Here is an 83,306-nt window from a genome sequence, read left to right as displayed (position 1 = left end):
CGAGTTCAGAACATGAAACTTCGAGTTCAGAACACCAAACTCCGAGTTCAGAACACCAAACTCCGAGTTCAGAACACCAAACTCCGAGTTCGGAAAATGAAACTTCGAGTTCAGAACACCAAACTCCGAGTTCAGAACATGAAACTTCGAGTTCAAAACACCAACCTCCGAGTTCAGAACACCCAATACCAATTCACGAAATTATTGATACAAATTACTTCCTCTGCTCCCTCTGCTAGCCGATATGTATCATTTTTCAAGTGAAATGGTATAAAATCACTCCTGTTGCAGATGCAGATGTGAGATTGTTTGACATTCCATTAGTTATGCAAGCCTGACAAACAGGTGCTGCCTGTAAAGTAGACCTTTGAGCTTCGTTGGAATTTTTGGCAAGTAATAGATGTACCTGTAGAAGATTTGTGCGATCGCTACGGTATTGCACCCTTGTGTTTATCGGCTATATCTTAAGCTGAAAGATATTGTTGATTTCTCAAAAGGTGACAGCTGATGTCGGATCTTGGTTTTACTCATATCGCACTTGGGGTAAGCGACATCGATCAAAGCATCTCGTTTTATCCAAAGTACGCTGCGATGCAAGTAGTTCATCGTCGCACCGATAAAACGAAGCACGTAGACGTTGCTTGGATTAGTGATTTAACTCGACCGTTTGTCATAGTTTTGATTCAAGTTGCTGACGTAAAAAGCACACTTGCACCCTCATCTCATCTTGGCGTAGCTTGTAAAACTCGTGAGGAAGTAGATCGTCTTTGCAATGAGGCGCGCTCAGAAGGCGTGTTGCTCGAAGGGCCTCATGACTGGGGTTTTCCCGTTGGTTACTGGGCTTTTTTCAGAGATCCCGATGGTCATACCCTTGAGGTTTCCTATGGCCAGGAAATTAGTTTCACAATTGCGCAAGCGATCAATCACGAGTGATTAACAATTTTAAATTGGCGATCGCTATTTTTAACCATTGAAAGTGGATGAGCGATGTCTGTCCTGAAAAGTTCAGATCGGCGGAAGCTAGGGTGTTGACTCTGTGCCTTTTTAGGAGTGGAAAAATCATGCAAAATATGTGTTGTCATTGCGAGGAGGAACGACGTTGGCGGAGCCTTCCCGTAGGGTAGCAATCGCAAAGATGCTGAGATTGCTTCGCTTTGCTCGCAATGACTAAAGGGAGATTTTGCAGTAGACAGAAAAGTTGCATGAACCAAAAACGGGAAAATTCCATCAAAGTGAACAGCCTAGGCGGAAGCCGCCGCTCCGACTTTTCGCTACGACTAGCTGCGCCTACGCATCACCCAAAAATGGGGGATTTATGATGATAAAAAAATGGGAACAACTTAAAGCTCTTCTCACTGCCAAAAACTCAGGAAATTTAGGCGATTTTGCAATTCTCAAGTCTGATTTGCTGGGTGCAAAAGTGGCTCCTGAAGTGGCGGATAAATTGCGAGCAGTGGAAGGATATTATCCGCCAATTGATTTGGCAAAATTAAGCCAATTTCCTCAAGGTTCTTTTGGGCGAGAATATGCCGAGCACATGAATACCAACCACCTCCAGCCATTAAACATCAGTCCTGAGCTTGATGACGTGGCTAAACGCAATGTCTTTGTTTTGCGCTACGTAGTTACCCACGATATTTTTCATGTCTTGCTGGGTTTTGATACTAGCTATGCTGGAGAAATTGGGGTTCTTGCTTTTGCTACTGCCCAAAATTACAGCAATTCACTCAAAATCAGTTTGTGGTTAGCCAAATTGCTCTATCCGCTTCTGGCTCCCCAACAAGTCAAAGCAATTTTTGCTAATCTGCAAAAAGGACGTGAATTAGGTAACAAAGCTGAGTTTCTACTAGGCTACCGCTTTGAGGAGCATTGGGAAGAACCGATCGCAGAAGTGAGGAACCGATTGGGACTACAACAAATTTCCCTAAATCCACAACCTGAAAATTTCGTCCAAGCTTAAAAGTAATTACTCATATTTGATTGAGAAAATTATCTCTATTTAATCTTAGGAGAAAGAGTAATGATTAAACTTCAAGAAAACTCGTCTAAACAGACTATTAATAAACTGCCAGTTAGCTCCAGTGACCCTAGATGGCTACAAACCTTGAGAGGAATTGTAAAACCGATTGAGTCTCTCGAAAGAGCACAACAGCGCTATGGGAACATTTTTATCTCGGAATTTAGCAGCTTTCCTCGACAACTAGTTGTTAGTGACCCTAAAGCCATTCAAGAACTTTTTACAGCTGATTCTAAGCTATTTGACTCAGGTTCAGGAAACGAGATTATTCAACCATTGGTAGGGGGAAACTCGTTAATTTTATTAGATGGCGATCGCCATTTGCAACAGCGTAAGCTTTTGATGCCTCCCTTCCACGGTGAACGGATGCGAGCTTACGGTCAGATCGTTCGTGAGATTACAGAGCAAGTAACTAGTCAGTGGTCTGTTGGGAAACCCTTTGTAGCTCGTCCTAGTATGCAGGATATTTCCTTGCAAGTGATTTTACGGGCTGTTTTTGGACTTAAAGAAGGAGAGCGTTATCAACAAATCAAGCAGATTTTAACTGCGATGTTGAATACTTTTAATTCTCCTTTAAGTGTGATTTTGCTTTTTTTCAAGTCTTTACAACGAGATTTAGGTGCTTGGAGTCCTTGGGGAAAATTTCTGCGGCGAAGACAGCTACTCGATCAACTCCTTTACCAAGAAATTAATGAGCGTCGCACTCAAGGTAAAACTGACGGCGAAGATATCCTGAGCTTGTTAATGTCTGCGCGTGATGAAACAGGACAACCTATGACTGATGTAGAGTTACGCGATGAGTTAATGACTATGCTATTTGCAGGCCATGAAACCACAGCGATCGCTCTGGCTTGGGCTTTATATTGGATTCACTATCTCCCGGAAGTCCGCGAAAAACTCCTACAAGAACTCAATTCTATTGATATCGCCAATGCAGATCCGATGGTGATCGCCCAATTACCATATTTAAATGCTGTTTGTTCAGAAACACTGCGGATTTACCCAGTTGCTTTCTTTTGTTTCCCGCGAGTTTTACGGACTGATATGCAATTCATGGGCTACGATTTGCCAAAAGGAATGTACTTGTCAATCTGCATTTATCTGACTCATCAGCGTCCTGATATCTATCCAGAACCTAAGCATTTTAGACCAGAACGTTTCCTGGAAAGACAATTTTCACCTTATGAATTTTTACCGTTTGGTGGTGCTAATCGTCGCTGTATTGGTGCAGCATTTGCCATGTTTGAAATGAAATTAGTACTGGCGACTATCCTCTCGCGCTACTCACTGGAATTGCTCGATAAGGTTCCTCTGCAACCTGTCCGTCGCGGTATAGTATTTGCACCGCCTGGGGGTGTACATTTAGCTGTGAGGGAAAAATACTAAAAATTGCAATACTTAACTGACTAAAGCTCTAGCTAATTTGTGTTTTACTTTGTACTTTGTTAGCATCGCCACCCCTTTCTACCAAAGTTAGAATTGTCTGCATCAGTACTTCTGGCTCAATTGGTTTGGTAATATGCTGTTGAAATCCGGCGGCTAGTGCTTGTTGGCGATCAATTTCGCCTGCATAAGCCGTGAGGGCGATCGCTGGAATTTTTCCGCCTTGGTCGAGCGGTTTCTCTCTAATTTGACGAACTAATTCGTAACCATCCATATTCGGCATCCCAATATCACTGATCAGCAAATCAAATTTTTCTTGCCCCAAATTGCTCAAAGCTTCGTGAACTGAGTCTGCTTCAGTCACTTTCGCTCCGTACTGTTCTAGTACGAAGGTGATGAACTCCCGCGAATCTCTCTCATCGTCTACAAAAAGTACCTGTAATCCATTCAGATTGAAGTTTGAGTGAATATGAGAAGAAGTATGATCTTGATTCAATTTTGCAGTAGCGATGAGCGGAAGTTTGACTGTAAAAGTTGCCCCTTGACCTTCTCCAGGACTCGCTGCTTCAACAGTTCCTCCATGCAATTCAATTAAGTAACGCACGATCGCTAACCCTAACCCCAACCCGCCAAATTTTCGGGTCGTTGTCCCATCGGCTTGGCGAAAGTAGTCAAAGACGTAGGGCAGAAAATCACCAGAGATGCCCTCGCCAGTGTCGCTGATGGTGATTTGAGCATATTCCAAAGGATGAGTATCTACTGGTTTCATCCTTTCTAAGCGCACCTCTACTCGACCACCTTGTGGAGTAAATTTAATTGCGTTGGCAAGTAGATTCCAAACAATCTGTTGCAGGCGACTGGAATCACCCAACACTTGCCCAACATTCGGTTCAAATATGGTTTGAATTTGAATAGATTTAGCTTCAGCCGCGAGTCGGACAGTTTCCAGGGCAGCTTTGATGGTGAACGCTAAACTGATTGGAACTGTGTTCAAGCTCAACTTGCCTTGGAGAATACGCGACACATCGAGCAGATCCTCGATCAGTTGTGCTTGTAGTTTGGCATTGCGTTCGATAGTTTCGAGCGCATATTGAGTTCTGGCTGCATCTTGCTGGCTCGTTTGTAGCAGTCTTGACCAACCCAAAATTGGGTTTAAGGGCGATCGCAACTCATGAGACAACACCGCCAGAAACTCATCTTTAATTCGGTTGGCTTGCTGTGCTTCCTCAGTTTGTTGCTGTAAAGAAATCATCAGCTGATTGAGGCGATCGTTCTGCTGTTGCAGTAAAGCTTCTGCTCGCTTACGTTCGGTGATATCGGACAGGATGAAAACAGCACCTGTAAGAGTTCCATGCCCATCAATTACTGGGTCGATAGTTTTGGCAAACCACTGCTCCTGAGACTGAACTTCTAAAACTTGCCGTTGGTGAGTTTCTTTAGCAAGGCGAAAGCAAGTGCCGTCACCGATTCCCCATTCTAGGTTAATCAACTCATAGTAGGCGTGACCCAAAATTTCGCTGGAATGCTTGTGAATGAGCTGCCTCATCGCTCGATTACAGCGCAGTATTATACCTTCTGTGTCTACCAGACATACGCCGTCGTTGATCGAGTCAAAGGTAGTTTGCCACTCTCGTGCTGAGGATAAAGCAGCTTCCTCCGCCCGTCGAATTCGCAACAGCGATCGCACCGTGGCAAGCAGTTCAATGGGTTCAACGGGTTGTGCTAAATAGGCATCAGCACCACTGTCTAAGCCTTCTGCTTTATCCTGGCTTTGGACAAAACTTGCAGAAAGGTGTAGCACGGGGATAAAAGCCGTTTCGGGGTTTGCCTTAATTTGGCGACAGACTTCAAAGCCGCTGATATCTGGTAGTTGGACATCGAGAATTACCAAAGCCGGCTGATACTCAGCAACTGCCTTTAATCCTGTTGCTCCAGTTGCTGCTTCCACGACGGTAAAGCCTGCATTTTGCAAAATCCGGGTCACAACGTAGCGATTGGCTTCGTTATCGTCAACATGCAGGATCGTCTCCCTTGGCTCAGACATTGCTTTCCCCCCAAGCACCCAGAACGAGTCCGGCTTTGACAAGTGCATCTTGAAGTTGGGCGATTGTCGTTACTTGCGAGCCAGTTGCTTTGGAAACAATGGCGGTACTTTGTTTTGCTAATTGGCTCTGCGCTTTTGCATCCAGTTGAGCAGATGAGTAAATGATCACAGGAATCGACTGAGTGACGGAATTGTCCTTAAGCTGCTTGAGTACATCAAACCCGCTGATATCTGGCATTTCTAGGTCAAGCACGATCGCGCTTGGCTGCTCGCGTTGTGCCAAATTTAACCCTTCCTGTCCATTCTCGGCTTCTAAAATACTCAATGGTGTATTTACCAACAACTGTTTCACTAGATAGCGATATGTTGGGTCATCATCAATTAGTAAAATTTTTTGAGGCTGATCCTGATTAATCAGCATATTAAGCTTGTTTAATAAGGGGAATCTGTCTACAGGCTTAATTAGAAAACCGTTGGCTCCTAGCGCCAGTGCTTGCTTCTCGTTATCAATGATGGTAATGACGAGTACGGGAATCGTGCGAGTCGTTGCATCTCCTTTGATTTCTCGCAAGAACGTCCAGCCGTTTTCTCCTTCTAGCATAATATCTAGCATAATCGCCGTCGGTCGAAGTTGTTGTAAGGCAAGCCTCGCCTGAGCTAAGGTGCGGGTCGCAATCAATTGATAGATGGACTCCTGAAGGTGCTTTTCGTAAATAAATAGTGTTTCAGGATGATCTTCAACCACCAGAATGGGCAAGCGAGTTGACCCAAGTGATGCGATCGGTTGCAGTAGGGTGGGAAATTCAGTTCCATGTGGGTAGACGATCGGAATTGATGTTGTAAAGATGGAGCCTTGACCGAGCTCACTTCTCACCGAAACGCTGCCACCGAGTAGCTCCGCCAGCTTGCGCGATAACGGCAATCCTAACCCGGTTCCCTTCACCTGCTTTTGCAGACGGGACTCAATTTGCACAAAATCCTCAAAAATGCGCTCCTGATCGGCGGTCGCAATGCCGATGCCGGTATCAGACACAGAGAAGGTCACGGTATGACCCACTTGCATAGCGCTCACGCGCACCTCTCCCTGCTCGGTAAATTTGAGTGCATTCGAGACAAAGTTTCGGAGAATTTGAGCGACTTTGCCCTCATCGGTATAGAGCGGAGCTATGCCGTCAGGTTCCTCCACAATCAGCGCAACAGAAGAGCCTTGAACTAATAATGGGCGCAACATTCCCCGCAGCGTAGCCAACAAGTCGCTGACTTCAAAAGAACTGGGACGCACTTCAATTTTTCCAGCTTCTACCTTTGCCAAATCCAGCAGGTCGTTGACCAGTTCTGATAATCCGCTCGCTGCCTTTTGAATGAATGTTACCTGCTTTTCTTGCTCGGTAGTCAAATCGCCATCCATGCGTGCCAGCAACATCCGAGCGAGCGACAGAATCGAGTTGAGCGGCGTGCGAAATTCGTGGCTCATGTTTGAGAGAAAACGGGTTTTTAGCTCGTTTGCTTTTTGCAAAGAACTTGCCTTCTCATCCAATTCTGCATAGAGCGCAATCACACCGCGATTGGTATCTTCCAGTTCCCGGTTAAGATGCGTCAGTTCTTCCTCGCGCTTCCGTAGCTCTGCCATTGCCCGGAGCAATTCCTGGTTTTGTCGCTGGATTTCTTCATAGGGATTTTGGGGCGATCGCTTAATCAAGGTTTCTCGAATCTGCTGCAATTGCGAATCGGTGAAAGTAGGTGTACGCATCGACAACCTTTTGCTCATTACCACCGTTGTTCCCTGACCTGGCAGCGATTCAATCTCAAAGAAATCCATCAGCCTGCGGCTGCCCACAATACCCAGCCCCATTCCTGTTTTAGAGGTGTAGCGTCCTGCCAAAACCTCTGCCAGATGAGGAATGCCCCCACCCCGATCCTGTATCCGAATCCGAAACGCCTGCGGCTCTCCTTCTACACAAAATTCCACCGTTCCGCCTTTGGCATACTGAAAAGCGTTGCGGGCAATTTCTGAAACTGCTGTTGCCAATCGTGCCTGATCTTGAGTATCCAAGCCCAACTCTTCAGCAATCTCACGAGTTCGTTGCCGAGCTTGCACAACATCCTGCTCGTAGTGGATTTCGAGCTTGAAAAGAATTGTCATCTGCCCATTCCTTTAGCCACTAACACTGTCACATCGTCCCGTTCTCGGTTAAAGTCTCGGTAGAGCACACCTGCAATCAAGCTAGAATGTTTTTGACTCAAGCCGGGATAGCGATCAAGCTGCCACTTAGCGCCTAAGCCGTCAGAATGCATAATCAAAAGTCCGTTGGGATACCAAGGATAGCTAAACTCTTGAATTTTGCGGATTTCATGTCCGACTGTGCCATTGTGAGACAGCAGATTGTGATGTTTAGGAAACGAGAAAATGCTGGCAGCGATGTTGCCAATTCCGGCAAAACGAACAGATTCTTGTTCAAAGTCGATTTCGGCAATGGCGAGCACTGCTCCTCGTGTACTTCGCAAGGCTGCATGAGCAGCTTCGAGGATCGCACCAGGAGAACGATGATGATGGTCTTGAAAGATTCTCACGGCTTGGGAAGCAGCACTGGCAGCCTCAGTCCCATGCCCTAAGCCATCGGCTACTAGCAACAGGCTACGGTGATGCTCGACTTGACATGCCCAGGCATCTCCGGAGACGTCTTCCCCGCGTTTGGGCAAACAGATTACCCCAATTTCTAAGGTCTTTTCCGGTGCATGGAGTGTCGGGTTTGACCAGAGGTGAGCAAGAAGCGCTGTCCCTTGGTTGGGAATCGAGTAAATTTCCAATAAATTAGAGAGGCGACGAATTGCGCCCATTCCATTGCCTGATGTTCCGGACGTGGAAAAGCCATCTTGCAAACACTCATCTACATCGACCATCCCCGGCCCTTTATCAAGCGACAAAACCTCAATGCCGACGGCTAAATGGTGCTTGAGCGATCGCAGTAGCATCACTCCGCCGTGAGCGTGCTGTACCAGATTATTAGCAACTTCTGTCACCACAATGCCAACTTTGCCCCGTTCTGTTTCCGCAAAGCCGAGCCGAGTTGCCAAAGCCATCGCTACCCGTCGAGCTTCCCCAGTTTGGCTGGATTCAGTAATTGTGATGGCGACAGATTCTCTCATTTTATTTCCATCGTACAATTATTACCCGTGTCCCTTCTCCCACCGCAGACTGAATCTCAAACTCGTTGGCAAGTCGTTTGGCACCGCTCAGTCCCATACCCAACCCGCTCCCTGTCGTGAACCCATCCTTTAGCGCCAGCTCAATATTGGGAATTCCCGGCCCATGATCTTCAAAGGTCAGCCTGATCCCTCGTCGTCCCCCTTCCTCAAGCGTTTCTAGCTTGGCTGTGCCACCTCCTCCATAGTCTAGGGTATTGCGGGCTAACTCACTGGCGGCGGTAACTATTTTAGTTTGGTCTACTAAGCCAAAGCCAATCTCCACAGCAAGTTGGCGCACGGCTTGCCGAACTAAAACTACATCACCAGAAGATTGAATATTGAGCGTTTCAGTCTTCTGCATCGTCATCTGCACGCCATTTAGTGGCAGCGACCTGATTTGTGGTTTCATCAAGTGACGCTCGCAACATTGCCATGCCCTTTTCTACGTTTAAAGCAGTGCGAATGCCCGTTAGTGATAGTCCCAATTCCACTAGGGTGATTGCCACCGCAGGCTGCATCCCAACGACAACTGTTTGGGCATCTAGCACCCGTGACATTTTGGCAATGTTGCTTAAAACCCTCCCAATGAAGGAATCAACAATCTCTAACCCAGAAATGTCAATCAGGACACCGTGAGCATGAGTTTCAGCGATGCGGTTAGTCAGGTCATCCTGTAGCGTCATGGCGAGGCGATCGTGCATATCTACCTGGATCGTCACCAGCAGGAAATCGCCCATTTTTAGTATAGGAATGCGTTCCATTGGTTACTGTCCATCTATTTGGATTGAGAGCGGGTAATGGTCGCTCCCAACCGTTTGAGCGCCGTCACAAAGGCATCTGCTAACGTTGCTTTTGTTGTAACATTAGCCAAATCAATGCCGAGATAAACAATCGTTTGAGCAATTTGCGGACGAATGCCACTGATCATACAATCAGCTCCCATCAGACGGGCGGCAGTAACGGTCTTAAGTAGATGTTGAGCAGTGAGGGTATCGACGGTGGGAACCCCAGTAATATCAATGATGGCAACTTCTGACCCAGTTTCAACAATCTTCTGCAATAACGACTCCATCATCATTTGAGTGCGGGCACTATCTAGGGTGCCGATAATAGGCAATGCTAAAATTCCTTCCCAGAGTTTCACTACTGGGGTAGACAGCTCCATCAACTCTTCCTGCTGTCGCAAAATCACTCCTTCCCGCGCCTTTTGATACACTTCCATGCTCAGCAATCCCAGCTGATCTAGTAAGTTTGTGGCTAGCCAGATTTCTTCAACCAACTCAATAGGGTCTTTCAATTGCTGACGCATCCGGTTGAAGAGGGGTTGCTTGAAGGAAAAGATGAATTTAGCCGTTTCAGTCGGTGTGAAGCCTTGTTGCGATCGCGATTGTGAAACGCTAGTCAACATTTCCCGGACATCTCGCCACTGTGCTGCCTGAATATTGGTCAAGTTACCTTGCTGAGCGGCGATGCGAAGCAAACTGAGGAATTCCCGACACTCCTCCTTTAGTTCGGCTTCTTTAATCAAGCCTCTGCGAAGATTAACAGCGGCTAACTCCTGAATCCAATCTGACAGCAGGTCTGCCTCATAGGTTTCAATGATCTCCGGTATCTTGCTCTTGCTCATCATTTTTATGAGGCAATCTCTTTGATTAGTCCAAAATCAGTGTACGACTAGTTCCGCCCTACGTGAAAGCTGAAGTGGAAAGCAATTTTTTGGGGAAGCCGAGCGACATACAACGGGTTATACCGTTTGATTTTAAGGTTGATACAAATAGGCATAAGTGGGGCAGCGGTGGCTTCCCACTTATGCTCTGATTAATTTGTCAATCCCTTTTACTAGACTAGCGCTCTGGAAAATTGTTTGTATCGATATTAACAAATCTAAGTAGGTGGACATAATTAAACGTGAGTTCGGCGGATAGAAACAGCTTTTTACCTTCTGCCTTCTGCCTTCTGCCTTCTACTTACCATTCGCCATCGGTATCTTTAGAGAAGTCGGAAATCTTGTTTAAAATTGCCTTAGCAGTAGCGATCGCATCAACTACACTCTCAACAATATAAACATTCTCTGGCGACAGCTTTTTGAAGAACACTTGGCTTTCTGCATCATCATTCAGCAAAATTATTGGCTTATTTCCTTTCAAAGCCAAGGCAATTTCTGAAGCAGTTCCCGCACCCATTCCGCAAGCAATTACCACATCGCTGGAGAGAACATTAATATTATTTCGAGCGTTTCCCATGTCTGTGAAAATGGCAATATCCACATCATTAGAAATGCTATCTCGATCGTTTTTGGAGAGAATACCAAGCGTTAAACCATTGGCAGATTTTGCACCCTTATTTGCGGCATCCATCACTCCCGCATTTCTACCACCAGTGAGCAAAATCCATCCTTGCTGGGCAATGAGACAACCTAATTCATAGGCGTTTTCCAAATCATTTGCTGTCGCCTTTTCTCCCGGCCCCATCACTCCAACAATAATCTTTCTCATAGCGATGCAAATTCATTTTGCGCCTTTATACCCTCTGCCTTCTACCTCAACTACCATTGTTCATTCCAATAAACAATTTCTGAAGCTAAACTATCAATCGCTACCCCATAGCTATCACCATGATTCCATTTAAAGCCAGGGCTACCTTTGTCTTGTGCATCCAAGACTAATATTTCGTAGCTGGGTGGAAAGGATTCTTCCGATACGTCACTAGTATAAAAAAACGTTGTCGGAACTCCGTTAGGTAGGTTAGCGTGGTCGTTGGTATTACCACCTCTATACTCATGTTTAGCAACAGTTTTATATTGCGCAAGTAATTTTTTTATCTTTTCTGGTGACTCTTTCACTCTGATCTGAAAAAAACTACCACCTTGTAATGAGCCTGGTGAGTAAGCAATACGAACATCCTTGGCATCAGCAGGAATTGTATTAGGGAAATGTTTTACTTGGTAGTTATTAGATATTAGCTGATTACGTATTTGCGTATAACGAGATGTATCAGTTACTATCTCAGGTTCAGATGAGCTGCTAAAAGCTTTTCTTAGAAAAAAACTCCCCCCGACAACACCAAGACTGCCAAGGGAAAATAATACTATCATGGCGATTTTGACGAGATGCGATCGCTTCATGAGTTGGGTACGTCTGAAAGTTTAGAGTTATATATTCAACTACTAAACTAAACTCGTACTATTTCGGATATCGCCTGAGAAATATTGATAAAAACTTTGTCTACTCAGGGAAAATACAGTTTATTTGTAAAAATTTGATGAAGGTATTCAAGAATAAATAGTCAAAAACCGTAACTGTCAACTTCACTCCCAGCAAATAAAATTCACTCACCAGGAGATGGCATTTCTAACAACAAATTTAAAGCTCAGTTGACGTTTTACCTTGCTCAGTGCTGAGTGCTGAGTAAATAAAAATACTCAATAATGGTGCACTTGGTAAAAGCCCCACCCCAAGCGATGCACTGAACTTGTTGAAGTGTGGGAGGTCTTTCAACTCAGCACTCAGCACTCGTAACTCAGCACTCTTTATAAAGAGCCAGCAATCATTCCAGCCAGTAAGATAAAACCAATCCAGACATTTTGTCGAAACATCTCACCATAAACAGGGTTGGGTAAATATGGCTTGCTTAACTGTAGTGACTGCCAAACCCAGCCAATTGTGGCAATTACTAGGCTAATCCAGAAGGCAGCATGAAGGTGGATGGAAATACCTAAGCAAGCCAGAAAAGCAATTGTGCCAGCAAAGAAAATCCCAATCGCCAATGAAGCGTAATTACCAAAGAAGAGAGCGCTAGAATTAATCCCAATGCGCCGATCATCCTCGCGATCGCTCATAGCGTAAACAGTATCAAATCCTAATGTCCACAATACAGTTGCGCCCCAAAGTAACCAAGTTGGTTGGGAAATATTTTGAGTTACCGCACTCCAGCTAATCAATACGGCAAAACCCCAAGCAATTGATAGCACCAATTGCGGTATGGGAAAAACTCGCTTTGCCCCTGGATACAGCAAAATTACAGGTACAGCTGCCGCAGACAACCAAAAAGTTAAGGGGTTCAGATAAATCGCCAGAACGGCTGCACACAACAGCGCCACTATTCCCACACCAATCCCGACTTTAATCGACAGTGTACGGGCAGCTAGGGGGCGATCGCGCGTTCTTTCCACTTGTGGATCGATATCCCGATCCCACAAATCGTTGACAACGCACCCAGCCGCACTTGTGGCGAGAGTTCCCAAGACAATCACGCCAACTAAAGGCAGAGGTGGTTTACCTGCGGCTGCCAAAAACACAGCCCACAGGGCAGGAATCATCAAAATTAATCTTCCTTCTGGTTTATGCCACCGCAAAAGCCGAAAAATCACAAGCCATATGGGTTCGGAGCTGCTTTCTGGCGTCTTTAGCATAGAAGTCAAGAAATCAAGTAATTACCTTAGCTAGATGAATTCACACATCTTTACATCTATAGAATATCTTTATTTGCTATTTGTAAAAACACAACCTAAACTGGCATCTTTAGATACATCTAAATGGTCACTTTAGTTGTGAGCAGCAGAGTAGATCTTCTGAAATCTGGTTGAGTTACTAACTACTCAACCGTGATTACCCCGACATACCAGTTTTTACTATCCTTCTTTAACAGAGAGAAAACTAGATGCTGAGTTTAGTTTCAGCTAACTGTGTGAGCCTTCCTACTCAAACAGTTAAGCAACACCGGATTATTGCTGCCATTGACCTAGGGACCAATTCTCTGCACATGGTAGTGGTGAAAATTGACACCAGCCTACCAGCTTTTAGCATTATTGCCAGAGAAAAAGAAACTGTGAGACTAGGCGATCGCGATCTGGCTACGGGTTATCTTAAACCAGAGATTATCGAAAAGGCGATCGCGGCTCTAGGGCGCTTTCAAGAAGTTGCCAAAACTTTTAACGCTGAAACAGTAGTGGCTGTGGCAACTAGCGCTATTCGAGAAGCGCCCAATGGAAAGGATTTTCTCCATAGAGTAGCAGTTGATTTAGGTTTAAGCGTTGACTTAATTTCTGGACAAGAGGAAGCGCGACGCATTTACCTGGGTGTGCTGTCGGGGATGGAATTTCACAACCAGCCTCACATGATTGTTGATATTGGTGGTGGTTCCACAGAATTAATTTTGGGGGATAGTAACGAGCCACGCACTCTCACCAGTACTAAAATTGGCGCAGTCCGCCTGACCGGCGAATTAATTACCACTGACCCCATTAGCAACGCTGAGTTTCAGTACCTCCAAGCTTATGCACGCGGAATGTTAGAACGTTCTGTGGAAGAAGTGCAGGCAAATCTCAAGTTTGGCGAATCGCCCCGGTTGGTTGGAACCTCAGGTACGATTGAAACCTTGGCGTTAATTAATGCCAGAGAAAAATTAGGTTATGTTCCTTCCACACTCAATGGCTATCAACTCAGCCTTAAAGACTTGCGGGATTGGGTAAATCGCTTGCGGAAACTGGCTAACGTCGAAAGAAGTGTCATACCCGGTATGCCGGAAAAGCGGTCTGAAGTTATACTGGCTGGCGCAGTAATATTACAGGAAGCCATGACGCTTTTGGGCGTTGAGTCGGTAACAATATGTGAGCGTGCCCTTCGAGAGGGTGTAATCGTGGATTGGATGCTAGCCCACGGTTTAATTGAAGATAAACTACGTTTCCAAAGTTCAGTTCGGCAGCGTAGTGTGCTAAAACAAGCTAGTAAGTATCAAATTAACTTAGAACATAGCGATCGCATAGCCAAATTTGCCCTAGCTTTATTTGACCAAACTCAAAACAAATTACACAGCTGGGGAGAAGAAGAACGGCAACTGTTGTGGGCAGCTGCAATATTACATAATTGCGGTCATCATGTCAGTCATTCATCTCACCACAAACACTCTTACTATCTAATTCGCAATAGTGAATTACTCGGTTATACCGAAACTGAAATCGAAATTATTGCCAATTTAGCCAGGTATCATCGCAAATCTGCTCCCAAAAAAAAGCACGAGAATTTCCGCAATTTGTTAACCAAACAACACCGACAAATAGTCAGTCAATTGAGTGCAATCTTAAGATTAGCGGTTGCTCTAGATCGACGGCAAATTGGCGCTATTAAACGAGTACAGTGTGAGTACTACCCCAATACTCAAGAAGTTAGGTTGCGAGTTTTTCCATCTAATTCTGATGATGATTGTGCCTTAGAACTCTGGAGTTTAGATTATAAAAAAGGAGTATTTGAGGCAGAATTTAATGTTAAATTAGTGACTAATTTAGAACCTTATGCAATGGCCATTAGCTCATAACTGAGGCTATAAATATTCACAGCAAGAAGCTTTCTCTAGGCTTATCGTCCCAAAATTTGCCTAGCTTCTTGCTCGGCGATCGCACTTTTGCGTCGAATTAAGGTATAGGTGGTAGTCAAAGATATTCTTTGCCCAATTTTCAGTGTTTTCAGAGGACTGAGAAATTCTAGTTCCACAAAAGCATCGGGGTCAGCGCTGGTAAATATTTCGGCGCTACTTTCTTGGTCGGGATAATTAACTCCTTGTACTCTCGCTGAGTCAACACGGACTGCAACTGTTTTGCCAAGCCACAACAATGTATCAGCATCGCAGCCAATCTTGTGAGATTTTTTCGGGTCGCGTGTCAGTGAAAGTATGCCATTTTCTACCTTTAAATTAGCTGGTAACTCCTTGGATTGCCTGTTGTAGCCTTCAGGGAAGATTGAAGGTTGGGGTAAAGCAGCATATACCGATACAGGATCACGCAATTGTGTAATTACCCATACAGCAACATCCTTTGGTTGACCTTTGACTTTTTCATAAGTTGTAGAAATGGTCATCACAGCTTTTTTCGGATCAAGTTTAATTCTGCGGTAAGTCCGAATGCCGTAGAACGGGTCTATAGAAGAAATTAGTGTCACCTCATTACCCTTAACCTGTGCCAGAACTGGCATAGAATCAAATCCAAGCGGTGGCGGCCAAACTCTTCCTATGATTTTGTTCCAGTCAGATTGAGGCGCAGGCCAAGTTTTATCACCACCAAAATTACCCCATTCTTCAGGCTTAGGGTTGGGCGCTTGACCATAGAATTTCGGATTTTCCCAAAATGTATTTTCTCCATCCTTAAATCGAAACTGCATGATTCGACCTACTGCTGGCACTATCACCACTTCTACTTGACCATTACTCAAAACCCAAGAGTCTGGCCAGCCTTGGTAATTGGTCTTGACTACCGTAATTTTTGTATTTTGTGATGAGGTGTTTTGGTTAGAGATATTTGCTGGTGGTGACTTCCCACCCACAATTAACACAACCAGAAATAACTCCATGCAAAACCGTTGCAAAGTTTGAGCGTTCATGTTTAATTCTTAATCCTCAAATATCACCAGCAGGTTTTAGAATTACTAGAAGGTGAAAAGTGAGAACTAAGACCGATATAAAACAGCGTTTGTAGTAATTTAACATAATCAAATTTTGAGTAACCAGTCAGGGTTTAAAATATTTCAAGACAAAGCAAATAGCATAGAATCGATGAATTATTGGCTAATCAAGTCAGAACCAGAAGCTTATAGCATCACTGATTTACAACAACAAGGTGAGACTATCTGGGACGGTGTTCGCAATTATCAAGCTCGCAACTTTCTCCGCCAAATGCAGATGGGAGACTTAGCTTTTTTCTATCATTCAAATAGTAATTTCCCAGGCATTGTTGGGTTGACACGCGTTATCAAAACAGGTATTGCTGATCCGACCCAGTTTGAGCCAAGCAGCAAATACTATGACCCAAAATCAACTCCTGAATCTCCTCGCTGGCAAACAGTTATTGTAGAATTTGTTGAGTATTTTTCTCAGCCTATCTTGCTATCAACGCTCAAAGAAAAATTTAGCTCCGAAGAATTAATTTTAGTGAGAACCGGAAATCGGTTATCAGTAATGCCAGTTCCTGAAATAGTAGCGCAAAAGATTCTGGCAATGAAAAAACTATAAGCTCTTCTAAAATTTAGAATATTCTGGGGAACGAACAATCTTTCTCACTTTACCATCGCTCTTAGAGGTTACATAAATTTCCCCCTCTTCGTCTATCCCAAATCTGACATCAGAACGTTTTTTGCCAATGATTTCTAGAAAAGAACCTGCTTTTTTACCATCAAAAAGTCTAAGTTCTTTAATCTTTGCCTGTTTACCATTAACAAGCTCATCTACAGGTACATGGAAAAAGCGTCCATCGTTGCCAAAGTCAGCAAAAATATACTGACCTACCAATTCAGGAATTGCTTTACCTCTGTAAACATAACCGCCTGCGATCGCAATTCCGTAATAGTCTGGCCAATCTTTTGGGATATGATGGCTATATTGGGCAACAGGGTATGTGTAACCATACTCAGAATCATTTTTAGGTAAGGGAAATAGAACATTTTCATTTTTTTGTTCTACAACCCAAGTTCCTTCACGCTTTCCCCATCCATAATTAGCACCTTTGATGCCAAGATTGACTTCTTCAATAAAAGCTTCGCCAGTATCGCTAATTAACATTTTGCCCTCACCGCCAGTATCCCAACTAAAACGATGGGGATTACGCAGCCCGTAAGCCCAAATTTCTCCTAATATATTTGAATTCTTATCCCTCACAAAAGGATTATCTTTAGGAATACCATACTTGCCATTGGCACTATTTTTACCAAAGGGATCAATACGAAGAATTTTACCAAGGGGGGTGCTAAGATCTTGCCCATTATTTAGAGGATCTGTATGGCTAACGGGGAAACCATCACTTCCACCATCTGCAACAGCAATATATAAAATGCCATAATCGACATCTCCTGGTTTAGTATTAGGATTAAAGCCTAATTGCCCTACATTATGATCTGGGTATGGCTGTTCAATACGCAGAATCTCCCTAGATATTCCAGAAAACTGATTAGCAGCAGGCTGATCTGCTTTCCATTCACGAATTACGTCATGGTGGGAGCTTTGTATAACATCACCTTTGTTATTAACAATCTTTTTCTTAACTGTAAAATCAGGAATGTTATCATTTTTATCTTCACTATTTACAGTATAAAAAATCCCATTTCTAGCAAAATCTGGATGAAATGCAAAGTAAGAAAAACCCTGTTGCCCAGTTTCATAAGTAAAGCCTGAGCAAATCAATCTTTTAAAGTCTGCATATACTGTGACTCTGCGATTATTAATTACGTAGAGTTTGCCACGCATATCATTAACAAATAACCTGCCGCTACCATCACCTGCATGAGTTAAAAAATTCAATCTTGCAACTCTATTAGCTCCGGTTCCACTGATAGGAATTTGTACAACTTCTTTTAAACCCACAGAGAGTTTTGATTTTTCAACTTTTTCAGGTATAGGATCTGTGATTTGGGCAAAGGAAATATTGGATAAAGTCACAATTGAAATTAGACAAAAGCAGACACAAAATAAAATGTAAAATTTTTTCATATTTATTATGAATTTAGACATCAAGTTTATACTATCGCTCCAAATATCCTATGTACTGAATTTTACCAAACTCAACTTTATTAAGTACTACAGCTTCTACTGTTTAGGCTGGATCTATTTCCTCAGCTACTGCTTTTACATAGCTGTTAATTCTGCTTTGCCACCAGTACACCTCTAGTACGTGTAAATAAGCAAATATTATTGAGTATGCTTCTGGAATTATTTTGTGGTAAGCTCTAGATAGCTTCAAACCTGAAAACTCTTCAATTAATTTAGCTGACATGAAGTAGTAACAAAGAAGCGTTGCTGGTAGGCAACAGTTTCAACGAAAAATAATTCAGAAATTAGCAAGTTGGCTCAAAGCTTTCTTGCTACCAAGTTTTACTTACAAGCCATCATCTACACTCAACTGCTGTTAGCAGGGTTGTAGAGCTTATTCTGAGTGTCAAACAAGCTAATGATTTAAAAATTCTCAGCACTATACTCTTTATTTGCTTACAGGATAGTCGGCTGGCTTGCCTTTAATTAGGTTTTCATAACTAGCTGGCATTACCAGCATTTCACTGCGTGGTTAATTGGACGCTTCATTGGATTAATATGCATAGAAATTCAATTTTATTAGCTGAGAACGTAGGTTACGAACTCGGCTTAGAGCGAACTCTATTTCAGGGAGTTAATATCAATATTAGTATGGGCGATTGCATTGCTTTGGTCGGTCGCAATGGGGTAGGCAAATCTACTCTGCTGAAGATACTTGCAGGGCAAATTATTCCTAATCATGGAGCTGTATGGCGTAAGGATAATGTTTACTACTTACCCCAAATCAGCACCATCAGGCAAAAAATTACAGCAGATTCAGTACTAGATTTTTTGAGTTCTATCTCTGATGAATGGTGGCAGATTGAGGAAATTTTGCAGGCGCAATTCCAGACTATGCTTGATTTATCCCTACCAGTTATTAACTTAAGCGGAGGGGAACTGACAAAACTATTTCTAGCTATTGGTTTATCTCAAGAACCAAATCTGCTATTGCTGGATGAGCCAACAAATCACATGGATCTATCGGCGCTAGAAAGTTTAAGGCTATTTCTTCAAGATTTTGCTGGTGCATATATTATTGTCTCCCACAAGCCGTTTTTCTTGGATCAAGTAACAGAGGCTACCTGGGAATTGACACCTGAAGGAGTAAAGGTATACGGAGGTAATTTCTCTTACTATCGAAAACAGAAAGAAATAGAGTTAGAAGCAGCATGGCGATCGCATGAAGTCGCCAGAAAAGAACTCAAACGTACCCAAGCTACAGCTATGCAAGAACAGCAACGCGCAGCGCAATCTCAGCGCCAAGGGCGTAGCCAGTTTCTCAATGGCAGCATTGACCGCGCCTCAGCCGGACTGATTAAAACCAAAGCCGAGGCTTCAGCCGGAAATGCCAAAAAGAAACATGAACTTGCAGTAGCGAAAGCTACTCAAAAGGTTGCAGACACCAAAGTGAAAACAACTAAAGCGACAAGTATCCAGTTAGCAGAAAGGGGTCAAAAACACAGAAATCTGATTGATATTCAGGGTGCAAATCTTTGGGTGTCAGAACGTTTGCTGATTAAAAACATTCAGCTGCATATTACCTCAGGCGATCGCCTGGCAATTGTTGGTGCGAATGGTTCAGGTAAATCGACTCTCGCCAAAGCAATCTTAAGAATGGAAGAGCAAGCGATTTTAGATTCGGGTGAAGTTTTGCTTTCGCCAACGATGAAAGCCGTATATCTCGACCAAACCTATGAACTGGTAAACCGTCAGCAGACGATTCTAGAAAATATGCAAGCCGCCAATCCCAACCTCAGCTATCAGCTGCTACGTCAGCAACTGGGACATTTTTTGTTTAAATACGATGACGTTCACAAACCAGTATCAGTGTTGAGTGGCGGTGAATTGGCAAGATTAGCGATCGCAATCATCAGCATCTCTGAAATTGACTTGTTAATTCTTGATGAGCCGACTAATAACTTGGATATTGAAACCGTTGCGCAGATGGTTGCAGGTATTAATGAGTACCAGGGTGCGCTTTGGGTAATTTCCCACGATCTAGATTTCCTCAGCCGTATCAACATTACTCAAGGTTTCAAGTTAAGCCAGCAAACTTTGCAAGTAACGACCCATTTACCCAGTACACCAGAGCAATATTATCGAGAATTGCTGGCTTTTTTAAATTGATGCTTGACGAGGACTACCATCGGTTTTTGGAATGACCTAAGGTAAACATAGCCTTCTTGCGTCATTCCAGATTTTCTTGCTTCAGCGCCCGGCGCGCTAATTTTACGTAAGTTTTCACAGTAGTATAGGGCATCTCCAAATCTTGAGCTATTACTTGCAATGATTCCCCCATTTCCCGCCGAGCCAAAATCGTTGCCCATGTAGAAGCAATTTTATCAGTGCGATCGCCTCCTGTGCGTTTTCGTTGAGCAGTAAATAGCGCTGTCAGTTCGGCAATACGTTCACCCAATATATTTGTCAGCAACTCTGTGGGTGTAGTTGGTTCTCGTTCTAGCCACTCTAAACGCGTTTGCCCCAGCCCAAAGGTGGTTTTGTGTCCTGTACCGCAGTAAGGCGCAAGTCTGACTAAGGCATAAAACAACTGGGTAAATTCAGCATTAGCTAAAGCGGCTTTACTTAAACCACAGGAAATTGCTCCTGTGAACCCAGTCACCGAACCGCGTTTACCAGCTGCCACTTTTACTGACTCCAAGCGATGTTGGTGGATGATTACCCCTTCGTCTATCCATTCGAGAAAAGATTCTGGTTCTACAATCATTCCCGAAAAGTCATTCCAGCGACGCAGGTAGCTATGAAAGAGATTTACAGGCACAGGGAGAGGGAAATGATGACCTTTGCGGCGAAAGCTGGTGGGTGAGACAAAGCTGAGACTGACGTTAGTTTTTTTCTCTATAGATGACTGCAACAATTGCGCGTAGGTGGTTGGTGGATGGGCAATACTTACCTGTTTAATTTGTAAAGGTGCATCTCTTAAAGCTAAGGTTTGCGGCAGTTGAGTTAACCATTGACTGATAAACTGCGCCACCCTTTGAGAAAGGGCGTTGACGTGCCAACGATAAATTTGCTTTGCTTCTAGTTGCAGTTGTTTCCCACTAGGAACAAGTTGACCTTCCAGCGCCGAAATATTGAAGGGCTTTTCTGACTCGCCATCATGAAGGTAAGCCGAAAGTTCCGGATTGAATTGCCGTACTTGATCCAGAAACCAGGCATGGAGTCCAATTGTGTACTGAGAATAGAGGGCACTAGAATTAGTTGCCTCAAGGTCAAACACCAATCCTACCAATTCAGTGTCAGCTGTCCAAGTGGGAAGAGAGGAAGCTGGCACAGACTTGGACTTGGCTTTGCGACTGGTAGATGTAGCTGCTCTTGCCATCGCTGCTTGCTATACAAATAACGTTAAATATTTTACCTTGTTTCATCTCCTCATGGGGACGGAAATGAAGGCAGGGGCGATAAAAACAACTCTTTTCTGCCCAAGCTAGTAGAAAATCAGACTCTGCAAATTACTTATGATTTGTGATTGATGAATTTTGCCTTCGCGCAGCGTCTCGTAGAGAAGCGGTACTAGTCGCCAGGGAATATATGTGTTCTTCATGCCAAAATCCTCTAATTTAAGCAAATAAAATCGCTAAAAAAAGGTAAAAACCTATGCTAATTACAGTCGTTGGACATAGAACTAAAAATAAATGGGGATCAACTTCAACATAATTCGTAATTACTAATTACCCCCTAGATTATTTAGTTTTGTAAACTAAAAAGTGCATTCCTATGGTGGCTGTAATTGCTGAAATTGCTTATTTAGCTGGTAATTGGCAAAATATTACAGATTGTTAAAATAACTGACTTAATGAGCAGTCAGTATTTTTAAACTTCGCCGAACAATAAGGTAAAACTCAGAAATAAAAAAGTTTTTTGAGTTGAAATTTTCGGTTTTTAGGCTGAAATTAGCGTTATTAAGCGTAATCGAGAATAATAGCAATGTGAGTTCGATGAACCTCTCCCCAACCGCTCTCCGATGCCGAGAGGGGCATACAATTTCTTATTTTGGGGAGAAAATTAAATTTAAGTAGTAAAACATAATTAATTAACGTCAGTTCGGGTTAAGGAGGTTTATTCAACGTTAAATGGCTGAAACAGCACAAGCACGTTGACAGATCCTAGAATTAAGTAACAGCGTAATGAGGGTTTCAGCTTATCCCGAACTCAGGTTAATTAATTTTGCGTGGTTACTTATCACAACGGAAACATCAGCTTTTTAAGCCTCTCCCCGCAACGGGGAGAGGAATGGAAGTGGGGTTCTTTGAATACATCGAACTCCCGTTATTACCAATTCAAAAAATAAGGCGACAGATGCATTTGTAGGCGTGGGGTTTCCTCGCTTTTTTTAGCGATATTCATCAACGCCAAAAACTTATACACGGGAGGACTCAACTTCCAAGTGAACTTCACAATTTAATCTTTTGAGCAGCGATATTTTATACACATCGCCTTGATTCATTTCACCTGGTGTCTGCATTTGACTCAAAGCAGTAACAACTTCATCAGAATTGGCAGTGAGAACAACCACAGGGCGATCGCACGCTATGGGAAAATCATGCCAGGTGCCAATATGCAGCAAAAGTCCGTAACCAGCAGGAAACCGCAGTGCTTGTACTTGATTTAAATTAGGCAAGTTTTCGTCATTTTCATGATTAGGTGGTGCCATCACCATAATAAATGGTGCTTGTCCCAAACCAATAAACATTTGGGTCATGTGCATATGACGTTCTAACCAAATAATCGGCGGATATCCTGGCAGAATTTTTGCTGTTCTAAAAGTAGCTGTTCCCCGATAGGTAAAGTCAATATTTTCGCCTTCTAATACTCGTTCTTGATAAAAGGGAATTCCTAAGCCAGGCTTACTGACATCATCGCCTAATAGATGACCATAGGGTTTGGTGTTTTCTATATTGGCATCAATTACAGGGATTTTTAAAACATTAGTAGGAGAAATATTCATAATTCTGGTTGTAGAAGTTTAGATAAATAAAGATTTTTAACCGCCGATCAAAACCAATAATTTGAATAATTATCTGTATTTATCTGTGTTCATCTGTGGTTTATTAATCCATTCATAAATACCTTCACCTGTAGTTAACCAGGTATCAGATTTATTTTTAATATGTAATAAACATTGCTTTAAATACTTTAGCCGTAGCGGTTGACCCACAATAAATGGATGTAGTCCAATCGCCATTACCCTTGCTTGATTTTCTCCTTCCTGCCACAGTTGGTCAAATTGGTCTTGAATAGCTTGAGCAAATTCTCCACCCGAAAACCGATTACTTAAACACAAACTGATATCATTTGCTTCTATAGTATAAGGAATAGCCAACAAACGACCATTAGGTAAAGAATACCAATAGGGCTGGTCATCATTTACCCAGTCAGCAGAGTAAACAATTCCGGCATTATGTAATAGTTCAAAAGTTGATTCTGTAATCGAAAATCCAGGTGTTAACCAGCCTTTAGGAGTTTTAGCAGTAGCTTGACGCAGTAAATCTAAAGTTTGATTAATTATCTCGGTTTCTACTTGCAGATTCATGCCACTGTGTCCAGTAGAATTATTAATCCCATGCGCCATTATTTCCCAACCATATTGCTGCATGGCTGTCATAATCTCCGGATAAAGCGGGCAAATTTCGCCATTCACTGCTGCTGTTACGGGAATTTCTAACTCAGCAAATAGTTCAAATAACCGCCAAATGCCTATACGATTACCGTAGTCTCGCCAACCATAATTAGCTATTTCTGGGTAACTATTTAAATGGGGTTGAATTGCTGTTCCCAGTTTGCCAAAGGTGAAGTGTTCGACATTCATTACTACCCAAACAGCAACTCTGGCATTATTAGGTAATTTTAACGCTGTGCGTTGAGTAATTGGTTGAAAAGATGGAGGTTGCAACATTCAAAATTAAAAATTTCTGAACTGCGTAAAGTAGGACAGATAAAAACCCTTTTTTTCTTAGTGCTTTAGTGATTCAAGTTTTTGTACACTAAACTTATTCCATTCATCAATAGGTAGCACAGAAATATTTTCCAAATAGAAGCAGGCATTCTTGTTGAATGAGCTTTCTGCCCTGAGAATATCACTATTGATGAGGCTGATTGTTTGCAGGTTCATTCTTTGTAACCGCAGGTAAGGCTTTCATTGCTGTAGCTTCTTCTTTAGCTTGCATTTCCAGCAGTTCCGATACTGTCACACATTTATAACCCTTGGCCTTAAGACCAGCAATAATACCTGGTAAAGCTTTTACAGTCCGAGAATGATTTCCACCACCATCGTGCATCAGCACAATTGAGCCTGGTTTTGCAGCATTAACTACATTTTTAATCATTCCTGCCACCTGTGGGGAATGACGGTCAGCATCCCCTGAAAGACTTGACCACATCATGACAGCGTAATTCTGATTTTTGGCATAGTCAGCTAATCCATTATGCAGATAGCCTCCAGGTGGACGGAACAAAGCGGTTTTTACCCCTGTAGTTTTATAAATAATATCTGCTGTGCGATCAATTTCACTGGCCGCCGTAGCTGTATCCATCTGACGATACCAATGGTGCCAAGTATGGTTACCAAGATCATGACCATCAGCCACTACTTGTTTGGCAATTTGAGGATAAGCTTGCACCATTTCCCCAAGCACAAAAAATGTAGCTTTAATGTGATTTTTCTTTAAAATCTCTAATACCTGTACGGTGTTTTTCGGGCCTGGGCCATCATCAAAAGTTAAGGCAATCACTTTCTCAGTTGCTTTCAGCTTCGCTTGATAAATGGTTTGTCTCTGAAATGGTTTTGGCACTTCTACAATTAAGTTTTTGGCGGGTGTAACATTTTGGGACGTTGCGCTGTTAGACCCACCTTTTACACTCTTATCCGTTGGCTTTTTGATTGCAAATTTTTGGTGCAGCCCACCATTGAGCAGACTCAGACTTAAAGCACCAGTAGCAATCACTACTATAACTATTCCTACTTGTAAAACTTGCGATATCCTCTGGGTAGCCACCTTAACACTCCTTACACTTCAGTCATGAATTACACTTGTTGTCTTACTCAAGCCCAACTTCCCCCTTTTGTAATCCTGGCCTGTTGAATAGTACCTTAAATTTTTGTTCCCGCTTGCCTAATTTGCAATCGATTGTAAATTAATATATCCGTTACCAAAAGAAAAAAGAATAAAATCTACCAAAATATTCCAGCCAAAGGCTAAGGGTAGCCCCAGTTTAATCTGCAATTCGCTGTCTACCGATAAACTGCCATGACTAAACTAGATAAGATTGCATCAAGTTAATTTAATTGACCAATAAAAGTGGCAACGATCGCAGCATAACCGTAGCCTAAAGAAATACTGAGGTATAGATAACAAATTTTACCTCAGACTTCGCATACACCATCTTAAAAGGAGATTTAGCCAAAAAATGCGATCGCTATCTCTTCCAGCATCAATAGCTACTTTATAACTTGCATCAACTACTCGCATACTTAAGCCAAAAAATATTTTCCGCAATTTAATTTCATAACCCTGATTCTTGCGTGAAGATTCTCAATAAATATTGATAGATGTTAATTAAAATTACAGCAGATAGTAGGTATATAAGGTACAAAAATTAATCATATACTTCTTGTGGTGCGGAACGGAAAGCCCGCTACAGGTGTACCTCACTCAAATGAAATTCGCTGTAAATCTTTAAATCTGTATAACCAAGATTTCTAATTATCAAAGCATTTATGAAATCAGGCTTACAAACATTTTTATATCAAAAAAATAATAGCGCTTCCCTAACTACTAGGTAAGCGCTAACTTCTTAGTTGGATTCAAAACTAAAAAATCGTTAAACTGATTCCCCGATGTCTACGATTAATAGTCCATGACTTTATTTGTTTACACAGCGCTGTGGCGGTTTAGTAAGTTCCACAAAAAGACAGCAATAATTGCACCAAGAACTGCCACTAAGATACCAGGAATGCTCAGAGTAGGAGCTGCTAAAGCTAATCTTCCTGTAGTGAAGAATACACCCAGGCTACCGCCAATAAAAGCACCGATGATGCCTAAGATGATTGTTGCCAGAATGCCACCGCCTTGGCGTCCGGGATAGATAGCTTTAGCAATAGCGCCAGCAATTAGACCTAAAACAATCCAAGCAATAATGTTCATAAGTTCACTATTTATTAAAGGTTTTTTACTGAAAAAAATAGTAACAGTCGTATCATGAGCAACCAATCTATCAACAGAACTAATTATTGAATACCTTGAGGAATACATAACTTGCTAATATATCTTTCGATAGATACCACCTTGAAGTTAAGAAAAAGCTTCTAGCAGGTCTTTTACTAGAAGCTTGTCAAACTATTGCTTGGTAATTGCAGTATATGCATTTCTGATTAACTATCTCTTCTACTAGAAGCATTAGAGGATGGTTTAAAATTCCAATTTGCTCAAAAAATATGCGAGTTATCTGACAGTGCATATTGACTCATCAAAGCCGTTCTCTGTTATTGGCTTCCGACGCCCTCTGGGTTCGCCAGTTTCCTACGGCGGGAAACCCGCCTACCCTACCCTGCGGGAACCCTCTTTGAGGGAACGGGAACGGCTACTCTGCGAGAACGCCTCCGGCGAACGCCGAACAGGACTGGACTCACCACTTACTAATCTGCGGGAAGCTAGACTGATGAGGATCTACAAGTCTTGTCGTTACTCAAATTTTTCTAACAGTCAAAGTATGACGCTCTCGTGTTATTCTTCCCAGATCTGAAGTTCCGTGATAATAGCGCAAGTCTACTCAAGTGGACTGCAATCGGGTGCATCCTAGTTTTTATTTTGCAACGATAATATAATCGTCATTGCGAGGAGGTACGACGTAGGCGGAGCCTTCCCGTTCGACGTTCGCCGGAGGCGTTCTCGCAGAGTAGTCGTTCCCGAAGGGTAGGGTAGCAATCGCATAGATTTGTTCGTCATGCGAGATTTTGCGATTGCTTCACTGCACTTCGTTTCGTACCCTGCGGGAAGGCGTTCCGCCAACGCAATGACGTTGTAAAAAAGTGAGATGCTCCCACTGCAATCTTTGCTTAGTCTATTTCAGTAGACTGCAACTATTAGCCTAAGAATGCCATTCCGAAGTCCTTTAGCAACGAAGTGGAGATTTATCACATGTGGGTAATAACAAGCCTTTTAGGGCTAACAAGCGTTAATCGACTATGCTTGTAATTCCTACAAGTATATTCTTGAGTTTATGCTGAGGTCAGGTGAACAGCAAAAGTAATTTTATTCTTTATTACCTCTATTTTCCTGAATTATATGAATAATCGATGGTATTAAAGAAACAACTATAATCAATCCAACAATTGGTAATAAATATTTATCTACTTGTTCCGGTGGCAAAGATTTTCCTAAGAAAAATCCTAGAAAGGTAATACCAAATGTCCACACAAAGCCACCGATTAAGTTATATGACATAAACGTCCGATACTGCATAGCACCAATGCCTGCAACAATTGGGGCAAAAGTTCGCACAATCGGTACAAAACGCGCTAAAACAATTGTTTTCTTACCATGTTTCTCATAAAAATCTTGGGTTTTAATGATATGTTTTTTATGAAATAACCATGAATCTTCTTTACTAAATAATTTTCTACCAAATCTGTATCCAGTAGCATAGCCAACATTATCACCAAGAACTGCACAAACAAAAGAACCAAAAATCAGCACCCAAATATTAAGACCTGATTGGGGCAAAGATGCTAAAAATCCAGCAGTAAACAGTAAACTATCCCCTGGCAAGAAAAATCCAATTAGCAAGCCAGACTCAGCAAATATAATTCCCCATACACCAAAATAGCCGAGTGATTTAACTATTTCTTGTAAATCGAAATGCATAGAATATTTTACCTTTTAAGCATAAACATACAACATCTTAACGTTTGGTAATTTTTTGGAACGCAAAATAATATTAATTTTCCGTAAATATATTGTTTTATCTACAAAATATTAATGACAAACGCTAGATTTTGGGTTAATGGGGCAAGATGCAGAGATATTTGAAAGTCCTGAAACTATTTTGGAGTACTGCGATCGCAGCTGAGATGGAGTATCGCGTTAACTTTATCGTCGCTACCATCACCAGCTTGGGTAATCTCGTTGGTAGCCTGTTTGGGCTATTCTTGTTTTACCGTACTGGCTACACTTTTGCTGGCTGGTCATGGAACGCCGCTTTAGTAGTGCTAGGGATTTTTACTCTGTTACAAGGTTTTTCCTCTACCTTTCTAGCTCCTAACTTGAATAGCATTGTCCGCCATGTGCAGGAAGGTACTTTAGATTTTGTCCTCCTCAAACCTATCCGCAGTCAGTTTTGGCTTTCTACTCACACCCTTTCCCCTTGGGGTTTGCCAGATTTAGTTTTTGGTAGTGCGATTATTGCCTATGCAGGTATGCGCCTCGGCTTAACTCTCAACAACTATTTAGTCAGTGCAGTGCCCTTATTGTTGGGCTTGGTAATTCTTTATAGCCTGTGGTTTATACTGGGAGCCACTAGCATCTGGTTTGTGAAAATATACAACGTTACCGAAGTGTTACGGGGGTTATTAGAAGCTGGAAGATATCCAATTGCAGCTTATCCCGCTGCTTACCGCTTTTTCTTTACATTCGTAGTACCAGTAGTTTTTTTAACTACAGTCCCAGCAGAAGCTATGTTAGGCCGAGGACAAATTACCTGGTTAATAGGTGCCGTAGTGTTGGCATTAGGGCTATTTTTTGTCTCCACCTGGTTTTGGCGGTTTGCGTTGCGTTTTTATACTAGTGCTTCGAGTTAAGACTGAGGCGAATAGCTGCTATTTCTGGCAATTTTTGTCTAAAAATAAAAAACATTTGTCAAAATATTAGAAAATCTTCAGGAAATTTACATAGCAGATGTGATTTCAATATAAATATTGCGGAAATCACTGTTGACAGTCAACTGCTTAAAACCTGAAAGGATACAAAATGAGTTCTGAATCTAACGTCAAACTGACGATCGCTCTTTCCAATCCCGACTTAGATGCAGAAGAGCAGGAGCGAGAAACGCGAAATTTCCTGAGAGAGATAAAAGACTTAGATGTAGAAAGTGCAGAACTCGTAGCAGTGACAGACACACCCGAAGGAGCAAAGTCTGTTGGAGGTTTTCTGGTAGGAGTGCTGCGAACAGAGGTAAGCCTTGCCAATTTTAAGAAAATGTTGGAGTTTTTGCGCGATCGCTTGGGTAATAAACCAATTGAATTGGAAGTAGAAGCTAACGGGAAAAAGCTAAAAGTAAAAGCCAATAGCCAGCAAGAGTTAACCGCAATCATTGAACAAGCTCAAAAGTTCGTCGCAGGTAAATAGGAAATTCCATTAACAAGGAAGAATAATGAGATGGCGAAAGTAGCACTGCTAATAGGAGTCAGTGAGTATGAGACTGGTATTACCCCATTGCCTGCGGCAACTAAAGATGTTGAGAAAATGCAGCAAGTTTTAGAGAATCCAGAGATTGGCGGTTTTGATGATGTAAAAGTACTGCTGAATCCTCAACAAAATGAGATGGCGGAAGCTATTGAAATCTTGTTTGCTGATCGTCAAAGAGATGACCTGGTTCTGCTATTTTTCTCTGGTCACGGAATCAAAGATGAAAGCGGCAAACTTTACTTTGCTACTCGCAATACTCGCAAAACAGATAAAGGAGTACCGATTAAGGCAACAACAGTACTAGCTAGCTTTGTGCATGAAGTCATGAGCAATAGTCGCTCCAAACGCGAGGTAGTAATTCTCGATTGTTGCTTTAGTGGTGCGTTTGCTGAGGGGATGTTGGCAAGAGATGATGGTTTTGTGGATGTCAAAAACCAATTGGGTGGCGAAGGACGGGCTGTTCTCACATCTTCGACTTCAACCCAATATTCTTTTGAACAGCAAGGAACAGATAACTCAACTTACACCCGCTACATAGTGGAGGGGCTAGAAACTGGTGCGGCAGATCGTGATGAAGATGCTTTTATCTCTGTTGATGAATTGCATGAGTATGCTACCAAGAAAGTGCAAGAAAGCACTCCGGCTATGAAACCGGAGATATACGCTATCAAAGAAGGTTATAAAATTAAGCTTGCTAAAGCACCAAGTAATGATCCCATGCTCACATATCGTCGAGAAGTTGAGTATTGGGTAGAGGGAGGTAACGGTGAAATTTCTGTTGCTGGTCGCGCTGCATTGGTAGGTTTACAAGAGACACTGAAACTAACACCTGAACAGGCTGCTGCAATTGAAACTCAGGTTTTAGCACCTATAGAAGACAAAAAGAAAAAATTGCAGCAATATGAGCTAGCTTTCCGCGACGAGATTAAAGATGGGTTTCCTGCGAGTGATAGAACTCGCGCTCGTTTGAAACGTGTTCAGCAAGTTTTAGGACTCAGAGATGAAGATATAGCCCTAATTGAAGCTTCTTTAATTACCGAACAGCAACTTACTGCACCTCCGGTAGTTATTAATCCTCCACCTCCCCAAAATAGCAATTTTTCATATTACATAGGAGCGTGCATCATTGGAGTAATAGGAGTAATTATTGGTGGTACTATAGTCTACTTTTTAAAGTCTCCAGATCAACCTCAAACTCCAGTTCAGGCTCAAGGATATTCCTGTGTCAAAAAAGAGTATAATTTGGGCGATAGAATTAGCTTAGGTGAAGAAATTTTATTAAAACAATATACAAATGCTGATAAAGAAGCTGGAGTTAAAGCATTTGCTAACAGTGATTGTAATACTGCTATTAATAAGTTTGATTCCTACCGGAAAACTAATTCAAGAGACCCAGAAACATTAATTTACTTGAACAATGCGATAGCTCGTCAAAAAGGAGAACAACTCAAAATTGCCGTTAGCGTACCCATTGGCACTCAAAAGAATATAGCAGAAGAGATGCTACGCGGTGTGGCTCAGGCTCAAGATGAAGTGAATCGAAATGGCGGTATTAATGGGAAGCTTTTGGAGGTAGCGATCGCTAATGATGATAATGCTCCTAGCGAAGCTGTACAGCTTGCTACTCAGTTTGTCAAAGATGCTAGTATTTTTGCTGTAGTGGGACATAATGCTAGTAGTGCTTCCATCTCCGCAGCCCCAGTGTATCAAAACGGTGGCTTAGTTATGATGTCTCCTACTAGTTATGCCCAAAATATTACTAGTATTGGCACTTATATCTTTCGTACAGCTCCTAGTGTTAGCTTAGTCGCAGATAGCATCTCTCGTTACGCTATCAATAACATGAAAAAAACTAACTTTCTTATCTGTGTCGATCAACATTCAGATAATCTTTCGGTTAAGGATAGTTTGGTCAAAGCAATAAAAGCGGCTGGTGGTATTATCAATACTACAGATTGCAATATTTCTGCTTCTAAATTTGACCCTAGTGTAGCTATTTCTCAAGCTAAGAATAGTGGCGCTAATGCTTTAGTATTAACTACATACATAGACAAAAGTAGGGATACCGAAAGGCAAGGTCTAGCCCTAATACAAGCTAATCAAGGGCAATTAGCTTTATTTGGTACGCCTGCATTGCTCACCGAAGAAAGCTTACAGCAGGGTAAATACATCAATGGAATCATCATACCTGTACCTTGGCATCCGGCAGCGTTTCCTAATAATCCTTTTGTGAAAAATGCTGATGTATTGTGGTCGAAAGCTCCGGTGAACTGGCGAACAGCAACATCTTATGATGCAACTAAGGCAATTATTGCAGGATTGCAAAAAAGTAATACACGTGAAGAGTTACAAAAGACACTGTCTAATCCAAATTTTTCAGTAGATGCTGCAACGGGAAAGATTCAATTTGATTCGTCGCGTGATCGCACCAATAACCGCCTTTTTCCAGTCCAAGTTCAACAAATACTTGATAATGAATATAAATTTGTGCCGATTCAAATTTAGTTAGCGTTAGTTTTATAATGAAGTCAAAGATGCGATCGCAACTCAATTTAAATAACTACAAATTATTCTTCACCCAACTTTTAAAATTACGCATAGCTTGACTTCTGCCAATCGTTAAACACTGCTGAACATATTCATTGACTAATTCAATAATTGGGATACCAGGAAAATTAGGGCTAGATTGTGATTTGATATATTTCCCTTCTCGAAGCAAATTAATTTCTAACCCTTGTTGTGTATATCGCCAAAATTCTGGAATTCCCAAAAGCTCATAATTTTCAAATCGAGTACGGGATGTAATATCAATTTCAATGGCTAAGTCTGGTGGCGGATCTACATTTAAATCTATCCGATTTTTGCCAATTACAGCAGCTTGATTTTGAATATAAAAACAAGTATCTGGTTCTACGGCTTGCTGCATTCGCTCATTTTTCAGTGTTGTGGAACCAAAAGGTTCAAAATCTATTTGGAGTTTATCTAATAAAATTTTGACTAAATCACCAATCAATTCTTTATCTTTTTCATGTTCGGGTAGCGGCACCATAATTTCTAACCAGCCATGACTATAGGAAATGCGGGCGGCACGGTGTTCTCCCATTTCTTCTAAAATATTTTCTAACTGCTGCCAACTAACATCTTTGAGCAACATTTGTTGACCTGGTTTGACGATAATTTGTTTTAGTTCTAAAAGCATATCGCCTTAAAAAGTGGGTGTAGATATTATTCTAAATCTGTAGAGTAGGGAACGCGATCGCACTCACGCTTACCTCTTGACCAGCATTTCCGGTAAAATCAAGATCCTAAAGACTGTGGATCGGGAGAAACTAGGGGTGTCTACACTCGGCGTAAACATTGACCATATTGCGACGATTCGGCAAGCACGGCGAACGGTGGAACCTGACCCCGTAGCGGCGGCGGTGCTGGCAGAATTAGGCGGTGCAGATGGGATTACGGTGCATCTGCGAGAAGATAGACGGCATATTCAAGACAGGGATGTGCGACTCTTACGGCAAACGGTGAGAACGCACTTAAATTTAGAAATGGCCGCTACAGAGGAAATGTTAGGGATTGCCCTCGATATCAAACCTGATTATGTAACTTTAGTACCAGAAAAACGTGAAGAAGTTACAACAGAAGGCGGTTTAGATATTGTTGGGCAAATTGCTAAAATAGGTGAGATAGTTGATAAATTGCAAAGTGCCGACATTCCAGTTAGTCTATTTATCGATGCCGAACCGTCACAAATTGCAGCATCTGCCAAAGTGCAGGCCAAGTTCATCGAACTGCACACTGGGCAATACGCTGAGGCTGTCGATGAAACAAGTCGCAAGCAAGAGTTAGCCGTGTTAGCTAAAGGGTGCGAGCAAGCGATTCAAGCTGGGTTGCGAGTCAATGCTGGTCATGGACTTACCTACTGGAACGTTTATCCTGTGGCTAGTTTTCCAGGGATGGAAGAACTAAATATTGGTCATACTATCATCAGTCGCGCAGCTTTAGTAGGTATAGAAAGAGCTGTTCGTGAGATGAAACAAGCTATCCGAGGAGAATTGTAAACAGTTAACTAAATAACTGTTTGAAAGCTTAGAGGGGTCATAACTGCGAAATCCAGAAATTGGGGACACAATTTTAAGCAAAGACTTCTATGAGCGCAACACAATCTAACAGCCTGCCGCTTTGGGTACAGGATCGAGATAAAGTTATTGAAGGAAGTACTGATACCCAATGGCGCTATCAGACACCTCCTGATTATTCTCGGTCTAAAGAGAATTTAGCCCAAGAAAGTACACGCCATCACATAGAGGGTACTCTAGAAGTGATCGTGCAAAACTTGGTAAGAACTTTCGAGATGGAAGTGTCTTTCAAAACTAACCCACAGCAGTGGTTGTCTGTTGTTAATGACAAGTTTCGTGTAAGTACTAATGGAGGTCCAGAATACACAGTTAAAGATTTATCAGCCCAAGGTACTTACAATTTATTTATGGCTGATTCAGAGCATTACAAAGCATCTGCTGAAAGCTTTGAATCATCAAGTGAAATCTTCCATACAACATTTCCCCAAGGATTTCCTTGGGAAGTTCTGGAAGTGTTCTCAGGTCCACCAAATGTGACATTCAAGTGGCGACACTGGGGACATTTTAATGGTGCATATAAAGAGTTTGCACCAACTGGAGAGACAGTAGAAATTATTGGCATGAGCATTGCTAAAGTTACCGATGACTTGCAAATAATTTCCTTAGAACACTACTTTGACAATACGCTGTTTTTAGAAAAACTAACAGCTGGCGGCAAGCTGCCAATGAGTGACAACAAAGGAAGTGCTTGTCCCTTCAGTTCTTGGTTTAAAAAAGTCAAGAAAAGTTAACTTTTAAGGGTACAGCGTATACACTGTACCCTGGGATTAATCATTAACAACCACAGGATGAAAATGCAAACATACTATTACGTATTGACAAGTCAAAGATTTTTATTACAGGAAGAACCTATAGAAGAGGTTCTCAAGGAACGTACTCGTCACTATCACGAACAAGAAAAAGAAATTGATTTTTGGTTGGTTAAACAGCCAGCTTTTTTAGAAGCACCAGAAATGGCAAAGATCAAAGCCAAGTGTCCTCAACCATCAGCTGCAATTATTTCTACCAATCAGCAATTTATTACTTGGCTAAAACTGCGATTAGAGTATGTCATCACAGGAGAATTCCAAGCTCCTTCTGAGACAATTTCCGATCCTATAGCATCTCTAGCTACCGTATCCTAATATACTGTTCATTAGGTGTGTTCATTAGGTGGATAGACATAAATATCACTTATGAGGATTGGGCATTGGGCATGTAGGAGAGATGGGGAAGAGAGGGAAGATGAGGAGATGGGGAAGAAAACTCCCACACTCCCCGCACTTCCTCGTCTCCCTTGTCCTCCCTTTCCTCCCTCTCTCCCTTCCCCTGCTCCCTTGGTTCCCATTTGGGGGAACAAAATATATTTTGATGAAATCTTTTAAAAAAATCCTATTTATGTCTGAGACTGTTGTGCAGAGATTTCCGAATTTACCACATGCTGTAGTATTAGCGATCGCAGGTTTGATGGGTGGTATGAGTTCTGTTACCGCTCAACAAGCTCTTCCTGTTTGTCAGCCTCCTAGTGCTGGTGAGTATCTTTTATTGATAGTTAGCCCCACAGCAGATAATCAGAAGCAACTGCGCAATGCCTTACCTCCTGAACTCAAAAGTACAACCTGTCAATACTTAACAGAGACAGTAACGCGGATAGGGGGGTTTAATAAAATTGACGATGCCAATCGTTGGGCGAGATACATCAACAATATTGTTGGGTTGTCTGGGATCATTACCACTAGACCGGCAGATGTGCAACAACCTCAAGCAGTGACCTATAATCCTCAAGCCTTGGGAGTAGGCTATGCTGTATTAGTAGATTATTTTAACCGCCCAGAACTTGTCTCTAATGTAGAACAAGCGGTAGGAGGTGATGTAGGTTTTGCTTCCTACGGACAACGCCCTTACTTGCTGGCGGTTTACACTACTAACCAAAAAGAAGCATACAGCACATTGCAAAAGCTCAACGAACGCGGCTTTGTTGCCTATCTAGTAGATAGTCGTAAGGTGATGCTATTGCGGTCAAATGTGCGTTCACAGTAGTTACTCAAAAGTTAAGGGTCAATAGTCAACAGTCAAAAGGCAAGGTTTTAATTCCTCCTTGTCCTTTATGCCCTCCTTTCCCTATTCCCCTACTTTTTCATCAGAACTACCTTGCTGCACTATAAGCTAGTGGCTAAAAAAGACCTCGCTAACAAAGAGATGGTTATACCTAAAGCCGACCCAGCGATGACTTGAACTGGTGTGTGTCCCAGCAATTCTTTGAGGCGGTCTTGGCTAAAGTCATGCTTTTCATCAAATAATTCATCAATCATTTGATTAAGAATTCGAGCTTGCTTTCCAGCGGCTTGGCGCACTCCAGCGGCATCATACATGACAATGATGGCAAAAACCGTAGCCAGGGCAAAATCAGGAGATGCCCAGCCGAGAGTTTGCCCTACACCTGTGGCTAGAGATGTAACTAGAGCCGAATGGGCACTGGGCATACCTCCAGTGGTCACTAAAACACGTACATTTAGTTTGCGATTTTTGATTAGCTCGATGACGAGCTTTAGAGATTGAGCAATTAAACAAGCTACCAGAGCAACCAGCAGCACCCGGTTGTCTAAGATGTTGCCTATGTCCTGCATGGTATTTTGGCGAAGTTAGTAAATATTAGCAGCAGTTGTTTTTTTTGGAAACCTTTAGATGCGACCCAACAAAATCCAAAATCCCCAATTGACCGTCGCTAGGCTCCCAGTCAAAATCACCTTAATTCTGATGTTTAAAGCTACCCTACGGGCGAGTATGTGGGCAGAATCCAAAATTGGTATGAATTCCCCGTAGGGATTGACTTAGTGATTGCGACTGATAATAAAATGAGCGATCGCTTTTAGGGGTTGTGCTTGTTCTCCAAATGTATCTAATTCCGCACAAGCTGCCTCAATTAGCTGTTGAGCTTTGGAGCGCGATTCTTCAATTCCCCACAAGCTGGGATAAGTTACTTTCTGCGCTTTGAGATCCTTGCCAGCAGTTTTGCCTAATTGTTCTTGAGTAGCAGTGATATCTAAGATATCGTCCACAATTTGGAATGCCAGACCAATATTCTGAGCATACCGAGTTAGTCTTTGCAAATCTTCAGGAGATACTCCAGTTAAAATTCCACCACAAACAACACAAGCCTCTAAAAGTGCAGCTGTTTTATGGTTATGAATGAAATTCAACGTTTCTAGGGAAGTATCTGATTTACCTTCCGATTCGAGATCGACCACTTGACCACCAACTAACCCAGCTGCGCCTAATGCCCTGCCGAGACGGGCTACTACATGCAATACTCTATCTCTAGGAACATTTTGCGGAGTCTCGGTGGCAACAAACTCAAAAGCATAAGCTAATAAGCCATCCCCAGCTAAAATCGCTATATCTTCACCATAAACCTTGTGATTTGTCAACTTACCTCGACGGTAATCGTCATTATCCATCGCTGGCAGGTCATCATGAATCAAGGACATCGTGTGGATCATCTCCACAGCACAAGCTGTTGGCATAGCCATCTCGATTGTGCCTCCAGTCATTTCACAGGTGGCAAGGCACAGGATGGGACGTACACGCTTACCACCAGCTAACAGAGAGTAGCGCATTGCTTCATAAATTTTTTCTGGATAAACGATGGGGATCGCCCGATCCAAAGCTGTTTCACAAAGCTGTTGGCGCTCTTTGAGATAAGCTGATAGGTTAAACTTGGTTGTCTCTGGCGTCTTTTGAAACTTATCAGTTGCTACCATTCTTAAAATTCCTGAAATTTTGGTATTTTTGTCATATACGTCACAATTTTAAGGGGCTTTGGAGCTGAAAGAATCACTATGCCCAGAGGATTAATAATATCGTGCGCGATCGCTATTCAATAAGCACAAAAACAGAACGAAATGCGATCGCAAATTATTATCTATCACTCTTAACTCCATACCGTCTTAAATAGCTGGCAAATGTATTTTGCAACAACATAGCGACAGTCATAGGACCAACACCGCCAGGAACTGGGGTGAGAAACTCCGCCACGCCAGCTGTTGATTCCCAGTGGACATCGCCGACTAAACGACTTTTACCACTGGCATCGGTAACGCGATTCATCCCCACATCTACCACAACAGCGTCCTGTTTCACCATTTCTGAGGTAATCAATCCTGGAAGACCTACAGCTGCAATCAGAATATCGGCATTTTGGGTGATGGCTTTTAAGTCGTGCGATCGCGAGTGGGCAATGGTTACAGTCGCATCAGCTTCCAGAAGCATCAATGCCATTGGTTTACCCACTAAAATACTACGTCCCACTACCACTGCTTGTTTTCCTGACAAGGGAATTTTATATTCTTCCAACAGCCGCATCACACCCGCTGGAGTACAACTGCGTAAACCTGCTTCTTGGCGCACCAGCCGCCCTAAATTGACTGGGTGCAGTCCATCAGCGTCTTTATCGGGATCAATTTGATTGAGCAACCTAACAGCGTCTAAGTGTTTGGGTAGAGGTAACTGCACAAGAATGCCATCTACCTGTTCATCTTGATTGAGCGCAGCAATTACATCTTCTAGTTCTGCTTGGGTAGTTTCAGTGGGAAAATGTTTGCCAAAAGAAGCAATACCCACCTTAGCGCAGGCTCGCTCTTTATTACGTACATAAGCAGCCGATGCTGGATTGTCGCCAACCATCAATACTGCTAAACCAGGGGGACGCCCAATTTGTGGTTGTAACTTTGTAATGCGCTCTAGAATTTCTTGGTGAATTTTTTCAGCTAAAGCTTTACCATCAAGAAGTTTGGCAGTTTTTGTTTCCATAAGAATTTCCAGCTATATTCGCCTTGAGTCCAAAGTTCCACATCTAGCCATTTGTAGCTTGGCTATTGACTATGATTGTCTTGCTATTTTATGCCGTAGCTTCGCTCAAACAGCAAAATCATCCTGTCTTATCTTCTCAGATCAACTGCATCATCTCAAATACGGATGTGGGGGATGAGAGAGAAAAAGTAGGGAAGCAGGGGGAAAGAAATGCTTGACCCTTGACTCTTTGACTCTGGACTCTTGACCAATGCCCAACGACAAATGACAAACAAACACTAATGCAAAAATTTTCTCAAACTCACAGCATTTTTTCCCATCGCTTGGGATTGTTCTTTCTGCTTGTACTGGGACTTTGTAGTTGTGGTAACTTAACACAGTCTGGCTTAAACGTCGGTAATTTCCGTATTGGTAGTAATGTCACACCAATCCGGGAAATTAAGCCAGAACCAAACAAACAGGCTACAGTTTACATCCAAGGTAAAGTAGAAAGGCAAGTGCCCCTTGTAAAACGGTGGGCGTATCAAATCGATGACTCCACAGGCAAAATCTGGGTTGTTACTCATCAAAATAAGTTGGCAAAAGGAGAGCAAGTTGTAATTAAAGGCAAAGTTCGCTATCAAAGCATACCCTTGGCGGGTAAAGAGTTGGGAGAAGTATATGTAGAAGAAGATTCTTAATAATTATGTTAAATAGCTAGACAAAAATTTATGAAAAATCATCAGGTACAGGTTGCGATCGCAATTCTCTACCAAGAAAACAAGTTTCTCATGCAACTGCGGGATAATATCCCTAGTATTATCTACCCCGGTTACTGGGCGCTGTTTGGCGGACATCTTGAGTCGGGAGAAAGCCCAGATATTGCTGTCAAGCGAGAAATTCTAGAAGAAATCGGCTACGATTTTCCTACATTTTCTGAATTTTGCTGTTATTGGGATGACACAGTTATCCGTCATGTCTTTCATGCACCACTGTTGGTAAGTTTAGATCAACTGGTTTTAAATGAAGGCTGGGACATGGGTTTCTTAACACCAGAAGATATTCGCCAAGGTAACTGTTATTCGCAAAATGCTGGTGAAGTTAGGCCTTTAGGGCCTATGCATCAGCGAATTATGCTGGATTTTCTGGACAGCAATCAATAGTTAATTGTTATTGAGCATGGGGGATTAGTCATTTGTCAAGAGTCAAGAGTCAAGAGTCAAGTATTTCTTCGCCCTTGCTTCCTGCTTCCTTGTCCTCCTTGTCCCCCTTACTCCTACCCAATCCCCCAATCCCCAGAAGCAAAAATAAATTTAGAGCCTTTTGTGGAGTTACCACTCATGCAATCAGTAAACAAACTGCCGCGATGGTTAAGTATAGGATTGGCATTTCCCATTGCCATTCTCAACGGTTGGCTATTACTCCAGGTTGTGCAGTATTTTCAACCACTAGTCAGTATTTTTGCCGCCGCGATCTTACTGGCTTTTGTATTGAACTATCCAATTCAGTTTCTTCAAGAACGTGGAGTACAACGCAATCTAGCTATTGTGGTAGTTTTACTTTTGACTGTGGTGATTTTAGTGGCTTTAGGTATTACCTTAGTTCCGCTGATTATACAGCAGTTGAATGAATTAGCTAACATTCTTCCCTATTGGATTGATTCTGCCAGTCAACAAATCCAAGTTTTCCAAAATTGGGCGGCGACACAGCAACTTCCTGTAAATTTAACTGGTTTAGCTACCCAAATATTAGAGAGATTGTCTAACCAACTTCAATCTTTCACTGGCAGAATTCTCAGTGTTGCCTTTGATACTATAGGTGTGGTTGTAAACGTGTTGTTGACAGTGGTGCTGACTGTCTATATGGTATTAAACGGTGATCGCCTGTGGGATGGAGTTTTTCAGTGGTTACCTCCTCACATTGGCCCAAAAGTACGGGAATTACTGCGAGAGGATTTTCATAATTATTTTATTGGTCAAGCGACATTAGGTGCTGTGTTAGGTTCAGCGATTACATTGGCATTTTTGACGCTACAAGTTCCCTTAGCGCTACTTTTTGGGATTGGTATTGGCTTTTTCTCACTCTTTCCTTTTGGTACGGGGATAGGCATCGCCATAGTGAGTTTTTTGGTAGCTTTGCAAAACATTTGGTTAGGAGTAGAAGTATTAGGTACAGCTGTAGCGATTGACCAAGTGAATGCTAATTTTATCGCGCCTCGGATTTTGGGAAATTTGACTGGCTTAAATCCTGTATGGGTAGTAATTTCCTTATTAATAGGAGCTAAATTAGGAGGAGTGTTAGGTTTATTAATTGCTATACCTATAGCCAGCTTTATCAAAGACATAGTAGATAGCTGGCGTGATGGAGCATTTAGCCACGTAATTGTATCTAATGACAATATCAAACATCCTTCTCCTGTTGAGGTGGGTGACTAAGCAATTCAAAATGCGATCGGTTAGTCACGAATCAAGTTGAACAGGAATTTTAATAATAAACTCAGTGCCTTCTCCTAGCGCAGATATGCATTGTAGCTGACCGCCATGTTTATCTACAATAATTTGATAGCTGATAGACAACCCTAACCCTGTGCCTTTACCGACGCTTTTAGTAGTGAAGAAAGGGTCAAATAAGCGTTTTTGTATATCCTTGGGTATTCCCAAACCATTATCGGCAATGCGAATAATTACATCGTCATCATCTATAAGTTCAGTACGAATCCGAATTAGAGGATATTTTTGAGGTGAAGATAATATACAACTCAAGTCTGAATTTTGAAAATTATTAAATATAGCATCAATAGCATTTACCAGAATATTCATAAACGCCTGATTAAGTAGACCAGGGTAGCATTCCACTAAAGGAAGTTTTTCATACTCTTTAACAACGGTAATTATTTGACCTGTTTGCTGATTTTTAAAACGGCTTTGTAATAGTAGTAGAGTACTATCAATTCCTTCATGAATATCAACTCTTTTTTTCTCAGATTCATCAAGGCGAGAGAAATTCCGTAAAGCAAGAACTATCTCGTGGATACGTTCGGTACCCACCTTCATAGAATTCAGTAGATGCAGAAAATCAGCCGTTAAAAATTCTAGTTCAATATCAGCGATCGCAGTTTGAATTTCTGTTGCTGGTTCAGGATAATACTTTTGGTATAGGCTAATTAAATTGAGTAAATCCTGGCTATAGTCGATTGCATAGACCAGGTTACCTGCAATAAAGCTGACAGGGTTGTTGATTTCGTGAGCAATACCAGCAACAAGTTGTTCTAAAGCAGCCATTTTTTCATTCTGAACCAATCTTGTATAGTTATGCTTGAGGGTACGAAAACCTGCTTTGGTAATTTTAGATTGTTCTTCTACTTGCTCTAGTTGAGCTAGCGTTAAGACATTAATCTGAGAATAGGCTAAAAGTAACTGATGGAAATCGACTAGCTGATAATTACACGAGTTAGTTTTGACAAGAATCGGCTCATAAACAAGTTGTGGTACTCGCTGTAATGCTATTTGGATTGCATCTACAATCCGCATTTGCTCAGAAACTATGCATACCTCTGGCTGGAGAAAGTTAATTAGATTTTCGATAGGACGTGTAGCAAATAGTGACAAACTATAGGGGCGGCTCATATGCTCAAAAAATCTTTGCCGCGAAATCATTCCTTGATATTGATGATTTTTCGTCAGGATAATTCCTGGTAGTAAAGGCTCTTGCTTAAAAAGTGTAGTTAGATCGTTAACTAGACTCTTTACCTCAACGTAAACTGACCAAAGTGGCAATTCTTGCAAAGTTGACTCTAATTGCAAGTTCAACTCATTAGCACTTGTCATGCTATGCATAGCCTGCATACTCTCATCCTTTACTGTTGAAGTAAGATTTCTAGTAACAATCCAAATAACGATTGCAGTAATTGCAAAGTTAATCAAAAGTTACAAATTTAGAATTCCCTGATTACTAGCCAAAATCACAGGAAAAGTGGAAAATCATTGAGAATAGAATCTCCTATGCTGGTGTTAACTAGGGTAAATGATTATTGACGGCAAATAGCACCAACTTTCAGCTTTCAGTAAAAATCAACCGTGATACCAGCCACACCCAGGCAAAGATGGCAAAGGATGAAAAAACCTTGAGCGATCGCAATTCAACTATCAATCAAGTTATCATCAGATCCTGTGGCTTTTCCGTGCGTAACTCCTAGCATTTATGACCGCTTCTGACTTTGAAATTCAGCCAACGGAACCCAATCATCCGACTGCGCCTCATGCTGACACGCGACTGGTAGACCGCAGCAGGCTGAGTAAGATGTATCAGCATTATGTAGAAATGAAGGATAAGTATCCTCATGCGCTACTGCTGTATCGGGTGGGAGATTTCTTTGAAACTTTTTTCCAAGATGCTGTCACTGTATCTCGGGAACTAGAACTGGTTCTGACTAGCAAACATGGCGGCGAAGTTGGTCGTGTGGCGATGACAGGTGTACCACACCATGCTTGGGAACGCTACACTACTCAACTGGTAGAAAAAGGCTACGCTGTGGTGATTTGCGACCAAGTGGAAGATGCTTCCGAAGCTGTGGGTTTAGTACGGCGCGAGGTAACACGCATCCTCACACCAGGAACTTTGCTTGAAGAGGGAATGCTAAAAGCAAGTCGCAATAATTACTTAGCTGCTGTGGTAATTGCGGCTAATCATTGGGGGCTAGCTTATGCAGATATCTCGACGGGGGAATTTCTTACGACTCAGGGAAGTGATTTAGAACACCTTACCCAAGAACTAATGCGCTTGCAGCCTTCGGAGGTGCTGTTTCCTACCAATGCTCCGGATTTTGGTAGTATACTGCGTCCAGGAGAAACTTCACCGCATCTACCACAATGTTTGCCGCCAGCGTTTTGTTATAGTTTGCGATCGCAAGTGCCGTTTTCTCAAGGGGAAGCCAGAAGTAGATTATTGCAGAAATTTAAGGTGCGATCGCTCGAAGGTCTGGGTTGTCAACATCTCCCCCTCGCCGTCCGCGCTGCCGGCGGTCTTTTAGAATACCTGGAAGATACTCAAAAGGAAAATTCTGTTCCTCTCCAGTTGTTACGCACCTATACCGTTACTGACTATCTAATTGTTGACCATCAAACCCGCCGTAACTTAGAAATTACCCAAACTGTTCGTGATGGCACTTTTCACGGTTCCCTGCTTTGGGCATTAGATAGAACTAGCACAGCAATGGGTGGGCGTGCTTTACGGCGGTGGTTACTGCAACCGCTAATCGATATTAAAGGCATTCGCGCAAGGCAAGATACCATTCAAGAATTGGTAGAAAATACGGCGTTGCGTCAAGACTTGCGGCAGTTACTACGTCAAATTTATGACCTGGAAAGGTTAACAGGGAGGGCTGGTTCTGGTACTGCTAATGCTAAAGATTTAGTGGCTTTGGCAGATTCTCTCTCACGCTTACCAGAATTATCCGAGTTAGTGGCTGAGGCTCATTCTCCCTTCCTCAAGGCTTTGCAGAAGGTGTCACCTGTATTAGAAGAGTTGGCACAAAAATTACATGCCCATATTGTAGAGTCGCCACCCATACATATTAAAGAAGGCGGTTTGATTCGCCCTGGCGTGAATACCCTGTTGGATGAAAGAAAGGCAACCGTAGAAGCGGATCAGCAGTGGATTGCTAATTTGGAAGTTGATGAGAGAGCAAGGACAGGAATCCCAACCTTGAAGGTAGGATTTAATAAAACTTTTGGTTACTACATCAGCATTTCCCGTGCCAAATCCGACCAAGTACCCACCAATTACATCCGCAAACAAACGCTGACGAATGAAGAACGTTACATTACACCAGAGTTGAAAGAACGAGAAGCCCGGATTCTCTCAGCACGTGATGATTTAAATCAGTTGGAATATGAGGTTTTTGTCGCCTTACGCGAAGAAGTCGGAGAACAGGCCGAGGTAATTCGCAATCTTTCTCGCGCAGTGGCGGCGGCAGATGTATTGTGTGGTTTGGCGGAGTTGGCGGCGCAGCAAGGTTATTGTCGTCCGGAAATACTGCCAGGACGGGAAATAGCAATTGTCGATGGGCGACATCCGGTAGTGGAACAGTCTTTACCTGCGGGGTTTTTTGTACCGAATTCCACGCAGTTGGGTCAAGAGTCATTAACAAATGACAAGGGACAAATGACAAATGACCACCCTGACTTAATTATCCTCACCGGGCCAAATGCCAGTGGTAAGAGTTGTTATTTGCGTCAGGTAGGGTTGATTCAGTTAATGGCGCAGACGGGAAGTTTTGTGCCAGCGAGGTTTGCTAAGTTGGGAATATGCGATCGCATTTTTACTCGTGTGGGTGCAGTGGATGATTTAGCCACTGGTCAATCTACCTTTATGGTGGAGATGAATGAAACGGCGAATATTCTCAATCATGCCACGTCGCGATCTCTGGTGTTATTAGATGAAATTGGCCGGGGAACGGCAACGTTTGATGGACTGTCTATAGCTTGGGCAGTGGCTGAATATCTTGCAACAGATATTCGCTCTCGCACAATCTTTGCTACGCATTACCACGAGTTGAATGAACTGGCAGGGATGTTACCCAATGTCGCTAATTATCAGGTAACAGTGAAAGAGTTACCCGACCAAATTATCTTTTTACACCAAGTTCAACCGGGAGGCGCTGATAAATCCTACGGTATTGAAGCGGGACGGTTAGCAGGTTTACCATCTGTGGTAATTCAACGAGCCAAACAAGTCATGGGACAGATTGAACAACACAGTAAAATTGCGATCGGTTTACGAGAAGGTCTTTAGGAGAGGTGAGGAATTAATCTTCAATTCCGCTTCTGGGTTAAATAAACTATCGAAAGCTGAGATTATCAGGCAATACAGTTCAGTTAAGAAAATTCATTGACAACAAAGTTCACAAATAATTACTAAACAAAAAACCGAACAATTATTTTGGAGGGGGCTTGGGGGACGGTTGCGTCCCCCAATCGGGGGTTTTGGGGATTCTCCCCCAAATCTTGGTTTTTGTTCGACAGTAACTGAACCGTATTGGATTATCAGGGTGAGGAGCAAGTACTCTACACCCGTTTAATTTGCTATTTTTCAATCCATATCAACTTATTTTTGGCGACACCGACATTAAATAATTGCCCGATCTGACTAAAAAGTTAGATCGCTCTTTAGCTTGGGAATACTTAAATTAAGCTTGTAGATTTGTTGCAAGCATTTGAGTAATCTTTAGTCTGAAGGTAAGGAGCTTATAAATTGTTGTATTGCTCGATTATTGACTGCGTAAATAGAAATTTTATTATCTTATAAAACATTAGTTTTAATGAGTTTTTGCTGAACATAATTCTCAAATTGGCAACTTTTTAAATCTCATTACTCTAAACCAAGAGAGACAGGAAAATTATGGACTCTCGAATTGCTGCAAGGTTGAAAAAATCTGCGATCGCTTACCATATATTGGCTTTGCGACCACGACAATGGACAAAAAACTTAGTTGTATTTGCAGCACCGTTATTTGCCTTTAGTGTTAATTTGCCATCACTATTAGGTAGCTTACTAGCATTTACACTTTTTTGTTGTGCATCTAGTGGTTTTTATTTAATTAATGACATTGCAGATGTAGAATCTGACCGTCAACATCCAGTAAAATGTCGGCGACCAATCGCATCTGGCGCAGTGAGAATTCCAGTAGCGTTGGCAATGGCAGTAGCGCTGTTAGGTAGCGCGCTAACTATTTCATGGTTGCGATCGCCTCAGTTGGGTATTGCTATCACTGCATATGCTCTATTGCAAGTTGCCTACAATCTGCGATTAAAAAAGACAGTGATTTTGGACATTGGTGCGATCGCAACTGGATTTGTTCTCCGAGCTTTCGCAGGTGCGGCTGCTACTGGCATTGTTTTATCAAGTTGGTTTTTACTATGTACAGCCATGCTGGCGCTATTTTTGGGAATTGAAAAGCGCAAAGCAGAACTGCGGCTAGCACAAATTAAAGGTAGCAAGCTCCGTTCTGTACTCAAACGCTACTCTCCCGCGCTGTTAGGCCGCATGGAAAATGTCGTTACTACGGGGACGGTTGTCACCTATGCGCTTTGGAGTGCTGGCCCCTACCTACATGGAGCGCCTACCTCCTGGATGTTACTCACCTTACCATTTGTTTTGTATGGCGTTTTTCGCTATCAACTACTGAGCGATCCTCAAGAAATTGCCAATCACAGCAAAGACGATTTAGAGCAAGGCGGAAGCAGCGAACGACCTGAGGAAATTTTATTGAAAGACTTACCAATCTTAGGCACCGTTGTCGGTTGGGTAGTCACCTGCTTCACAATTCTCTGGCTAAAAAATCAAGGGTTAATTCAATAAATTTATTGAATAATTTAACAGCAAAATCTTCGGGAATTTGCAGATGAAGAATTTTAAGACTTTGTTGAGCAAGCTACAGCAAGCAGGTTCTAAAAGAAAATTTCCAAAATTACCAAAACAAGCTGACACACTAGCTAAAATCCAGATTCAGCAGCTAAGAGCATCTGGAATTAAAGGAATTATTCTCGATTTAGATAACACAATTGTTTCTGAAGACGATCGCTACTTATCTCCTGGGGCAGAAGATTGGATTACACAAGCAAAATTAGCAGAAATTCAATTTTTTATCTTATCGAATGGGAAACGTAGCTATCGAGTTAAATTTTGGTCCCATCGTCTGAATATTCGCGCTCTTAACCCTGCTAAAAAACCTTTTCCGCCTGCATTCCGTCAGGCGATGGCTTACATGCAACTACCATCTAAACACGTGGTCGTAATTGGAGATAGTTTACATACTGATGTTGTCGGAGCTTGGCTTTGTGGATGTCATTGCATCCAAGTTGCCAGCTTACCTCATCCGCCTCGATGGTGGGAGAAACTTGCGGGTAAATGGATACAAATACCATATCCAGATCATGGAGAACTTTGGGAATTTGATCCTACTGTCGGCTATGATGATTTTTTCTAAATTGGTCTTTTTATAAAAAAATCAAACATCATGAGTAACCAGTTGGTTTTTATTTTAGTGATTTTAATTACCGTGGGATTAAATACACTTGCCCAAACTTTATTAAAACTAGGAGCAGGTCAAAATCCCCTAAATATTTATTTAATAGGAGGAATTGCTAGTTACGGGTTGAGTACTATTTTTTATATATTAGTTTTAGGTAAATTAAATTTATCTGTCGCCTATCCATTAGTCATAGGATTAACTATAATAGCTACCACAATATCTGGTTCGGTTATTTTGCAAGAGAAAGTATTAATCTCCCAATGGTTAGGTGTAGGATTAATGTTGAGTGGTATCGGGGCGATCGCTTTCGCAAAAAATGTTTAAAATTAGCTAGTTAAATCCCCGACTTCTTAAAGAAGTCGGGGATTTAAAATTACTTAAAATTTCTCTACTTTAAATAGCGGTGGTTGTAACCGCTTGACTTTGTATTTATTCTCTTTTTCAACTTGAGTTTTTAAGGCTTTAGAAGGATTATACAAAAATATATCGTCAGAGCTATCGGCAATTTTCAATAAATCCGGCTGAGTTACTAACTGAATATGAACATCTTTATTTAGCCCATAACTAAAAGACAGAATATCGCTTGGTAAGCTAGTATCACTAATTACTAGTGGATTGGAAGCTTTGTTTACTATCATTGTTAACTGAGTATTATCTATCCCTAATTTGTTCCACCAAACTGCTGCTTTTGAACTAATGACGCATGATGCAACGCCGCTAGTCAGAAGTATTACCATAATTACTTGCCAAGACTTATGTTGCCATTTTTTCAGAGAAATGGAGGTAATTTGAGTAGCAAACAAGTAAGCAACAGCTAATTGCACACCTAAGTAACAAGGAATTATATAGCGAAGTACTCTAGAGCGTTGCCCTCCGGAAATCAAATCTGGTAGAACTAAGGCTAAAGCAGTAATGCCAATTAAGGTGAAGATAAAAAGCCACTGCCGTTCACTAGTGTTACGCCAGACAAAATAAAGAGAATATACGGCTAAAATCAGAATTGCAATGATTACTAAATAAGGAATAGGGCTATTAAAACTTAATCCATAATTCCAATCGACAAAAATGCGATTAATATTAAATATCCAGCGAGTTGCTAGTTCGATAAAGGTAAATCTATAACTAATCCAAGACATTGATTTTTTGAGTTGCTCTAAGTTGGTAATTACAACTACAGCCCAAGGTGCAAACAAGAGAAATCCAGAAGCGGCGGCAATTAAATAAGCAACAAGAGTCTTAGTTAATTTAAAGCGTTCGGTGATAATGGTATATATGCCATGACTAACTGCAACAAATGCAAAAAATAAATAAGAGTAGAAACCCAAGGCTAGATTAAGCGCGTAAACTCCCCAACTTTGTTTTGTTTTCAAACGCATAGCTCGCAATAATGCGGCACTTGATAGCAAAATTGTCACTGTCCAAAAGCTGTACTCTCGTGCTTCTTGGGCGTACAAAACATGAAACGGCGACACAGCGACAATCGCCATAGCTATCCATCCTACTAAAGGCGACTCAAATAATTCCAGGCACAGCCAATAAATCGCCGGAAAAACGAATAAGCTAAGTAGCACAGATAAACTTCTTGTCGCTGCTATTGAACTGCCAAAACACTGCACCCATAAACGCGACATCATGTAATACAGTGGTGGATGTTCAGGAGTTTCTATGGCTAAAGATTTAACTGTATCGATGACACTGCTGTTAGGCTTAATCTGCTGATACTTTTGTAAATCTGCAACAGTAATTATTGAGCCATTAAAGGCTTCTTGTAATATCTCTGTTTGGGTGTAACCAGAAATTTGCAGAGAAGTTAGAGCCTCATCGCGCCAGTAGATTTTTTTATCAATGTTAATAAAGCGAAAAAATACGCCCAGTACTATCAAAATTATTAGGAGAAATTTTAACCAATCGAATGGCTGGAACCAACTTAGAATTTTTTTAGTATCCATCAGCTTGATATAGTCCTCATCAAAAGCAGCTTTACTAGCCAAAAGTTAGGCTTGTATTTCAGTATTCCCAAACCATAGGCTAGAGATTAGCTTTTTCATGCTCTGGCTGAGACGAGGTATTCTAAGCTGATAGTGAAGTTTTAACTTGACCGAAACGGCGATCGCGTTTTTGGTAACTCAACAAAGCCTGATGAAATGCTTCTCGGTCAAAATCTGGCCAAAGAATATCGGTGAAATACATCTCTGTATATGCCATTTGCCACAAAAGGAAATTACTCAAGCGCATCTCACCGCTAGTACGAATCAGCAAATCTGGTTCGGGAGTGTCGGCTGTGTAGAGGTGTTGTGTTACAAAACTTTCATTTACCTCTTCTGAACTGAGTTCCCCCCGTTCCACTAGTTCCGCTACTTGACGACAAACTTTGGTAATTTCGTTGCGACTACCGTAGTTAACTGCAACAGTAAAGTGTATTGCTTGATTGTGCAATGTCTCTGCCATTGAACGTTGCATTTGGGTTTGTAGAGACTGGGGTAAAGCCGATAAATCGCCAATGAAGGAGATTCGCACGCCTTCTTGATGCATTTGGGCTAACTCGCGCCTCAGAAGTCTTTCAAATAAAAGCATGAGAAAATCTACTTCTTCAACCGGACGTCGCCAATTTTCTGTAGAGAAAGCGTAGGCTGTCAGTGCTTTGATTCCCCAATCTTTACAGCAACGCAATAATTCTTTTAGGGTTTTTGCGCCTTGGCGATGTCCGGCTATGCGGGGTAATCCTCGGCTTGTTGCCCATCTTCCGTTACCATCCATGATGACGGCAATGTGTTGGGGTAAGTGTTGCGGGTTTAAATCTGGAGGTAATAAAGTCATAAATTTTTGGTGTTGATAAATGTATAAAAGGCTCACGCAGAGGCGCAAAGGCGCAAAGAAGAGGGCAAAAAGAGTAATATCTAACTTCTTTTGGTTCTTCCTTTGTGTACTTTGCGTACTTTGCGGTTCGTTAAATTAGGTATTCTTTGGCTCAACAGGAGTAATTCCAAATAAATCTTGCAAGTACTCTGGTGTCAGGCTATTGTTCCAACTCCACAGGTGATGCATTGTGTAGGCGAAGGTAAAGAGGAGAGTGCCTTTGTTGCTCAAAGACCAAGCTTTCCAGTTTAGTGTACCCATCATGCGGCGTAGGGTACGCATAAGGTTGTTGCGCTGATAGTTCTGAGAGCGTGTTTTGATTAAGGTACGCCCAATGCGCATCAGTCCAGTATCGGGAAAAGCCCAGACGCCAAACCCCCAGAATTTGGTCATGTGGTTGATTTCGTCTTGTGCTAATTCCTCTAGAACATCCTGGAGTGGGCCTGTGGTGTAAGCCATCAGCCAAAGATAAAGACAGGTTGCACCGTATTCTGTGGCTACGCGGTGTAAGCCGTGGCGATATAGGTCTTCGTAAGGGTCATCTGTTGGGAGATAGCCGCGAACTATCCGAAGTTTGGGGGTAATTTTTTCGCCTGTTAGTTGGGTGTAAACCTTAATTAATGCAGGTGTATGCTGACGTTCTTCTTTTTCCCATAAGCCAGGTTCTAGTAGTTCGCCATCTTCACCGACACTTCCACCAACAAACCGCGCCATCTCAGGATGCAATTTTGCCAAATACTTTCTACTTGTTTGGGTATAACCGCGAATCGGGGCTTCTGTATCCATTGCACCTATCAAGATAGATAGAAATACTTGTGAATCTATGCCGATAATTTGATTGGAGTTAATTGCTTGCCAATCAATGAGTTTCCAGGGACGCGGTTGGGGATTGGTAAATTGTATCGGTAAATCCTGCAAGCGATCGCGTAGTTTTTCGACTCCGAGGTATTTGTCGATGAGAGAACGAATACGGCGCTGTGTTTGTAAGTAGTGAGGAGATGTATAGCTTTGTCCTGCCAAATCTTTTGCAACTGGGCTGAGGGTGTTAAGCATATTTTTATACTTTCTTTTTTATTTCTATGCCCTAGCCTAAGCGATCGCACTTTCTCTTGTCAGTCGGCTGAAGTCGGCAGTTTTATCTGATGTAGTTAAAGAAATCGGAGGAAAAGTTGGATGGGATTCTCACATTCTGCTTAAGAATAGGCGTTTGATTCGTTTCAGGTAATTCCGTCCCCACCATATTGCTGCTAAGGTCAGTAACCCTGGTGTTGAGGAAAATTCAAAGGGAACGGGAACAGCAGTTGTATACGTTTCAAAGCTAGTAAAAGTAACTGGATTTTGTCCCGGGTTACCTGGGCCTATTCCATTGCCAATAGCTTCGTCAGAGCGAAAGCTGTTAAGTGGATTCAAGTATGTTGCGACAAATTTGAATGATGCTCCTGAGTTAGAAGTCAGACCAATTTGACTGACATCGAAGTCAGAAGTGTAGTTGGTTGAGGTTGTATTGCCTAGCGGCGCTAAGTTTACTGAGTCAATATAGATTAGGCTGTTATTACCACCATTGGCAAGTTGCCAAAGACCTCCGAAGTTGAAGTTAGGATTAACTCCCAGAGCAACAGCAAAGTCAGCATTAAATCCGCTAGGGAAGAACACTGTACTTCTTACACTACTAGAAGCTCCTGAAATGGCTTGTCTTAAACCATCATTTTGATCGTTAAATCCACTAGTATTAGCAAATCCTCCAGCCACTGAATCTATATAGATAACTACTGCATCATTAAATCCACCTGTCCCCTTGTTGAAAGTTGCTTGAATAGTTGATCCATTGTCTGAAATCTGAAGACTACCAGTTCCCAAAACTCCACCAAAACCGGAATTGCCATTCCCAGAAAAAGATAAAGTTAATGCTTGAGCATCGGATAAAGCCAGGAAAACACTGCTTCCCACTCCCAATAAGGTGACAATTAGTTTTTTGATACTCACAGGTGATACCCTTAATTTGAGGTGAACTCATCAGTTAGACAATTAGTTTTGAGCGATCTCTCATCTCTAAAAATTGAGATCTTTGATAATAAGTTGCGTTTTTGAACTGACAGATAGTGCCATAATTAGATATATAGATTTTCGAGGAAATTCTCAGTATTTATACGTAAAAATTAGTTATTGGATAAATATTTTACTACATTAGTAGTTTTTAACATTGGAAACGTGTAGCTTATGTTACTTTGTTACTTTTATTAACAAGTATTTCTTTTATTGGAAAGATTTGGATCTTGCTGTCTTAATGGTTCCAGATTTTTGTAAACACCGAAGCATTTAGGGAATATCACCTTAAATATTGATAACTACTGTATGTAATACGGATGAACCTAAAAGCGATTGTAAACTCCAGTCGGAGACGCTACGTGGTAAGCACAGCAGGTATTACAGGTCTTTACGGCACTGCGATCCGCGTAATAGCTTGTGACCGTGATTACCAGCCCCAATAACATTGTCTGAAACCCTGATTCTTCCGTTAACTTTCGATTTCAATCTACTGAAAATAGCAAATACGATCGCCGAATAATAATTGTGACTACCGATGAATAAAGTCGGGAAAAAAGTCGGATTTACAAAATCTTATCCGAAAATTTGAGAAGCATAACTGTAGAGTAATTTATAGTGATTACTAAAGTCTGAACTACCCTAGTCGTTACACAATGGACGCTGAAGCAGCATTAGCATGGTTAGACACCATAATTCCTGCTCAGACCGGGGAACGGTTGAGCGATTTGCAAAAAGTTATTCTTCAGCAGGTTTGGTTGGATAGAAAGTACTTGGATATCGCGCATTCTTACGGTTGTACGGAAGGACACGCTAAGGATGCTGGCTCACAGTTATGGCGGTTGCTTTCTCAGGTATTGCGAGAGAAGATTACTAAAAGTAATTGTCGTGCTACTTTGGAGCGTGTTCTGAGAAAAAGTACGGCGATATCCAGTCTCATTGATTATACGCGATCGCCTCGGCAACCCATCCCAAAACCAGAGGATACTAATTTTATTGGACGACAAGATGCGATCGCTCACCTGAATACTTTGGTAAATCAAGGGTCGAAGGTAATTGTCATCCAAGGTGAGGGCGGTTTAGGCAAAACTACTCTGGCGCAGCAATATCTCCACCAAGATTTTGACTTGGTGTTAGAACTGCTGATGGCGAAGGAAACGCAGAATATCACTCCGGCGGAACGGGTGGTAGAGGAATGGCTGAAACAAGACTTTCATGAAGAACCTGGGGTAGAATTTGGGGTAACTTTGGGACGATTGAAGCGCCAACTCCACAATCGGCGGATTGGGGTATTAATTGACAATTTGGAACCAGCATTAGATCAACAAGGACGGTTGATTGCTGAACACCGTAACTATGTAGAACTATTGCGGGTTTTGGCTGATGCAAGGGTGCAGTCTGTGACTTTAATTACCAGTCGCGATCGCCTTTGTGAACCTGGGCTAAATGTTGATCGCTATCGGCTTCCTGGCTTGGATCGAGGCGCATGGGAAGAGTTTTTTCGCCATCGTGGGTTAACCATCAACTCGTCAACTCTGCAAATGATGCATCGCACCTATGCTGGAAATGCGAAAGCAATGGGAATTCTCTGCGGTTCGATTCAGGAAGATTTTGACGGTGACATGGCACTTTATTGGCAAGAAAATCATGCCGATCCGCTAGCAACAACCGACTTAAAAAATTTAGCGGTTAGTCAAATTAATCGTCTGCAAATCCTCGATTCCCAAGCTTATCGCCTGCTTTGCCGTTTGGGATGTTATCGTTACCAAGATATCCCCACTATCCCATCACAAGGATTGTTTTGCTTACTGTGGGATGTGGCACCTGAACAACATCGGCAAATCATCGCCTCCCTGAGAAATCGGTCTTTGGTGGAATACCATAACGGTGAATACTGGCTGCATCCGGTGATTCGTGCAGAGGCGATCGCGCGTTTACGCCCCAGCGATGAATGGGAATTGACTAATTATAAAGCCGCAGAATTTTGGACAGCTAGCGTTCAACAAATCGAAACTTTTAAAGATGCTTTGCAAGCTCTGGAAGCATATTATCATTACATAGAAATTAGCCAATTTGAGTTAGCAGGTAAAGTCATTCTTAAAAGCCGAAATAATCAATGGCAGCAGTTTCTACCTCTTGGTAGTACGCTGTATCGTATGGGTTTAATTCAACCTGTACTTACTGCTATTAATCAAATTGTAAACAATCTTGAGCATGACCAAAATCTCAGCGAACTTTACAATATATTGGGCGATTTATACTGGATAACAGGCAAAATTAATCAGGCGATCGCCTGTCAAGAAAAGACTATCGCTCTAGCAACCCAAGCACTCAAATCACTTGTACCTCAGCCAGAAAATAAACATACAGTTTACTATCTGCGGATGCTAGAGGTAGATTCTTTATTAAGTATTGGTCTGTACAAAATAGATTTGTGGGAACTAGAAGCGGCTGCCAAGTTATTTCAACAAGTAATTTACCTCGCTCAAAATACCGAACATCATCGCTGGGCAGAGAAAGCTTCTGTGTGTTTAGCTTTAGTATATTCTTATTTAGGTTTGCGTGATGCTTCCTATGCCTTAGCAGAAGTAGCTTATCGAAATATGACAACCGAAAAACTGGTGGAACAGACTGGAAGATTTGTCTATTTCATGCAAATTTTGGGGCAAACATACGTCAATTTAGGAGAATTTGATCGGGCAAATCAAATATTTCAACAAGCTTTAACTGTTGCAGAAGAAAGTCACTATATGCAAGTGAAAGCAAAAACACTGAATGGTTTAGCAGAAATTCATCGCCGACAAGCAGAATTTGATTTAGCTCTGGCTAATCATACAGAAGCAATTGAACTTTTGGATCAAATTGGTGCTAAGTGTGATTTAGCTGAAGCTTATTTTCAATTGGGTTTAACTTATCAAGAGATGGCAAAGCTTGATGAAAGTCAGATGAATTTTTATCTAGCAATGCAGCTATTTACTGAAATAGAAGCACCCAAGCAAGTGGCAAAGATTTCCAATTAAGGGCGATTGCATCCTATATTGCGCATCTATTCAACTTTCAGCTTCTTCAGATTCAAACTGCACTTGTCGGTACAAATCAGCGATTGCTATTTCTACATTTACCGATTCAAGTGTCAATCTATCTTCCAAACTATACTCCGACAGCACCCATTTTCCCTGTTCGTTGCGCCGAAACACTTCTACCCCCGGTTGCGCTACTTGTACTAAGACATATTCTTGCAAGGTTGGAGATTGGCGGTATTTGGCAAACTTCTTACCTCGATCTGCGGCTTCCGTTGAAGGTGATAGCACTTCGACAATTAAGCAGGGAAATTGCACTAATTGCGGATCGTTTTCGCGATCGTCGCAAGTCACTACCACATCAGGATAAAAATACTTTTGCCCAGGTTCCACCTGCACCTTCACATCTACAATGTATACTTCACAGGAGCGATCGCCTAAAGCATCATCTAGAAGCTTAAAGAAATTGAGACATACCCGATTATGGTTGCGTGTACCACCACTCATCGCCACAACTTCGCCATCCCAATACTCGTAGCGTTGTTCTTGGGTGGGTTCCCAAACCAGATATTCTTCTGCTCTCATCAAAATGGGATCGGGTAAAGCAACCATCGGCGCGATCGGTGAATGATTTACTGTTCTAAGATAGCGAAAAAGGACATCTTTTTTGTACAACTCTCGCAAAGGAGAGACATTGAGCCAAGCAACGCACCACGTTTCCTACTACATATATGGCTAACTATCTAAGCAACGCCGTAATCTGTGTACTGCCTTTTATACGGAGGTTGCAATCCCAAAACAATATCGTCTTTGGCAACACCCATTTTAACTAACTCCTCAGCAGGATTCTGATCTGTTAAGTTCTGCTGAAGCCATATTTTTCCATTTTTAATATCAAAATGCATAACACATCGATAAATACGATCAAATTGTTGCCAACCCACATTCATCCACTGATAATGATCTCGCTTTGTATCAAAGATGAGTTGAGTTTCTACTTCATTATCTGAAACATCATCATTGGCATAATGAGTTAGCAAGGTTTGAATATACTCTCGATACTTTGCTATTTTATCCATTGTACAATTACCTCATTCACTGGGTCGTAGACAACTAACAAAACTTGATATTTTTGTACTGCTGTCTGCGTGAACTCAAGTTGAAAGAAAGTTCGATAGGCATCTACTGGAACTGCTAAATATAATACTCGCTCTGGCTCAGTTCCTTCCAAAGCTAAGCGATAACTAAGAAATTGACCTAAAGCCGCATAGAAATCTGTAATTGCAGAAGCATTCAGAAAGCTCTTAATCTCAACTGCTATTTTCTCACCTGCTCTCTCGGCTGCAACCAATCTTTCTGCGCCCAAATCAATCTGAAAATTGACGTTACCAAATTTAAATTTAAGTGGATCATCTGTAATTACCCATTGCTCTTTTTGCAGAGCTTGCTTGACTGCTTCGTGAAAGATGTCCTTTGCTGACACAGATAAAATTAAATATTTATACACTCACGATCGTACTCTTTTTGCTGAAAAAGTAAACGCCTGTGTGAACACCAGATATAATATGACATCACCTCACAAATCAATCTGTGAGAAAATAATCTTGTTGTCCTACAGGCAATGCGATCGCTGACGACTTATGATTTCTACCATCAAGCGCCGCTACACTTTGGATGAATACCGCGCCATCGAAGAAAAAGCAGAAGGACGCAGCGAATATCGAGATGGAGAAATTGTACCTGTACTCGGAAGAACGCTTAAACACAGCCGCATTAGTGGGAACATTTTGGTTTATTTTACCTATGCGCTGCGTGATACTCAATTCGAGCCAATTAATAGCGATTTGCGGCTATGGATTCCCGAATATCGACGCGGAGTATATCCAGACGTGATGGTTTTTGATGGTGAACCACAACTGAATAATGAGCGTTTAGATGAAGTCTTAAATCCTTTGGTGATTGTTGAAGTTTTATCTCCTTCCACCGCAGATTACGATCGCCAAAATAAATTTCGCATATATCGCTCAATTCCTAGTTTTAGTGAATATTTATTAGTCGAGCAAGATGAACCTTTTGTTGAACGCTATAGCAAGCAAACTCAAGGTTGGTTACTCAGCGATTGTAGCGGTTTAGAGCGATCTATTTCCCTAGAGTCAGTTGGGATTGAATTGCCAATGGCGGAAATTTATCGCGGTGTTGCTTTTGAGTAAAATAGCTTTGGTTAAAAGATGCGATCGCCCAAGTTCTGCAAACACCATTCTGCTGGTCTGCTTGTATTTAGTTGATTCCTATGCGTTGCGGTTGCGTCTCGCCAATAAGCGATCGCGTATCCCAACAGCGTTAAAACGTCTCTCAGCTTCTTGATGAACATTACTAGCAAGACGCTGACGTTCTAGAAGATATTCATCTACTTCGGCTTGATGTCGTAAGTAATAGCCAATCACAGAATAAATATCGGACAGTTGAAGCGATGGATACTGCTCCTTGATTTCTTCTGCTTTAGCCCCTTCCAGAAAAGCTGTAATAACTGTATCTAAAGTTACGCGAGTTTTACTAATACGGACAACGCCATTAGCATCAGTGACAAGCGGAATCGGGTCAGTAGTTGGGACAAGTAGCATTTGAGAGCAAGATTCCTCTAGTCTTACTTTTCTAGTATATGCTGAAGCCCTAACTCCTCTTGAGGATTTAGAGTTATATTTAAGCGATCGCTAGCTTCAAAATGAGAGTTGCGGTAATTTGGCGATCGCTTTGCGACTTCGACTTTTACCAATAACTTTTATTCCATAGAAACGCAGTACAATTCACCATAATATCTGCACAGGATAACTTTCAAACACACTGTCTCTAGTAATTATAGGTATGCTCTCTACCAAACTTTGAGAAATTATGAGCCGATCAAATGGATCTTTATGGTAAAAAGGCAGCTTTGATAACTCATCTAAATGTTCAGGTCGTATTTCAAGCAATTCAATAGCGTTACCATAAACTTGTTGCTTGACCAACTCAGTAAAAGTTATTTCTAGTTTTAGCTTGTCAATACTGACCTTGATAGAAATTTCCCAAAGACTCGCAATGCTCAAAAATCTTTGATTTCCTCGATCCTCAATCAGGTTTTTTGCAGTATTACTGAGATTGAAATTGCCTTCAATGAACCATAAAAACGTATGAGTGTCGAGCAGGAGCCTCATGGAGCGTATTCCTCAAAATCTGCCAACGGCTCATCAAAATCATCTGACATTTTCACTAAACCTCTAGCACTACCAAACTTGGGGCGTGCTTCTATTCCACCAAGCGGCACAATTTTGAAAGATGTCCCATCATTGCGCGTGATGATGACTTCTTCTCCAGCAGCCGCCTCTTCAATTAGTTCTGCTAGGTGAGTCTCAGCTTCTTGCAAATTAACTTGGTGCATTGATAGTCTTTACCAAAACCCGATGTTTTGAATATAACTTTTTCGTCAGTTATTGACTCAAGATCTTTTCATGTGGGCAATAAAGATAGAATGCGTTAGCGTAGCTTACCGTAGGTATCGCTTTCTGTAAAAATATTTGCAGGTTAGCGATCGCGCTTGGCTTGCACAGGTTTTATAATCTGATAGTTTTGCGATCGCTTAAGTTGGATTGTAGGCGACATCCACTTTGTTAATAGTATCAAATTGCTAGTAGAAGGGTGCGTTGTTGCAAGATCAAATCCATTGCATTGGAAGAAAACCAGTTTTGGCGATGGGCCGATATCCATCGCGCATTAGCGTGATGAGGAGTATATAACCGTTGCATTAAACTGGACTTGCCAGTACCGTTAGCACCAAGAATGAATAGGTTTTCTCCCACGCTGACAGTAAGGTTGAGTGGTTCGCCAGCAGAACGAGGAATAGTCAAATCGAAGGTCACGGCGTGTTACTATTTAGACTTTTGTAATTATAGACAATATAAAAAGCGAAATAGGATGGCAGTCCGCCTTAACTGCCTAACTAGTTCTAATACAGCAAATAGATTGTTTTTTGTTTTAGCAAGAATATCACAGGACTCTGCTTTAAAGCCTGAACCATAACTGTCACATTATAGTTCGACCAAATGGCAGCAAAAGTATTAAGACCAATTCACAAAATGATTGATATAGATAGATTGACAGAACATAGCCACAGACAGCGATTCTGAATCCAAAATCCAAAATCTAAAATCTAAAATGGTATAAGACAGAGGCATCCCCTAACCAAACAGCGATCGCAACCAGTTTAAATTTGAGATTATGGCGATCGCTATAACTGCTCACTATATCGAAAAATACCTAAATTTTATTTAAGTCAGCAAAAATGGTCTATTACTTTAATATTTTGCTTAATTAAGTTCTTGAAATGGCATTTCAAGTAAGTGAAATACTTTAACGAGTTCATCAAATGCCTTAACACCTTCTCATTTTGGTGTTTTCCGCAAGTAAAATGCCTTAACGTCTACTCAAAATGCCTTAACGCCTACTCATTTTAGTAAATCACGCACTCATTTTAGTGTTTTCCGCAGTTAAAATGCCTTAACGTCTACTCAAAATGCCTTAACGCTTACTCATTTCGGTAAATCACGCACTCATTTTAGTGTTTTCCGCAAGCAAAAGGCAAAATACATTCTCAATTTACTTGTTTGCTAACTCATATCAGTAATTCTTGCACTCGCGATCGCGATATTTTTGCCTTCATACTCTTCATTAATAGCCCCAAGCTTCCAGCCTGTGGGCTATTGTTGGGTCTATGAGAAAACTGTTTAAGTAGTCACACACAATTAATTACACAACTTTTTTCACTATTCCCCGTTTCCTGTTCCCTCTCTCCACCATTGAATTTAAATTTGTGCAACTACTTATATTGACTACTTCAATAAAAATTCTTTGACAAACATCACCGTTGCATAGAATTGGTAGTCAATATTTTTCTTCTTACTAAACCCGTGTCCTTCATCCTTCGCCATCAAATACCAAACTGGCACTTGATTATTTTTCACTGTTGCCACAATTTGTTCAGCTTCATTAAGGGGAACGCGGGGGTCATTCTTGCCGTGAATCACGAATAGCGGTTTCTTAATGCTAGTGGCATTATTCAAAGGTGAAATCTTCAACAAGAATTCTCGCATTTTGGGGTCGCGTTCGTCGCCGTATTCTACTCGTCGTAAATCACGGCGATAACTTTCGGTTTTTTCTAAGAAGGTGACGAAGTTAGAAATGCCCACTATATCTATAGAAGCACGAATTCTGTCACCATATTTAGTCGCAACTGCCAAGGACATATAGCCACCATAGCTTCCCCCTGTGACTAAAATCCGGTCTTTATCTAAGTCTGGTTGAGTCGCAATCCAGTCTAGTAATGCGCCGATATCCTTAACTGAGTCTTCCCGTTGATAGCCGTTGTCTAACTTTAAGAAGTTTTTGCCGTAACCACTCGAACCTCTGACGTTGGGAAACAGGATCGCCACACCCAATTCGTTGAGGTAGTAATTAATTCGCCCTAAAAATGATGGACGAAACTGGCTTTCCGGCCCCCCATGAATATCAATAATTACTGGGCGCTTACCTTTAAATTTAGCGGGGGGACGATACAAAAAGCCGGAGATGGTTTTATTATCGAAACTCTTCCAGCGTACTAGTTGAGCTTCGGGGAAATTCTCTGTATTTAAGCCGCCTGTCTCACTTTCTGTCCAGCGTTCAATTTTGTTGCTGAGGATATTTAAGGAGTAAACATCGGCAGTTGTTCGCGCCGAAACTAAGGTAAAGCCTAAATCTTGGTTATTGCGATGCCAATTAACACCATATATATCTCCTATAGGTAACTTTGGCAGTGGCTTTTCTTTACCTGTGGCTGTCTCCAAAAGATGCAGCACACCAGCCCCGTCTTCATTGGTGACAAAGGCAATGTGTTTACCATCATAAGAAAGGTCGAAGTCTTCTACATTCCAAGGAATGTTACTGGTGAGATAGGTGTGCTGTAATGTTGCTAAGTCAATGTATGCCAATCGGGAAAATTCAAAGTCGCGGTCAGTGATGGCATACAAACCCTTACCATCTTTACTAAATGCGCCACTATAATAGGCGACTTTTTCCTTACCTCCCTTGGGTGTGACTAATTTCTTCTCACCCGACTGAGTATCAATCAACCAAAGATAGCTTTCATTAGCGGAAATGTATTCCTGCGCTAACAATTGACGGTCGTCTGGTGACCAATCCAAAGTACCCCAACCGCCGCCTTCTACCTGCGCTAACAAGCGATCGCTTTGCGGATTTTTTGGGTCGATAATGTAAAAATCATAATCTTTCCCTGTGCGGCGGGTGGAGGTGTAAATCATTCTATCTCCGCGATTCGACCACACACCGCGACTATTTTTTGACTTACCATCAGTTAGGAGTGCAATCTCCCCTGTCGCTAATTCATAACGGTAATTTTGGTTAAACTCATTACCACCAGTATCTTTACTAAAAACAAAATACTTGCCTTCAGTGGGTTGAAAAGTTCCGCCGTTAACTCGTTCTGGGAAGAACGTCAACTGCTTGCGACTTCCCAGAGGAAATTTCACCAAATGTACTTGGGGTACATCACCAAAACGCGTCGCAATCAACATTTCGCGGCGGCTAGGATGCCAACTAGCAAGACCAGCTGAGCGAAACTGAGTGTAGCGGTCTACAGTTTCTGTCAGTGATGTAGGTATCGGTAGGATACCTTCAGTTACAAGGTTTTCTCCTGGATTAATCGTAGGATTTTGGGCAGAAACCATGAGAATGGGCAGTAGTAATACTGCAATGAAGGTAGTAAAAAACTTGGAAAAAAATCGCATTTGCTGATTATCGCAAATTTTTGCAATAACAGAAATAAAGTTCGATATACCAGGTTATTATAAATGTTGCAGCTTATTAACGTGACAATAATACGGTTTATTATTCTAGATGCTGGTTAGTTCTAACTATATTCTTTTGGGTTTGTAACGAACAAATACATAATGCATTTTATTAAAAATTTGAATATACTTATGAAATAAAGTTAAAATATATTTGCTTTTAGGCTGCTAGATTTAATATATAGTTAAACAACTTCTGCTAATCTTAATAAAAGATGAGGTTGAAAAAAATCCTGTGTTTTTAAGTGAGAAAAATAATGCAATATCAAATTTTGCATCTAGAAAAGACTTAGAACTTTCTCGTAGATCTTCTCCAGAAGCAAGACTTTTAAGGCTCAAGAGTATTGTGTCTTATTTTTCCTATTTAAATAAAAATGGAGAAATTAGCGATCGGGCATTTGAAGCTTTAGTTCATTATGCTTGCTCTATTTTTATTGAAAATGAAGTAGAAGCAAGAGTTCAAACTGTGGTTGAACAGAAAATAATTGATTTTTGGGAATCAAAGTTGTCTTTTGCGATAGAAAAGTATCTTACTAATAAGTAAAATTAATTTTAAGAGGAAGCTAACTATAAAGTTTTTAAGTTAAATTGATATGTCTGAACAAGAAAATGAACTAAATAAAGATAATCAGGCTCTTGAAAGTGGATATATAGAGAAACTTCCTGAAGAATTAGAAAGTCTTCCACCAGAAATCAAGAGGGAAATAAAAACATTTCTCTCAATGAGTAGATTATCTACTTCTTCTAGTTCACCAATTCTAGATAAAATTAATCAACAACACATCACAAAAATACTTGAGAGCGTAGATAAAGATAGCGAAAGAGCTTTTATAGACGCACAACAAGCCAGAAAATATAATTTAATTTCTATTTTTATTTTTCTAGCTGTTTTTGTATTTTTAACTGTTTTTTTAGTAAATAAGGATGTAGCAGTTTATCAGGATATTCTTAGAATCCTGATAATATTTGGTGGTGGATTTGGCAGTGGATTAGGCTTCAAGATATACCTGGATAGAAAAAATAAATAGCAGGAAATGGCAAATAAATTGTGAATGTAGACTTAAAAGAAGCAATAGATAAATTCTCTTAATTACCGCGATCGCGTTCTAATTCTGTAATTACTTTTTGCAAATACCACTCTTCTGGCATCTGCGGATAGTAATCTTTCTTTTGCTGAATTAATCTTTGGGCAATTTCCCACTGTCCCCCAACCAGACGCAACAATCGCTGACGAAGAAGATTATATTTGTGGTTTTTGGTTTCAGGAAGAGACTTCTGAATTTTGTTAAGACTATTTAAAACTTGTTGATAGTTGTCCCAATCTTCTTTTTCGAGAAAAATACTTGCTGCTTTTTGATAATTTTCAATCGCTTGTTGCATTTCTTCTAGAAGAGTATGGGCAATACCGCGATTATAGTAAGCTTGGGCATCTTCAGGATTAATTTGTAGTGCTTGGGAATAATCTTGAATTGCACCAATATAATTGCTGATTGCGCGATAAGCGTTACCTCTGGCAACATACACTAAGGCATCCTGGGGTTGAATTTGCAGTGCAGAATTAAAATCTGCGATCGCACCTTGGTAATCACCTAACAAGGAACGTGCTTTACCTCGGTTGCGATAGACAATAGCGTCTTGAAAATTTAATTTAAGTGCTTGATTAAAATCGGCGATCGCACCTTGATAGTTACCCATTTTGCAACGCACAACTCCACGACAGCAATAAGCTTGGGCATCTTGCGGATCGGCTTGCAACACCCAGTTTAAATCTTCAATCGCCTGGCGGGTGTCTCCCTTTTCTGCCTTGTCTAATAGTTGCGTAAAATAGTCCTTCTCGGATTTGATGGTGACGCTGGGAGAAACTGCTGGCTGAACAGTCGGTTTTTCTGGTGGTTGTAGCTGTTTAATTCTTTCCAAACACAGACGACAATTTTCTTTATCCTTTTGCGCTAGATATAATTCTGCCGCTTTTTTAAAATTAGCGATCGCATCGTGAATATACCCCTGTTTGCGCCGTATCATCCCCCGCAGGCTATAAGCTGCGGCATAATTAGAATTAAGGCGAATAGCACGTTCCACATCTTCCAACGCACCCGGCAGATTTTTCAACGCCACCCTTGCTAAGGCCCGAGAATAATATGCTTCTAAACTTTCGGGGTTCATTTTTAGGGCTTCGGTGTAATCAGAAACAGCCTGGAGAATTTCCCCTGAGTCATAATATGCCAAACCCCTTTGCAAGTAAGCTTCGGGAAAGTAAGGTGTCGCCTGCAAAGCACGATTAAATTCCTCAATGGCTCCAGCGTAGTCTTTTTGCTTAGCTTTCTCCAATCCTCGATTATAGAATTCGTCATACATAGCTTTTATTCACTTAACTCAGTCAGTTATGGCTATAGTAAGTATTCACCGTGACTCTAGCTTATTTCCTATGTTAATGACACAGTTCATAAGCGTCAGGCGTTGCACATTTGCGAGATCATTTTTATTTCTCTCCTTCTTGGAGAAGTCAGCACAAAAACATCCCTGAGCCTCAATCTCTGGTTAGAAGAGAGTCAAGCTTTGATACCATTTCACCTTAATAATGATACAAATACGCGCTTCAGGGTTTAGCAATGCTCATTGGTGTCAACTTAACGCGAAACCCTGTTACCGCAAGGAACTGAAGTTCCTTGCTAATAGCAAAAGTCATCTAAAGATGACTAAATATCCTCAAAATCTTGAGTCTACTTCAGTAGACTTGGACTATTAGCCTGACGCTCTGTACCATATCCACGATTGTTGAGTACGATGAAAATCGGATTCAATCCATAGCGAGCGATTGTAGACAATTCCATTCCCGTCATTTGGAATGCGCCATCGCCAACCAAAATTAATGGATGGACGTTAGGATTCACAAACTGAGCACCCAAGCAAGCGGGAACGGCAAATGCATAATATGAAGATCGGCAAGATTATTTCCCATTCCAAATAAAAAAGCTGGGGAAATGACTACATTCAATTCCCCATATCTTACTTGATTGTCAAATATTTCAAGTTGATTGAATTATGTACAAACACAGATAAGCACCAATGGATTATCTCTATTTATCTGTGGTTGTATTTCTAAATAGTATTAATCAGAAAGCAAACTTGGAGAAGTCAGCACAAAAACATCCCTTGTTCCTTGAGCCTCAATCTCTGGTTTAATAGGAGTAGTAAAGTGTAAAAATTCATGATCGTTGACTAATAAAAGTTCGCCAGGATTGAGAACTTTATTGAAAATGGGCTTTTCCTTATTAGCAGTATATAAATGTGTTTCTCCACCGACAATATTGTCTCTATCAACAGAGAAGATACCGATAAAATCTGTACCATCTCTATGGATACCTTCAGGCGCTGGATTACCCAAATTATCAGGAGAACAGCTAATTCTAATCTGATGAACTCCTATTTCGGCTTCTGGATGAAGTTTGCAAGAATCAGTAAATGCTAAAACAAGGCTTTTAAATATATCCAGATCTAGCATTGCATCATCTAATTCTGCAAACTCTCTTTTAATATCTCCCAATAATGGATTGTAATCTTTGCTTTGGTAGAAATAACCGTGAGGTAGTTTAATTAACCTATCCCCAACAACAGTAAATCGAGATAATCTTCGAGAGCGATAGTTGCCTTTTATGTAAGGATCAACAGGCAAAGCGTTAAAAAATGGTTTGAAACCTTCTAATTTGATGGAATTTACCTTTCTTAGAGTAAACAGAAAGGCATATTCTAATTCCGTTACTCCTCGGACTGTTTGCATAGGATTTACCTACTTGCAGATTGCAACCCTCCTAACTTTTTTTCTTTTAGGAGGCTGATAAGATCTATTGTATGCTACTTTTTATTAAACTGTCGTGATAATAACTACAGAAATTACCAAACTATGGTATAGAGGTATTGTCTTACTAAAGTATGAGCAATATTATTTAGAGTAGTAGTGCGATCGCACGCTTGCTGTCCCATCGAATGCAACATTTATTAGTGAGAGAGTTTAGCGATCGCTCACTGCTGTGATAAATCTACTGTGGGCAGCGCAGGTTCGTTATACCCCAGACATAGTTATAGGTATAGATATTGCACTGTTTAATCATGCATGGCAAATCAGAAAAGGTTATAGCCTCCCACGTAGAATTTACTGATTATTGGAGCCTACGGACACAGCCATATTCGGCACTAATTATTGGCACTACTACAGCCCAAATACTACGCAGCAGCCATATTCCTGTCTTGCTGTTTAGGTAGGTTTTTGTCGAACACAACTAAAAAGTTTACTAAAAATACTTAATATCAGAAATTAACAATAAAATTAACTATCTAATGAAGCACCAAATAAAGAATACTGGTGGCTTTTTCTATCTGTATTTCCTCTGATTTCTTGTAGTTATTTATTTAATTAATAGCTGATGCTTGCTAGTATAATTTATGTCTTAAAATTAGAATTTAACCAATGATAAAATCATAGCTTTTGTAGAATATTTATATTTTTTGTTTAAACTTTACTCTTTCTTTACAATACTTTCGTAAGTCTCTTTTAGGATGGTGAAAGCACACTACTTGTGTCACTATAAAGGCGCTTTAGTGAATATGTAAATTCTCTGTGTAAGTGATGATGACAACAGCAGCAGACTATCAAAACTGGCTGCAAGAAAGCCGTTATAGTAATCGGGGAAGTATTTATTTGTTTGCTCCGATGATTAACTTCAATGTGATGGCTGAAGTTGGAGACACTCCCCCCTAATTTAACGTGCTTGTACTTGCTTGGAAATTGTAGAGTAATTCAAAAATTACATCTTGAGGGTAGCGAGAAAATTTTCTTCTCGCTTTGGAAAAGCATACAAAGATGTAATTGCAATAACTACTTTGATATTGAATAACTGATAGCTGAATTTTATTAGCTTATGAAATTGCTCAGTAATACACATCGAGAGTTAGGTATTTGATGTTGTACAAAAGTAGTAATATTCAGTATTAATCAGTTTTAAATATAAAGATTACTTTATTGGGTTTCCAACAAGTACACTTAACAAATAATAATCACAGAATTGGCTTGTAATTGAAAAAGAATTCAGAAAAAGACTCACTAATAATTGAAGGTTACCAATTCAAAGTTTTCATGGATGTGTGAAAACGCTGTTATTCATCCGCATTGCGGGTTATGCTTTGGCTTTGGCAGTACAGATGACGCTCGTAGTCATTTACAGAAGAAATCTTCTTGCTGTGCAGGCTCACCAATCACACAAAAATCCCCTTCTGGTATTCTAGTGAGTGACTCCTAAATTCTTCTTTGATAAATACAATATTTGTTGTATAGCCATTTCTAAAAATTAAATAAGCCCTATATTTAATAGCTTCTAACATTAAAGCTTGGCTTGGGTTTTGCAAACGTTTGAAAAACTTTATCTTAGCCATCTGTTTTTTCATTAATCTGCTAATAATGCAGATATAGAAATCTAGATGCTATATAGCAATACTCAAGTATAGAAGACTATTACTTAGGCATTTCCCAATTCCACAAATCTCTAAAAGCAAAATCTAGATAAAAATAATAGAGCCATGAATGACTTGAAATATTTTTCAAAATTGAAGCGGCTTCAACAACTTCTGTTAACCACTTTTTTAGGCGATATCCCAACAATTTTTGGAGGCGTAAAGTTACGTAATATGATATATCGCACAATTTTTGCCCGGCTAGGTAGCTCAGTTTATATCCAAGATGGTGTTGAATTTATTAGTACTAATTCTATTGAAGTTGGAAATGGAGTGTATATTTTCAAAGGTGTTCGTATAGATGGAAAAGGACACGAAAATAATAAAATCCATTTAGAAAATGGAGTTGTCCTTGAGCGTAATGTTTTAATAGGGGCACTCAATAACACCTATATTCACATCGGTCAAGATACTTTTATTGGCCCTAGCGTTTGTATTGCTGGCCCTGGAGAGATCAAAATTGGCAAGCACTGTTTAATTGCAGCCCACACTGGAATATATGCCAATAATCACAACTTTGCAGATCCGATGGAGCTAATCAAATACCAAGGTATTAGTTCTCAGGGAATCGTGATTGAGGATGATTGCTGGCTAGGACATGGGGTGAAAGTATTAGATGGCGTGACAATTGGTAGAGGATGTGTTATCGGTGCTGGGGCTGTTGTTACTAAAGATATTCCCCCATTTTCGGTAGCTGTGGGTGTACCTGCACGAGTAATCAAAAGCCGTAGCAATAAAGAAGTTGCTAAGTCTACAGAATTATCTGTCTCATCTTAGAATTAAACTCATAAAAAGTTTGCCTGGGTCGTTTTATTCGCGCGCAAGTAATACCAATTCAAATAATGTTTGCGACACATCAATATATTCTAGAGGTCACGGCAGTGCCGTGCCCCTACAATCTGTCGCATTCTTTTTTCAAATTGGTATAACCACTGGCTAATACCATGTGCAGTTAATTTGTCACAGAGGATAAGAGAATATAAAACTTTGTAATTAAATAGAAAAGTGACACACCAAGCACAGTAAAAATGGTAATCCTTTAGAGTTAAACTTGTTTAGCTCTTAATAATCTCCTTGCCTTGATAGAGGAGAGGGTCAAAATTATGGATTGGCTTTATCGCTACCCAACTTTATATCCTGGGATTCTACTCAAGCGCTACAAGCGCTTTTTTGCTGATGTACAACTGACTTCTGGCGAAATAGTAACAGCACACTGTCCCAATACAGGGCCGATGACTGGAGTATCTACTCCTGGTAGTGCGGTACAGCTATCTAAAAGTGCCAATCCTAACCGTAAACTAGCTTACACTTTAGAACTGATTCAGGTGCATGATCATGAGCCGACTTGGGTAGGCGTAAATACTGCTTTGCCAAATCAGATAGTAAAGCTAGCTTTAGCAAGATATTTATTTCCAGAATTGGGTGAATATAGTCATATCAAGGGCGAAGTGGTTTATGGGCAAGACAAAAAAAGTCGAGTAGATTTTTTCTTGACAGGAAATGATGAAGATCGCCCAATTTATTTAGAAGTGAAAAATACAACCTGGACCCAAGATAATTTAGCACTCTTTCCCGACACAGAAACGACAAGAGGGCAAAAGCACTTGCGGGAACTCATGGCGCTGCTACCCTTCAGTCGCGCAGTCATGCTGTACTTTATCAATCGAGGTGATTGTACAGAGTTTGCCCCTGGTGATAGTAAAGACCCTATATATGGTAAGTTATTGCGCGATGCGATCGCTCTCGGTTTAGAAGTGTTACCCTGCCGTTTTGACGTTTCACCAGAAGGTATTCGTTATTTAGGTTTAGCAAAATTAAAAATCTGAATAAAATTACAACAACAGATGCACACAAGTCAACAGGGGTGGGGTGAGATTCGTCGAACCTACGTTAATGAAAGAATAGACCTGCCTTGAAAATAGAGGCTGAAACAACGCAAAATCGTTCCAAGATCATTTTCATTATTCCTTGTGCGCGCAGATCATGGAGTCTCTTGCATAAGTCAAAGTTTTGAATATCAAACCACAGATAAACACAGATAAACACCGATATTTATCGGTGTTTATCTGTGGTTCCTTTTTTGCTGATTCGTATTTTTGCAAGAAGTCTAAGTTTGAAGAAAATAGGAGGGATTTATCCCTTCTGCTCTCTGCAGTTCTTGATAAAATGAAAGCAATATAATTAAAACCTTGTTTCATACTCAACAACAGCGCGACCTTCATCTCCGAAATTAGTACCACCACGTACACGAATGTCGTCATTTAAACGATAAATTACGTTGTAAAGTAAGGGTTCATCAGTAGCAAAAACCCGCGACAAAGAAACAGAAAAATTCCTTGATACATCAAATACACCCTCGGCTGCTAAACCGAGTACAGAAACATTAGTATTTCTATTAGTCACTAGAGTTGGAAATAACCGCAATTCACTTAAGCCAATAGTTTCACCAATTTGACTAATAGTACCTTGCAAGTTGGAAAAAATTGCCGAACCAGCTATGTTAATCAGTCCTAAACCTGTATCACCTTGCTGCAAAGTGTTAAGAAATGAGCCACCTAGTAAAGCTACGATTTCTCCTCTACTACGGCGAGGTTCGCTAGTTAGCACAAGATTTCTAGATAATTGACTGGCTGGCCCTTTTGCTATAGCTTGAATGCGCACAGTGTTTAAAGTGCCAAAGTTTATTGCAGAAACATCTTGAACCTCACTAGATATGCGTGAGGTTCGCGATAAAGTGCGAGTTGCCTCTGGGACAATTGTTACTAGGCGGACATCTAAAGTTGGGTCAAATCCCTGATTGGGAGTAAATACTGCGGTTTGGTTGTAACCACGAGCTAAGGTAAATTGACTGGTAAATAAATTTATTTGACCTCGTCGCAGTCGAACCTGTCCTTGGGGACGAGGTTTAGCCAAGGTTCCATTGAGAGTGATATCACCTTGAGCGACAAAGCTAAATAGCGGTTGACGCGTCACGCGAACATTGTTAGCTAAAGCTAGTTGTAAATTCGCAAACTCTATAGGTATTCTCGCTGTATTGCTGGCTGTGGGTGTTGTCGCCGAATTAGTAGCAGTAGCTGATTCTGGTGTTGTGACTGTAATTTCTGGGGAAGTTGATGTACTTTCAGTGGTAGGGGTTGTTCCAGATGTCTTAGAGGTGGCTTGTCCTAATGATACTTCACCATTATTTAGCTCAATTCTACCGCCGAGTTTGGGACTAAAGGCTGTGCCAGTAATGACAGCATTACCGCTAACTCCGCCTTGATATAATCCTTGAAGATTCACCCTCAAGTTCTCTAAAGCTACCGTGAGGGGATTAGCAGCTGCTTGTTGTTGAGCATTTTGACTAGCAAAAATCGGTAGAATTCCCGTCGCCGTTAATTGTCCGCGACTATATTGCCCTTGAAGATTATCAACAATTAAGCGATCGCCTGCAAACCGCGCTGTCCCTGTAACGTTGGTTAACGGTTCCGAAAGGCTTTGCACATTGATTGTGGCATTATTAATTGTGGCAGTACCAGTAGTCTCTGGTCGAGCTAATGTTCCCTGCACTTGTACGTTTACTTGTCCTTGACCATCTACCCACTTTACTTGATTATTAAGTACATTTAATACTGCCAAACCTTCATTTTGAACGTTCGCCTGGATGCTAATTTGATTGCTATCTGGCTGTGCGGAAGCAAAGGGTAATTTAGCCGGAACACTGCCATTAATTTGAATTGGTTGTGTGCCACTAACTAAAATGTTGCTGTCAAAATTTAACTCTGCATTATTATAGTTAAAAGCAACTTGGGCTGACTGTATAGATTGATTATTTAAGTTGCCATTTACCAAAGCTAATTCCCCGACAGCTTGAGGATTATTTAAATTTCCGCTGAGGGTAGCATTAGCATTTACATTACCTGTAACATCTACAGGTAATTGAGGGAAGAAAGGTTTAATATCTGTTAGCGCTAAATTTTGGACTTGAGCTTGACCAGATAATGCTTGTTGGCTCAATTGTCCATTAAAAGCTATGAGAGAGTTATTGAAATTAACTTGCAGAGGTTGTAGGGTTAAATTACCATTCTCATAATTACCACTCGCTACAATTTGGTTAATATTATAGTTACCCCATACCCAATTATTACCTGTAAAATTAAAACCAATATTCAAGCCCGATCGCAAACTGCCTGTGACTCCTAACCTACCACTGATAATGCCTTGCAATTCTTCTAAAGTTGGTATACGGCGAGAAGCTTGTTCCTGCGTTCTTTCTTGGGCAACTTGGTTTTGTATTTTGGATACATAAGCTATTTGCCCTAATAAATTAGTATCGGGCAAACTTACAGGCTGAGTTTGTAATACTTCCGCACCAGCTAATTTTGGAGGTTGCAAGCCAGTACGTACATCTTTAAAATTGTAAATATTGAGCGTTTGCAGTAAATTTTCAATTCTAGCTTGGTCAAAGCTAACGTCAAATTGCAAGGGTTTATTACCTGTGGTTGGTAAATTTCCACTGAGTGCATAACGAGTTGCACCTTGCAGCAATTGCCCATTAGTTAAACTGAAATTACCATTGCCATAACTAATATTGCCGCGAAACTCATCTGCTTGAATTCTGCCAATTCTAGGTTGAGCAACTGCTACATTGCCAACTAAACTATAATCATTTAAATTAACTGCTAAATTTCCTGATAATTGTCCGTTAATTGTACCTAAGTTTGCGTTAGCAGGAATGAAACTTTTAGCTATAGATATGGGAAAGTCTTGAACGTTAACTGTTAAAGTATCTCCAACTGTGTTACCAGTCGCGATAGTTTTATCTCGTCTAATATTAAATGTAGTTGGACGATTATTTGCACCTAAAGAAACAGCAATTAGGTCTTGTCTACCAGCAACTTGAAATTGGGTTCCCTGTCCTTGCTGATAACGGACACTACCAGTTAACACCGGGTCAAATGCTAAACCGTTGACAGCCAAATTTTCTAAACGAATATTGCCATTAGCAATAGGGGTAGTAGGCGTACCCGCTACTTGTCCGTTAAAATCTACCCTCCCTGCCAAAGCAATATTACCAGGAAGCTTCACTGGCAGACTTTGCAGATTATAATTTTGTGCCTGAACATTTAAGTTTAACCCGGTAATTTGGGGAGTTGGTTGCAACGCCACAGCAATATTACCAGCCGCCCTTAAACCTGGTGCAGTTGCTTGGACAATTTGCAAGCCACTACCATTCCATTGAAATTGAGCAGTTAGTGGTTGTGTGAGTGCCGCTAAACCTTGAGAAAATCTCACTGTACCTGCGGCTTGAATGTTTTGTGGTTGAAAGGAAGCGGTAGTTCCCGCTACACGCACATCACCATTTAACCGCCCACGCAAATTTTGTGATAAATTATTCAGTTGAACTTGGGAAATATTGGCTAAAGCTTGCCAGTTACCACCACTCAAGCTGATATTTCGGACATTAACATTCCCTTGAGCCAAATTCAGCCGCGCCTCGCCAGCGGCTTGAATGTTATTTAAGGCAAAGGAGTTAGTATTGCCTGTAATCTGGACATTACTATTTACAATCTGTCCTTTGACATTTTTGGCAAATTGATTGAGTTGTACTCCGGACGCATTCGCTACAGCTTGCCATAAACCATTATTCAAGCGGATATTATTGAGGTTAACCCTACCTCCAGCGACATTCAAATTCGCCTGTCCAGAAGCTTGAATGTTAGGTAGTTGAAATGATTTTGTAGTTCCCGCTAAATTGAATTCACCGTTTAAAGTGCCTTGAAACTGGGGTGGTAAAGTTGCGTTGGGGTTTTCTTGAGTGCGCGTCGCTTGGGCTAAACTATTGAGAGGAACTCGAGAAGCATCAACAAAAGCTTGCCAGCGATCGCCTATAAGTTGTCCTCGTGCTGCAACTGTACCCCCTGCTACTTGAAAAGCTGTATTTTGGATTTGGATATTTCCCTTGTTAACCGCTAATTCGACTTTACCCGGATAAGTAGCTAGAGGTGCTTGGATTTGCACCAGGGTTTGTAAATTAGCGAGAGTTCCCGAAACTTGGGTATTTGCAGAGACTGTACCAATGCGAATATTATTTAAATTTGCGTTGTAAGTTTGCGCGATCGCATCCCCCGGTACATTCGCCGCCTGCAAGTTTATCGCAACTTTGCTCTGTTTTCCTAAGCCAACTCGACCTTTACCAGTAATTTGTCCGCCTAAAGTTGGGGTAGCTTGAATTTGGGAAATAACAATTTCCTGAGGTGTGCCGCGAAACTGAGTGGTAATTTTCTCAAAGCTAACACGGTCAATAACAGCAGGTTTAATGGTACTTACCGCACCTACTAACACTGGCTGTTTAATTGCACCTTGCAACTTGATATTTGCAGTGAAGTCGCCAGCAGTTGCGATCGGTAGTTTAACGTTAAAGGTTTGTAAGAGGTTTTGAGTGCTAACAGCTTTCACATCAGCTGTCAGGTTATAACCCGTTTGAGTATTTATAGAGCCGTTGATTTGCGCGGGAATGTTACCCAAGCTTGCAGTAAAATTTTCCAGTGCAACCTGCTCACCCTGGAATTGTAATTTACCTGTAGTGTTAGTTATTTTTGTCGGAAAATTATTAAGTTGTGCTACTACTTGATTAACGCCAACTGTGCCAAAAATACTAGTTTTCGGCTGATTTCGTTGTAACTTAACTGTCAAATCACTATCTATACTTCCAGCTTGCAAGCTAACTGGTGTCTGCACCAATTGCGTCAGATTAGTTGCGAGTAAACTAGCTGTACGAACTTTCAGGGTTGTTTGAGATGTTTTCGGAAGCGTCTCTCCAGCAATCTGTACACTTCCCCCAGTAAGAGCTTGAGTGCTAACATCAAAATTAATGCGTTGATTTTGCTCTAAAAAATTGGCAATACCGTTAAGTTGATTGAACCCAACTGTTACTCTCGGCTTACCTTGGGGAATATATGGGGCTAAGATTAAACCGCCATTTTGCAACCGCAGTGACTCTAGTTGAGTTTGAATAAAACCTTTGCGTTCTTGAGATGCAGTATTGAGTCTAGTTGAAACCCAGCGCCCTTGTTGATCCTGTTCGATATAAACAGCAGGCTGAATTAATGTAACATTTAGCTTTAATGTCCGGTTGAAAACTAATTGCCAGGGATCGAATCCTACATCTACCGCTTGTGCTACCACTGTATCTGGATCTGTTGTAGTTGCAGGGACTGATGTTTTACCAAAACGCAAACTATTCGGCGAAAAACCTTGAACTGCGCCTAAGTTTACAGGTCGTCCTAGCAACTCTAAAAGATTGCTTTCAATTAACGGTGCTAACTTTTGATGAATAAAAATATTAGCCCACCAAATGCCCCCCACAATCCCAGCGATTAAAAGCACTCCTAAAGCAATGCTGGTACGACTTAATAACAGCAGCCATAAACGCCGATTAGAATTCGGAGAGCGTGTCATCTCTCATCCTCTGGTGATAAGCCTGGCAAATAAACTAGCAGTATTACTGCTTCTTACATGCCCCTATGTATAGAGTCTACTTTATTAGACTGCCTTAAAATGGTGATTCTAAAATCATCTCTGCGGTAGATTGCATTTTTTGCACAAATTTACTGAAGATATAGGACGGACATCCCAAGAGTGGAAAAAATTTAGGCTCCAGGTTTGAAATAATCGAGGAGGCGATCGCCGGAATCTGCTCGAATTAATGCCACAACTACATCAGGTAAAGCTGTCAAGCTAGGGTAAACCAGGTAGCGTGGTTCCCAATGGGGACGAAACTTTTCTTTATAGGCGTGTAAGCCTTTGAAGTTGTAGAAGCGATTTAAATGTTCGTAAAGATAGCCTAATACTCTCTCTAAACGGCGTGATTCTGGGGTTTCACCAACTCCCGCCAGCGCAGAAAGCGCAAAATTAAAGCTATCGTAGTCTTTCTCCTTAAAATGCTGGAGCATGGAAGTAAATAAAACATCCATTGTCCCATTCTCCATTGATGGACGATGCCGCATCATATCGAGAGTTACTTCATTAAGTTGATACCCTGGCACAATATTGGCAAAAGCCCTAATTTTTCCTTCAGGATCGTAAACCGCAGCAATTACACAGTCTCGCAGGTAAGCTTCGTCAAACCAACCCAGAGAAAACTTTTTTTCTGAACCTTGCACCATTCTCAACCATTCATCACTCACAGGTTTCAGCTGACGTAGCAATTCATCAGTAATTGGTGGTTGGTAAAACTGGACTTCATATCCTAGTTTCGCCAATTTATTGATAGCAGGTCGGAAGTTTTTACCAGCTTTGCCTTGTAAAGTAAAAGTTTTGAGGTCAACGATCGCTTCTTCCCCAATCTTCAGTACCCTAAAACCCAGAGAAATGTAGATGTCTAGATCATCTGGCAAAGTTTGGTAAAAAGCCGGATACCAATCGTTACGTTGGCAAAACTGCCCAAAAGCAACGATCGCCTCTTTGCGGTCTTCTATGGGCCCAATGGGATCTCCTAAAGCGATCGCACCTCGTCCTTTAGGAACATAGGCGATCGTACTACGACCAGAAGGACTAAAATAGTAACTTTTATCATTTAATAGCGTATAAGCTGCTAAAGAAGACTTACCATACTTTTCGACAATTTCTTTTGCTTTCTTTCGTTCATTTGGGGTAGCTGAATTACGTAAAAAAACTGGCTGCAACAGCATGACAAAGGCATATGTAAAGGTACAAGCTGCAATTACATAAATAGAATCAGCAAAAAAGTCGCCAAACCTAGTTTTCGGTTGCAGTCCAGCATTATCTTCTGTAAAGAACATTGCTAAAGTTTGAACTATAGCTTCACCCCAATCAAAATTTACCGAAAACTTGCCATCTAGCAAGTAAAAACCAATTGTTCCATAAGCCAAGGTAAACAATAAAGCACCAAATAATACTCTCACTCCCCGCGCAATTGAAGGGCGGTCTGACTGCGCTGTAAAAACCTGGCGCATCCAAATTAGTTGCACTAATAAGACACCTGATAGTAGACTTTCTTCATAGTCCAAACCCTTCAGTAAGTGGCTAATAATAGAAATTACTAATAAACCGACTGTCAGCACCCAAGCAACTCGTTTTCGCCGCAATAAATTAGTTGCCAGTGCTAGTAAAGCAAACCCAGCCAAAGCTGCAAAGATATGACCACTGGCGCGAATTTCAAAGGGCAAAAAATGCTTAAGCCAATGATTGCGTTCAGGTAAAGTAGGAGTTACTGCTGAGATTAAATTCACCACTCCCACCAACGCTGTCAGAAAAGCGGCACTTTGAAGTCCAATCTGAGTTTTTATTTTATGATTCATCGGTCATTAATTATTGGTATTTAGTTACAAAAAATTATTAATAGTATTTAATTATTTTTTTAATTTTGAATTATTAAACTGTTTTCCTACATAGGAAAGTGAATCTTTGAGATGTTTATGAAAGTAGTTCCACCCCACATCAGCACCAGACAAACCATGACCTCCGGGAAATGCAGAGAAGACATTAGCAATACCTAATTTATTTAAAGTTTCGTGAAAGGCTTTAGTAGAAGACAGTAAATTAGTATCGCTAAGTCCTGCATCAAGATACACTCGCAATCGCTTTCTGTCTTGAATTGATAACTGTTGCACAATCTGTTGAGGGCTATTTTGCGGGCCGCTTTTATCTGTAAAATAACCGCTATGACTAAAGAAAATATTGAAGTTGTTTAGATAGCGTAAGCCGATATTAAATGCTCCCCATCCTCCAGAGGATACACCTCCTATCGCCCAAAAATGTGGGTCATCCAAGGTGCGGTATTGCGACTTCACTACTTTGACTAATTCTGAACCTATCCAAGTTCCTACTTTACCATTAGGCCCATCAAAATAATCTGGATCGTACAAAGGACTAGAACCTCGATTATCATTGCCATCTGGTGTAATCAAAATTGATGGAGGCAATTGTCCACTTTGATAAAGTTCATGCAGTACATTCAATAGTGCATATTTATCAGCATAAGCACGAGCATCATCATGACCACCGTGCAATAAAAATATTACTGGATAACGCTTTTGGAGATTTTTATTATAGCCAGGAGGTAAAATTACTCCATAGTTACGGACTTTTCCCATTGCTTGAGAATTAAAACTTTCTAACTGAAAACTCAGTCCTGTATTGGCTTGCTCTTGGGGTCGATCTAATTGTGGCGCACCTAAAATAAAGACGTAGTAGTAACCAGCAGCAGTTAAGAGAGCGATCGCTCCTGCCAAACTAATTACAACTTTAGAAATTCTCATATTTATTTAGAGCTTGATCAACAACATATCACAATATTTAACTATAATTAATATTTATTAAATAAGCAATATGTAGTAGTTGTAGAGTGGGCAATGCCCACCCTACAAAAGTTTAACTTCAATAATTATAATTCTGAACTATGCTAATTATTCGGAGGATTTTTAGCCCGATCAAAGCCTAAATTATCAGCAGCATGAGCTATTTGCGATACGCGGAATTGTTCACCTACAAAGGTTAAAGAATCTACTAGGTGTTCGCGCCAGTATTCCCAAGTATGACTGCCTGGAAATTGATGAAATATATTATAAATCTTCAATTGATTGAGCACTTTAACAAACCGCTTGCCTTCATCGAGTTCTTCCGTATCTGATATACCCGAATCTAAATAAATCTTCAACCTTTTTTTAGCCTGTGGAGAAATATTTTTGATATAAATTATCGGACTATTTTGCGGGCCACTCTTATCTTTAAAATAACCACTATGACTAAATAGAATTGAGAAACGAGGTAAGTTATGCAATCCTACATTGATTGCCCCCCAACCACCAGATGATAGTCCACCCATAGCCCAAAAATCGGGATTTGGTAGTGTTCGGTAGCGGGTTTTGACCACTTTTACTAGTTCATCGCCAACGGCTGTAGACACATTACCTTGAGGCCCATCGATATATTGAGGGTCCCAATAGGGGCTAGTGCCGCGTTTGTCGTTACCATCGGGGGTAATAATAATACTAGGTGGTAACTTGTTAGTGGCATAAAGTTTTTCTAATGTCTTGAGAGCCTGTCCTTTGTTTTGATCGAACCAGGAATTAGGATCGCCGTGTCCACCGTGAAGCAGAAAAATTACGGGATAGCGTTGTTGAGTATTTTGCTCATAGCCAGGAGGTAAAGAAATTCCATAAGTGCGCTTTCCTCCCATCACTTTGCTATCGTAAGTCTCTAATTTGTAAGTGAGTGGTTTAGCTAATTCATTAGTATTGGGCTGTGGCGGTAGGATTGAAATAGTTGGCTGTAATTTTTGGGCTGGCTGTGCTGCTACATCTTGAGAGTAACGACAGCTTATCAGCGTAAGTAGGGAAACTAGTAGTAGAATTTTAGATGATTTATAGTTCATTTAAGTATAAGTTATGAATATGCATTTTTATTACTCAATAGAGTAGCTGATTGAGGAGAAATAAAAATGCATAGCTAAAGTAAATTGCTAGTAAATTACTTTAGCTATGATTTTAGTAGTTAACCGAATGGACTTTATGTAAAAGAGCTTATAGTAAAGATGTGTAGCTTTTGTGTCAATTTAATGGAAACATTGCGACTATATTCATCTATATAATCGCAATATCAATGTGTAATTTTTTTAATGTAAATCAATAACCTTGAGTTAGCTCAAGATGTGATCGCGCTACTATCTTCTTGAGTTTCTAGGAAATCCTTACTGCATTCTATCGATTGTGCGATACTGAATGGCTTCGGCTACATGATTGGCTTGCAGTTTATCCTCTGCCGCTAAATCTGCAATTGTCCGTGCTACTTTGAGAATGCGATCGCTTGCCCTAGCCGATAAGCCTAATTTTTTAATTGCTGCTTCTAATAAATTACGACTAGCATCATCTAGCCTGCACCATTTGGGGAGATGACGACTCTGCATTTGCGCATTGCAACGCAAGTTTGGTTCTGCTTGAAAGCGGGTAACGGCGCGATCGCGTGCTTGCTGCACTCGTTTGGCTACGCATATTGATGTTTCTCCTGTAGGTTGTTGAGTAGGGTGGGCATCGCCCACCGAAACCATTACGTAATATTTCAAACATCAAGTATGAATTTTAGGGAATAATACTAGGTAGTTTCATCAGACTTAACAGCCGCTTGCTCTGCACCAGTTTTTATCCGAGTGTTAGTGCTTTTGCGAATGCGCTCGCTCTTACGCACACCACCAGCCTTGACATATTCGGCGCTGTCTTTGCCGTATCTGCCTGCAACTGACATCAGCATATTTTCACACAACACACTCAAGCTTTTTTCTAGCTGTTCAATATCAGTTCTAGAAGCATCAATTACAGCCAGAGCATTATTATGAGTGTTCAGCTTGGCGCGTAATTGCTCAATTTGTTGTTGCATATTTTGCAAGTTGTTAGAATGGCCAAAATCAAGATTCTGATCGATGGTTTGCATTCCAGAAACTCTCTGTTGAGCTTTTTCGAGAATGCGAGATGAACGTTTGGCTAGAGTCATAAATTATTCCTCATAAATTTTTCTCGTACAGCACGGCGTAAAAAAATTAACTTTATTTTGGATTTCGCTTCGCGGTACTACTGTTAGCTTGTCTTAAAACAGCAGTATTCCGGCTCAGGGAAAATCACAAATATTTGGCTTTTTTTAACAATATTTTAGGGATATAATTCTGTAATTATGCGTAATTTGTAGCCATTGCCCCTTGGAGTTCTCTAAGTTGTAGCAGCGCAATTTCTTATCACCTAGTGCAACCTCTTGACGCAGAAAATTAACTCGTTGGTTACAAATGAGATGATGTTCTTTATGGATGAGTACTCATTGATAAACAACCCGATCTAGTTGGTCACAAATGGGTTGAGCTTCTCTATGGATGAGTACTCGTTGATAAACAACCCGATCTAGTTGGTCACAAATGAGTTGAGCTTCTCTATGGATGAGTACTCATTGATAAACAACCCGATCTCGTTGGTTGTGAATGCGATCGCCTTCTCTATGGATGAGGTGATTTTGCGTAGACGCTGCATCGGCTTGTCGTAGACATCGCAGTTGTGAACAGACAGAGTGCGATCGCCATTACCATATAGTTTGAACAGAATACTGAGTGATTTGCTGGTCATATCATGTCCGCTAAATTAGTTGCGATATGTCATTGCGAGTGGAACGTTCGCCGAAGGCGTTCTCGCAGAGTAGCAATCACAAGAACTCTGCAATTGGTACCCTGTGGGAAGCCACTACTCTACCCTTCGGGAACGACTTCGTCGAACGAGAAGCCGCTTCGCGTCTACGTGTCTACATTCCGCTCCGCTCCATAAAGCCCTTCGGGCATGGCTTCGCTTAGCGCAATGACATTGTGTAATTAATCTTGTTTAACTACTTACCTGGATCGGCGATCGCTTTTGTGGAAAAATCACATTATCTCTAGTAGTAGGCATTGCCCACCAAAACCCAGATATATTTGAGATTGCCCACGCTAAACTGAAAGCAAAAGTCTACGCAACCAAATTCCTATATAAATTTTTATGAACACTGCCAAACTCAGCACTGATGGCACTCACCAAGTTGTTATTTTGCCAGAAGATTTTCAACTCACTGGCACGGAAGTTTATATTAAAAAAATTGGTAATGCAATTATTCTGATTGCTAAAGATAACCCCTGGCAATCTCTGATCGACAGTTTAGACAATTTCTCCGATGATTTCATGACTAATAGAGATCAGCCACTAATCAACACCAGAGAGAGTTTTTAAATGCGATACCTGCTTGATACCAATATCTGCATTTACATCATCAAGCAAAAACCTCAAAAAGTGCTGGATAAATTTCAAACCCTGAGCATTTGTGATGTGGGTATCTCTTCCATAACTGTTGCTGAACTGGAATATGGAGTAGCCAAAAGTCAACAGCAAGAGAAAAACCGCACCGCCCTGCTACAATTTTTGCTACCCCTAGAAATAGTTGATTTCAAACCAGCAGCGGCGACAATTTACGGCAGTATTAGAAGCGATCTCGAAAGTAGAGGAATTATCATTGGTGCAATGGATATGCTCATTGCTGCTCACGCTCTAAGTTTAGGAGTTATCCTTGTTACTAATAATGTACGAGAATTTTCTCGCATTCCTACGCTGTTATTAGAGAACTGGGTTGATTAGCTGTCAATAGGCTAGCACTTTGCCTAAAACTATAAAACACTGCGTCCCCGCATCTGTTCACCGCCACCATCGCCCTACATCAATAATCGCACGGGCAACTTCTGCCGTTGCAGCTTCATTACCTAATGCAAATATAACTGGAAATAATGCTTTGATACCTGACAGCAAATGAGGACGAGTGCGAACAGATAACTCATCAAGTGTATCTTGCCACAGGGGGAAAAGTTTAGCATTTGGCATTTTTGACAGACCAGAAGCTAAGGCACTGAGGTCAGAGGTGCGATATTCCTCATACTGAATAGCCCTGGCGGCGGTGAGTGCTTCTAGCAATACCTCTGGCAGTTTGTCGGCTAAGGCACTGAGGGCATCGGCGCGATATGTCTCATCCTGAATCGCCCTGGCGGCGGTGAGTGCTTCTGGCAATACCTCTGGCAGTTTGTCGGCTAAGGCACTGAGGGCATCGGCGCGATATGTCTCATCCTGAATCGCCCTGGCGGCACTGAGTGCTTCTAGCAACAACTGTGGTGGCAGTTTGTCGGCTAAGGCACTGAGGGCATCGGCGCGATATTCCTCATCCTGAATCGCCCTGGCAGCGGTGAGTGCTTCTGGCAACAACTGTGGTGGCAGTTTGTCGGCTAATGTACTGAGAGCCTCAGCACGATAAAACTCATCCTGAATCGCCCTGGCGGCGGTGAGTGCTTCTGGCAACAACTCTGGTGGTAGTTTCGCAGCTAATGCTTTGAGGGCATCGACACGATAACGCTCAGACTGAAGCGCTATAGCGGCGGCAAGTGCTTTTGGCAACAAATCTGGTGGTAGTTTCGCGGCCAATGCTTTGAGGGCATCAACGCGATAACGCTCAGACTGAAGCGCCATAGTGGCGGCGAGTGCTTCTGGCAATATCTTTGGTAGTTTCGCACCTAATGCTGTGAGAGCATAGGCACGTAAAGACTCATCCTGAATCGCCCTAGCGGCGGCGAGGGCTTCTAGCGACAACTCTGGTGGTAGTTTCTCAGCTAATAGTGTAAGAGCATAGATGCGAGAAGACTCATCCTGAATTGCCCTAGCGGCGGTGAGGGCTTCTGACAATACCTCTGGTAGTTTCTCAGCTAATAGTGTAAGAGCATAGATGCGAGAAGACTCATCCTGAATTGCCCTAGCGGTGGTGAGTGCTTCTGACAATATCTCTGGTAATTTTTCGGCTAATGCTATAAGAGCATAAGTGCGAGAAGACTCATCCTGAATTGCCCTAGCGGTGGTGAGTGCTTCTGACAATATCTCTGGTAATTTTTCGGCTAATGCTATAAGAGCATAAGTGCGAGAAGACTCATCCTGA

Annotated in this window: 76 protein-coding genes and 3 pseudogenes; 31 read left to right on the top strand and 48 right to left on the bottom strand. The window is 41.3% G+C overall.

Annotated features, from left to right (window positions below):
• The 4 genes from BV375_RS37705 to BV375_RS20845 form a co-directional block, all read left to right on the top strand.
• A partial coding sequence (locus tag BV375_RS37705) for a hypothetical protein (RefSeq protein ID WP_208099156.1) occupies window positions 1-239 on the top strand: 239 nt, incomplete at its 5' end.
• 268 nt (window positions 240-507) lie between these two features.
• The gene (locus BV375_RS20855) at window positions 508-933 is read left to right on the top strand and encodes a VOC family protein (protein WP_086763819.1); all 426 of its coding nucleotides are present in this window, start codon (window positions 508-510) and stop codon (window positions 931-933) included.
• Between the two features lie 385 nt (window positions 934-1,318).
• Entirely contained in the window at window positions 1,319-1,960 is a 642-nt protein-coding gene (locus BV375_RS20850) for a Coq4 family protein (protein ID WP_086763835.1), read from the top strand.
• Window positions 1,961-2,020: 60 nt separating this feature from the next.
• Window positions 2,021-3,403 carry a cytochrome P450 gene (locus BV375_RS20845; protein ID WP_086763817.1) on the top strand — a complete coding sequence of 461 codons (1,383 nt, stop codon included), beginning with the start codon at window positions 2,021-2,023 and terminating at the stop codon, window positions 3,401-3,403.
• Between the two features lie 28 nt (window positions 3,404-3,431).
• Here the strand turns inward: BV375_RS20845 and BV375_RS20840 are convergent, their stop codons facing one another.
• The 9 genes from BV375_RS20840 to BV375_RS20800 all read right to left on the bottom strand — a co-directional run bounded on the left by BV375_RS20840 (window position 3,432) and on the right by BV375_RS20800 (window position 13,041).
• On the bottom strand, window positions 3,432-5,444 hold the full coding sequence (locus tag BV375_RS20840) for a response regulator (RefSeq protein ID WP_086763815.1): 2,013 nt from the start codon (window positions 5,442-5,444) through the stop codon (window positions 3,432-3,434).
• Window positions 5,437-7,587, bottom strand: coding sequence for an ATP-binding protein (locus BV375_RS20835; RefSeq protein WP_086763813.1), 2,151 nt, complete (start codon window positions 7,585-7,587; stop codon window positions 5,437-5,439). Before BV375_RS20835 ends, BV375_RS20840 begins: the two co-directional genes overlap by 8 nt.
• Entirely contained in the window at window positions 7,584-8,591 is a 1,008-nt protein-coding gene (locus BV375_RS20830) for an ATP-binding SpoIIE family protein phosphatase (RefSeq protein ID WP_086763811.1), read from the bottom strand. The genes BV375_RS20835 and BV375_RS20830 overlap by 4 nt, the downstream gene beginning before the upstream one ends.
• 1 nt (window position 8,592) lies before the next feature.
• Window positions 8,593-9,039: an anti-sigma regulatory factor gene (locus BV375_RS20825; RefSeq protein ID WP_243714002.1), complete on the bottom strand. Its 447-nt coding sequence runs from the start codon at window positions 9,037-9,039 to the stop codon at window positions 8,593-8,595.
• Window positions 8,978-9,391, bottom strand: a complete 414-nt coding sequence (locus BV375_RS20820; RefSeq protein ID WP_086763807.1) for an STAS domain-containing protein — start codon at window positions 9,389-9,391, stop codon at window positions 8,978-8,980. The genes BV375_RS20825 and BV375_RS20820 overlap by 62 nt, the downstream gene beginning before the upstream one ends.
• Window positions 9,392-9,405: 14 nt before the next feature.
• Window positions 9,406-10,260, bottom strand: a complete 855-nt coding sequence (locus tag BV375_RS20815; protein ID WP_243714001.1) for an STAS domain-containing protein — start codon at window positions 10,258-10,260, stop codon at window positions 9,406-9,408.
• A 337-nt stretch (window positions 10,261-10,597) separates the two neighbouring features.
• The gene (locus BV375_RS20810; protein WP_086763803.1) at window positions 10,598-11,125 is read right to left on the bottom strand and encodes a TIGR00725 family protein; all 528 of its coding nucleotides are present in this window, start codon (window positions 11,123-11,125) and stop codon (window positions 10,598-10,600) included.
• A 50-nt stretch (window positions 11,126-11,175) separates the two neighbouring features.
• On the bottom strand, window positions 11,176-11,754 hold the full coding sequence (locus tag BV375_RS20805) for a hypothetical protein (RefSeq protein WP_208095846.1): 579 nt from the start codon (window positions 11,752-11,754) through the stop codon (window positions 11,176-11,178).
• A 405-nt stretch (window positions 11,755-12,159) separates the two neighbouring features.
• Entirely contained in the window at window positions 12,160-13,041 is an 882-nt protein-coding gene (locus tag BV375_RS20800) for a 4-hydroxybenzoate solanesyltransferase (protein WP_086763799.1), read from the bottom strand.
• Window positions 13,042-13,289: 248 nt separating this feature from the next.
• Between BV375_RS20800 and BV375_RS20795 the strand changes: the two genes are divergently transcribed.
• A complete protein-coding gene (locus BV375_RS20795; protein ID WP_086763797.1) occupies window positions 13,290-14,942 on the top strand; it encodes a Ppx/GppA phosphatase family protein in 1,653 nt (550 codons plus the stop codon).
• 41 nt (window positions 14,943-14,983) lie between these two features.
• On the opposite strand, the gene BV375_RS20790 is transcribed toward BV375_RS20795, so the two are convergent.
• Entirely contained in the window at window positions 14,984-16,000 is a 1,017-nt protein-coding gene (locus BV375_RS20790) for a hypothetical protein (RefSeq protein WP_086763795.1), read from the bottom strand.
• Between the two features lie 172 nt (window positions 16,001-16,172).
• Between BV375_RS20790 and BV375_RS20785 the strand changes: the two genes are divergently transcribed.
• On the top strand, window positions 16,173-16,628 hold the full coding sequence (locus BV375_RS20785; protein ID WP_086763792.1) for an EVE domain-containing protein: 456 nt from the start codon (window positions 16,173-16,175) through the stop codon (window positions 16,626-16,628).
• 6 nt (window positions 16,629-16,634) lie between these two features.
• On the opposite strand, the gene BV375_RS20780 is transcribed toward BV375_RS20785, so the two are convergent.
• On the bottom strand, window positions 16,635-18,047 hold the full coding sequence (locus BV375_RS20780) for a PQQ-dependent sugar dehydrogenase (protein WP_243714000.1): 1,413 nt from the start codon (window positions 18,045-18,047) through the stop codon (window positions 16,635-16,637).
• A gap of 154 nt (window positions 18,048-18,201) precedes the next feature.
• The gene (locus tag BV375_RS37700; protein ID WP_086763788.1) at window positions 18,202-18,381 is read right to left on the bottom strand and encodes a hypothetical protein; all 180 of its coding nucleotides are present in this window, start codon (window positions 18,379-18,381) and stop codon (window positions 18,202-18,204) included.
• A gap of 314 nt (window positions 18,382-18,695) precedes the next feature.
• On the opposite strand from BV375_RS37700, the gene abc-f reads away from it, so the two are divergent.
• Window positions 18,696-20,306: a ribosomal protection-like ABC-F family protein gene (gene abc-f / locus BV375_RS20770; RefSeq protein ID WP_086763833.1), complete on the top strand. Its 1,611-nt coding sequence runs from the start codon at window positions 18,696-18,698 to the stop codon at window positions 20,304-20,306.
• Between the two features lie 61 nt (window positions 20,307-20,367).
• On the opposite strand, the gene cas6 is transcribed toward abc-f, so the two are convergent.
• From cas6 to BV375_RS20740, 6 genes are all read right to left on the bottom strand, one after another.
• Entirely contained in the window at window positions 20,368-21,519 is a 1,152-nt protein-coding gene (gene cas6, locus BV375_RS20765; protein ID WP_086763786.1) for a CRISPR-associated endoribonuclease Cas6, read from the bottom strand.
• Between the two features lie 1,038 nt (window positions 21,520-22,557).
• Entirely contained in the window at window positions 22,558-23,145 is a 588-nt protein-coding gene (locus tag BV375_RS20760) for an ureidoglycolate lyase (RefSeq protein ID WP_086763784.1), read from the bottom strand.
• Window positions 23,146-23,214: 69 nt separating this feature from the next.
• The gene (locus tag BV375_RS20755; protein WP_086763831.1) at window positions 23,215-24,090 is read right to left on the bottom strand and encodes a polysaccharide deacetylase family protein; all 876 of its coding nucleotides are present in this window, start codon (window positions 24,088-24,090) and stop codon (window positions 23,215-23,217) included.
• A gap of 187 nt (window positions 24,091-24,277) precedes the next feature.
• Window positions 24,278-25,192 carry a polysaccharide deacetylase family protein gene (locus BV375_RS20750; RefSeq protein WP_086763782.1) on the bottom strand — a complete coding sequence of 305 codons (915 nt, stop codon included), beginning with the start codon at window positions 25,190-25,192 and terminating at the stop codon, window positions 24,278-24,280.
• An 876-nt stretch (window positions 25,193-26,068) separates the two neighbouring features.
• Window positions 26,069-26,341: a GlsB/YeaQ/YmgE family stress response membrane protein gene (locus BV375_RS20745; protein WP_086763780.1), complete on the bottom strand. Its 273-nt coding sequence runs from the start codon at window positions 26,339-26,341 to the stop codon at window positions 26,069-26,071.
• A 1,107-nt stretch (window positions 26,342-27,448) separates the two neighbouring features.
• Window positions 27,449-28,060, bottom strand: a complete 612-nt coding sequence (locus tag BV375_RS20740) for a VTT domain-containing protein (RefSeq protein WP_086763778.1) — start codon at window positions 28,058-28,060, stop codon at window positions 27,449-27,451.
• Between the two features lie 149 nt (window positions 28,061-28,209).
• Between BV375_RS20740 and BV375_RS20735 the strand changes: the two genes are divergently transcribed.
• From BV375_RS20735 to BV375_RS20725, 3 genes are all read left to right on the top strand, one after another.
• On the top strand, window positions 28,210-28,992 hold the full coding sequence (locus tag BV375_RS20735) for an ABC transporter permease (protein ID WP_086763776.1): 783 nt from the start codon (window positions 28,210-28,212) through the stop codon (window positions 28,990-28,992).
• Window positions 28,993-29,161: 169 nt separating this feature from the next.
• The gene (locus BV375_RS20730; RefSeq protein WP_086763774.1) at window positions 29,162-29,539 is read left to right on the top strand and encodes a hypothetical protein; all 378 of its coding nucleotides are present in this window, start codon (window positions 29,162-29,164) and stop codon (window positions 29,537-29,539) included.
• 30 nt (window positions 29,540-29,569) lie between these two features.
• Entirely contained in the window at window positions 29,570-32,104 is a 2,535-nt protein-coding gene (locus BV375_RS20725; protein ID WP_086763772.1) for an ABC transporter substrate-binding protein, read from the top strand.
• Between the two features lie 55 nt (window positions 32,105-32,159).
• On the opposite strand, the gene BV375_RS20720 is transcribed toward BV375_RS20725, so the two are convergent.
• Complete coding sequence (locus tag BV375_RS20720) at window positions 32,160-32,798, bottom strand: Uma2 family endonuclease (protein ID WP_086763770.1); 639 nt, start codon at window positions 32,796-32,798, stop codon at window positions 32,160-32,162.
• Between the two features lie 136 nt (window positions 32,799-32,934).
• Between BV375_RS20720 and BV375_RS20715 the strand changes: the two genes are divergently transcribed.
• From BV375_RS20715 to BV375_RS20695, 4 genes are all read left to right on the top strand, one after another.
• Entirely contained in the window at window positions 32,935-33,657 is a 723-nt protein-coding gene (locus BV375_RS20715) for a pyridoxine 5'-phosphate synthase (protein ID WP_086763829.1), read from the top strand.
• Between the two features lie 89 nt (window positions 33,658-33,746).
• Complete coding sequence (locus tag BV375_RS20710; RefSeq protein WP_086763769.1) at window positions 33,747-34,466, top strand: SnoaL-like polyketide cyclase; 720 nt, start codon at window positions 33,747-33,749, stop codon at window positions 34,464-34,466.
• A 63-nt stretch (window positions 34,467-34,529) separates the two neighbouring features.
• Window positions 34,530-34,859: an MgPME-cyclase complex family protein gene (locus BV375_RS20705; RefSeq protein ID WP_086763767.1), complete on the top strand. Its 330-nt coding sequence runs from the start codon at window positions 34,530-34,532 to the stop codon at window positions 34,857-34,859.
• 253 nt (window positions 34,860-35,112) lie between these two features.
• Entirely contained in the window at window positions 35,113-35,754 is a 642-nt protein-coding gene (locus tag BV375_RS20695; protein WP_086688828.1) for a hypothetical protein, read from the top strand.
• A 119-nt stretch (window positions 35,755-35,873) separates the two neighbouring features.
• Here BV375_RS20695 and BV375_RS20690 read toward each other — a convergent pair whose 3' ends face one another.
• The 3 genes from BV375_RS20690 to folD all read right to left on the bottom strand — a co-directional run bounded on the left by BV375_RS20690 (window position 35,874) and on the right by folD (window position 38,523).
• Complete coding sequence (locus BV375_RS20690; protein WP_086763763.1) at window positions 35,874-36,341, bottom strand: divergent PAP2 family protein; 468 nt, start codon at window positions 36,339-36,341, stop codon at window positions 35,874-35,876.
• Between the two features lie 204 nt (window positions 36,342-36,545).
• The gene (gene crtE, locus BV375_RS20685) at window positions 36,546-37,475 is read right to left on the bottom strand and encodes a geranylgeranyl diphosphate synthase CrtE (RefSeq protein WP_086763761.1); all 930 of its coding nucleotides are present in this window, start codon (window positions 37,473-37,475) and stop codon (window positions 36,546-36,548) included.
• Between the two features lie 157 nt (window positions 37,476-37,632).
• Window positions 37,633-38,523, bottom strand: coding sequence for a bifunctional methylenetetrahydrofolate dehydrogenase/methenyltetrahydrofolate cyclohydrolase FolD (folD, locus tag BV375_RS20680; RefSeq protein WP_086763759.1), 891 nt, complete (start codon window positions 38,521-38,523; stop codon window positions 37,633-37,635).
• Window positions 38,524-38,804: 281 nt separating this feature from the next.
• Between folD and BV375_RS20675 the strand changes: the two genes are divergently transcribed.
• The 3 genes from BV375_RS20675 (at window position 38,805) to BV375_RS20665 (ending at window position 40,937) form a co-directional block, all read left to right on the top strand.
• Window positions 38,805-39,203: a hypothetical protein gene (locus BV375_RS20675; protein WP_086763757.1), complete on the top strand. Its 399-nt coding sequence runs from the start codon at window positions 38,805-38,807 to the stop codon at window positions 39,201-39,203.
• A gap of 30 nt (window positions 39,204-39,233) precedes the next feature.
• Entirely contained in the window at window positions 39,234-39,665 is a 432-nt protein-coding gene (locus BV375_RS20670) for an NUDIX hydrolase (protein WP_086763755.1), read from the top strand.
• Between the two features lie 177 nt (window positions 39,666-39,842).
• The gene (locus BV375_RS20665; protein ID WP_086763753.1) at window positions 39,843-40,937 is read left to right on the top strand and encodes an AI-2E family transporter; all 1,095 of its coding nucleotides are present in this window, start codon (window positions 39,843-39,845) and stop codon (window positions 40,935-40,937) included.
• A gap of 24 nt (window positions 40,938-40,961) precedes the next feature.
• Here BV375_RS20665 and BV375_RS20660 read toward each other — a convergent pair whose 3' ends face one another.
• Window positions 40,962-42,347: an ATP-binding protein gene (locus BV375_RS20660; RefSeq protein WP_086763751.1), complete on the bottom strand. Its 1,386-nt coding sequence runs from the start codon at window positions 42,345-42,347 to the stop codon at window positions 40,962-40,964.
• Between the two features lie 185 nt (window positions 42,348-42,532).
• On the opposite strand from BV375_RS20660, the gene BV375_RS37030 reads away from it, so the two are divergent.
• From BV375_RS37030 to BV375_RS20640, 5 genes are all read left to right on the top strand, one after another.
• Window positions 42,533-42,697 (top strand): hypothetical protein, encoded by a 165-nt coding sequence (locus BV375_RS37030; protein WP_166507488.1) that lies wholly within the window; start codon window positions 42,533-42,535, stop codon window positions 42,695-42,697.
• Window positions 42,698-42,702: 5 nt separating this feature from the next.
• A complete protein-coding gene (gene mutS / locus BV375_RS20655) occupies window positions 42,703-45,294 on the top strand; it encodes a DNA mismatch repair protein MutS (protein WP_086763750.1) in 2,592 nt (863 codons plus the stop codon).
• 606 nt (window positions 45,295-45,900) lie between these two features.
• The gene (locus BV375_RS20650; protein ID WP_086763749.1) at window positions 45,901-46,860 is read left to right on the top strand and encodes a decaprenyl-phosphate phosphoribosyltransferase; all 960 of its coding nucleotides are present in this window, start codon (window positions 45,901-45,903) and stop codon (window positions 46,858-46,860) included.
• Window positions 46,861-46,903: 43 nt separating this feature from the next.
• Window positions 46,904-47,488: a YqeG family HAD IIIA-type phosphatase gene (locus tag BV375_RS20645; protein ID WP_086763747.1), complete on the top strand. Its 585-nt coding sequence runs from the start codon at window positions 46,904-46,906 to the stop codon at window positions 47,486-47,488.
• A gap of 30 nt (window positions 47,489-47,518) precedes the next feature.
• Window positions 47,519-47,857, top strand: coding sequence for an SMR family transporter (locus tag BV375_RS20640; protein ID WP_086763745.1), 339 nt, complete (start codon window positions 47,519-47,521; stop codon window positions 47,855-47,857).
• 53 nt (window positions 47,858-47,910) lie between these two features.
• On the opposite strand, the gene BV375_RS20635 is transcribed toward BV375_RS20640, so the two are convergent.
• From BV375_RS20635 to BV375_RS20620, 4 genes are all read right to left on the bottom strand, one after another.
• Complete coding sequence (locus tag BV375_RS20635) at window positions 47,911-49,524, bottom strand: glycosyltransferase family 39 protein (protein ID WP_243713999.1); 1,614 nt, start codon at window positions 49,522-49,524, stop codon at window positions 47,911-47,913.
• A gap of 79 nt (window positions 49,525-49,603) precedes the next feature.
• Window positions 49,604-50,350: an isoprenyl transferase gene (locus BV375_RS20630; protein ID WP_086763743.1), complete on the bottom strand. Its 747-nt coding sequence runs from the start codon at window positions 50,348-50,350 to the stop codon at window positions 49,604-49,606.
• Between the two features lie 135 nt (window positions 50,351-50,485).
• Window positions 50,486-51,442: a ferritin-like domain-containing protein gene (locus BV375_RS20625; protein WP_086763742.1), complete on the bottom strand. Its 957-nt coding sequence runs from the start codon at window positions 51,440-51,442 to the stop codon at window positions 50,486-50,488.
• Window positions 51,443-51,571: 129 nt separating this feature from the next.
• Window positions 51,572-52,372 (bottom strand): hypothetical protein, encoded by an 801-nt coding sequence (locus BV375_RS20620; protein WP_086763740.1) that lies wholly within the window; start codon window positions 52,370-52,372, stop codon window positions 51,572-51,574.
• A gap of 716 nt (window positions 52,373-53,088) precedes the next feature.
• Here BV375_RS20620 and BV375_RS20615 point away from each other — a divergent pair.
• Window positions 53,089-55,452 (top strand): tetratricopeptide repeat protein, encoded by a 2,364-nt coding sequence (locus BV375_RS20615; RefSeq protein WP_086763738.1) that lies wholly within the window; start codon window positions 53,089-53,091, stop codon window positions 55,450-55,452.
• A gap of 30 nt (window positions 55,453-55,482) precedes the next feature.
• Here BV375_RS20615 and BV375_RS20610 read toward each other — a convergent pair whose 3' ends face one another.
• From BV375_RS20610 to BV375_RS20600, 3 genes are all read right to left on the bottom strand, one after another.
• A complete protein-coding gene (locus BV375_RS20610; protein ID WP_086763736.1) occupies window positions 55,483-56,064 on the bottom strand; it encodes a Uma2 family endonuclease in 582 nt (193 codons plus the stop codon).
• 131 nt (window positions 56,065-56,195) lie between these two features.
• Window positions 56,196-56,531, bottom strand: coding sequence for a XisI protein (locus tag BV375_RS20605; protein ID WP_086763734.1), 336 nt, complete (start codon window positions 56,529-56,531; stop codon window positions 56,196-56,198).
• Window positions 56,519-56,935, bottom strand: a complete 417-nt coding sequence (locus BV375_RS20600) for a XisH family protein (RefSeq protein ID WP_086763825.1) — start codon at window positions 56,933-56,935, stop codon at window positions 56,519-56,521. The genes BV375_RS20605 and BV375_RS20600 overlap by 13 nt, the downstream gene beginning before the upstream one ends.
• Window positions 56,936-57,092: 157 nt before the next feature.
• Between BV375_RS20600 and BV375_RS20595 the strand changes: the two genes are divergently transcribed.
• Window positions 57,093-57,662 carry a Uma2 family endonuclease gene (locus BV375_RS20595; RefSeq protein WP_086763732.1) on the top strand — a complete coding sequence of 190 codons (570 nt, stop codon included), beginning with the start codon at window positions 57,093-57,095 and terminating at the stop codon, window positions 57,660-57,662.
• A gap of 78 nt (window positions 57,663-57,740) precedes the next feature.
• Here the strand turns inward: BV375_RS20595 and BV375_RS20590 are convergent, their stop codons facing one another.
• The 6 genes from BV375_RS20590 to BV375_RS20565 form a co-directional block, all read right to left on the bottom strand.
• Window positions 57,741-58,073: a DUF433 domain-containing protein gene (locus BV375_RS20590; RefSeq protein WP_086763730.1), complete on the bottom strand. Its 333-nt coding sequence runs from the start codon at window positions 58,071-58,073 to the stop codon at window positions 57,741-57,743.
• Window positions 58,074-58,096: 23 nt separating this feature from the next.
• On the bottom strand, window positions 58,097-58,225 hold the full coding sequence (locus tag BV375_RS38790; protein ID WP_279432945.1) for a hypothetical protein: 129 nt from the start codon (window positions 58,223-58,225) through the stop codon (window positions 58,097-58,099).
• A 31-nt stretch (window positions 58,226-58,256) separates the two neighbouring features.
• Window positions 58,257-58,643: a type II toxin-antitoxin system VapC family toxin gene (locus tag BV375_RS20585; protein ID WP_086763728.1), complete on the bottom strand. Its 387-nt coding sequence runs from the start codon at window positions 58,641-58,643 to the stop codon at window positions 58,257-58,259.
• Window positions 58,640-58,867, bottom strand: coding sequence for a type II toxin-antitoxin system Phd/YefM family antitoxin (locus tag BV375_RS20580; RefSeq protein ID WP_086763726.1), 228 nt, complete (start codon window positions 58,865-58,867; stop codon window positions 58,640-58,642). Before BV375_RS20580 ends, BV375_RS20585 begins: the two co-directional genes overlap by 4 nt.
• Before the next feature lie 238 nt (window positions 58,868-59,105).
• Window positions 59,106-59,345 (bottom strand): ATP-binding cassette domain-containing protein, encoded by a 240-nt coding sequence (locus tag BV375_RS20575; protein ID WP_086763725.1) that lies wholly within the window; start codon window positions 59,343-59,345, stop codon window positions 59,106-59,108.
• Between the two features lie 969 nt (window positions 59,346-60,314).
• Window positions 60,315-62,267 (bottom strand): S9 family peptidase, encoded by a 1,953-nt coding sequence (locus BV375_RS20565; protein ID WP_208099155.1) that lies wholly within the window; start codon window positions 62,265-62,267, stop codon window positions 60,315-60,317.
• Between the two features lie 295 nt (window positions 62,268-62,562).
• On the opposite strand from BV375_RS20565, the gene BV375_RS20560 reads away from it, so the two are divergent.
• A complete protein-coding gene (locus BV375_RS20560) occupies window positions 62,563-62,871 on the top strand; it encodes a hypothetical protein (RefSeq protein ID WP_086763723.1) in 309 nt (102 codons plus the stop codon).
• Between the two features lie 49 nt (window positions 62,872-62,920).
• A complete protein-coding gene (locus BV375_RS20555) occupies window positions 62,921-63,355 on the top strand; it encodes a hypothetical protein (protein ID WP_086763721.1) in 435 nt (144 codons plus the stop codon).
• Between the two features lie 58 nt (window positions 63,356-63,413).
• Here BV375_RS20555 and BV375_RS20550 read toward each other — a convergent pair whose 3' ends face one another.
• The 3 genes and pseudogenes from BV375_RS20550 to BV375_RS20540 form a co-directional block, all read right to left on the bottom strand.
• Window positions 63,414-64,682: a tetratricopeptide repeat protein gene (locus BV375_RS20550; protein ID WP_086763719.1), complete on the bottom strand. Its 1,269-nt coding sequence runs from the start codon at window positions 64,680-64,682 to the stop codon at window positions 63,414-63,416.
• Window positions 64,683-65,047: 365 nt separating this feature from the next.
• Window positions 65,048-65,242, bottom strand: a pseudogene (locus tag BV375_RS20545) (thiamine pyrophosphate-dependent enzyme); the annotation flags it as partial.
• A 194-nt stretch (window positions 65,243-65,436) separates the two neighbouring features.
• Window positions 65,437-66,105 carry a 2OG-Fe dioxygenase family protein gene (locus tag BV375_RS20540; RefSeq protein ID WP_086763717.1) on the bottom strand — a complete coding sequence of 223 codons (669 nt, stop codon included), beginning with the start codon at window positions 66,103-66,105 and terminating at the stop codon, window positions 65,437-65,439.
• 846 nt (window positions 66,106-66,951) lie between these two features.
• Between BV375_RS20540 and BV375_RS38785 the strand changes: the two genes are divergently transcribed.
• Complete coding sequence (locus BV375_RS38785; protein WP_279432944.1) at window positions 66,952-67,083, top strand: hypothetical protein; 132 nt, start codon at window positions 66,952-66,954, stop codon at window positions 67,081-67,083.
• Between the two features lie 494 nt (window positions 67,084-67,577).
• On the opposite strand, the gene BV375_RS37025 is transcribed toward BV375_RS38785, so the two are convergent.
• Window positions 67,578-67,754, bottom strand: coding sequence for a hypothetical protein (locus BV375_RS37025; protein WP_166507487.1), 177 nt, complete (start codon window positions 67,752-67,754; stop codon window positions 67,578-67,580).
• A gap of 144 nt (window positions 67,755-67,898) precedes the next feature.
• Here BV375_RS37025 and BV375_RS20525 point away from each other — a divergent pair, with 144 nt between their 5' ends.
• Both BV375_RS20525 and sfsA read left to right on the top strand, forming a co-directional pair.
• Window positions 67,899-68,609, top strand: a complete 711-nt coding sequence (locus BV375_RS20525) for an acyltransferase (RefSeq protein ID WP_086763713.1) — start codon at window positions 67,899-67,901, stop codon at window positions 68,607-68,609.
• A 323-nt stretch (window positions 68,610-68,932) separates the two neighbouring features.
• Window positions 68,933-69,658 (top strand): DNA/RNA nuclease SfsA, encoded by a 726-nt coding sequence (sfsA, locus tag BV375_RS20520; protein WP_086763821.1) that lies wholly within the window; start codon window positions 68,933-68,935, stop codon window positions 69,656-69,658.
• Window positions 69,659-70,013: 355 nt separating this feature from the next.
• Here the strand turns inward: sfsA and BV375_RS20515 are convergent, their stop codons facing one another.
• From BV375_RS20515 to BV375_RS36130, 7 genes and pseudogenes are all read right to left on the bottom strand, one after another.
• Entirely contained in the window at window positions 70,014-75,272 is a 5,259-nt protein-coding gene (locus tag BV375_RS20515; protein WP_086763711.1) for a translocation/assembly module TamB domain-containing protein, read from the bottom strand.
• Window positions 75,273-75,463: 191 nt separating this feature from the next.
• Window positions 75,464-77,134, bottom strand: a complete 1,671-nt coding sequence (locus BV375_RS20510) for a phosphatidylglycerol lysyltransferase domain-containing protein (protein WP_086763709.1) — start codon at window positions 77,132-77,134, stop codon at window positions 75,464-75,466.
• Window positions 77,135-77,185: 51 nt separating this feature from the next.
• Complete coding sequence (locus BV375_RS20505) at window positions 77,186-78,094, bottom strand: alpha/beta hydrolase-fold protein (protein WP_208099154.1); 909 nt, start codon at window positions 78,092-78,094, stop codon at window positions 77,186-77,188.
• Between the two features lie 143 nt (window positions 78,095-78,237).
• Window positions 78,238-79,209: an alpha/beta hydrolase-fold protein gene (locus tag BV375_RS20500; RefSeq protein ID WP_086763705.1), complete on the bottom strand. Its 972-nt coding sequence runs from the start codon at window positions 79,207-79,209 to the stop codon at window positions 78,238-78,240.
• 315 nt (window positions 79,210-79,524) lie between these two features.
• Window positions 79,525-79,854 (bottom strand): annotated as a pseudogene (locus tag BV375_RS20495) (magnesium chelatase); the annotation flags it as partial.
• A 71-nt stretch (window positions 79,855-79,925) separates the two neighbouring features.
• Window positions 79,926-80,321, bottom strand: a complete 396-nt coding sequence (locus BV375_RS20490) for a hypothetical protein (protein ID WP_086763703.1) — start codon at window positions 80,319-80,321, stop codon at window positions 79,926-79,928.
• A gap of 398 nt (window positions 80,322-80,719) precedes the next feature.
• Complete coding sequence (locus tag BV375_RS36130) at window positions 80,720-80,938, bottom strand: hypothetical protein (RefSeq protein ID WP_143842149.1); 219 nt, start codon at window positions 80,936-80,938, stop codon at window positions 80,720-80,722.
• A gap of 402 nt (window positions 80,939-81,340) precedes the next feature.
• Between BV375_RS36130 and vapB the strand changes: the two genes are divergently transcribed.
• Both vapB and BV375_RS20480 read left to right on the top strand, forming a co-directional pair.
• A complete protein-coding gene (vapB, locus tag BV375_RS20485; protein ID WP_086763701.1) occupies window positions 81,341-81,568 on the top strand; it encodes a type II toxin-antitoxin system VapB family antitoxin in 228 nt (75 codons plus the stop codon).
• Complete coding sequence (locus BV375_RS20480; protein WP_086763699.1) at window positions 81,569-81,970, top strand: type II toxin-antitoxin system VapC family toxin; 402 nt, start codon at window positions 81,569-81,571, stop codon at window positions 81,968-81,970.
• A gap of 57 nt (window positions 81,971-82,027) precedes the next feature.
• Here the strand turns inward: BV375_RS20480 and BV375_RS37020 are convergent.
• Window positions 82,028-83,306 (bottom strand): annotated as a pseudogene (locus BV375_RS37020) (hypothetical protein); the annotation flags it as partial.

The organism is Nostoc sp. 106C, assembly GCF_002154725.1.
In the GTDB taxonomy this organism is placed as follows: Bacteria; Cyanobacteriota; Cyanobacteriia; order Cyanobacteriales; family Nostocaceae; genus Aulosira.
Note: the sequence above shows the minus strand (reverse complement) of the source record. Positions and strands in the feature narration are given on the sequence as shown.

Excerpts from the sequence above, each read along its gene's own strand:
- BV375_RS20855 (WP_086763819.1), top strand. The coding sequence starts at position 508 with ATGTCGGATCTTGGTTTTACTCATATCGCACTTGGGGTAAGCGACATC.
- BV375_RS20850 (WP_086763835.1), top strand. The coding sequence starts at position 1,319 with ATGATAAAAAAATGGGAACAACTTAAAGCTCTTCTCACTGCCAAAAAC.
- BV375_RS20845 (WP_086763817.1), top strand. The coding sequence starts at position 2,021 with ATGATTAAACTTCAAGAAAACTCGTCTAAACAGACTATTAATAAACTG.
- BV375_RS20840 (WP_086763815.1), bottom strand. The coding sequence starts at position 5,444 with ATGTCTGAGCCAAGGGAGACGATCCTGCATGTTGACGATAACGAAGCC.
- BV375_RS20835 (WP_086763813.1), bottom strand. The coding sequence starts at position 7,587 with ATGACAATTCTTTTCAAGCTCGAAATCCACTACGAGCAGGATGTTGTG.
- BV375_RS20830 (WP_086763811.1), bottom strand. The coding sequence starts at position 8,591 with ATGAGAGAATCTGTCGCCATCACAATTACTGAATCCAGCCAAACTGGG.
- BV375_RS20825 (WP_243714002.1), bottom strand. The coding sequence starts at position 9,039 with ATGAAACCACAAATCAGGTCGCTGCCACTAAATGGCGTGCAGATGACG.
- BV375_RS20820 (WP_086763807.1), bottom strand. The coding sequence starts at position 9,391 with ATGGAACGCATTCCTATACTAAAAATGGGCGATTTCCTGCTGGTGACG.
- BV375_RS20815 (WP_243714001.1), bottom strand. The coding sequence starts at position 10,260 with ATGATGAGCAAGAGCAAGATACCGGAGATCATTGAAACCTATGAGGCA.
- BV375_RS20810 (WP_086763803.1), bottom strand. The coding sequence starts at position 11,125 with ATGAGAAAGATTATTGTTGGAGTGATGGGGCCGGGAGAAAAGGCGACA.
- BV375_RS20805 (WP_208095846.1), bottom strand. The coding sequence starts at position 11,754 with ATGAAGCGATCGCATCTCGTCAAAATCGCCATGATAGTATTATTTTCC.
- BV375_RS20800 (WP_086763799.1), bottom strand. The coding sequence starts at position 13,041 with ATGCTAAAGACGCCAGAAAGCAGCTCCGAACCCATATGGCTTGTGATT.
- BV375_RS20795 (WP_086763797.1), top strand. The coding sequence starts at position 13,290 with ATGCTGAGTTTAGTTTCAGCTAACTGTGTGAGCCTTCCTACTCAAACA.
- BV375_RS20790 (WP_086763795.1), bottom strand. The coding sequence starts at position 16,000 with ATGAACGCTCAAACTTTGCAACGGTTTTGCATGGAGTTATTTCTGGTT.
- BV375_RS20785 (WP_086763792.1), top strand. The coding sequence starts at position 16,173 with ATGAATTATTGGCTAATCAAGTCAGAACCAGAAGCTTATAGCATCACT.
- BV375_RS37700 (WP_086763788.1), bottom strand. The coding sequence starts at position 18,381 with ATGTCAGCTAAATTAATTGAAGAGTTTTCAGGTTTGAAGCTATCTAGA.
- abc-f (WP_086763833.1), top strand. The coding sequence starts at position 18,696 with ATGCATAGAAATTCAATTTTATTAGCTGAGAACGTAGGTTACGAACTC.
- cas6 (WP_086763786.1), bottom strand. The coding sequence starts at position 21,519 with ATGGCAAGAGCAGCTACATCTACCAGTCGCAAAGCCAAGTCCAAGTCT.
- BV375_RS20760 (WP_086763784.1), bottom strand. The coding sequence starts at position 23,145 with ATGAATATTTCTCCTACTAATGTTTTAAAAATCCCTGTAATTGATGCC.
- BV375_RS20745 (WP_086763780.1), bottom strand. The coding sequence starts at position 26,341 with ATGAACATTATTGCTTGGATTGTTTTAGGTCTAATTGCTGGCGCTATT.
- BV375_RS20740 (WP_086763778.1), bottom strand. The coding sequence starts at position 28,060 with ATGCATTTCGATTTACAAGAAATAGTTAAATCACTCGGCTATTTTGGT.
- BV375_RS20735 (WP_086763776.1), top strand. The coding sequence starts at position 28,210 with ATGCAGAGATATTTGAAAGTCCTGAAACTATTTTGGAGTACTGCGATC.
- BV375_RS20730 (WP_086763774.1), top strand. The coding sequence starts at position 29,162 with ATGAGTTCTGAATCTAACGTCAAACTGACGATCGCTCTTTCCAATCCC.
- BV375_RS20725 (WP_086763772.1), top strand. The coding sequence starts at position 29,570 with ATGGCGAAAGTAGCACTGCTAATAGGAGTCAGTGAGTATGAGACTGGT.
- BV375_RS20720 (WP_086763770.1), bottom strand. The coding sequence starts at position 32,798 with ATGCTTTTAGAACTAAAACAAATTATCGTCAAACCAGGTCAACAAATG.
- BV375_RS20710 (WP_086763769.1), top strand. The coding sequence starts at position 33,747 with ATGAGCGCAACACAATCTAACAGCCTGCCGCTTTGGGTACAGGATCGA.
- BV375_RS20705 (WP_086763767.1), top strand. The coding sequence starts at position 34,530 with ATGCAAACATACTATTACGTATTGACAAGTCAAAGATTTTTATTACAG.
- BV375_RS20695 (WP_086688828.1), top strand. The coding sequence starts at position 35,113 with ATGTCTGAGACTGTTGTGCAGAGATTTCCGAATTTACCACATGCTGTA.
- BV375_RS20690 (WP_086763763.1), bottom strand. The coding sequence starts at position 36,341 with ATGCAGGACATAGGCAACATCTTAGACAACCGGGTGCTGCTGGTTGCT.
- crtE (WP_086763761.1), bottom strand. The coding sequence starts at position 37,475 with ATGGTAGCAACTGATAAGTTTCAAAAGACGCCAGAGACAACCAAGTTT.
- folD (WP_086763759.1), bottom strand. The coding sequence starts at position 38,523 with ATGGAAACAAAAACTGCCAAACTTCTTGATGGTAAAGCTTTAGCTGAA.
- BV375_RS20675 (WP_086763757.1), top strand. The coding sequence starts at position 38,805 with ATGCAAAAATTTTCTCAAACTCACAGCATTTTTTCCCATCGCTTGGGA.
- BV375_RS20670 (WP_086763755.1), top strand. The coding sequence starts at position 39,234 with ATGAAAAATCATCAGGTACAGGTTGCGATCGCAATTCTCTACCAAGAA.
- BV375_RS20665 (WP_086763753.1), top strand. The coding sequence starts at position 39,843 with ATGCAATCAGTAAACAAACTGCCGCGATGGTTAAGTATAGGATTGGCA.
- BV375_RS20660 (WP_086763751.1), bottom strand. The coding sequence starts at position 42,347 with ATGCAGGCTATGCATAGCATGACAAGTGCTAATGAGTTGAACTTGCAA.
- mutS (WP_086763750.1), top strand. The coding sequence starts at position 42,703 with ATGACCGCTTCTGACTTTGAAATTCAGCCAACGGAACCCAATCATCCG.
- BV375_RS20650 (WP_086763749.1), top strand. The coding sequence starts at position 45,901 with ATGGACTCTCGAATTGCTGCAAGGTTGAAAAAATCTGCGATCGCTTAC.
- BV375_RS20645 (WP_086763747.1), top strand. The coding sequence starts at position 46,904 with ATGAAGAATTTTAAGACTTTGTTGAGCAAGCTACAGCAAGCAGGTTCT.
- BV375_RS20640 (WP_086763745.1), top strand. The coding sequence starts at position 47,519 with ATGAGTAACCAGTTGGTTTTTATTTTAGTGATTTTAATTACCGTGGGA.
- BV375_RS20630 (WP_086763743.1), bottom strand. The coding sequence starts at position 50,350 with ATGACTTTATTACCTCCAGATTTAAACCCGCAACACTTACCCCAACAC.
- BV375_RS20625 (WP_086763742.1), bottom strand. The coding sequence starts at position 51,442 with ATGCTTAACACCCTCAGCCCAGTTGCAAAAGATTTGGCAGGACAAAGC.
- BV375_RS20615 (WP_086763738.1), top strand. The coding sequence starts at position 53,089 with ATGGACGCTGAAGCAGCATTAGCATGGTTAGACACCATAATTCCTGCT.
- BV375_RS20610 (WP_086763736.1), bottom strand. The coding sequence starts at position 56,064 with ATGGTTGCTTTACCCGATCCCATTTTGATGAGAGCAGAAGAATATCTG.
- BV375_RS20605 (WP_086763734.1), bottom strand. The coding sequence starts at position 56,531 with ATGGATAAAATAGCAAAGTATCGAGAGTATATTCAAACCTTGCTAACT.
- BV375_RS20595 (WP_086763732.1), top strand. The coding sequence starts at position 57,093 with ATGATTTCTACCATCAAGCGCCGCTACACTTTGGATGAATACCGCGCC.
- BV375_RS20590 (WP_086763730.1), bottom strand. The coding sequence starts at position 58,073 with ATGCTACTTGTCCCAACTACTGACCCGATTCCGCTTGTCACTGATGCT.
- BV375_RS20585 (WP_086763728.1), bottom strand. The coding sequence starts at position 58,643 with ATGAGGCTCCTGCTCGACACTCATACGTTTTTATGGTTCATTGAAGGC.
- BV375_RS20580 (WP_086763726.1), bottom strand. The coding sequence starts at position 58,867 with ATGCACCAAGTTAATTTGCAAGAAGCTGAGACTCACCTAGCAGAACTA.
- BV375_RS20565 (WP_208099155.1), bottom strand. The coding sequence starts at position 62,267 with ATGCGATTTTTTTCCAAGTTTTTTACTACCTTCATTGCAGTATTACTA.
- BV375_RS20555 (WP_086763721.1), top strand. The coding sequence starts at position 62,921 with ATGTCTGAACAAGAAAATGAACTAAATAAAGATAATCAGGCTCTTGAA.
- BV375_RS20550 (WP_086763719.1), bottom strand. The coding sequence starts at position 64,682 with ATGTATGACGAATTCTATAATCGAGGATTGGAGAAAGCTAAGCAAAAA.
- BV375_RS20540 (WP_086763717.1), bottom strand. The coding sequence starts at position 66,105 with ATGCAAACAGTCCGAGGAGTAACGGAATTAGAATATGCCTTTCTGTTT.
- BV375_RS38785 (WP_279432944.1), top strand. The coding sequence starts at position 66,952 with ATGATGACAACAGCAGCAGACTATCAAAACTGGCTGCAAGAAAGCCGT.
- BV375_RS37025 (WP_166507487.1), bottom strand. The coding sequence starts at position 67,754 with ATGGCTAAGATAAAGTTTTTCAAACGTTTGCAAAACCCAAGCCAAGCT.
- BV375_RS20525 (WP_086763713.1), top strand. The coding sequence starts at position 67,899 with ATGAATGACTTGAAATATTTTTCAAAATTGAAGCGGCTTCAACAACTT.
- BV375_RS20515 (WP_086763711.1), bottom strand. The coding sequence starts at position 75,272 with ATGACACGCTCTCCGAATTCTAATCGGCGTTTATGGCTGCTGTTATTA.
- BV375_RS20510 (WP_086763709.1), bottom strand. The coding sequence starts at position 77,134 with ATGAATCATAAAATAAAAACTCAGATTGGACTTCAAAGTGCCGCTTTT.
- BV375_RS20505 (WP_208099154.1), bottom strand. The coding sequence starts at position 78,094 with ATGAGAATTTCTAAAGTTGTAATTAGTTTGGCAGGAGCGATCGCTCTC.
- BV375_RS20500 (WP_086763705.1), bottom strand. The coding sequence starts at position 79,209 with ATGAACTATAAATCATCTAAAATTCTACTACTAGTTTCCCTACTTACG.
- BV375_RS20490 (WP_086763703.1), bottom strand. The coding sequence starts at position 80,321 with ATGACTCTAGCCAAACGTTCATCTCGCATTCTCGAAAAAGCTCAACAG.
- BV375_RS36130 (WP_143842149.1), bottom strand. The coding sequence starts at position 80,938 with ATGACCAGCAAATCACTCAGTATTCTGTTCAAACTATATGGTAATGGC.
- vapB (WP_086763701.1), top strand. The coding sequence starts at position 81,341 with ATGAACACTGCCAAACTCAGCACTGATGGCACTCACCAAGTTGTTATT.
- BV375_RS20480 (WP_086763699.1), top strand. The coding sequence starts at position 81,569 with ATGCGATACCTGCTTGATACCAATATCTGCATTTACATCATCAAGCAA.